Genomic DNA, 115,343 nt, shown 5'->3' with positions numbered 1-115,343 from the left:
GTGAAATGCTTCAATACATAGGCGATACCGAAGGAGTAATTACAAAAGGAGCGGACGCAAAGCGTTTGCTTGAGCTTACCGATTCCAAGTTTCAAGGCTCCTCCTTTGAGGTCAATCGAGGGGATTTAAAACAAGTTTTTACCAAAAAAGAGTTTTACGTTGACGCAAAAGGATTGCCTGAAAAAATTAACGATATGACCTTTGATAAGTACAACCTGAAACTTTATGAAGCGTTTAAAGACTCTTTAAAAGCTATTGAACTGGATGAAACTATTACGCCTAAAAATGTAAAAGAACTATTCAAAAAAGAGAAAGACACCGACTATATGGGCTTTTCAGATTATTTGGATAGAAAAATGATTTTATCAGAAAAAGACTTTGATAAACATACACAAGGCTATTACACAGGTAAGGACGAGCTAAGACATCAATTGTTTGCACACCTCAAAGACGCTTTGTTGAATCCTGACGAACATTGGTACTTTGACTACAAAAACAACGGTCAAAAATTCCAAAGTCGTTATATCAAATTTTACAAAGATAGGGCGCTGGTTATTGATTGCGATATTGATCCAAAAACAAAGGCTTTAAAAATCAATACATGGTACAATATGAAACAAGCAGACCACTTCGTGCGAAAAGGTCTGCTTGTAGAGAGGAAAAATCTTTAAAACTTACCCCTTTTTCTCTAAATCGAGTGGGTTTTATATGCATCCTATCCTCAGCTTTTCGGTAGCTTTAATGTAGAGCTTTAACGATTCATTGACAAAAATAATAAAATAATCAATACAATTACATAATGGCATCAGCTAAATTAACTATGCTCTTGGATTTGAGCGATAAAGTCAGCTCCAAGTTTGCTTCGATTCAAAATAAATTTGAGCGTGGAGCTTCAAAAATGCGGGAATCATTCAGCGAAATAACTGCCGAAATTCCTTTTTTAGACCGAGCTTTAGACATTGCTACAAACAAATGGGTATTGCTTGGCGCTGGTATTATGGCTGTAGGTTCGCTATTTGTTAATGCAACCAAACAAGCCAGCGACTGGCATACCCAATTGGCGGAGGTCAACGTTACAGCGGGAATGTCACAGAAAGAACTGCAAGGGCTTTCAAACAAATTACTAGATATAGGCGCACGAAATGTTGCGCCTCTCGAAGAAGTTCCCAAAGCCTTTAATCGTATTATTTCTGCGGGATTGGACGTTAACCAGTCTATGCAAGCCCTAGAGCCAACACTAAGAGCCGCTAAGGCTGGTTTTACCGATATTGAAACGGTAGCATCGGCGGGGATTGGCACGATGATGTCCTCGGGCAAAGACATCAACAAAGTGTATGACGTCCTATTTCAAACGGTAAAAGCGGGTAATGCTTCCTTTAAGGATATTGCTCACTATTTACCTAAGGTAGTTCCTTTAGCCCGAAAGTTAGGTTATGAGCTTGAAGATACAGCTGGTGCTTTTGCTTCTTTAACAACAAAGCTGAGTACTGAGCAATCCACTACAGCCTTGGAGGGCATTATGCGCTCACTTGCCAATCCTGACGTAGCCATAGGAAAAACCGACAAGACAGGTAAAATGGTTAGCGGGTTCAAATCCTTAGGAATTGAGGTTTTTAACGCTTCGGGAAAAATACGTCCAATGGTAGAAATTATCGAACAATTAAACCATAAAATGGAGGGATTAACAGATGTAGAAAGGTCTAAACAATTCAGTAAATTAGGATTAGATGAATCAGCTTCACTCGGTTTTAGTGTTTTAATGCAGGATATAGAGGGATTAAAAAAAGCTACTGACGGTGCTTTTAATTCAGCAGGAGCATTAAATAAAGCCTATTTTGATAGTCTTACACCTCTTGAACAATGGGCAATTATACAAAATCAAGCAAAAGCAATGATGATAAAATTGGGTGAAAAAATCCTTCCTATTGTAGCTGGTGCATTAAATACTTTACGACCTATTATTGATGCTGTTTACAATAATTTTGACGATATTGTAAGTGTACTTAAGGTGTTAATACCTGTAGCGGGTGGGCTGTTTTTGTTTTACAAAATTGCTACGGCTTTTACACTGGCGTCCCAAGCTACCAAAGGCTTAACCGTAGCACAATGGCTTTTAAATACGGCAATGAGTGCCAACCCTATTGGGCTTATCGTTATAGCCATTGGCGCACTTATAGCTTATATAACTATTGCAATTGTCAAGTTTGAAAAATTTGGCGCATTGATGCTTTGGATTATGGGACCTATTGGGCGTATAATTTCTGGGTTTTTACTTATTAGAACGCATTGGGATAGTATTACCGAGGCTTTTGAAAAAGGGGGCATTATAGGCGGGTTAAAACGTATCGGTATTGTTTTACTCGATGTTTTCTTAAAACCATTGCAACAACTATTAGAACTCTTTTCAAAAATACCTGGATTAGGTAAACATGCCAAAGCAGGGGCTGATAAATTATTAGGTATTCGAACAAAGATGAAACTAGTCACCCCCGAAGAAGAGGAGGCAAAAACCAAAAAAGAAGACAAAACAAAGCCGAAAACCGACCCTTTAAAAGATTTATATGGCTCATTGCCAACCTCTAAAGAAAACAAAGAAGGGAAAACCAAACTAGCCAGCGATGTAACTAAGGTTACAGGTGAGAGCCAGCAAATCCGCAATATAACTTTCAATATCGGTTCGCTCATCAAAGGAGACATAAATATGAATGACCCGAAAGCACAGGGGATGAGTCAATCTGATTTTGAGAGTTATTTGGAAGAGATGTTTATGCGAATGGTTAGAAATGCCGAAAATGCTTAAAAATGGATTTAGATTTTAGAGACGAATATTTTGAAAAACTAAGCCGTATCAGCAGACACGGCTTTTTAAAAAGATTAACAGACCATGCTGGGGTAACGGCAGTAAATTTCGTCAAACAACGCTTTGTTGAAAAGAACTGGAAAGATAACGGTACACAGCCTTGGGAGGCAAGAAAACGCAAAGGGCGAGGTTCATTGCTAACAGTTTCAGGGCGTTTAAAACGTTCTATTCGCAAGATAGCCAGTGGTAACTACTTTGTTTACATAGGAACTGACGTGCCTTATGCGCAAGTTCATAATGAGGGAGGCGAAACATCTAAAACTGTAAATGTACGAAGCCACCAGCGCAAACGTAATGGCAGAAGCCACAATGTGAAGCTTCACACACGAACTAGTCGTTTTAAAGTACCCAAACGCCAATTTTTAGGCGATTCACAGTATTTAGCACGTGGGATTGAACTTATGCTAAAACAAGCTATTGATAATGAATTAAACCAATCTTAAACCTACTTTAAAGATGAAAGAGTTTTACGAAAAAATGGTAAGCGTGTTTATGGAGGAACAAACCAAGGACATTTACCGAAGTCAAGGTGTACTACCAGTGCGCTTTGTTGACCTATATGCAGGGCAGGATTATGACCCTCAAAATTTTGATGCACATTTGTTTCCTGCCTTGTTTGTACACTGGAGCGTTGACCACACTAGTCAAACTGCTACAATGACCATACGACTAGCGTATGAACAATTACGAGATTATTCCTCCGTAAGTTCTAACGCCAAAGAAGCCTTAAAATTTTTGGACTTTGTGCGAATTACAAACAAAATACTCGTTTCTTTTCACACTAAAAACACAGGACGTTTGGTACTTATGGGCGAAGAGTTGGCGGTGGATGAAACGGTAGTGGACGTGTATATTTTAACATACAGCTGTCGTTATCAGGGTATGACAACCCCTGAAGAATATTTAAAAGGAGTAATTGAAAATGTACACCTAGAAACCGATTTGTACCAAAAGCTATTAGACTAAAAAAGCAGGCGTTGTGCCTGCTTTTTGTTAGATAGAATCTAAAGTTTTTAAAGATTTTTTTAAAGTGTTCACTGTTTTGTCTACTTCCTTTGTAAAATCTGGCATTTGCTTTCCAAACTCTTCATTGGTTAAACATCTTTCCACTTTTCCATCAACCATAGTAACAACATGAGTTTCATAAACCCAGTAAGAAGCTCCTAAAAAGGCTATTTCTTGGTTTTCCTTTGGTTCTCCTACTAAAGCAGTTACTTCTTTAGTAGTCATTCCGCTTTTGATTTTAGAAAAATCAGCTTTACTACAAGCTATGGTCAATAAACACAATGCAATTCCGATTACTTTTTTCATTATTTATTTGATATTTTAAAGTTAGTAAAAGTAGAAATTCTTTCTTAAACATTAATTCTCGTTATTCAATTTTTCTATTTTCTTTTGTTTGTACTCGATTATTCTTTTTAGTCGTTCTATTTCTTTGTTTTGCTCCAAATGTTGCGCTAAGGCGTAAAACAGAATTTCGGGAACGGTCTTAAACCCTTTGGCGCTTGCTACTTCTTCGAGTTGCTTGCGTTGTTCAGGGGTAAAACTTCGGATGTAGGTGCTTGATTTAATCATTATAAACCTCAAGTTCTTTCATTGTTTGATTTCTATTCCCATCCTCAACTCCTTGCAAAAAACCTTCTTTGCAATGCGCTACATTTTTTACAGCTTTTTTAGAAAAAGCCCCAATTATATCAGGTAAAGCTTTTTCTATTAGTTCATCGTTTTTTAAAACAATTAAACCCCATTTAGAAGCATTATCATCTAATGCTAATAGTTCTGCTTTCTGAGCTTCTAAATATTTTTGAATTCCTTTAGTACAACCAATTAAATAAGAGGTAATAAATGTTTTTTTAGAAGACATTAGCTTGTGTTTTTCAAGCCATTGAATAGTTATGTTTTTGTGCATTCCAAGCTCATTTAACTGTCTTGTTAAAGTGTTTTTCTTTAATATTTTATATTCATTGTATCTAATTTCAGATAGATTCAAAAATATTTCAACACAAGATTGGTACAACTCCTTAACTATCATTCTGTTTTCAAAAGTACCTACTACAGAAAGTTTTGTTTTTTTTGTGTTTTGCCAGTCTTTAGCTTCAAAATCATAACTCACACCGTTAAATACTCTGCAATTATAACTATCGGCTATGGTGTCTAATAAATTCCATTCGAAATTAGCTGTTTTATACTTGAAGTATTTCCATAAATCGGAGTAAATAACCTCTTTATTGATGTCAGAAATATGAATTTCAACATCTGATTTGTCTAGATTGTGTTGCATCATTAATTTTTGAGCCATTTTTAAACACGTCTCTATTTCACTTCCAGAAGAAGCTCCGCAATTAGCTTTGGCTAATAATTTCCTGATTTTTGATAAAATTTTACTTTCCATATCTATTTATTACTATTAAATCCTTTAGCTCCTTTCCAAATGCGTTCAACATTTTGCGAGTAGTTGAAAGTGTCCTCGCTTGTATAGTTATTATGCGCTCGTAAGCTGTTATTTTCGGCTAACTCCATACGTTCCTCTGCGTAATCTGTAAAAAAGCGAAGTAATTTAGCCGAATTGAGTGACTCAAAAAACTCCCCATAAACGCCTGAAATAATCCGTTTGGTTAGCAAGGTGAGATCTGATATTTTTAAATAGGCAAAATCACTAATTATTTGCGTGGCACACCATTCTATTTGGTCTTCGGTGAGTGGTTTGTTTAAGTTTAATATATCATTTATGTACACTAGCCACACCATCACCAAGCCTTTTGAAAACTTATCACCTTTATCTCTACGAATTGCGCCTAAACTTGGCGCATTTCTATTCATAGCTTCCTCCAAATTGGTTAATTTGTAAGCATGCTCCATACAGTTTTTAGGACTGTAGCGATTCAATAATTTTTCGTTGGAAATTGTCGCTATACTTGATTTTTGAACCGCTATTGCTTTGTTTTGCATCTTGTAGAAGTTTATTAAGTTGGCTATTTATGTATTTCAAATCTGTATTTCTTTGATGAAACTTGTCCAGTTTACACCAGTTATTTAAAAGGTTTTGCCACACTTGCATACATTCTTCATCAGTAGGACATACGCTTTGTAGGTAAGTAATGATTTGCTTTAAACTCTTGCCGTCAATTCCTGTAAACTTTGGTGGGAATCCTGTATGATTTTCATAAAAGGCAAACCAAATAGTATTAAACTCAGAAAACAAATTCTTTTCTTTCACCACTTCGGTATAATTTACCGTACCTTTTAAAGTTTCTTTAAAGCTGGTTAAATCTTGAACAGTAGGCGGGAGTATTTTCCCTATTTTATCCCACAATTGCGGTTGCATTTTGCCTTTTTTCAATCTCACCCCTTCGAGCTTTCCTGATTTTGAATAAAAAAGCACAAAGTGGCAGTCTGTTTTTATCGTGTGTGCTAGGACTTGCATTATTCAAACTTTGGTTTTCCGATTACTTTTTGACATTCACAGCACACTTGTACTGTTTTTTCAACCGTTGTCCAAACCTCCAGTACTTTGGTATAAGTACTGGAGTGGATACATACGGGTTTTATACTTTTTTCTTGTTTCATAGTTTTACATAACCACTGGTGTCTAGCTTAAGCTTAGCCAGCTGTTTCCACGTTAGATTTTTCTTTTCAAAGTGGGGCATATCCTTAAATTTTGCCCAGTTTCCGCCCCAGTCCCAGCCGTGAAGTGCAAAAATCTTTACACATTCGTACCAGTCGGCTACTTTGTCGTTATCCCAGTCTTTTGCCGTGTCCCAACTGGCGGTTTTCCCCTCGATAATCAGGCAGATGTCCACTGCAAAACCATAGTTGTGGATAGACTGACCGCCTTTGGCATTGGTCACTTTTTTGCCTTTTACAGTCCTGCCTATGGCGTACAACTTGTTTTGCTCTTCAATAGTACGCAAACCCTGTGTGATGCGTACTTGTGCTTTACCTTGTAAAGCTTGGTTACAGCTGTTAATAATCTTTACCATTTCTTCCCTAACTGTGGGATGTAGTTTGCTAATTCTTTGCTGTGTTACTGTGTCCATGTTAATTATTAAAAAGTGTTAATTGATTATGCGATTGTTCAGCTTGGTTCATTTTTTTTAGCTCTTGTTTAGCTGGAGTACCGAGGTAGCTTGAAAATGTACGCTCGCAAATTTTGAACTTAGGATAAATGATATTCCAGTATATCTCCTTTTGCGTTAACCCTTTTTTGTACTTCTCATGAATTGTAATGTCTTGGATTTCAATAATACGTTTGTAAAGATTTTTTTTGTTGTACGCCATGCTGAAAAGAAATTTAATTTTTTACCTTTGCTGTGCTAAGAGGAAAGGCTTGTCAGTTTGGCAGGTCTTTTTTTAATTTTGGCTTATATCGTTCAATCCTAATTCGTTATACCAAGCTGTGGTGTGCGGTATCATTTTAGCTCTTGACACTTTAGCACTCATCGACTTGAATTGTTGAATTAATTGTGGAAATTCCTCTATTTTATACTCGTTTAAAGACTTTTTAAAGACGCTTTTATGAAGCATAAAACGGTTGAACGTCGCCCAAGATTCAGGCGTATAAATTCCAATAAATTGAGCTTCTTTAATGATTACCGAGCGAAGTCTTTTCAATTCTCTTTCTTGCTCCATTTCAAATAAAAAATCAATGGCTGATTTTTTAGGAAAGAAACGAGCGTAAAGTGCTTCGACTTCTTCTCTTGAAAGTTCCGTAATATCAGTAGTGCGTTTAGTTTCCATATACACTGCCTGACCCAATGCCGAAGCACTGAACTTGCTACATAAAGCGTTTATTTTATCCTGTGTATTCATAATTTATTTTTTTATGCCCCTGCCTAAACAGGGGACATTTAAAACTTTGCTCCCGCCCAGTACTCGAAACTGAGTGTGTGCCTCTCGGGAAATTTTTGTCGGCTTTAATCTACTTTCTTTAAATATTTGGCACTAAAACAGCCCGAAAATTCTTCAAGAAAAACGACTTCTTGCTTACCTATATCTAAGAAACTATCAGTTTGACAAGTCCAAATCTTCCCTTTATTTTTCTCAAAGGTTGATTCATAGCAATTAAACATTTCTACTTTATCACCCTTTTTGAAAGTAGCTGTTTTGTTTTCGTTTATGTAAGTATCTGTAACCATTCCTTTATTTGTTTTCTTCTTTAATCAAAAAGCTTAAATCAAAACCTTTGGGGAAATTCATAGAGGCTATTGAAAGCGGTAAATGCTGGTCAATGCCTACGTTGTTTTGAAATGAAGCCTGAATAAACCAAGCGGAACGACGTGGCGAGTAAGCATTTTCAATAATTTCAACTCCTTCAATTAATTCAAAATCCTTGTACTCTTTAGTAATTTGTTTCAACTCCATTACTCTTTTTGGGTCTAAATCACCCTTTTTGTCAGGTTTTAAAAGGTTGTTTATCTGCTTGACTAGCTTCGCTGTATCTTCGTCCTTTATTAATGAATTAATGAAGTTTTTTACTTTTGCCACGCCCATATAAACCGTGTCGTCGTAACCTGCTGTAACGTGATACCCTATGGTAATTGTTTCGCCATTACTTGCGCTAAACGTGTGCGATTTTTGATTCGTTTTAGTGGCGTAGGTTTCAAACTTTAATTCAATTAATTGTTTTAGCCCTTGGTAGATTTCCGCTTTTATGGCTTCGCCTTCTTCTGACCATTGTTTTAAACGGCTGAATAATTGCGGGATGTGTTCTTCTTTCAAGTCGTTATAAGCTTTTTTGTTAGCTTCTTTTTTCTCGTTTCTACGTGACAACTCTTTTAAAAGAGCATCGTCTGATAATTGTGCTAGTACTTCCATTTAAACTATTTCTGTTTGAATTGTATAATTATATTTTAATAACTCCTTAACTTTTACATTTTCTGTTAGTTCAGGATCGATATAAATCGTTTTTTTTCTTGCTTTAACTCTTACACCGAGCTTTTTTAAGCACTTGTGTAAATAGTATCTTCTGTTATTACTATTTGACATATTTTTTAAATTTGTGGTAAAAACTTATTTATGATTGTTTTTAATATTTCCTATAGTTCAGATAAGAGTTCACATAGTTTTTCTGAGCTTAAAAAATTCATCAAACTGATTAATGAGCTTGACTTTGAGCGTTTTTCTGCTGAGATTGAAAGTATTCGAAAAGACGATTTTCAAAATGCTCCTGATTACAGTTGTGTTCAGAATCATTGTTGGCATTTACCTTCGAAGTATTTGTATACTTGTCAATTGAACATACAAGTGACAAGCTTAAACGATACTTTAAAATATTTAAACGTATTTCAAAATTTTTGTTCATTACTGGATTATAATTGCGAAGCGCTTTTCTTATAGTTTGATTAATATTTGCCATGATAGATAGAGTTTAATAGTTCAATGCTTATAGGTTCGCCAGTTTCTGTTATTTCTTTAATTGCTTTGGTTGTGATAATTTTCATCGTGTCAAAGTCCTTTATTCTGTTTGTAAACCAGTTTATTATCCTTTTGCTGGTTATATTCATATCGTGGCAAATATTGGCTATATCTTCTGCTATATCCTCTACACATTTACCTCGGTCGGAAAATCGGCGGGCAGTTTGTCTAAAGTTCTGCTTGTTTCTTTCAAAGCCTTTGTTTAATATGTCATTGATTCCCATACCTACCAGCCCAAACGCTACCTTTCCTTCCAGTAAATCGGCTAAACTTTTAATGATATTGATATAACCGCTTTTATTTTTTATGTGTTCCGCTTCGTCTATGTATAAAATAGCATCTTCAAGGCTTATCAGTTTTTTAACCACTCTTTTGATGATTGCTCCAGCAGTTCCGTGGGTTTCAACTCCTACAACTTCGGCAATGTTTATGGCAAATTCTTTGCTGTTTTCAATAGCCGAACAAGTAACAAGAAAGGTATTGGTTGGAAATTGTCTTTTGTACTCTTTGCAGGCGTAAGTCTTACCACTTCCTGTATCACCGTCGAAAGTGAATCGCTTTTTTTCTTGTCTTGCTTCCACAATTGAAGTGATAAAAAGCATATAGTTTGTCGTGTCAAAGTGTCTCCATAGTTCAGGCTTTAACTCGAAGCCTATAAATTGACAAAGTGCCTCGTAGTATTTGTCCTTTATTTCTGATTTTGCAATGGTTGTTTTTCCAGCTAAAATGGTAGACACATACGCTTCACCTACACCTGATAACTTTGCTAAATTGGCTTGGTTAGTGTTTTTTTCTACCAAATACGTTCTGATAGCATCAGGAATTTGTTTTGTCTTTTGAAAATTGTTTAATTTTGTCATAACTTTTTTTATTCGTTAGTTTCCCTATATCAAGCACTTGCTTGGTTTTGTAAGTTCTCCTTGATAGAGGAGAACTTTCTTTTTGTACGTTCCAGTAACAGCTCCTGTGGTGTTTTTACCTTATCGGCTGTGGTGGTTTCCATGATTTCGTTGTAACTTTCCTTATTGCCACCTAGTTGCATTTGATGCGTGTATGGTAATTCGTTTACCAGCTCTTCCTCTTCATCTTCTTCCTCATCGTAAAACAGGGCATCAAAAGCACTTTTTACCGTTTCCTTAAAGTCGTCAGCTTTGTTCATTTGCCTTTGTTTTCTCGCTAAGTGATAGTCTAATGCGTTTTCGCTGGCGTCGTCTGCTTCGGCTTGCGATTGTATCGCTCTTAATGCCAAATTACAGGTCATTAAGTATTTACCGTCCAAGCTGTACAAATCTGCATTTTCATCATCCCAAACCACTTTTACCTCTGCACTTTTGTAGTGATTTGCCTTTTCGATGATTTCCATACTATCAATTGGGTCGGGCAATTCAAAAAGATACTCTTTCGTGTTATTATAACCGCCTAATGATTTGGTTACTTTGACAAATCCACGCATATACGCTGGGTTTACCTTGGTATGATTAGCGTTTAGATAGCGAATTACTCGTTTATCCATAGCCTCACATTTGGGATTTTTATGCTCAAAACGTTCATTAGGCGACAAACCATCCGCTCTTTTTGTCTCGTTCCATCGTTGCACGATGTCGTAAAACTGCATAATAGCTTCTTCGTAGGTTGGAAATTCGTCGATATTGATATAATCGGGGTTTGATTGTCCCTCAATACCCACACCCCAAGAAGTTGAACCGAAATTGCTTAATCCTCTTAAGCTACTTTTGAACAACCTGAACTGCATTTCTGCGGGGTTAGCCTGTGAGTTACCAGCCTGAATGTTTCGCACTTTGTTAAAAACCATATTTAACAAGTCCTTACTTTCACTTGCTGTATAAGCGGAGTGGTTATCGCTCACAAATTCAAACATCGTTTGATAGTTGCTGGTTTCCATAGCCATTTTTACAGCTTTGTCCAGCATTGTATAGGTTTCAGTACTTTGTCCTTTATCGGCAACGCTCCAGCCTACAATTTTACTAGAAGCAACATCAGAAATAAGCATTACATAAAGCTTTCGTGATTTCTTTTCACCTTTATTGTTGTAATATCTGTAATTGATAGTTCCTGAACCATCGGCACAGTATAAAGAGTGTGCGTATTGCAATTTTTGAGAAGGCACGTAAGCCAATGAGCTTTTTTTGTACCAATCAGCTCCGTGACGCTCTTTAAGAGTAAGCAGTTTTAATCCGTTTTGTCTTAAAATTCGGGTGTAGTTTTCGTAACCCGTAGGTTTTAAATCAAAATCCTGCATAGTAGGTAAGTAAAAACTTTCGTACTGCTGGCGCATATTTAATTTAATCCCTTGACCTACTGCCATAAATGCGTAAAACATTACGGCTTGGTGAATGTCTACGTTTATAATTTCGCCAGTTTCAGTATCCACAAGCTTGTGTTTACCTACTTGCATAGCGTTTGTATTGTTGTATTTGCTTGAAATAAGCGCCGTACGTTGTGCTAAAGTGTTAGTGGCTGGAAATAAATCTACTTTGTTACGCAAGTATGCCCCACTTGACACGTTCAATCCTTCTAAATTTAATGGTTGAATCAATTCGGCACAAACATTGTAAAACTCTGATTTGGTTTTAATGCCAAACGCCTTGTATTGGTCGTTTTCTGCGGTGTGTTTCACAAAAACACACCAAGCCCTAGACATCATTAGTTGGGTTGCTTTTTCTCTGTTAAATCCCACCTCGGCATTGTACTGATAATAGTTAATATCTGAACTATCGTACAGATCCGTGACTTTGTTAGCAATGCTTTGTTTAGCTAACTCTAGCAAACTTCCTTTGCTTAGTTCGCCTAAATCTTGATAGGCTTGTTTAATATCGTTTACAGTACCTAGTTTTGATTTATAAAAACACGGTTTACGGTCAGGGATATTGTCAAAACAATAGTAAAAACTACCGTTTACTTTTGCCCAGCGCCAGCCTTTGCCACTATCAGGTAAGTACTGTCCGCTTTTTGCTAAATCGCAAGCACGAACTGTTTTTTTGTATCTATTTCTAGCAATCCAAAAATATTCTTCATTTAACTGACACACCTCCATTACAAGGCGTTGCGAGAGCCAAAACGTTTCCGTTTTGTCAGCTTTACGCAATAGTATGTCGCCTTGTTTGTACATAGGGTTAGTGAATTTGGTTAAAAATTTGTTTTGCTCCCGCCCAGTACTCGAAACTGGGTGTGTGCCTCTCGGGAATTTTGCTATATTTGAGCTGTCAAACTTTAAAACATAGCATAAGTATCCTTAATAGATAAAGTAACTACTCAACCACTCTAATAACTTTGTAAATAGTTATTCCAAAAAGTTTAATTCTTTTTTCTATAAGTTTGGTTTCGATACTAAGCTTGTAGGTTTCAATAATTGTTATCATAGTAGTAAAAAAATGGTTTAATTCTTTTTTCTTGAATAGAGAGCTCCGTTATCAAAAATTACAGGACATTTGCAATTGTCAAAATTGGCATAAATAGAAACAAACAAAGGATGTTTTCTTCCAATACACTTCCACCAAATTTTTCTATACCAAGGGCTTTTTGATAGTAAGTAACGATAAGCCTTTTTTAAGTAAACAGACTCACTTATATTCTTTGATACAATTACACATTCAGGGTTTTCAATAGCTGATTGTAAAATCCAAGACGTATTTCCTGTTCCTCTTGTTTTTAAAATGATTTCATTTATTATTTGCATTTTTTAAATTTTAAATTAGTTTCCGCTGTTTTAGTTTAATTCATTTTTCAACTTGTAAAGCTTATATGCTTTTAGAAGGGAGTTGTTTGGATTTTCATAAACAGCACCATCTTTATTGTTGCATATTTCTTTAAACTGGTTTAAAACTTGTTTAAACTCTTGTTCTTGCACACGTGTTAAAGTGATACTTACAATGCCTTTCGGATTAGCTTCTCTACCGTAATACTCTGTCGAATTTTGCAATCTAAAGCCGTGGTCATTGTACTTGTTGCTAATATCATCTAGCTTAACACTATCTTTTTCCAAACCCAGCACGTCATACTTCCACTGCAATTGATTTAGATATTTTTGCCTGTGTTTGATAATTGCAATGGGTAAATCGGTGTTTAATAAAGCTGAAACGAGTCCCTTTTTAATTTCAATAGTTTCAATTATTTCAATGTCCATTATTTGTAAATTGTTTTGATGTATATACCAAACAGTAACATATAGCTAGCTGTTACACTTTTTTTAAGATGATAGTCGTACACGATGCGACTTTCAAACTTCACCGCTTTACTAAGCAGTTTTCGGAGTAGATTTTTAAGTGTTTTCATTTTGTATCAGTTTTTCAATTTCTTGTTTAATTTTCAAGCCTTTGCCACGCTTAGGAATTCGTTCACCTCTAGCAATTTGTCCTACATAGGCGACGTCAGTATCGAGTAGTTGGGCTATCCTTTGGTAAGGAGTCGCTACTCTATGGTTAATTTTTTGTGCGAGCGTTTCCATATTTTGTATATTTTTGCTGTTGAATTACTACGCAAAACTAAACAACTTTTTTCGCTTAACAAAATTATTATGCAACAAATTTCGCCTATTAAAAAAAGAATCCTTGAATATATTGATTTTAAAGGTCTTAGTAAATATAAATTTTACCAAGACACTGGTATAACTAGAGGTGTACTAGATAAAGAAAGCGGAATAAGTGAAGATAATATAGCGAAATTTATCGCCTATGACAAAGCGATAAATCTTGAATGGTTATTGATGGGAATAGGTGAAGTCTATCAAACGAAATATAAAGAAAATCTTATCGAATTAAATGATAAGATAAATGATAAGGAAATTATCAAAAAACCAAATATGCAAAAAACCTCTACAAATGACGAAATAATTCCAGCGATTAAAATGACTAATTCGCAAAAAGGAATTCCGTTGTTACCTTTTGATGCCTTCGCTGGTTTAGGGGATTCAAGTGTGCAAGGCGTTGATTTTGATACAATAGAAGATAGATACGTAGTTCCTTTGTTTGATGGGATTACAATAGATTTTATGATACCCGTACGAGGTTCAAGTATGTATCCTAAGTATAATAGTGGAGATGTAGTGGCTTGTAGGCTTGTGAATGAACTTTTGTTTGTACAATGGAATAAGGTACATGTTATAGATAGTGTTAGTCAAGGGGTTATAATGAAACGCTTACTTAAAAGTGATAAGCCAGATAGTGTAGTTTGTAAGAGCGATAATAAAGACTATGGAGAATTTACAGTTCCAATGTCAGATATTAGAAGTATAGCCTTGGTAGTTGGAGTTATCCGTTTGGAGTAAACAAGTTATTGAAATGTAGATTTTTTAACTACATTTCAAAGAAAACGATTCAATTTCGTGCGCTTGCCTTTAAAAAATCTACTTTTTAACTACAGGTTTAAAAAAGTACGTTTTAAGCCGATACATAAGGGGTTTTCTTTTTTGGTTTTGATTCATTGGAGTATTCACAGCTTAATGAAGCTTTAAACCAACCAAAATGCGCCTTTTTTAGGTTTTATTAAACTAAGCTTTCATTTTTTCTTTTAATAATTAAACCAAAATGTAAGCTAATGAATGTTTTTTAGGGGTTAGGGCTTTATATTTGGTTTTAATAATTATAATAGGAAATATACATTTGGGAGCTACTCTAATAGCCATTATATCTTTGTCTATTTTAGTTTTATGGCCTAAAATACCCGTGTTAAAAGATTTGAAATTAGTGCCATCAGCTTTAGTTGCCGTAGTGGTAGGAATTATCCTAAACCAAGTTTTTGTAAGTTTGGGTTCTTCTTTAGCAGTTTTAGACGGTCATTTAGTAAAATTACCTGTCCCAAAATCATTTGTAGAGTTTCAAGAGAGTTTTACAATGCCTGATTTTTCACAAATTTCAAATCAAAAAGTGTGGATTGTTGGTGTTACAATAGCAGTGGTTGCTTCTATAGAAACGTTGTTGTGTATTGAGGCAGCTGATAGAATGGATAAGCATAAAAGATATACAGATACCAATAACGAGTTGAAAGCACAAGGAATTGGTAATTTAGTGAGTGCTCTTTTGGGAGGTTTGCCTATGACATCTGTTGTAGTTCGTACGACAGCTAATGTTAATGCAGGCGGTGAAACTAAAATGGCAGCCATTTTTCATGGGGTTTTGCTAATTGTTTGTGCGGTAGCCATACCTTCTGTTCTTAATAAAATTCCATTAGCTACTTTGGCAGCAGTTTTACTATTAGTGGGGTATAAATTGGCCAATCCTAAAGTAATCAAACATTTTTACGAACGAGGGAAGTATCAGTTCATTCCTTTTATTGCAACTATGATTGGAGTGGTGTTTACAGATTTACTAAAAGGAGTAGCATTAGGTTTAATAATAAGTGTGATTTTTATCTTAAAAGGAAATATGAAACGTGCTTATAATTTTAGAAAAGAAAATTATAAAGAAGGTGATTTTATTCATATTGATCTAGCGCAAGAAGTTTCCTTTTTAAATAAAGCGGCTATTAAATTAACTCTAGCTTCTATTCCTGAAAAATCTTCGGTAGTTATTAATGCGTCAGACACAGTATACATAGCACATGATGTATTGGATTTGATTAAAGAATTTAAGAAAGTTAGAGCTAAAGAAGAAAATATTAAGGTAAAATTGATTGGTTTTAAAGAAGCGTATGAATTAGAAAATACAGGAGAGGAAGAAAAACATATTTATGTAGAACACACAACTAAATGAGGTATCATGAGAACTCTAAATAAAGAATTACAGTCACAAATAAGTCCAAAGAACGCTTTAGAAATATTAAAAGAAGGGAATCAGCGCTTTGTAAATAATCTAAAGTTTCATAGAGATCTATTAGAACAAGTAAATGATACGCGAGACGGACAATGGCCTTTTGCCACTATTTTGAGTTGTATAGATAGTCGTACTTCAGCAGAATTAATCTTTGATCAAGGATTAGGAGATGTTTTTTCAGTAAGAATTGCAGGAAATGTAATAAATACGGATATTTTAGGAAGTATGGAATTTGCCTGTAAAATAGCAGGGTCTAAACTAATAGTAGTTTTAGGACATACTAAATGCGGTGCTGTAAAAGGAGCTTGTGATCATGTAGAAATGGGGAACTTAACAGAACTCCTTTCTAAATTGCAACCAGCAGTATATGAAGAACGCATGACAAAAGAAAATAGGACTTCAGACAATAGTACATTTGTAGAAAATGTAGCGCAAATTAATGTGAAGAGAACCGTTAAGTCAATTTTACAAAGAAGTTACATTTTAGAACAAATGGTAGAAAATGGAGAAATAGGAATTATAGGCGGGATGTATAACATAGAAACAGGTTTAGTTGAGTTTTATGAAGACTACGCTTTTATAAAATCCGATTTAGATACTAATTTTAATCTAAAAGAATTAATTAAATAAAAAAAATGAGTGATTTCTATAAAAAATTATTAGATAATAATAAAAAGTGGGTAGATACAAAATTAAATCAAGATCCCAATTTTTTCAAAGATTTAGCAAAAGGACAAAATCCCCCTTTATTATGGATAGGTTGCTCAGATAGCCGTGTACCCGCTAATGAAATTACAGGAACTAAATCAGGTGAGGTTTTTGTACACCGTAACATAGCTAATATGGTGGTACATACAGATATGAATATGTTAAGTGTTCTAGATTATGCTGTCAATGTATTAAAAGTGCGTCATGTAATTGTTTGTGGTCATTATGGATGCGGAGGAGTAAAAGCAGCCATGGGAAATACCTCTTTTGGTATTATTGATAACTGGATACGACACATAAAGGATATTTATCGTTTTAATAAAGAAAAACTTAACTCTATAGAAAATGAAGAAGAACGCTTCAATAGATTTGTAGAACTTAATGTCAAGGAACAAGTATTAAACTTAGCGAAAACGTCTATTGTACAAACAGCGTGGAAAAACGGACAAGAATTGTTTTTACATGGTTGGGTGTATGGCTTGAATTCAGGATACGTAACAGATTTACAAGTAAATTTTTCTTGTAATTCTGATTTACATGAAATGTATCAACTGGATGTTTAATCATTTTTATGATTAATTTAATGAATAAAATAAGGGTGATTGTGCTAAAAATAGTACCTTCGCCCTTTTAAATGCCTGAAAAAATTATGAAAGAGTTCAATTGGTTGCAATTACTAAATCCAGAATTTTATATTCTATTAGAATTTGGTGGAATTAAAATAGGATTAATTGTCGTTTTATTTATCGTTTTTGCTGAAACAGGATTGTTAGCTGGTTTCTTTTTGCCTGGAGATAGTTTGCTTTTTCTTGCAGGAATTTATAGCGAAACATTGATGAGTCAGACATCTTTGGGGAATGACTTTATGAATGTATCTGTTTTTGCTTTCTTAGTTGGACTTATGGGACTTATTGGAAATATGACTGGTTACTGGTTTGGGGCTAAAAGCGGAAATTATTTATATAACCAGAAAGATACATTTTTTTTCAAGAAAAAATATCTATACCAAGCAAGAGAATTTTTTGATAAATATGGCAATCGAGCCATTGTATTTGCTCGTTTCCTACCTATTGTTAGAACCTTTGCTCCTGTGGTAGCGGGTATCGTTGAAATGGATAAAAAGAAATTTATGTTCTACAATATACTAGGATCTTTTTTATGGGCTTTTTCCATGATTTTTGCAGGACACTATCTTCATACATTATTTTTACAAAGTTTTGGTATAGATCTAAAACATTATATAGAGTTCATAGTAATAGGAATTGTAGCTTTTACCACTTTACCTGTTTTATGGAAAATATTTAAAAAGAAAGTACATATTGAATAAAAAACTATTAATTTTGACTTTGTTAGATTAAATAAAAAAAACTCGATGTTTAAGATACTAAATAATAAAAAAGTTTTTGAAAAAAAGGGATGGATTTCATTCCTTTTGGCTTTTTTGTTATTATTATCAATATCAGGTAAAAGTTTCTCTAATGCTGAGAATTTTTTAAAAATTCCAGTAAAAATAGATAAAGAAAAGAATTCTTCTAAATCAAAAATTATTTCTGTTAACCAGAGCTTAGACGATGAAGAATTAACAGAATTAGACCTTGAAGATGATAACATTGAGGAATTTATTTTCTCTAAAGAATATGTTTTTTCGCTTCAGTTACTTTTATTAAAAAAAGACTACAATGCAATAGGTTATAAGAGTTTTAAACTCATATACAATCAACCCCTATATATACTCTACTGTAACTGGAAATACGATCTAGTTTAATTAATTCCTTAAGCGATGTATTCACATCAAAATAGAGGTATTAATTAAATATTTCCTAAAAATGAATTTAACGAATCAGCGATTCGTGGAGCATGATGTACTTCACGAACTATCGCATTACTTACCTGCGCAAAATCCATTAAAAGACTTTGTGCACCACAATACTTTGCATGCTTTTCAAAAACAATCTTTTTTTGATGCTTTACATCAAGCATCTACAGTATTTGGTTATAAAACCTATTTATCATTAGCTGAATTCAGAGCCAAATACGCTAATGGTGAAATTTCGAAAGAAATTCTAAAAAAAGTAGTATACGATCGGAAACTAGAATATTCATATAAGTTATGGGAGCATAAAGTATTAAATGAAATTTATGATGAATCCTTATCTTCAAGAATAGGTAGTGTTCGCTCTCTATGGAAAGAACACTATGCCATGAATTTAGACAAAGCAACACACGGAATCTTGTTTAGAGTATTATGTAGTTACCTAGATCAAGGAATTTCAGTATGGCCTTTTCCTGTTCATGATAAAGGATTTTTAGCTTCTATAAAAGAATTAGATAAAAATGGAATCACCGGTTTCTTTAAAACGTCAAGAGCAAAAGCATTATTACAAAGCGAAATTAGTATCGAAGAATTATTACATATTATAGTGGGTAATGAGGCTTATTATACTCATTATTTGTTTGATCAACAATTTTCACATCCAGGTTGGAGTGGTATGGTGGCAACATTAGAGCAAAATCCTGTTTCATTATTAGCCAAAAAGAGGATTACATTACAAGAACTTATAAAGTTTGAATTGCTATTAGAAATAGATGTTTTAGATCAAAAATTTGGCAAAAATTGGAAACCAATTGCTTACAATTTACAAGAACCACTTGAAGATATTTTTTCAGTTCCTGAGTATTCTGAATATTTTGAAGTATTATCTATATGGCAAGAAGCTTTTGAATGGAGTTTTTATAACCAAGCATTATTAGGGATACAAGAAACGAGTACCCAAATACGACCTAAAAAACAAACTAGTTTTCAAGCTATGTTTTGTATGGATGATAGAGAATGCTCTTTTAGACGATATATAGAAGAAGAAGATCCTAATGCTCAAACCTTTGGTACAGCAGCCTTCTTTAATTTTGAATTTTTTTATCAACCAATAGAAGGAAAATTTTTTACAAAGCTTTGTCCAGCTCCAGTAACACCTAAATATTTGGTAAAAGAACTGCCTAGAAAGAAAAAACATGCTACAGATCTTCATTATCACAAACGTACACATTCTTTGTTATTTGGATGGTTAATAAGCCAATCCTTAGGTTTTGCGTCAGCTTTTAAATTATTTTTGAATATTTTTAAACCCACCATTACCCCTGCAACATCAGCTTCATTTAAACATTTAAATCCAAAATCACAATTAGTAATTGAAAACGATAATGGGGTGCAACAAGATGGGTTACAAGTAGGTTTTACAGTAGAAGAAATGGCTACTCGTGTAGAAGGATTGCTTAGATCTATAGGTCTTGTAAAAAATTTTGCTCCCATAGTATATGTAGTAGGGCATGGTGCCACTAGTGTAAATAATACGCATTTTGCAGGTTATGACTGTGGTGCTTGTAGCGGAAGACCAAGTTCCGTAAATGCCAAAGTCTTATCTTTTGCAGCCAATCATCCTGAAGTACGTATTCTTTTATCAAAAAAAGGAATAGAAATTCCTAATACTACTCAATTCTTGCCAGCACTACATGATACAACTCGTGATGAAATTGAGTTTTATGATGAAAAAGTATTGACCCAAATCAATTTAGATATTCACATCCAGAACAAAAAAACTTTTGAAAAAGCTTTGGATAAAAATGCTGTTGAGCGTTCTCGTCGTTTTGAAATCATAACCAAATCAGATGATTTAAAAAAAATACATAATTCCGTTAAACGTCGTTCCGTTTCTTTATTCGAACCACGTCCAGAACTCAATCATGCTACCAATGCCATGTGTATAGTGGGGAGAAGAACAGTATCTGAACAATTATTCTTAGATAGACGTTCCTTTTTAAATTCTTTTGATTATGAAGTAGATCCTAAAGGCGATTATTTGGCGGGAATATTAAATGCAGTAGCTCCAGTAGGAGGAGGTATTAATCTAGAGTATTATTTTTCTAGAGTAGACAATCATAAGCTAGGAGCAGGATCTAAACTGCCTCATAATGTTATGGGATTAATAGGTGTTGCTAACGGAATTGATGGTGATTTACGTCCTGGACTACCCAATCAAATGATTGAAGTACACGACCCTGTTCGATTGTTAGTAGTTGTGGAACATTTTCCAGAAGTGGTAAAATATGCAATTACTAAAAATTCAGCTACTTATGAATGGTTTTATAATGAATGGGTTAATCTAGTTGTATTGCATCCAGAAACGAAACAACTTTTCCGATTTATTAAAGGCAGTTTTGAGTTATATAAACCTCTAAAGGTTGCATTAGGTGATATTCAGGACATACTTAAATATACACAAACTAGTATGGATAATTTAAAAGTAGGTATTATTAAATAAGAGGAACGGATATGTGGAATGAAATTTTAATAGCATTTGTGTTAATCCCTTTTGCTGGTTTTTTTATTAGTTTTTGGTTGCCTGAAAAAAAAGAATCAGGGTTATCTAGAGCCGCTTTAGGTACCGTTTTAGTTCAATTGTTTTCCTTGATAGTATTCTTGTTTTATTGGATATTAAAGGGCGCTAAACCATTTAATCTTTTTGAAGTAAGTTTAGTAAAAACAAATCATTATGAGTTTTTTATTGATTTCTTTTTTGATAAAGTAACCGCTGTTTATCTATTCGTAGGAGCCTTGTTAATTTCAATGGTTACCACCTATAGTCGTTACTATTTACATCGGGAAAAAGGATATAAGCGTTTTTTTATAACGGTTTTATTTTTCTTTTTTGGATATAATTTAGCTGTTTTATCAGGGAATTTTGAAACCTTATTTATAGGTTGGGAAATTATAGGAATTTCCTCCTTTTTATTGATTGCATTTTACAGAGAACGTTATTTACCGGTAAAGAATGCGTTTAAGGTATTTTCTATTTATCGAATAGGAGACGTTGGCTTATTGTTAGCCATGTGGGCAAGTCATCACTTGTTTCATGAGAACATTACCTTTATGAAGATGTATAATTATGAGTTAGTAAGCGAACATCTTCAAACGCATTCTTTTATTGGCGTTTTTATTGGTTTATGTTTAGTATGTGCAGCAGCTGTTAAATCAGCCCAAGTCCCTTTTTCTTCTTGGCTGCCTCGTGCTATGGAAGGGCCTACTCCGTCAAGTGCTATTTTTTATGGTTCCTTATCCGTGCATTTAGGCGTATTCCTTATGTTACGAACTCATCCTTTTTGGGAACATCAAACTTCGTTACGAATTGCTATTGGAGTAATGGGAGCCCTGACTAGCTTAGTAGCCACTTTTATGGCTCGAGTTCAGTCTTCTGTAAAAAGCCAAATTGCTTATAGCTCCATTTCTCAAATAGGATTAATTTTTATAGAAATAGCTCTTGGGTTAGATACTTTGGCCTTATTGCACTTTGCAGGCAATGCTTTTTTAAGAACCTATCAACTTTTGGTTTCTCCGTCTGTTGTAAGTTATCTTATAAGAGAACAATTTTATCATTACGAACCCGTAGAACACACATTTGAAGACTCTTTACCTAAACGTTTAGAATATGCACTCTATATATTAAGTATTAAAGAGTTTAATTTGGAAAAAATAGTAAATTTATTTCTATGGAAACCCCTTAAATTCATTGGTAAATTTTTGAATTTCTTGAACTTAAAAAGAATATTTCTTCTTTTTGTGCCAATTTATATAGGAGGTATACTATTACTAAAAAGCAAGATCCATTTATTAGAACAAGTAAATAATAGATTGCCTGAATTTTTTGCTTTTATAGGTTTAATCTCAGTTTTTAAATCATTTTCAGAACGAAAAAGCCCTTTTGTAGCTTGGGTTTTGATAATATTTAATCACTTTTGGATTGTTTTAGCTATTCTATTTAATGAAAAAGTTGATTTTTATGAAATTTCTCTATACCTCATAGGAATAATAATGGCTGGGGTATTAGGATATATAGCACTTGTAAAATTAAGTAAAATAGAAAGAAAAATCTCGTTAAATCAATATTTAGGACATGTATATGAACATCCCAAATATGCCTTTTTCTTTTTAGTTGCAGCTCTTGGTGTAACAGGTTTTCCCATTACGACTACTTTTATAGGTGAAGACTTATTGTTTAGTCATATAGAAAGTGATCAAGTAATACTTGCCTTTTTTATAGCCAGTAGTTTTGTGGTTTCGGGAATTGCAGGAGTACGTATTTATACACGATTATTCTTAGGACCACACGTAAAAACCTATCATGAATTACCTTATAAATCTTCTTAAATAAAAAAATATTCATTATATATGAACACAAAAAATAAAATTAATATTCCTACTGACGGATTAGCAGGATTAAAAGAAAATTTTTCATCTGATGCCATTTCAGGTTTTATCGTTTTTTTATTAGCATTACCATTAAGTTTAGGAATTGCTAAAGCATCAGATTTTCCACCGATAATGGGTTTAATTACCGCAATTATAGGAGGTATCCTAGTAAGTATACTATCTGGATCAAAGTTGACTATCAAAGGACCAGCAGCTGGGTTAATTGTAATTGTTGCAGGTTCTGTAGCCGAATTTGGTAAAGGAGATGCAACTTTTTAGGTTGGAAACTTGCTTTAGGAGCCATGGCGGTAGCGGGAATACTTCAAATACTATTTGGATTACTAAAGTTAGGAAAACTAGCAGATTTCTTTCCTCTTTCAGCTATACATGGGATGTTAGCTGCAATAGGTATCATTATTATTACAAAACAAATTCCTGTTTTGTTAAATGATGACCCCACGTTAGCAAAAGGTAAAAAACCTTTAGAATTGTTAATGAATATACCCAATTTTATTATAAATCTTGATCCAAAAGCGACTTTAATAGGTATAATTAGTTTAACGATTATGATGGGATGGCCATTTATTAAAAATACTTTTATCAAAAAAATCCCAGCACCACTTGTAGTTTTGCTTTTTGCTATTCCTGCGGAATTATTTATGGATTTTAAACACACGGAACCTCCTTTTACCTTAGTTAAAATAGGAAATCTAGTAGAAAATCTAAATATAAATGTTGATTTTTCAGGAATATCACAAACAGGACTTTTTATAAAATATGTCATTATGTTTGCCTTAGTGGGAACTTTAGAATCATTGCTTACAGTAAAAGCAATTGATTTACTAGACCCATTTAAAAGAAAATCAAACAACAATAAAGATTTAATAGCAGTTGGAGTAGGTAATGTATTGGCTGCATTTTTAGGAGGATTGCCTATGATTGCTGAGGTAGCTCGTAGTTCTTCCAATGTAAATAATGGCGCAAAAACACGTTGGGCTAACTTTTTTCATGGGTTATTTATTTTATTATTTTTATTAGTGGCTGCTCCCATATTAGAAATGATTCCTAATGCAGCTTTAGCCGCAATGCTCATTACAGTAGGAATTAAATTAGCACATCCTAAAGAATTTATTCATACTTTTGAAATAGGAAAAGAACAATTAGCAATATTTCTAGTAACTATTTTCTTTACTTTATTTGAAGACTTATTAGTAGGTATCGGTGCAGGTATGCTTCTTAATATAATTATTCACTTGTATCACGGTACGCCTCTTAGTTCTTTTTTTAAAGCACCTACTGAAGTTTTGTTTGAAGGGAATGAATATCAGATAAATATTAGTAAAGCGGCAATTTTCACCAATTTTTTAGGAATTAAAAGAAAATTAGAAGAAATACCTTACGGATTTAATGTAACTATAAATCTCAAAGAAACAAAAATGGTTGATAATTCCGTTTTAGAGAATTTAGAACATTTTAAACATGATTATGAAGCCAATGGAGGAAAAGTAAATGTAGTAGGCTTAGAATCTCATCAAGCTTTTTCAAATCATCCGAATTCATCTAGAAAAAAATTACAATATGTTAAATAGCGAATTTAAAAAACTATTTCTTTTTTTTGTTTTATCTTTCATAATAATTCAAAAATCATTTTCTCAAAAAGTAAACCACAACAATGATGTTTGGTTCCATTATTTTGGAAAAAATATGTTTACAAAAAAGCTATCCTTTACCCTTGAAGCAACCATGCGTTATGCAAATGGCTTTAGCGAAAAGCAACAATGGTTTATTAGACCATCGGTAGATTATCAATTCAACAAAAGCCTAGTAGGTAGTGTAGGGTATTCACATTATGATACTTATGTGTATGGTGAAACACCTTTAAATAAAATAAACACACCAGAAGATCACATCTGGATACAAGGTACTTATACCGCAAATCTTGGTAATTTTAAATTTATAAACCGATTACGAGATGAGTTTCGATTTGTAGGGATTCCAGTTAAAAACACTACAGGAGATTATGTGATAGATCATTATGAACACAGAAACCGTTTGCGTTATATGTTTTTAGTAAATTATCCTTTAACTAAAGATGCCAATGGAAAATCTAAATTGTTTTTAAACGTAGGTGATGAAGCTTTTTTAAATATCGATGTAACCGATGCCAAAACTTTATTCCAACAAAATAGAGCCATTGCTGGTTTGGGATATAATATTAATGCACACCATCAGGTACAATTAAATTACATTCACCAAAATATTTGGAATCTAGGAAATACAATTCAAGAAAAGAACCCAACATTAAGAATATCCTACTTAACAAATTTTGATTGGTTTAAAAAATAACTAAAACTAGGCTGTTTGTTATAAACCAAATGGCCTAATTTATCATTTTATCATACTAAAAAAAAAATATTTCTCTATTTTGTTTTTCCTTGATCCCTTTTTATCCAAAAGCAAATGAGCCTAGAACAATTTAGCAAATGTTATCATTAATTACAGGAATTACTGAAATCATAAAACTTGAGGCAAATGAGGAAGATATGTTTGATATGTATGCGGCAACCTTGTCTTCTAGACAAGATGTTGAAAACAATCCAGAATATTTTGAGCTAAAAAAAGGACTAAAAGCTAAGAAATATAGGTCAAATGGCAATGAACATTAAATGCACCAGATGTTATAGGTGGTTCATACCATCAAATAGGAGGGGGAATTAGATGAATTTAACGTTTGTGGTTTTGGAAACAAAAAAAATGTAGCTCTAGTAAAAGGATTCTTAGAGCAAAGTAAAACCAAAACGGTACTTACCCTACTCGTTTTTCCTATCATATTTTGGTTATTCAATAGAAGTAAACAAATTAAAATAGTATAATAATTCTTATACCGCGTAAGTAAAAATGTATTTTAAACCCTAAAAATACCTCAAAATTTATTTCATTTTTGAGGTATTTTGCTTTTTAAAGTTTTTATACTCCTACATCTTTTTGAAATAAATACCTTTGACATCAATTAAATAATATAAAATGAGAAAAACATTTTTAACACTTCTTGTCTCGGTTTTAGCCATTACGACAAATTATTCCCAGATGAAAAACTTATCAGAATATTCTTATAAAATAAGTGAGCCATATAAGGTTTTTGATGCCCGAAATAAAGTTTATTTTTCCAAAGGAAATGAAGTTATGGCAGTTAAATTAGATAGAGAAGAAATTTTAATTCAAAAATTTGATTCAAATAAACCCGCTTTTATAAAAGAAACAAAATATGAAAAGATATTCCCTAGAAACTACTCTTTCGAAGAAATTTTAGAAATAAATAACAAATATTATTTGTTTTATTCTTCTTGGGATGGCGATGCTGAAAAAGAACAATTGTTTTTTAGAGAAATTAATTTTGAGAAAGGAGAGTTTTCCCCAGAATCAAAATTATTATTCCAAGTTGAAGGTAAAATAGCAGGAACATTAATGTCAAGCGGAATGGGATTTTCCCATTCAGTAGAAGACAAGTTTGACTTTTATCAATCTAATGATAAAAGCAAACTATTAATTCAGTACAGAAAAAAACCCGAAGTAAAGAGGGATACAAAGAGCTATGATATAATTGGTCTGCATTCGTATGATAAATCACTAAACAAACTGTATTCTAATGAAGTTACGATGCCTTATACATAGCGTAGAATGGAAAATTTAGATTACCAACTAGATTCAAAAGGAAATCTGTATATGTTAGAAAAAATTTATCATGATGATTCAGCAGATGAGAAAAAAAGAAAAAAAGATGAAGAAGCAAACTATCATATAGAATTGTTAACAGTTAAAGCAGGTACTGATAAAATAAATATTTCAAAATATGAGAATGCCAACAAGTTTGTGAATAACCTTTGGATTTTAGACACAAACAAAGATCAATTAATTTGTGGTGGTTTTTATAGTGAAATAGCTAAAGGGAAATCAGATTATGATGATATAGATGGAGTGGCTTTAATTAAATTTGATAGTCAAGGAAAAACAATTTATTCAACCTTTCAGCCAATCCCTTTAGAAATCATCAATCAGTATGAAAGCAATAGAACAAGAAGACGAAATGAAAAAAAAGAAAGAAAAGGAGATGATCCTCAGTTTGGGAATCTTGTTTTTAGGGATATGGTATTAAACCCTGACGGAAGTGTCGTATTAATAGGAGAACAAAACTATATTATTAATAACTATATTCAAGGAGTGAATGGTTCTCCAGGAGGAAATTATTATACCTATCATTACTGTAATATTTTAGTAACAAAATTAAAAGCAGACGGATCTTTAGCTTGGATGAAAAAAATACCTAAGAATCAAATGGGATTTAAAGGAAGAGGAGGGATGTCTTATAAATACTTTAGTGCAAATAACAAACATTATTTAGTGTTTTTAGATAATATTAAAAATATAGATTTGCCATTAGATAAAGAACCTACTCTTCATAAAGATGAAAAAGGAGGATACCTGACTTCTGTAAAAATTGACGATGTTACAGGAGAGTGGTCTAAAGGAGCTATTTTAAATTCAAAAGAAGTAAAAGATTTTAAAATCTATCAGTTTTCTGTAAATGGTATCATACAAATAGCTAAAAGTGCATTCATGTTTGAAGTGTATAAAAAGCGTAAAGAAGATGTTATGATTAAAGTTGATTTAAATTAGTATTTTTGGTTTCTAAAATTAAATAAATATGAAAAAGGTAGCATTATCATTATTGTTCATAACAAATGTTATGATGGGGCAAACAGTAAAGTTTGAAAAGGAAAAAATTAAAGAAATGGAAACTGTTCTTTTTGAAGAGACTTTTGTTACCGTTAACAATAAAAAGACTTCAACGGTTATTTTAAAAGATGGTCGTACAATTATTGGTTATTTTAAAGATATCAATAGAAAAAAAGGTCAAATAGAGGAAGTTGAAGTAAAAGACAGTGTTACAGGAAAAGTGGAAGCTTTTGAAGCTTCAAAAATTTCTGAATTGTATTTATCTCCAAGTGGCTCTGAAAAATTTAGAAAAACTATGAAACATTTTACAAATATTCGTAGTATGAGTACAAAAAATCATAAAAAAGCCACGAATAAAGAAACTGTTTTTTATAAAAATCAATTGGTTTCTTTGAAAAATAAAAAAGAAGAAAAGGAATACTTGATGCAATTAATAAACCCTTCTTTTAATGGTATTATTGAAGTTTATGGGGATCCAAATGCAAATGAAACAGGAGGTGTAGCTATTGGAGGAATGAAAATGGGCGGAGGTGTTATTAAATCTTATTATGTCAAAAAAGGAGATAAAATGATTTGGTTACATAAAGATGAATTTAAAGAAACGTATAACAATTTATTTGGAGATAACGCGGAGTTTATGAAAAATTACCCGTTAGATTCAGTAAAATGGGATTATTTTAGTTTCTTGATTTATGAATATACAAGAATGACTTTAGAATCTAAGTAATAATCAAAATAGAAGTTAATAAAAAACCCAAGTTTTAAACTTGGGTTTCTTTTTGCTCTTTTTCCATGTGAATCAAGTGTGCCATATTTTTAATAACACTATCGTGTTTTTTTACAAAAGGATTTGTTTCATCCCAAACATAACCTGCTAAAACAGCGCATATTTTCTTTTTTACATCTGGATTTTCAGGTTGATGAAAAAATAAAGTTTGAAGATTTCCTGTATACCATTCTTTTACATAAGTGGTAAAAACATCAATACCAGATCGCATATATTGAGTAAATTCAACTTCCCAATCAATTTTTTCTCCCTTTAACTGACGATGAACTAATTTGGCGGATAGCATTCCCGATTCTGTAGCAAATGCCACACCTGAGGAAAATACAGGATCTAAAAATTCAGAGCTATTACCTGTTAAAGCAAAACCTTCTCCGTACATTTTTTTAACAGATCTAGAATAGTTCTCTAATTTAACAGGTTCAAACAAAAAATCAAGTCCACCAAAACGGTTGATGTAATAATCTGATTTTTGAATCGCATTTTTTAGAGCCTCAGCAGCGTCATTATTTTTAGATAATGAATTAATAAATGACGTTGGGCCAACTATACCTACGCTCGTATTTCCGTTAGAAAAAGGAATAACCCAAAGCCATACCTCAGTTTCTAAAATGTCAAAAGAAATTAAAGTTCCTTCCTCACCTTCAGGTCTATTAATATCCTTTATATGTGTGAAAATAGAAGAGTGAGGATCCAATTTAGAAGGAGTGTCTAAATCCAATAAACGAGGTAATACTCTACCATAACCACTAGAATCAATTATAAACTTAGCATGAATTTCTTTGGTTTCACCATTTTTCTCCTTTACAGTTGTTATAGAGTTTGATCCGTTAAATACCACATCTAATACTTCTGTTTCAAACTCTAAGTCAATACCTTTTCGAATAACTTCTTCTGCTAACGTATTATCAAAATCTGCACGAGGAACTTGCCAAGTCCAGTCCCATCCTTCGCCATGTTTGACACTAAAATCAAAAATACATATTTCCTCTCCCCTTATAAACCGAGCCCCTAATTTCTTTTCAAAATTCATAGAATCCAAGGCAGAAAAAAGACCACTTTCATAAAAATGATCCATAACTCGAGGTATTAAACTCTCGCCTACAACCAATCTTGGAAATCTTGTTTTTTCAACAATTTTTACATGAGTACCGTTGTTGTGTAAATAAGATGCTGATACACAGCCTGAAGGACCAGATCCAATTACTAAAACGTCTACAAATTCTTGTTTCATATTTACTTTTTTCTTTATAAGAATGTGCTAACTTTGTCTTTTCAAAAGTAAATACATAATATCAAATAAAAAAGATATTCATCAATAGTTATAAAAAATAGTTTGAATGGGAGTCATACAGGAATATTTAAAGCTAGAAGATTTCATATCCATAGTTTTTAAAAATCAAAATGTAGAGATTAGTAAAGAAGTTTTAAATAGAGTTGAAGAGAGTTTTGATTTTTTAAAAGAATTTTCGAAAAACAAGGTCATCTATGGCGTGAATACAGGTTTTGGTCCTATGGCGCAATATCGTATAAAAGATGAAGATAGATTACAACTTCAGTACAATTTAATTAGAAGCCATTCGTCAGGCACAGGGCAACCCTTAAGTACCCTTAATGTAAAATCCGCAATTTTAGCAAGATTAAATACCTTGTCCTTAGGGAACTCTGGCGTTCATCCGTCCGTAATTAATTTAATGAAAGAATTCATTAATAGAGATATTACTCCGTTAATTTTTGAACACGGAGGAGTAGGAGCAAGTGGTGATTTAGTACAATTAGCTCATCTAGCATTAACCCTCATAGGAGAAGGTGAAGTTTTTTATAAAGGCGAAAGAAGAACAACCAAAGAAGTTTTAGAATTAGAAGGGTTAGAGCCTATAAAAGTAGAATTAAGAGAAGGATTAGCATTAATGAATGGAACCTCTGTTATGACAGGTATAGGAATTGTTAATGTTTATAATGCTAAAAAAGCATTGGATTGGTCTGTCAAAATAGCTAGTGCTATCAATGAAATTGTGCAAGCCTATGACGACCATTTATCTGCGGAATTAAATAATACAAAACATCATTCTGGTCAGCAAGAAATTGCCAAAATGATGCGTCAGCACTTAAGCAATAGTACATTAGTGCGTAAGCGAGAAGACCATTTATATAGCGGAGAAAATACAGAAGAAGTATTTAAAGAAAAAGTACAAGAATATTATTCATTACGTTGTGTACCTCAAATTCTAGGACCTGTATTAGATACCATTCATAATACAGCCAAAGTTTTAGAAAATGAAATAAATTCCGCAAATGATAATCCTATAATAGATGTAAAAAATAAACACGTTTATCACGGAGGTAATTTTCATGGAGACTATATTTCCCTAGAAATGGACAAACTAAAGATTGTCATAACCAAAATGACCATGTTAGCCGAAAGACAACTAAATTATTTATTAAATTCTAAAATTAATGAATTGTTACCACCGTTTGTAAATCTAGGAACTTTAGGTTTTAATTTTGGAATGCAAGGCGTTCAGTTTACAGCTGTATCAACAACAGCGGAATCACAAACATTGTCAAATCCTATGTACGTACATAGTATTCCAAACAACAACGATAATCAAGATATTGTATCTATGGGAACCAATGCCGCAGTTATGACAGGAAAAGTTATCGAAAATGCTTTTGAAGTCTTAGCAATTGAAATAATTACAGTGGTTCAAGCTATAGACGCATTAGGTTTTGCCGATAAAGTGTCTTCTCCTACACGTGCGTTTTATGATAAAGTACGTGCTGTTGTACCTACTTTTAAAGAGGATATGATAATGTACCCTTATATACAACAAGTGAAGGAGTATTTAATGCAATAACCTAATATGACAAGAGGAGAAAACTTTTCTCTTGTTCTACTAAGTCCTAATTTGTTAGAAAAGCAATATGCTGAAGAAGTATTGATAAAGGTTCAGTTTAATAATTAAAACTATTTTTTAGGAAGCCCCTTAACAAAAAATATAAAGCAGAAGGAACCTTCTAATCTGAAAAGAAAAAGAAGAGTTTCTTCTGAAATAAAACGATAAAAAAAAAGACTTATACAAAATGAAGTGTGCATTAGTGACTGGTGGCTCAAGAGGTATCGGAAGTGCAATTTGTAAAAAATTAGCAGCTGAAAAGAACTACCATATTTTAATTAATTATCAAGGCAATCAAGAAGCAGCCTTAGCAACCTTGAAAGAAGTTGAGGCTCTGGGAGCAACTGGTGAAATACTAAAGTTTAATGTAGGAAATCATGCAGAAGTAACACAAGTCTTAACACAATGGCAAGATAAAAATCCTAATGCTATAGTAGAAGTTCTGGTGAATAATGCAGGCATTACGCGCGATGGTTTATTTATGTGGATGACTCCAGAAGATTGGAATAACGTTATCAATACCAGTTTGAATGGTTTTTATAATGTAACCAATTTTTTTATTCAAAAAATGTTACGTAATAAATACGGGCGAATCGTAAATATGGTTTCCGTTTCTGGTGTAAAAGGTACTCCGGGTCAGACTAATTATTCCGCAGCCAAAGGAGCGGTAGTAGCCGCTACCAAAGCATTAGCACAAGAAGTAGCCAAAAGAAATATTACGGTAAATGCTGTGGCACCAGGATTTATTCGTACTGATATGACTGGTGATTTAGATGAAAAAGAATTAGTGAAAATGATTCCAGCTAATCGTTTTGGAGAAGCGGAAGAAGTGGCCGCTTTAGTGGGTTTTTTAACTTCTAAAAATGCGGGATATATCACAGGAGAAGTGATTAATATTAATGGCGGTATTTATTCTTAATAATAGCTTGTAGATAAAATGGAAAGAAGAGTCGTTATAACAGGTATGGGGATTTACTCTTGTTTAGGAACTTCTTTAGCAGAAGTTAAAGAATCATTATATCAAGGTAAGTCAGGTATTGTTTTTGATGCAGAAAGAAAAGATTTTGGTTTTCAGTCAGCACTTACAGGTATGGTTCCTAACCCTGAATTAAAATCATTGTTAAATAGAAGACAAAGAATTAGTATAGGGCAAGAAACTGAATTTGCCTATATGGCCACTATAGATGCTTTAAAAAATGCAAATATAGATGATGCTTTCTTTGATACGAATGAAGTGGGCATTCTTTATGGTAATGATAGTGTATCAAAGGCGGTAATAGATGCTATCGATATTGTAAGGGAAAAAAAAGATACCGCTTTAATAGGTTCAGGAGCCATATTTAAGTCGATGAACTCCACTGTAACGATGAATTTAGCGACTATTTTTAGATTGCGAGGAGTAAATATGACCATTAGTGCTGCTTGCGCAAGCGGCTCTCACTCCGTTGGCTTAGGATTTCATTTGATCAAAAGCGGATTGCAAGACATAATCATCTGTGGAGGAGCTCAAGAAATTAATACGTATAGTATGGCTAGTTTTGATGGATTAGGTGTTTTTTCTCCAAGAGAAAAAGATCCCATAAAAGCTTCTAGACCATTTGATAAAAATAGAGATGGCTTAGTTCCTAGTGGTGGTGGAGCTACTTTAATACTAGAAAGTTATGAGTCTGCTATAAAGAGAGGAGCTCCCATTATTGCTGAGGTTGTAGGTTATGGTTTTTCATCTAACGGGGGACATATTTCTACACCAAACGTAGATGGCCCCTCAACGGCCATGCGTAGAGCTTTAGAACAAGCAGGAGTAACAGCCGATGAAATAATGTATATTAATGCGCATGCAACCTCTACTCCTTTAGGAGATGCAAATGAAGCAAAAGCTATCTACGAAGTGTTTGGTAGTAAGCCTTATGTGAGTTCAACCAAGTCTATGACGGGGCATGAGTGTTGGATGGCAGGAGCCAGTGAGTTGATTTATTCTACACTCATGATGCAAAATGATTTCATTGCTCCTAATATTAATTTTGAAGAACCAGATGAGGATTCAGCAAAGTTAAATATTGTAAAAGAAACTATAAATAAAAAATTTGACTTATATTTGTCAAATTCATTTGGGTTCGGTGGAACAAACTCTGCCGTTATAGTTAAGAAATTTAAGGGATAAGATGGAATCAATAGTTATTTTAGAAAAAATTAATAAAATTTTAGTAGATGAATTTGAGGTGGATGGAGATACTATTTCGCTAGAAGCAAATTTAAAAGAAACACTTGGGTTAGACAGTTTGGATTATGTCGATTTAGTGGTGTCTATTGAGGCAAATTTTGGCGTCAAATTAGTAGAAGCTGATTTTACAGGAGTTAATACTTTTCAAGATTTCTATCATTTAATCGAAACAAAAATAGCACAAAAATAATTACTTATGAGTCAGTGGGATGGTAAGTCCAAAGGGACTCTTTTAGGGTATAAAATTTTTGTCTTTTGTATAAAAAAGCTCGGAATCCGAACAGCTTATGCTGTTCTTTTTTTCGTAGCTTTTTATTATTTTCTTACACAATTTAAATCTAATAGAGCTATTTTTTATTACTTACACAATCGTCAAAAACAAAATAAATTTAAAGCCTTTTTAAATATCTATAAAAGTTATTTTGTTTTTGGACAAACATTAATTGATAAAGTAGCTATTTCTGCAGGGTTAAGAAATAAATTTACCTATGAGTTTGATGGTGTCGAAATTTTAAAAAAATTATTAGCAGAAAAAAAAGGAGGAGTACTGATAAGTGCTCACGTTGGTAATTTTGAAATAGCAGAACACTTTTTTGGAGACATAAATCTAGAATGCCAGATTAATTTAGTAACCACAGATTTAGAACACTCTGTTATTAAGCAATATTTAGAATCGGTTACCAAAAAACCATCAGTAAAATTTATAATAGTAAGAGACGATTTGTCTCATATATTTGAAATTAATCAAGCATTAGCTAATAACGAATTAATTTGTTTTACAGGCGATCGCTATTTTGAAGGGAGTAAATGTTTTGAAGAAGAACTTTTGGGAGAAAAAGCATTGTTTCCAGCGGGGCCTTTTTTAATAGCATCTAGGTTAAAAGTTCCCGTTGTCTTTGTATATGTAATGAAAGAACCCCAATTGCATTATCATTTGTATGCAAGAATAGCACAAGTAAAGCAAAGAGATGAAAAAGGCTTGTTAAAAGCCTATACAGAAAATGTAGAAGGGATACTCAAAAAATATCCTTCGCAATGGTTTAATTATTTTGATTTTTGGAAAGCTAATCTATAGCTATATATAAATGAAAAAAGTTTTAGTAGTACATTTTAGTCAATCAGGACAGTTAACACAAATTATTAAAAACATTACAGATCCATTAATAGGAGATCAGGATGTTGAAGTTAACTACTATGACGTAGCAATACAAAAAGAGTTTCCTTTTCCTTGGGACAAAGCCTCTTTTTTTGATGCTTTTCCAGAATCATTTTTACAAATACCGTATCCGTTAAAGGATTCTCAAAATACAATTTTACATCAAAAATACGATTTGGTCATACTAGGATACCAAGTTTGGTATTTAAGTCCCTCCATACCCATAAATTCTTTTTTAAAGAGTGAAGAGGCAAAAAAAATATTTAAAAACACCCCTGTTGTAACCGTTATAGGAGCAAGAAATATGTGGGCCTTGGCACAAGAAAAAGTAAAAAAACAATTACAAGATTTAGGCGCTATTCTAAAAGGAAATATTGCTTTAGTAGATCGAAATAGTAATTATATTAGTGTCATTACCATTGTTCAATGGATGTTTTCAGGAAAAAAAGAAAAATATTTAGGGATTTTTCCTGAACCAGGCGTATCTAAAACAGAAATAGAAAGTTCTAATAAATTTGGAATAATCTTATTATCCTTTCTAAAAGATAATACAATTAACCTACAAAAAGAATTAATAAAAAAAGGAGCCGTTGAAATTCGTCCATTTTTAATAGAAATGGATCAAAAGGCAAATAAAATGTTTAAAATTTGGGCTAATTTTATTCTTAAAAAACAGCAGTCTAGACTTCTTTGGCTGAAAGTCTTTAATTATTATTTATTTATTGCTATTTGGTTTATTTCACCATTAGTATACTTAATATATTTGTTAAAACGCCCATTTGTAAAAAATAAAATTAAAAAACTAAAAACCTACTATCAAGGAGTATAAATATATGTTTGACGTTTACATTACTCGATCTGGAAAATTTTTACCCAATAATCCTATATCAAATGAAGATATGGAAACTTATTTGGGATTAATTGACAACAAACCATCCAAAGCGCGTCGTATTATTTTGCGTAATAACGGAATCATTTCACGTTATTATGCTTTAGATACACAAGGAATACCCACCCATTCAAATGCTGATTTAACACAAAAAGCAATTGAAAGTCTTTTAGATCATGCGTTTGATGTAAATGATATTCAACTTTTATCCTGTGGAACTTCTACTCCTGATCATTTATTGCCATCGCATGCCGCTATGGTACACGGATTACTTAAGAATAGACCAATAGAAATTAACTCTTCTTCGGGAGTATGTAATGCTGGGATGATAGCCTTGAAATTTGCCTATATGTCTATAAAGTCAGGGAATACCATAAATGCAATCGCTACAGGATCAGAAAGAGTGTCTACCTGGATGTTAGCCAGTCGTTTTGAAAACGAAGTAGTAAATCTAAAAAATTTAGAAGAACAACCTATTATAGCCTTCAAAAAAGATTTTTTACGCTGGATGTTGTCTGATGGAGCAGGTGCTTTTTTATTAGAAAATAAACCTAGAGGAGAACATTCTTTAAAGATAGAATGGATGGAATCCTATTCGTATGCACACGAATTAGAAGCCTGTATGTATGCAGGTGGCGATAAAAATGAAGACGGATCTATTAAACCTTGGAGTGACTATCCAACAAACGAGTGGCTAGAGCAATCTGTTTTTTCAATCAAACAAGATGTTAAGTTATTAGATGCCCAGATTCTAGTAAAAGGAGCCATAAGTATGAAAAACGCTTTAGATAAAAACAAAATAAATGCAAACGAAATAACTTATTTCCTACCGCACGTATCCTCTCATTATTTTGTTAAAGGATTAGCAGAACAACTACAAAAAGTAGATGTTAATATACCAATGGAAAATTGGTTTATGAATTTACATAAAGTAGGAAATGTAGGCTCGGCTTCAATTTATTTAATGTTAGAAGAACTAATGAACTCAAAACAACTGAAAAAAGGAGATACCATCCTATTGTCAGTTCCTGAAAGTGGAAGATTTTCATATTCGTATGCTTATTTAACTGTTTGCTAATGACCGTTGCACAATTCCCAATACTAGACAAAAAAATTGTGGAAAATTTAATACCACAAAAATTTCCTTTCGTAATGATAGATCAATTAATTGCTTACGAAGAAGGAAGTGTAATAGCAGGATTAACAGTAACTGTAGATAACATATTTACTAGCAATGCTATTTTTCAAGAGTCAGGATTAATTGAACACATGGCACAATCAGTAGCCATTTACACAGGGTATCAATATTTCTTAAAAAAGGAACCAGTCCCTACAGGTTATATAGGTTCTATAAATGGAATAAATATCATAAAATTACCTGAAATAAATGATCAAATAACGACACAGGTTGTTGTTTTACAAGAGTTTATGGGGGTTACGCTAGTAGAAATAAATTCTTCCGTAAATGGAAAAATAATAGCTACAGGCAAGATGAAAACAGTAATCGCAGGATCTAATGAATGATATTCAAGAAGTAATTGAAATACAAAATTTTTTACCCCATAGAGCTCCTATGCTAATGGTAGATTATATCCTAAATTTATCAGAAACTACTGTAAAAACTATTTTTAAAATACAAGAAGACAATATTTTTCTAAAAAACAACTTTTTTGTTGAAACAGGAATGCTTGAAAATGCGGCACAAACCTGTTCTGCTATTGTAGGACAGACTTTTTTTGTTGATGAAAATAAGCAAATAAAAGAAAATGTGAAACTAATAGGTTTTATTAGCGGAATAAAAAAAGTACAGTTGTTTAATATACCCAAAGTAGGACAAACGATTATTACAGAGGCTCAATTAAAATCCCGTTTTGACGGTGATAATTATTGTATTTGTACAATGAATTGTATATCCAATACAGAGGATGAAACTCAGCTTTTAGAAGCTGAAATTAATTTATTTATTCAACAAACTCACTAATTATGAAAAAAGAAGAAGTGCCTCAAGATCAAAGTAATCTTTCTAAACATAACATGAAAGAACTTTGTTACGCAGTAGATAAAGATGGATCTTATACAACCGCTTTAAGTAGTGGTTGGGAACCCAAAACCATTGCATTGGAGCATTCTATGAAAGATATTGAAGAACGAGTTGCACAGGCTAACGAAGCAGTGAAGCAAGGAACTCAAAGTCCAATTGTTTATTTTATGGAACTCCATAAAATGGATTGGGTTACGCTTGCAGGTTATGTTAATATGTGGACTTGGCGAGCAAAACGACATGCAAACCCCTCTGTTTTTAAAAAATTAAACCAAAAACAATTGCAGCGTTATGCAGATGCGTTTGAAATAACAATTGAAGAATTGAAAAGTTTTAGAGGAATATAATGGAGATTCGTTTTACACATCATCAATCAGCTCATTGTGAAAATGGTGTAGCATCTAATTTGTTAAAGTTTAATGGGATTAATCTTAGTGAACCCATGGTTTTTGGTATTGGTTCAGGTTTGTTCTTTTTTTATTTCCCATTATTAAAAGTTAATCATGCACCTGCTATTAGTTATAGACCAATGCCTGGAAGTATCTTTAATAAAGCAGCCAAAAGATTAGGAATAAAGGTAAAAAGAACACGTTTCTCAAACCCTCAAAAAGCCCAGCAAGCCCTAGAAGCTAATTTAAAAAATAATATCCCTACAGGTTTACAAGTAGGAGTATATCATCTTACCTATTTTCCTGATGAATACCGTTTTCATTTCAATGCTCATAACTTAGTGGTATATGGTAAAGAAAATAAAAGCTATCTAATTAGCGACCCTGTTATGCAAACAGTTACCACTTTGAGCGAAAAAGAATTAGAAAAAGTACGTTTTGCAAAAGGAGCTTTAGCTCCCAAGGGACACATGTATTATCCCGTAAATATCCCAAAACAAGTGCAATTAAAACCAGCGATTGTTAAAGGAATTAAAAATACATGCAAAGATATGTTAGCCCCATTGCCGTTTATAGGAATTGCCGCAATGCGTCGTTTGGCCAAACACATTCGAATTTGGCCCACTAAAAGAGGGGTTAAAGTAACGAATCATTACCTAGCACAAATGGTACGGATGCAAGAAGAAATCGGAACAGGAGGCGGTGGTTTTCGATTTATTTATGCAGCATTCTTGCAGGAAGCTTCTACTGTATTAAACAATCCTTCTTTAGCTGAGTTATCAAAAGAAATGACAACCATAGGCGATAAATGGAGAGACTTTGCGGTAATGGCAGCAAGAGTGTACAAAAACAGAAGCAATCAGCACGATGTGTATAATGCTTTAGCTAATGAATTAGAGGCATTAGCACAATTAGAAGAATTTTTTTTTAAAAAACTTAAAAAAGCAGTGTAATTAATGAATAAAGAGATCATACATATTACGAAGCTTTATAAACAATATAAAGGAGCTGATTTTTTTTCAGTAAACAACCTAAACTTATCAATTGCTGAAAATGATATCTTTGGTCTTTTAGGACCTAATGGCGCAGGTAAAACAACATTGCTTTCTATCTTATGTGGTTTAGTAAAACCTACCTCAGGTACTTTTACTATAGATGGATTAACGTACTCAAATGATGCCCAAAAAATCAAACAAAACATAGGAGTGGTACCACAAGAATACGCCTTATATCCTACTTTAACAGCCCGTGAAAATTTATTGTATTTCGGTAGTATGCTAGGTCTAAAAGGAAATGAACTTAGAACCAAAGTAGACCGATTATTAGAACACCTTGGCTTGTTAAAGTTTGCTCATAAACGAGTTGAAACGTTTTCAGGAGGGATGAAACGAAGAGTGAATTTGATAGCTGGTATTTTGCATGATCCTAAAGTCCTTTTTTTAGACGAACCTACTGTAGGGGTAGATGTACAGTCTAAAAATGTCATTATTAATTTTTTAAAAGAATTAAATACAAAAGGAACAACCATTATTTATACCTCTCATCATTTAACAGAAGCACAAGATTTTTGCAATAAAATTGCTATTATTGATAGAGGAACCATTTTTGCAGAAGGAACACCAGATGAATTAATACAAAAAACACCTGATGCCTACAATTTAGAAGATGTTTTTATTGCTTTAACCGGAAAAGAATTAAGAGATAATGTATAAACTTTGGATGTCTATATACAAGGAAATAATATTACTGAAACGCGATTTTGGCGGTTTGGTAATATTATTTGTAATGCCTTTAGTATTAATAATTACCATTACGCTCATTCAGAATGAAGCTTTTAAAACAGTTTCAGATACTAAAATACCTGTTCTTGTAGTAGATTTAGATCACGGAACCATTGCCGAAAATATCATTCAGAGTTTAGGAAAAAGTGGTGCTTTAGAGGTAGTAACCCAAAATGAAGGGATAGAATTAAACGAAGAAAAGGCTAAGGAATTAGTTTTTCAAGGAAAATATCAATTAGCAATAATAGTTCCTGAAAATTTAAGTAATGATTTACAAACCAAAGTAAATCAAAATGTTGAAAAAATAATGAGTAGTTTTGGAGTTGCAGAAGCTTCTCAAAAACAAACTCAAAAAAATATTAGCTCAAAAGAAATTAAATTATATTTTGATCCTGCTTCACAGTTAAGCTTTAAAAGCAATATAAAAAATGCTATTGATAAAATGGTAGCTACTATCGAAAATAAAACAATCTATACCTCTTTTCAAGAGCAAATAGGGGAGACAGACGAGCCTATTTTTGAACAAAAAAACTTTATTACTTACAAAGAAATAATACCTAAAATAAATAACAAAGAAATAATACCTAATTCAGTACAACATAATGTTCCTGCTTGGACATTATTTGCTATTTTCTTCATCGTAGTTCCCTTATCTATCAACATAGTCAAAGAAAAGAGCCAAGGAACATTTATTAGACTAATTACTAATCCCGTTTCTTATAGCACCGTCCTATTAGGCAAAACAATTACCTATTTAATCATTTGTGTGATTCAGTTTTGGTTAATGATGCTTATAGGTCTGTACCTATTTCCTTATTTAAATTTACCTCAGTTAGATATAAGTGGGCGTTTTTTACTAATGAATTTAGTTACAATATGTGCAGGTTTAGCAGCCATAGGATTTGGGATTCTATTGGGTACTATAGCTACAACACAAGAACAATCAGCACCTTTTGGAGCCACTTCAGTAGTTATTCTTGCTGCTATAGGAGGAGTTTGGGTTCCCGTTTTTGCCATGCCAAAAATAATGCAATATGTTTCGCATATTTCGCCAATGAACTGGGGATTAAACGCGTTTTACGATGTACTTTTAAGAAATACAGGATTATTATCTATCCTGCCTAATTTAATCCTTTTAATATTATTTTTTGTTTTAACAGTTACAATAGCCATTGTGTATGATAAAAAGAAAAGAGCTGTGTAAAGAAATTCCTCAGCTAACAGTAGCTCATGATATACGTATTCGATTTAACGAAACAGATCCTTTAGGAATCGTTTGGCACGGATATTACATTACTTATTTTGAAGATGGAAGAGAAGCTTTTGGTCGTCAGCACGGAATTTCTTATCTAGATGTACAAGCTAATGGTTATACAACTCCTATTGTAAAATCATCATGCGAACATAAATTGTCATTGCGATATGGAGATGTCGCTAGGATAGAAACTACCTTTGTAGATACCCCTGCCGCTAAAATGATTTTTAGATATAAAATTTTTGATAACAATAATAATATCGCTTGTACTGGAGAAACAGTGCAAGTTTTTTTAGATGCTAACGGAGATTTATCATTAAGTCTTCCTGCTTTTTTTAAAGAATGGAAACGTAAATGTGGTTTAATAGAATAAAATGAAACGCTGTTATATAACAAAAACCAATTGTATTACTCCTTTAGGTAATTCCGTTGCAAAAAATTGGTTCGCCATACAATCGGAACAATCAGGTATAAAAAAGCATTCACAAATAGGAATGCTAAAAGATTTTTATGCAGCTATCATACCCGATAACTTAATAGACCAATCAATAAACGCTAATTCAAAAATAGAACGTACCTTAATTCAAGTATTACAACCAATTCTAGATACAAATAAAATAACAGAAAAAACAGCTTTTATTTTTTCCACCACTAAAGGAGATATTGTTCAGTTAGAAAATACATCTAACAGTCTTACCGAAGCTTTTTTAAGCACTTTAGCAAAAAAAATAGCCCATTTTTTCGGGTTTAAAACAGAACCCATAGTTGTTTCTAATGCATGTGTATCAGGCGTATTAGCTATTTCTGTAGCCAAAAGACTTATACAAGGAGGATTGTATGATAACGCATACGTGGTGGCTGCAGATGAAGTTACTGAATTCGTATTATCAGGATTTAACTCATTTCAAGCAATGAGTGACGAACCTTGTAAACCATACGATGCCAATAGAACAGGAGTAACATTAGGCGAAGCAGCCGCAGCAATTTATATAACCTCTTTACAAGAAGAAGTTAAACCTAATGACTTTGAAATACTAGGAGAAGGAGCCGTAAATGATGCCAATCATATATCAGGACCTTCTCGTACAGGAGAAGGACTTTATAGAAGTATACAATCCGCATTAAAAGAAGCTACTATTTCCAGTAATTCCGTAGATATAATTTCTGCTCATGGAACAGCTACCCCTTATAACGACGAGATGGAAGCAATAGCCTTTAATAGACTAGAGTTGCAAAATAAACCCCTAAATAGTTTAAAAGGGTATTACGGACATACATTAGGCGCTTCAGGATTGTTAGAAACGATTATGACTATCGAAAGCGCAAAGCACAATACATTAATCGTTTCAAAAGGATATAAAACCTGTGGAGTAACACAACCTATTAATGTAATTACCCAACCATTAAAAATGCCTATTAATGTTATATTAAAAACAGCATCAGGTTTTGGAGGATGTAATACCGCTATAGTATTAAAAAAAATAAAGTAATTTTGGAAACTAAATTATATATAAATAAAGTTTGTACAATTACATCCAAAGGATTAGTTGTAGATGGACAAACACTAATGATTAACGATCAGAATTCATTTGTAGAATTTGCAAAAAAAATTTATAAAAAATATGAAATCAATTATCCAAAATTTTTTAAAATGGATAATTTAAGTAAGTTGGCTTTTCTAGCATCCGAAATTGTATTAAGAGAAGAAGTTAAAAAAGAACAAGAAAATAATATAGCTATTGTCTTTGCAAACCAATCAGCTAGTTTAGATACAGATGTTAAATATCAAGAATCTATTGCAGACAAAGAAAATTATTTTCCGAGTCCAGCCGTTTTTGTTTATACTTTACCAAATATATGTATAGGCGAAGTAAGTATAAAACATAAGTTAAATTCAGAAAATGCCTTTTTTGTTTTTGACCAATTTCAACCATCGTTTATATATACCTATACAAAACAATTGTTGGATTTAGGAAAAGCAGATAAAGTACTCTGTGGTTGGGTAGAATTATTTCAAGAAAACTATAAAGCAGTAGTTTATTTAGTAGATAAAAAGAATAAAGGTGCTGTACACCAAATAGATAGTATAAAACAAATTTTTAATTAAAATGGAAGCATTAAAAGGAGAACTAAAAGCTAAAATTATTGAAGTATTAAATTTAGAAGATATAACAGTAGAAGATATTCAAGATAACGATCCATTATTTGGAGATGGTTTAGGTCTAGACTCAATTGACGCGTTAGAGCTAATCGTTCTATTAGACAAAGAGTATGGGATAAAATTAACAGATCCAAAAGAAGGAAAAACTATTTTTGCTTCAGTTGAAACCATGGCTGATTTTATTGCAAAAAACAGAACAAAATAATTTTTTAGGCTGTTTAAAATTATTTTAAACAGCCTTTTTTAAACTCCTTTTATAAATTAATCGCGATAAACTTTCGTTTAAATGAAAATTGCTATAACAGGTATGGGAATAATTTCTTCTATAGGAAATACAGTAGAAGAAAATTATGAAGCACTTTTGAGTAAAAAAGCTGGAATTTCTCAAATTCAAAATATTGAAACCCTTCATAAAGAAGCTATTAAAGTTGGTGAAATAAAGTTAAATAATAAAGAATTATCTACCATGTTAGGTTTGTCTGAGGATAATAATTTTTCTCGTACAGCCATGTTAGGTGCTTATGCCGCTAAAAAAGCAATTGAAAATGCCGCTATCTTTGATCTTAACGAATATAAAACAGGACTCATTTCTGCAACCAGTGTAGGAGGAATGGATATGACGGAAAGATATTATTATGAATATTTTAAAAATCCAACATTACAAAAATACATAGAGACGCATGATGCCGGTAATTCTTCTCATAAAATAGCGGATTACATTGGATTAAAAGGATTCGTTTCTACTGTAAGTACCGCTTGTTCATCCGCGGCAAATGCCATTATGTTAGGAGCGCGAATGATTGCTTCAGGTCAGTTAGATCGAGTAATTGTAGGCGGTACAGATGCCTTGTCAAAGTTTACAATTAATGGTTTTAAAACATTAATGATCCTTTCAGATACTTATAATACCCCTTTTGATGATGAACGAAAAGGACTCAATTTAGGTGAAGCAGCCGCTTTCATTGTTCTAGAATCGGATAGAATGATCACAAAAACAAATAAAAAAGTGTTAGCCTATCTTACTGGATTTGGAAATGCTAATGATGCATACCACCAAACAGCTTCATCAGAAAATGGAGAAGGAGCCTTTTTAGCGATGCAAAAAGCATTTGAAAAAGCTACTATTACACCTGATAAAATTGATTATATTAACGTACACGGTACAGCCACCCCTAATAATGATTTGTCTGAAGGAAGAGCTATCATAAGAGCATTTGAAGGATACAAAATACCTGAGTTTAGTTCTACTAAGGCTTTTACAGGTCATACTTTAGCCGCTGCCGCTGCTATTGAATCGGTATATAGTATTCTTGCTCTTCAGAATAATAAAGTCTTCCCAAATTTAAACTTTAAGACTCCAATGAAAGAATTTGATTTAATTCCTCAAATAGAAGTACTAGATAAAGAAATAAACTATGTATTATCCAACTCATTTGGTTTCGGAGGAAATTGTTCAACCCTAATTTTTTCAAAAAAATAACCAATGAAAACGTGTTATATAAATGGTGTTGGGAGTGTATCCGCTCAAAAAACACACGAAGGCAATTTTTTGAATGAAACAACAATTCATGACAATCAAAATGTATTATTTGCCCTTCAACCTTCTTATAAAGAAATAATTCCACCCGCAATGATTCGTAGAATGGCTAAAGGAGTAAAAATGGGCATTTTTGCATCTAATAAAGCATTGGAAGAAGCAGGTATAAATTATCCTGATGCTATTATTACAGGTACAGGGATGGGCTGTGTAGAAGACTCTGAAAAATTTTTAAAAGCAATTATAGATAACCAAGAACAATTCTTAACCCCCACTTCGTTTATTCAATCTACCCATAATACAGTAGCAGGTCAGATTGCTCTAGGATTGCAATGTAAAAGTTACAATTTTACGTATGTTAATGGAGCTGTGTCTTTTGAAACCGCTTTATTAGATGGAAAAATGCAAATAGAAACAGGAGAGGCAGAATCAGTTTTAGTAGGAGGAATAGATGAAACCTCTTCTCATACATTAGAACTTTACAAGTTAGTAAACATAATAAAAAAAGAAGAAGACAAACCTTTTTCTATTAAAAACACAAAAACAACAGGTGTAGTTTTTAGTGAGGGAGCTACCTTTTTTACACTTTCTAATCAATTAAAAGAATCGACCTACGCAAAGGTAGAAGCGATAAGTCTACAAAATATATTAGATAAAGAAGAAATTCAAGATTTTGTACGTAAATTTCTTTTAGAACAAAAAATAGACTTAGAAGCTATAGATGCTTTAGTTTTAGGATATAATGGAGACGTACATTACGATGTGTTTTATGATAAAGTAGCCTCTATGTTTAGTTCTACATCACAACTATACTATAAAAATATATCAGGAGAATATAATACAGCTTCTGCTTTTGGATTGTGGATTGCCTCCCATTTGATCAAAAAACAAGAAATTCCCGAAGTCTTAGAATGGAATGGTATAAAGCCAACCAGCTTAAAAAAAGTTTTATTATATAACCAATATCAAGGAAGAGATCATAGTTTAGTACTGTTGACACAATGTTAAAACATACCTACCTAAGTTTTTTATTTTTCTTATTATTGCCTTTGTTTATATATTGGCAAATGCCTTGGTGGGTATACCTTATCCTGATTCATATATATATAAGTTGTACAGCTTGGGGAGCATTTGATATCCGTTTAGGTTACTTTCTGCCCACCATCAATAGCTTCAAAACAAATAAACAAATAATAGCCTTAACATTTGATGATGGCCCTACAGAATTTACCCCTCAAGTACTTGATTTGTTAAAACAACACCAAATAAAAGCTACTTTCTTTTGTATAGGAAAACAACTAGAAAAATATCCGAAAATAGCTCAAAGAATAGTAGCAGAAGGCCATATAATTGCCAATCATACCTATTCACATTCAAATCAAATGGGGTTTTTTAGAAAAAAAAAAATATTAAAAGAATTCAATCAAACCGATCAACTTATACAAGAACTTACAGCTCAAAAAAACAAATTTTTCAGACCCCCTTTTGGCGTTACAAATCCTCATATAGCAAGAGCCGTTCGTGAAAAAAACTATCAAGTTATTGGTTGGACCATTCGTTCATTAGATACTGTTATTGAGGACGAAAATAAGATTTTAGATAGAATCATTTCTAGATTAGAAAAAGGAAAAATCATACTACTTCATGATGTTTCTCAAAAGACGGTAAATGTTTTGGCACGATTGTTGATATTACTGGATCAGAATCAGTATAAAACCATTACTATAGAGGAGTTAGAAAACAATAATTAGAAAAAGAGTATAATGATAAAAAAAAATATACTGATACTATTCGCTTGTTTGTCCTTTGGAAGCTTTAGAGCACAAGAACAAAAAATGACAGATTCTGAAATCGTTAGTTTTAAGAATTTGATAGAAAAAGAAAATAAAAATATTAAAACGATAAAAACAGACTTTATACAATACAAACATCTAGATTTTTTATCAAAAGATATTGAAAGTACAGGTAAAATGTATTTCAGGTTACCCAATCTACTGAATTGGCAATACAATAAACCATACCAATACAGTATTGTTTTTAAGAATAATAAAGTTTTTATCAATGATCAAGGAAAAAAAAGTACAGTTGACGGAAAACTATTTGAAAAAATCAATAAAATGATTATTGGTAGTGTAAGCGGTAATATGTTTGATGATAAAGAATTTGCAATTTCGTATTTCAAAACAAAAGAAGGATATCTTGTAAAATTAATATCAAAATCAAATCAAGTAAAAAAATACATCAAACAAATTGAATTAATATTTCCAAAAGAAGATCCAAGCGTTTCACAGGTTAAATTAATAGAACCCTCAGACGATTTTACAAAGATAGTTTTTAAAAATAGGCAAGTAAATGCAAAGTTTAACGATGAGGTTTTTGATAATTAGTATATGTATTATTTTTTTTCAAAGCTGTAAAGTATACGAGCCTCTTCCTAATTCTGTAATAGAACAAAAAGAGCAAACGATTGTAAATCCTTATTTTGCAAACCCTGAGCTGGATTATGTATACAAAGCTCAGATAGAAGTATACGGAAATGCTTTAAGCGGTTTGTTAGTTGTTAAAAAAATAGACCAAAATTCACATAGAGTCGTTATGACTACTGATTTTGGAAATAAATTATTAGATTTTACTATAGGAGAAAAAGAAGTAAAACTAAATTATGTAGTAGAAGATCTGAATAAAAAGATCGTATTAAAAATACTAACAAATGATCTAAAATTATTAGTTCAAGAAAAACATATAGCTAAAACAGAAAGAAAAAACAAAGAAGAAAAAGTTTTAGAAACGGCTCAAAATTATTTTTACTTTAAAAATAATACAAATCAGTTGTTTAAAATAATACAATCTTCAAAAAGGAAAGCTAAATTTTCGATAGTTTTTGATGTGAAAAATACGGATTTTGCGGACCAAATTTTTTTAGAACATTATAATTTTGATATAAAAATAATTTTAAAACAAATAATTGAATAATAAATATGAAAAGAGTATTTATAGCATTAGCTTTATTTATTGCAGGAGTAAGCGGAGTTCAAGCTCAAGTAACTTTTAACCCTATAGTTCGTGGAGGTTTAAATGTTTCCCGTTTTACTAATGGAGAATTAGGATTTCAATATTCTTATACTTATGATGCAAACACAGGACAAACTATTAAAAATGAAAATAGTAATCTTTTTTCGTCAAAAGTTGGTTTTTATTTAGGTTTTGGAGCGTCCTTAAAATTCAATAAACTTTATACGTTACAGCCAGAGCTAAACTATTCATCTCAAGGAGCTAGCGCAAAAATAGTTTATAATCCCAGAACGAATAAATTAGAGGATGGAAACTTAGATGTTTCTTATTTAGGAGTACAAGCTATAAACAAATTTAATTTTAAGAAATTTAATTTGCATGTAGGACCTGGATTAGATTTCATCACAAGTAAGAACTTTAAAGCTGAAAATGATGTAGATTTAACTCTTTCTATGGGAGCAGGTTATGACATTACTAAAAACTTTGGGGTAGAAGCTAGGTTTAAAGTAGGAGTAGCACCAGTAGTTCAAACGACACATTCTACGTACAGCGGAACTTCTTTCTCTTCTAGAACAGAAAATCACTCAAATGCGCTTTTCTCTTTTGGAGCCTATTATAAATTTGATATAAAATAATAAATGCTTTTAAACGGTTTTTATAACGTTAATCAGTTAGATCAGTTAACAGATAATAAATATCTGGCGCAAGTAACTTTAAATCCAAGACATGAAATTTTTAAGGGGCATTTTCCAGGAAATCCTGTAACCCCTGGGGTTTGTATGATGCAGATTATAAAAGAACTTTTAGAAGAAATTCTTCATACTGAATTAAGAATGACAGCCTCTTCAAATGTAAAATTTATGGCTATTATCAATCCAGAAACAAATCCTGAATTAGTTTTAGAGCTAGATCTTTCAGGAGATTTGGATACCGAAATAAAAGTAAAAAACACAACAAAGTTTGGTGATACCGTAGCGTTAAAATTAACAAATACGTATCGTAAAGCTTAAATAAATTTTTATCGACTTAAGTTTAGTTTGTATTTTTGCAAACTACTTAAGTCGTTTTTTATTTTAATAAAATTATATGAACTCTTTTTTTATTTCAGGTATTGCTTTTTTATTAGTGTTCTTTCAGAATTTTTCAGATTTGCGCAATCAGTATGAATATGCTTCTAAATCAAAAAAAAATACTGAAAAGTTTTACGAAGTACTTCAAAAAGCCAATGGAGATTCCCCCGTACTAATGGCTTATAGAGGAGCTGCTATTTTATTAAAATCACGCTTCGCTACTAATAAAGAAGAGCGAAAAGAACAATTCATATTAGGAGTAAAGACAGTAGAACAAGCCGTAAGCAAAGATGAAAATAATGTTGAAATCCGTTTAGTTAGGCTTAGTATTCAAGAACATACTCCTAAATTCTTAAAATACAAGAGTAATATAGAAGAAGATAAAAAAATTATATTGGAAGGATTTAATAAACAAAATACTGTTCTAAAAGAATACATACACCGGTATATGGCTCAATCTAAGGTTTTTACGGATTCTGAAAAATCTAAATTAAAGTAAGATGATCCCTAATTTATCATTGTCTGAACGCATTAATAGTTTGAAATTGTGCGTCATTATTCCTACATACAATAATCATAAAACTCTTAAGAGAGTAATAGATGGAGTATTAAATTATACTTCAAAACTCATTGTTGTAAATGATGGATCTACAGATAGTACATCATCTGTTTTAAAAACTTACGCTGACGCTATTACAGTAGTCAATCTACCTAAAAATAGAGGTAAAGGCAATGCTTTAAAAAACGGATTTAAAAAAGCCCTCGATTTAGGATATGATTATGCTATTACAATAGATTCGGATGGACAACATTATCCAGACGATATTCCTGTTTTTGTAAGAGCATTAGAAGAATCAAATAATCCTGTTTTGTTTATTGGTAGTCGAAACATGAATCATGATTCAGTTCCTAAAAAAAGTAGCTTTGGTAATCGTTTTTCTAGTTTTTGGTTTTGGTTTGAAACAGGTATTCAGTTAACAGATACACAATCAGGTTACCGATTATACCCGCTTTATGCCATTCCTAAAACATTTTATACAAATAAGTTTGAATTTGAAATAGAAATTATCGTACGAACAGCTTGGAACGGTATTGCTGTTCAAAACATTCCCATTCAAGTTTTATACGATCCTACCGAAAGAGTTTCTCATTTCAGACCGTTTAAAGATTTTACCCGGATCAGTATTTTAAATACAATATTGGTCTTAATTCTATTTTTGTACATAAAACCTCGTGATTTTTTAAGAAATTTTAAAAGAAAAAGTTTTAAAACATTTCTCAAAGAAGACCTTTTTTCTACCCAAGATTCTGCTACTAAAAAATCGCAATCAATAGCATTAGGTGTTTTTTGTGGTATTGCTCCTTTTTGGGGATTTCAGACTGCTATTGTAATTACCTCTGCTGTGCTATTGCGATTAAATAAAACTTTGGCTTTTGCTTTCTCAAACATTAGTGTGCCTCCTATGATTCCTATTATTATCTATAGTTCGCTAAAAATAGGAAGCCTATTTGTAGAAAAAGAAGCACCTTTTAAACTTGTTGACATTTTTGATTTTTCGCAACTCAAAGAACACTTTTTTCAATATCTTATAGGAAGTTGTATCCTAGCGTTCATGATGTCATTTATTTTTGGAGTTGGAAGTTATTTAGTACTTTCGCGTCGGGAAAATAATAGGGGATAAATGCACTTTTTTTTTATTAAAATTCATGAATTCGTTCAAAAGAACCGGATTCTAACATTCTTGTCATCACTAGCGTTTTTAGTGATACTAACTTTTTTTGCTTTTCAAATTAAATTTGAAGAGGATATTACACGTGTTTTACCAAAAAATGACAAAGCAGATATAACTTCTAAAGTTATTAAGCAATTAAAATTTGCGGATAAAATTACCGTTATTATTGAAAAAGAAAGAGCAGGCTCTGTTGAAGATCTAACACAAGCAGCCAACGTTTTTATAGACAGTCTTCATTTGGTACAACCTTATATAAAAGGGATTGAAGGTACAGCTGCACAAGAAAATATTAACCAAGTTTTTGATTTTATCTATCAAAATATTCCCTTATTTCTAGAAGAAAAAGATTATAAAACAATTAGACAAAAAATCCAATCCGATAGTATAAAAGTATTGGTTGAAAATAATTATAAATCCCTAATTAGTCCATCCGGTCTAATTACTCGTGATTTTATCATAAAAGACCCATTAGGAATTACTTTTATAGGATTAAAAAAAATGCAACAATTGGCCATAGGAGATGAGTTCATCATGAAGGACGGTTATTTGCTAACTCGTGACCAAAGCAAGTTGTTGTTATTCATCAATCCTCGAAATGGTGGAAGCGAAACTGAAAAAAATGCTGAGTTTGTAGACTTGTTAAAAAGCATCCAATCAGCTATTAACAAAGATTTTAAAAATAAAGTACAGTTATCGTATTTTGGCTCTCCTATTATTGCGGTGGCTAATGCTAACCAAATAAAGGCAGATATCATTACTACAGTCCTTTTATCTATGGGAACACTTATGTTGATTCTTATCTTATTTTTTAGAAAAATAACAATTCCTATAATCATCTTTATACCTACTATTTTTGGTGTTTTATTTGCTATTGCCAGCCTTTATTTCTTACGACAAACGATTTCCGCTATTTCATTAAGTGTAGGAGCTGTTTTGTTAGGCGTAACTATAGATTACTCGCTTCATATCATGACACATTATAGATATAATGCCGATATAAAACAGTTGTATAAAGATACTGCTAAGCCTTTAATAATGAGTAGCTCAACAACGGCAGTCGCTTTTTTGTGTTTGTTATTTGTAAAATCAGATGCACTTAAAGACTTGGGGATATTTGCCTCTATAAGTGTTATGATATCTGCTTTGTTTTCATTGTTAATCATTCCTCATTTGTATAAACCTAAAAACAATGGCTTATCCCATGCAGGAATGTTAGATCGTTTGTCAAAAATACCTTTCGAGAAAAACAAATTTTTGATTATAGGAACATTTTTATTGCTTTTTATAAGTTGTTTTACCTTTAGTAGAGTAAGCTTTAATAATAATTTAAGCGACCTAAATTTTATTCCAAAAGAAGTAAAAGAAGCCGAAAAAAAGTTAGAAGAATCTACACGTTTAACCTCTAAAGCCATTTATATCGTTGTATATGGTAAAAATGAAAAAGAAACCATTGATGGCAACACAAAATTAAATGCTATTTTAACTCAGCAAAAACAAACAAAAAATATTTATAATTACAGTTCGTTAGCTGCTTTATTACCTTCAGAAGTAGAACAAACGAATAAGATTAAAAAATGGAAATCTTTTTGGTCAAATTCTGTTTGTCAAAAAGTGCAAAACGAATTAGTACAAAACGGTAAAACTTTTGGGTTTAAACCAACAACCCATCAGGCTTTTTATGATATAATCCGTTCGGATATTAAACCACTTCAATTAGGTGATTTAAAACAATTACTACCTGATTTGACGGATGAATATGTATCTAACTCAACCAATTGGTACACGATAGCTACAGTTGTAAAAATAAATGAAAAAAAGAAAGAAAAATTAATTAAAACCGTTGAACATTTAGCAAACGTTGTAGTCATAGATCGTCAACAATTAAATGAAACTTTTCTAGGAAAACTGCGTGATGATTTTAACAATCTGATTAACTATTCTTTTATAGCAGTAGTTATTATTTTATTTGTTTTCTTTAAACGTATTGAATTAGTCTTAGTCAGTTTATTGCCTATTATAGCCACAGGATTCGTTACCGCGGGTTTAATGGGAATTTTTAATATTCCATTAAATATATTTAGTACCATCGTTTGTACCTTAATATTTGGGCATGGAGTAGATTTTACTATTTTTATGACAAGTGCTTTACAAAAAGAATATACCACAGGAAAGGATGAAATGCCTGCTTATCGTATTTCAATTATTTTAGCAGCGTTAACCACTATTTTAGCCATTGGAGCCTTAGTTTTTGCCAAACATCCAGCCTTAGTTTCTATTTCCTCAGTATCCTTGCTAGGGGTCCTCAGTGCATTATTAATAACATTTGTTTTTTACCCAATTGTTTTCAAATGGTTGTTTTTTAATCGTCCTAAAAAAGGAAAAATTCCTATTCGTTTTTTTACCCTTATAGTTTCTATAATTGCGCTAACCTATTATGCTCTTGGAGGAATTTTATTATCTACCATAGGTCGTTTTTTAATGGGTATTTTGCCCTTAAAAAAAGAAACAAAAATGATGTGTTTTAGAAAAATGATGGTTCTTTTTTTTAAATCCGTATTGCATATAAATCCTATTGTAAAAAAGAAAGTTATAAATCCTAATAAAATTAATTTTAGCAAACAAGCTATTGTCATAGCTAATCATGTATCCGTTTTAGATACCTTAGCTTTTGGTATGCTAACCCACAAAATGGTGTATCTTGTAAATGATTGGGTTTATAAATCGCCTATTTTTGGCAAAGCAGTAAAAGCTATGGGATATTATCCTGTTTCTAAAGGGATAGAAGGAGGATTAGATCATTTGCGAGATAAGATTAAAGAGGGCTATTCCTTGATGATTTTTCCAGAAGGAACTCGTTCCGAAGATAATGTAGTAAAACGTTTCCATAAAGGAGCTTTTTACTTAGCCGAAGAATTCAAATTAGATATTTTGCCTGTATACTTGCATGGAAATGCAGAAACATCGCCTAAAGGTGATTTTATGATCCATAATGAAAGTATCACAGTAGTTGTTGGTAATTATATTTCATACCAAGACAGAAGCTTTGGAGAAGATTATATTACTAGAACAAAAAAAATAAATAAATTGTTTAGAGTAGCATTTGATAAAATACGACACGAATTAGAAAACGAAGATTTTTTCCGCAGAAAACTCATAGACGGATATCTGTATAAAGAAGAAGATATTTATAAAAAAATTTTAAAAGACTTTGATTCAAATAAGCATCATTACCATACATTGTTTACCACTATAGCAGAAGATGCTAAAATTTTGCATTTTGCCAATGATTATGGTCAGTTAAATGCAATTCTTACTTTGCAGTATCCTAAACGTAAAATTCAAACTTTTGTTTACTCATTAGAAAATTTTGAAATAGCATCTACTAATTATTTAAACAAAATAAGAAATATACACTATTTAAATTCTCAAGATATTCTGAAACCGTATGATTCTTTATTGATTTCAACCCGATATTTTGATGAAAGTAAATTGTTTCCCCACCTAGAAAAACTCAATAAAGTAGTATTGTTTGGGGCTGATCTGTATGTTGATTTTCTTTTAAACAACGGATTTGAACTTTCGAATGAAATAGGTGAACTTAAATTTTTTAATAAAGGAGTCTAGTGAAAAAAAAGTACGATGTTGTTATTGTAGGAAGTGGATTAGGAGGATTGGTTTCCGCTATTATCTTAGCAAAAGAAGGAAAAAAGGTTTGTGTTTTAGAAAAAAATAATCAATATGGAGGCAATTTACAAACCTTTGTGCGAGATAAAACTATTTTTGATACAGGAGTCCACTACATAGGAGGCCTGTGTGAAGGTCAAAATTTACATAGTTATTTTAAGTATATAGAAATAATAGATGAGCTAAAACTAAAAAAAATGGAGGAGGATGCTTATGACTATATTACTTTTGATAACGATCCTAATAAATACCCTCATGCCCAAGGATATGAAAATTTTATTAAGCAACTGGTTTCCTTTTTTCCAGAAGAGGAAGAAAACTTAAAGGAATATTGTCAAAAAATGCAGTACGTCTGTAATTCCTTCCCCTTGTATAACTTGAAAACAGAGGGAGGTTATCAACAAGAAATCCTGTCTATAAACGCAAAACAATATTTTGAAGAACTCACATCTAATGAAAAGTTAAAAGCAGTATTAGTAGGCTCTAATTTCCTTTATGCAGGCGTACCTGATAAAACCCCTTTTTATGTACACGCCTTATCTGTTAACTCCTATATCCAAAGTGCGTGGCGTTGTATAAACGGAGGGAGTCAGATAACCAAACAACTTATAAAAATAATCCGTAAATATAACGGTGAAGTTTTTAAACATCAAGAAGTAAATAAATTTCAAGTAAAGGATCAAAAAATCGTTTCCGTTTCAACTAAAAATGGAGAAGAGTATTTTGCAGAAACATTTATTTCCAATATAGAGCCCAAAACCACCTTAAAATTAGTGGGAGAAGAATATTTTAGAAAAGCCTATTTTACACGAATTCAAAATCTTGAAGCTCAAATTGCCCCATTTAGCATTTATATAGTTTTTAAACCCCAAACATTTCCTTATTTAAATCATAATTGCTACCATTTTAAAGATCACAAACGCATTTGGCAAGCCAGTGAGTATACAGAACAATCATGGCCAGAAAGTTATATGTTATCAATGAATATCGCTTCGGATAATCAACAATGGGCTGAAAGTCTTACAGCCTTAACCTATATGCGTTTTGAAGAAGTAGAAAAATGGAGTACCACTCATAATACCGTTTCAGAATCAAAAGAAAGAGGTGAAGATTATGAAAATTTTAAAAAACAAAAAATTGAAATTTTTTTAAATGAAATTGAAAAAAAAATCCCCAACATACGCTCTTGTATAAAATCAGTGTATGCGTCTACTCCTTTGTCTTATAGAGATTATATAGGAGGACAAAACGGTAATTTGTACGGATACGTAAAAGATTCTAATAATCCTATGTTAACCTTTATTTCGTCTAAAACAAAAATAGAAAATCTTTTCCTTACAGGACAGAGTATTAAAATGCACGGAGTGTTAGGCGTAACGATAGGAGCTGTAGCTACTTGTTCCGAGATTGTTGGCGATAAATATTTAATTAATAAAATAAATGAAGAAATTTCAAAATGAATAACTCAAAAAAGCATATAGGCACTTTTTTCGTTATTTTGATTTTTTATTCGTGTGGAATTCATAAATCAGTTCATCATCTGCCATTAAATCTTCCTAAAGAAAGTGATAAACCTGCGGTAATTCGTTTGTCCGATACGCTCGTAACCCATCAACAAGGATATTTAGTAAGAAATGCTCATAAAATTTGGGAATTACATATTCAAGGCAATCCTTCTCAATTAGGATTGCTTTCAGGAGCCTTAGCCGAAAATTTAGTAAAAAAACAAGAACGAATTTTTTTTAATCACCTAGGAAAAATTGTTCCTTCTAAATTTAAACAAAAACTATTACGTACTTTTTTAAAATGGTACAACAGAAAACTCTATTTGAATATAAAAGAGGAATACAAAACGGAAATATATGGGGTATCCCAATATACCGATACTTCTTTTAATTATATGGCATCACCTTATCTAAGAAGTTTATATTTACACGGAGCCCATGATATAGGACACGCTGTACAGGATTTAGCATTAATAGGATGTACTTCATTAGCTGTTTGGGGAAATAAAACAATGGATGGAGAATTGCTAATCGGTAGAAATTTAGATTTTTATGCTGGAGATGATTTTGCTGAAGACAAGGTAATCAGTTTTGTTAATCCAGAAAAAGGAATCCCTTTTGCTAGTGTTAGTTGGGCGGGTATGATAGGTGTACTTTCAGGAATGAATAAAGAAGGACTAACCGTTACCATAAATGCCGGAAAATCTAAAATGCCATTAGTAGCTAAAACACCCATTTCTCTTCTTACGAGAGAAATATTACAATACGCCACAACTATAGATGAAGCAATAAAAATAGCAAAACAAAGACCCGTTTTTGTGTCAGAGTCTATCTTAGTAAGCAGTGCAAAAGATAAAAAAGCAGTAATTATAGAAGTATCTCCTAATAATTTTGGCGTATACGAAGTACAAAACACCAATCAATTAGTTTGTTCGAATCATTTTCAGAGTTCATCTTATCAAAATGACAAAAGGAATATAAAACATATAAAAGAAAGCCATTCTTTGTATCGTATGGAAAGAATACAAGAATTATTAGCAAATGAAGAAAAAATGACCCCCGAGAAAATAGCTCAAATTCTCAGAAATAAAGAAGGGTTAAAAGAAGGGACTATTGGTTACGGAAATGAAAAAGCTATTAATCAACTTCTAGCACATCATGCCGTAATTTTTAAACCAGAAAGTCGTATCATGTGGGTTTCTTCTAGTCCCTATCAATTAGGAGCCTTTGTAGCCTATGATTTAAATAAAGTTTTTGATCAACAAAAAACAAAAGTCACTCATTTACCTGAGCTAACCATTGCTAAAGATTCTTTTCTAGACACTAAAGCGTATGCTGATTATCAACTCTACAGGAAATATGACAAACTACTAGATAAAACAATTAATGAAAAAGAAACTCTAACACCTGATTTTATTAGAAAATACCAAGAATTAAATCCTAAACTATGGTCTGTTTATTATAAATTAGGCGTTTATCAATACTCTCATAAACTGTATACAGAGGCATTACATAATTTTGAAAAAGCACTTACATTAGAAATTACAACCCTATTGGATCGAAATAAGGTTCAAGACTATTTAAAAAAGACAAAAAAGAAATTATCATGATACCAGAAATAGAAACACTATCATCTCTTGCAATTAAAGAATTTCAAGAGCAAAAATTAAAAGAATTACTGGTATATTTAAACACACATTCAACATATTATAAAAATATGTTTGATCATTATCAGGTAGATATAAAACAAATACAAACACTAGAAGACCTACAAAAATTACCGTTGACCTCAAAAAATGATTTACAACAACACAACGATGATTTTTTGTGCGTACCTAGACATAAAATTATTGATTATAGCACCACTTCAGGAACACTAGGAAACCCAGTTACTTTTGGTCTAACAGATTCAGATTTGGATCGTTTGGCTTATAATGAAGCCCTGTCTTTTGCCTGTGCAGGCATACAAGAAGGCGATGTGGTGCAATTAATGACCACGATGGATCGTCGTTTTATGGCAGGATTGGCTTACTTTATGGGCTTGCGGAAATTAAAAGCAGGTATTATTCGAGTAGGAGCAGGGATTCCTGAACTCCAATGGGATTCCATCCTCAAATACCATCCCAAATATTTAATTGGAGTACCTTCCTTTGTATTAAAAATGATTGAATACGCAGAAAAGCAAGGAATCGATTATCAAAAATCAAGCGTAAAAGGGGTTATTTGTATAGGAGAATCATTGCGTAATCAAGATTTTTCACCTTCTCTTTTAACTCAAAAAATTACTAAAAAGTGGAATGTTCCATTGTACTCTACGTACGCTTCTACCGAAATGAGTACAGCATTTACAGAATGTAAAGAATTTCAAGGAGGACATCATCATCCAGAATTAATTATTACAGAAGTATTAGATGAATGTAATAACCCAGTTACTGAAGGATCAGGAGAACTAGTTATAACAACTCTAGGAATAGAAGGAATGCCTTTATTGCGTTTTCAAACAGGAGATATTGTACAACTTCACACACAACCCTGTGCTTGTGGTAGAAATACACAACGAGTAGGTCCTGTGATAGGAAGAAAACAACACATGATTAAGTACAAAGGAACAACTCTATATCCACCCGCTATGCACGATCTGATGACTTGTTTTGAATCTATAAAAAGCCATTTGATTGAAATATCAACAAATGATCTAGGAACAGATGAAATTATAATTAAGATTGCATCAACGGATACAACGGAACGATTTTTAACCGAAATTAAAGATCATTTTAGAGCGAAACTAAGAGTTTCTCCTAAAGTTGAAGTTTTAGCTATGGAAGAATTACAAAAAATAATTTTCCCTCCTATGAGCCGTAAACCCATTACATTAATAGACAAACGAAATTAAAAAATGAAAACTATTCTAATAACAGGAGCTTCTAGTGGTATAGGAGCCGCTACAGCAAGATATTTTGCAGCAAAAGGATGGCATGTTATTGCTACCATGATTTGTTTAGAACAAGGCAAAGAAATAGCGGATCTACCAAACATAAGTAGCTATTTGCTTGATGTTACAAATACAGAAAGCATAGAAAAAGCAAAGCAAGAAATACTTGAAAACCATCCTGTTATTAATGTTATTATAAATAACGCAGGTATTGGCTATCGCTCATTTGTTGAATTTTCAGAAGATAAAGGTATAGATAATATTGTTTCCACAAATTGGTTAGGATGTGTAAAAGTTTGTCGTGCTTTTATACCTGTTTTTAGAAAGCAAGGGTTTGGGCATTTTATAAACGTTACATCTATTGCCGGTTTAGTGAATTTACCTTTAGGAAGTTTTTATCATGCTACTAAATGCGCAGTAGAAAGTTTTTCAGAATGTATGTCGTATGAACTGATGAACTTTGGAATAGGAGTAAGCACTGTGCAATTTGGAAATGCCCCTACTGCCTTCCAAAAAAACGTAGTAAAAAGTAAAAATACAGGGATAGATGTATATGATCTTATGATGGATAAAATTTCAGGGATATTAATCAAAAAACAATCAAAAAATACAAATTTGATAGAAGAAGTCGTAGAAACCCTTTTTAAAATAGCCAATGAACCACGTGTAAAATTTACCCGTTATACCGTTGGTTTTGATGCAAACGCCATGAGTACCCTACGTTCTGTATTAGGGTATCGACTCTTTAATAAAATAATAAGAAAGCAGGTGTTATAAAAACACCTGTTAAAAAAAACAATTTTTTTTTCATAGGCTTAAGCCTCTCTATGAAATACATTGGGGGGTCTGGTGCTAGTTCCTGCATTTAATCGCATATCCTGTTGTTCTCTCTTTATTTAAATCTGATACCTGAATCAAACGACTATAACCTGTATTTTTTGTTCTAAGAAGGACAAAAAATTTGCTAGAACAATTTTTCTGATCGTTTCTATCCTTTTTTTTATACCTATCTACAGATAACGAGTTGTATTATAAATCAAGTAAAAAGACAGGAGTTTTTGAGGCGAATATTTAACCCAAATTACGCATTAGAAATTTAGTACAGATAAATACGACTTCATTTTTTGTTCTCAAGGTGATAAAACTACAGTTTTGGTGAAAAAACTGTTTATTCTTAACTTCTTTGTCTTTTTCATCTTGATCCGAAAGGCCAACGTATAATTTGGGTTTAATGTTTTTTATAAAACTTACTACATACTATAGTAAGGTTTAATCAAAATGTGTTTTTATGAATAAAAGATGACTAAAGCCTCTTTTTAATACAAATTAGGTATTTGAAATTTAGTACAGATACAAACAGTTTTGAATCTAAAAGAAATCCGTTTTTTGTCTTGAGCGTAGAAAAATTAGATTTTTAAAAAAATGAATGTCTTTTTAATCTTTTTTACCCTTTTCATATTCATCACAAGATTTAATGTAATCTGACATTTAAATGAATTATATCCAATAAAAATGAGCATTTTATTAAATATTTTGTTTGAGATATTTTGATTTAGCTTGTAGTTCGAAAAAAAAATATAAAAATAGTTTGTTTAATTAGGAATCCTAACTATATTTGTACCAGCAATAATGCTAAAAATAAAATCAATTAATAAAAATGGAAAAATCAATTTTTTATCATGCAGGCTGTCCTGTTTGTATTAGTGCAGAACACGACATTGTAAACCTTATAGGTGAGGCTAATGTTGAAATTGTACATCTTGGTGAAGACCGTAATCGTATTACTGAAGCAGAAAAAGCAGGGGTAAAATCAGTGCCCGCCTTACTTACAGCAAACGGAAATGTACTTCATATAAATTTTGGAGCTACTTTATCGGATGTAAAAGGTTAATTTTTTAATCTAAATAATTAGGAATCCTAATATTTTGTGTGTAAAAAATAGGATTCCTATATTTAATTTTTTCAATAATTTAAAATCGTACAAAAATGAAAAATTTATTTATTTCTTTCGGCTTTTCTCTTTTTACACTTTATGGTTTTGCCTGCGACAAATGTGGTAAATATGATAATGATAACTTTAAAATCCAAAAAGTAAATGTAAAGCATTCAGCCGAAATAGGGGCTACTATTTGGGAAATAACAGTTAAAGGACAAGCAGGAAAAACAACACCTAGACCAGTAGGTCAACTTAATGGAGCTCCTGTTTTGGGGTATGTATTTCCTACAACTTTAAAACCAACTGATGTTGGATTTGGTCAAACAGAAGGAATTGTAGCATTAGCTTTGACATCTCATCCAGACTTTGATGATACCCCATTATGGGATGAAGATGCAGATCGTAATTTTAAAAATGATGGAATAATTTGGCATCCACACTGGGTAGTTCTAACAGAGGACAAGCGCGTTCAAGGAGGATTGTCCGTAAAGGAATTTGATTCTAAAGACAAAACAGTTGTTTTACCATCAACGAATCCTGGGATGCCTATGTATATGGATTCGCCTGGTTTTCAGGTTGTAACTAAAGGAAATACGATTAGAGTGATTGTTCCAGATTATAGAATCAATAATAAAAAAGATTTTTCGTATGATGGCGTAACGGTTTATATGCAAGTAAAAGCTAATGACAATGGCGGTCACGAAGGAGGAGGTGACAAACCAATGTTAGGTGTTTATAAAATATATTCTGTAGCGAGTGGAAAGTTATCCTTACCTTTTAAAGTAAAATAGTTGACTTATTTTATACGTTTAGAAATCTAATAAGAATCTTAATAATAAATTAATATCGTTGAGGTCATGGCTTACCTTATGTCTAGAAAGCAATATAAATAAGATGTTTTGGTTTATTAACCGTTTAAAAGCACTAAAAAAATATTAAATACTAGAATTCGTATTACAACTTTTCAAGAATAGTGTGTAGTTAAATTATGGCCTCTATAACTTAATAGAAATAAAAAATGAAAGTAGCAGTTTGGGATACCTATGTAACAAAAAAAGAAGGAGATGTTATGCACTTTGATATAATTGTGCCTCAAGAAATTGTAACAAATCCAGCTATAATTTATAATTATGGTAAAGAATATTTAAAAACAAAAGGTCAAGAAGGACAAAAATTAACTTCTGAAGAATGTAAATTTTGTCATATAGATTCTCTTGAACCTCAGTGGGAAGAAGAAATACATAAAAAAGGATATTTTATAATAGAAATGGAAAATTGCTAATGAAAGATCCTATCCATTTACTCTTTTCTTATGGTACTTTACAATTAGAAAAAGTTCAACTTGAAAACTATGGAAGAATTTTAGTAGGACAAAAAGATGTTTTGAAAGGGTATGAAATTGAAAAATTATTAATAACAGATCCTAAAGTTTTAGCTAAAAGTGAACAAGAATACCATCCAATTGCTGTAAAAACAGGAAATAAATCAGATTGTATCAAAGGAATTATATTTGAAATAACATCTGCTGAATTAGAGGAAACAGATAGGTATGAAGTAGATCAATACCATAGGATATTAGAAACCTTTGAATCAGGAAAAAAAGCTTGGATATATGTAGCAAGCCCTTCTAAATGAGCATACATTTTTACTTAAAAGCGTAAACAAAAGAAATATGAAACAAAGAAATAATTCATTTTTTTATCCTTATATATTCTAAACAGATGAAGCATTCAATGTTTAATTTGGATGAGCAAAATCAAAAGATTGAAAGCAGAATAGGGGTTGCTTTAGAACGTATTTCAGAAGCGTTTAGAGTTTTATTATGGAAAGAAAGTAAGGAAAACTCTCTTAGTCCTATTCAAATTCAGATTTTAATTTTTATCTGTTTTCATTCCGAAGAAAAATGCAAAGTAAGCTACTTAGCAGAGGAATTTAATATGACTAAAGCTACAATAAGTGATAGTATTAAGGTTTTGATTCGTAAAGGACTATTAAAGAAAGAAACAAATATCATAGATACCAGAAGTTTTTTACTTTCATTAACACAAGAAGGGAAAAAAATAGCTTCCAAAGGATCCTTTTTCGCTTCTCTTATACAAAAAACTTTTGAAAACTTATCAGAAGAACAAAAAACCACAGTGTTAAGTAGCTTATTAAAACTTATTTATGACCTACAGAAAGCAAATATTATAGAGATCCAGAGAATGTGTTTTACCTGTTCTTTTTATACTCTTGACAAAGGATTACAGTATTGTAAATTGATGAATGTTAAACTTACGGATTCTGAAATAAGGGCTGATTGTCCAGAGTATATTAAGGTATAATATAAAAGATATTTAAGACTGTATCCTAAAAAGGAGTTGAGCAAAAGAGCAGGGATTATGTTTTTGAACCATTCAAAGATTTTACTTTAGCTTATCTAGAGAAAATACTGTTTTTTTGATTGTAAAACCCCACAAAATATGTCCTTACAAGAGTAAAAACACCATTTTGAAGCTTTTGATACAGTCTTTTTTAAACTTAATTGTGCTATTTTAGCCCAGATTACACATTAGGGAAACGTTGCAGGTGGAAATGGACAATGGGGTAAAAAATCCGTATATTTTACCTTTTCTGCCCTTTTTATCTTCATCAAAAGTCTAAGACATAATCTGGGTTTAAAGAAAGAATGTGTGTATGAGTTATAAAAACAAGGGCTAGATCTTTTAAAAAGGCTATTTTTCAACTTCCTAATCCTAGAATGTTTGTGCAGATAAGTGTTTTTATAGGTAAATTTTTAATGTTGTCGTACATCGTTAAATTGCCACAGGACATTCACTAATTTCCAAGTCCCATTGAGTTTTACGATGTGCATATAATCAATCCATTCGTTGGCAATTAATTTGACCGATGCCGTACGGGACGAAACATCTAACAAAATAACGTCTTTTTTAGGATGAGGCGGAAAAGCATCCCCTTTTTTATTATAGCTTTCTGCCAGTAAAACCATCGACTCGGTTGAGGTTTCCCGCAGGTAGTCTTTCCCCGTTGCTTTATCCTTCCAGAAGGTGCGTTTCACCATTCTAGGATGCAGGGCGCGCTCCATTTGTTGCGGATTAACCTTATGTTGCGCTTCAATATAATCTAAAGCAACTTGTTTGATGGCCAGCGTATCCTGTGCGGTTTGCGCCATGCCTAGGTTTGAAAAAAGCCATAATGCCCCTAAGCTTAGTTTTTTGAGTAACATAACTGTTTGATTTTTTAGCTGTTTTTTTAGCATCAAACTTAGCAAAACACTCAATAACAGCAAGCTTTTTTAGCTTTTTGTTAAGAAGTAAAAAATACCGTTCGTGGGAACGGTGTTGTTGGGATGTTTTAAGGTTTTAGGGAAAAGAGTTTTTAGAGGTATTTTAATAAGTTTTCTGACCTTAAGGATGGAGCCGTCTGCTTGAATGTAGGGAGTCTTTTTTTGTTTTTATTAAAAAATGTACTTTTGTGAAAGAAAAATAACTATATTGGTTAAGTTAAAAAACAACTTTTTAATCACTAAATATTATGTCAAGTGTCATTTCTAAAAATTTACAGAATTATCTTAAAACTATTGAAACAGAATCTAAAGAAGTTTTGATAGATGGATATTTTCATGTTGATTATGTAATAGATGCATTTAAGAAGGGTGAAGAAAATGGAGGTCAAAAAGCATTAGAAGATTTAAAAAATAAATTTACTAGAGCTTCAACACAAATGTTTCTTTATGGGATTGATTTAATAAGAAGATTAGAGGAAGCTGGTTTTTCTTCCGAAGATTTTTATGTTAATCCTTTTGCTTTCAAATTCTTGGTTGTTACTAATTTACAGAATACTTTTAATGAAGATTTTATTGAAACTTTTTTTAAAATATCATTTGAATTACAAAATAAATTTAAAGAAGAGTTTGGAATAAATGCCCAATATTTCTTTGTTCAGAGTGATAATTTAAATGCGTCTGAATTGAAAGTTGACGGTTTTTTAAAAGTATCCAATGAGTAGTAGAGTAGAACATGCTGAGCATAATAAAGAATTATCTGAGCAACTTTACAATGAAGGGAAGTTTTTGGATTGGGCTAATATTTTATTCAGCTCTTCATTTTGTTCACGGTAAATTACTTCCGAGTACTTATAATGGGATTTTGTGTAATAGTATAGAGGATGCTTATAGAGTGTTAAAATGTAAAGGTAAGCATGAGGCTACTTGTCAATTAGTTCAGGTAGGCTTACCGGTGGTAGCTGCATATTATTCGTTTTTAATGAATTGTAGTTTTACTGCAAGGTACGTTGATTATAAAGTTCATCCTGAACATTCTAAACTTTGTCAAAAATATTTAAATAAAATAAAAGAAGCTTGTCTTTAGCTTTTTTTAAGATTTTCTACAATTCATAAATAGCCTTACTTGTACATTTGTTCTAGTATTGATTTCATTGAAACAATTGAAAAAGTATTATCCTACTTCTAAAAAGAAATAATTTATTGCATAAGTGTTCTAGGAACTTCTTTTTTTTCAAGTTTTTATCTATTCTCTATCATCCATCACCCCTCATCACAAAAAAAGCCGCTCTTTCGAACGGCAATTTTAAGCTATTAAGTTATCGAGGTTTTCGATTACATCATTCCCGGCATACCGCCACCCATTGGCATACCACCAGCAGGAGCTTCTTCCTTAATGTCAATTAAAGCACACTCGGTTGTTAAAATCATTCCTGAAACCGAAGCCGCGTTTTCTAAAGCTACACGTGTTACTTTTTTAGGGTCAATGATTCCTGCTTCCAGCATGTCTACATACTCGTCCGTTTTAGCGTTGTATCCAAAGTTTTCTTTGCCTTCCGCTACTTTAGCTACAATTACCGAGCCTTCTAAACCAGCATTTTCAACGATAGTGCGTAATGGCGCTTCAATAGCACGAGAAACAATTTGAATTCCTGTAGCTTCATCACCATTTTCAGCTTTGATGTTCGCTAAAACCGCTTTGGCTCTTAATAAAGCCACACCACCACCAGCTACAATACCTTCTTCCACCGCAGCACGAGTTGCATGTAAGGCATCATCCACACGGTCTTTTTTCTCTTTCATTTCTACTTCAGAAGCAGCACCCACGTACAATACCGCTACACCACCTGCTAATTTAGCCAAACGTTCTTGTAATTTCTCACGGTCGTAGTCAGAAGTCGTTGACTCCATTTGCGCTTTGATTTGGTTTACACGATTTTTAATCATTTCGTTCTCACCCGCACCGTTTACAATCGTTGTATTGTCTTTATCGATAGATACTTTTTCAGCAGTTCCTAACATTTCTAAAGTAGCGTTTTCTAAAGTATATCCGCTTTCTTCTGAAATTACAGTACCTCCAGTTAAGATAGCAATATCTTCTAACATGGCTTTTCTACGGTCACCAAAACCAGGTGCTTTTACCGCAGCAATTTTTAAAGCGCCACGCAATTTGTTTACAACCAAAGTAGATAAAGCTTCACCATCTACATCTTCCGCAATGATTAATAACGGTTTTGAAGATTGCGCAACAGGCTCTAAAATGGGTAATAATTCTTTTAAAGAAGATACTTTTTTGTCGTATAATAAAATGTAAGGTCTTTCTAATTCAACCTCCATTTTTTCTGTATTGGTTACAAAGTAAGGCGATAAATACCCTCTGTCAAACTGCATTCCCTCTACTACATCTACATAAGTATCAGTACCTTTAGCTTCTTCCACAGTAATTACCCCTTCTTTACCCACTTTACCAAAAGCGGTCGCAATTAAATCACCAATCACTTCATCGTTATTAGCCGAAATAGAAGCTACTTGTTTGATTTTATCAGTAGAAGAGCCCACTTCTTTTGCTTGTTTGCCTAAATCCGCAACGATAGCCTCAACCGCTTTGTCGATACCACGTTTTAAGTCCATAGGGTTAGCACCCGCAGCTACGTTTTTCAAACCTTCTTTAACGATAGCTTGTGCTAATACGGTAGCAGTAGTAGTACCGTCACCCGCTAAATCATTGGTTTTAGAAGCTACTTCTTTTACCATTTGCGCCCCCATGTTTTCAAGAGTGTCTTTCAATTCTACTTCTTTAGCCACAGAAACCCCGTCTTTAGTTACGTGAGGAGCCCCAAACGATTTCGAAATGATTACGTTACGTCCTTTAGGTCCTAATGTCACTTTTACTGCGTTTGCTAATGCGTCTACACCGCGTTTTAATCCGTCACGTGCTTCAATATCAAATTTTATATCTTTTGCCATTTTTATTTTTTTAGTGATTAGTGATTAGTGAACAGTCTTTGAAATTTACTTTTCACTATTTACTTTTTAACTTTTTACTATTTTAGATGATTGCAAGTATGTCTTCCTCGCGCATGATTAAATAATCTTTGCCTTCAAATTTTAAATCAGTTCCAGCATATTTTCCGTAAAGAACCGTATCGCCAACTTGAACAGTCATAGGTTGGTCTTTTTTCCCGTTTCCTACAGCTACCACAATTCCTTTTTGAGGTTTTTCTTTAGCTGTATCAGGGATGATGATACCAGAAGCTGTTTGTGTTTCGGCAGCCGCTGGTTCCACGATAACGCGGTCTGAAAGTGGTTTAATGTTTAATGCCATAATTATTTTTTGGATTTTTAATTGTTATTAAATTCTGTAGCTATTTGGACAGAAATTGTGCCAAGTTGAAAAAGCTGTCAAAATTGGCAAAAACAAAAATGCCAGCTCTGACAAGCTGGCATTTTTAAATATTTTTGTTTTGGATTATTTTTTTTCGTCTGTAGCGGCTTTAACAGGAGTAGATGGAGTTGCTGTTTTACCATTAGTCCCTGATGCCGCTGGAATTGCAGCAGGAGCAGCCGATTCATCAATTAGTTTAGATCCTGTATCGTTACTTGTTCCATTGAAACTTAAACTAGATAATAAGATCAATACTAATAAAGTTCCTGCTAAATACCAAGTTGATTTATCTAGAAAGTCTGTTGTTTTTTGAACACCACCCATCATTTGTGAACTACCAAAAGTTGAAGATAATCCTCCTCCCTTAGGGTTTTGCACCATAATTACTACCACTAATAAAAAACAAACTATAGTGATTAATACTAAGAAAATTGTAAATGTACTCATTGTTTATCTGTTGTTATTCTGTTGTAAATCTTTTATATCCAAAATTCTGTCTGCAAATAAACTACTTTTTTCTGGATATTTCAAAATTAAAATTTCATAAGCTTGTATTGCTTTCGTGTATTTTTTTTGTTCCAAATAAATTTTTGCTAGAGTTTCGGTCATTAAATAGGGACTATCGTTCTTCTTGACAATATAATTTGGAGTAGGAATGTTATCTTTTGGAGGAGAAATTTTTGGATTTGTATGGATGAATTTGTCGATTAAATCCATTTTTGAACTTACATCAATCTCTTTTTTTTCTGTTATATTAGAGCTTTCATTATTTGTAGAAAGGGGAACCGCTTTACTGATTTCCTCAATATTAACTTCTTTTTCTTTTTTTATTTCAGATTCTTTGTTTTTTGTAGTGACGCTATTTTCAGGCCTTTCAATAGGGGTTGTTTTAGATAAAAGCAACCATTCTTGAAATGAAAGAGTTTTGCTATCATCAAGGATAATAGGCTCACTAAGATTGATGTCTATTGCTTGTTCTTGCTCTAAATCAACAGTGTCTTCCAACCAAGATATTTTTTCTCTAATTGATGGGTTAATAGAAGTAGCAACTTCAATTTTGTTGTTAGCAGATTGGTCGGATTCTGATATAGAAGATAAAATAGACTTTTCTAAAGGGTTTTTTAATGAGATAGATTCTTCTCTAATTGTATTATCGTTCACATCTTCTACTATTTCATTAGCAATGATAATTGAATTGAGTACTGATTGTTCTAGTTTTTCTTCATCTGTGGCGCTACTTTGTGCTTCAGATTCTAACTCTAGAGAAATGGTTGTATTTCTTGTTTCTTCAATTATGTTGCTTATAGGTTTTGTAATTTTTTCTGGTGATATAGTTTTTGTTTCGTATGCTGATGTGTTTTCTGTAAAATAGAGTTCTTGTGCGAAATTTTTATTGGTAATAAAGTCGAAAAGAACGGTTCTATCAGTGGTATGAGCAGCTGTAAGTTTAAGAGCAGTAGTGTATTTAAAACTGTCTTGTATATGTAACCCTTTTAGATATAAGCTTCGTGCACTTTGAAAATATGGATATTCTTTAAGTACAGATTCCAATTCACTGCATTGTGAATGAGTGATTGTATTAGGGTTTTTTAGTAAAGAGATAAGTTCTGCCGTGTTCATAAACTACCATTTAGCTAAGGTTTCGTTAAACATATCTTGTGTAATTCGTTCAAATATTTCGTCTAAAGCTGTTTGTAATTTGCTTCCCGTTAATTGTTCTGCTGCAGGATAGTCATAGTAGAAAGAAAATTTCTTTTCAAAATTTTCTTCTGATTTATTTCTGTTTGAAAAACGAAGGTTAGCAGTAATTGAAAGTCTATTTTGAGCAGCTGTTAGATTAGCAGTTGCGGTCATAGGACTAATACGGTAGTCTACTATTTCACCTTCATATACCAGGTCGCCATTTGTATTTGTTAGATTTAAATTGGTTTGATTTTGAATTAAATCTTGTAAGCGTAAGGTGAATTTTCTCTCGATTCCAGGTTCAATAAGTTCTGAAACATTTTGAAATGTATTTACTTGGAATGTTTTAGCGTCTATTTTGCTAGTTCCTGTAAAATTATAGATACCACAGGAAGATATAATGGATAAGGCAAAGAGAGAAATTGTATATTTTAATTGTGTCATAATTTTGATAATGAATAGCTATTTTTAAAAAAGAGGTTTTGTATAAACGGATTTGATAAAAATAAAAATTATAAATCAAATTGTTTAATTTTTCTGTATAATGTTCTTTCTGATATGCCTAACTCGTCGGCTGCAGCTTTTCGTTTGCCTTTGTTTCGTTCTAAAGCTTTTTTTATTAACTCAATTTCTTTTTGATCTAAACGCAAAGAATCCTCTTCTTCTTCAATTGTATCGGCAAAGATATAATTGGAATCATCATCTTCATCAAATTCTTCTTGAATGTGAGGGGTATTTGTGATGGTTTGAAGTCTTGTTTCCTCTTCAAAGTAGGGGTTGTTCTCTTCTTTTTGACCATAAATGCGTTGTATGAGTCCTTTGTTCGCTTCTTGTACTTTAGAACTCCCATTTTGCATGAGCTCTAAAGTTAGCTTTTTAAGATCGTTTAGATCAGCCTTCATGTCAAAAAGTATTTTATACAAAATTTCTCTTTCTGATGAAAAATCACTTTCCGCTTTTGGACTTACAATTTGAGGTAAATGATTCCCTTCATTAGGTATATACGAGATAAGAGTGCTAGCCGTAATATCACGATTCGTTTCTAAAACGGATATTTGCTCGGCTACGTTACGTAATTGACGAATATTACCTCCCCATCTGTATTTTAATAAATACTGTACAGCATTGTCTTCTAGTTTTATAGGAGGCATTTTATATTTTTGAGCAAAATCGGAAGCAAATTTTCTGAATAACAAATGAATGTCTTCTTTTCGCTCTCGCAAAGCAGGAAGTCCTATTTCAACTGTACTTAATCTATAATACAGGTCTTCTCTAAATTTGCCTTTAGAAATAGCTTCTTGCATCTTAACATTAGTAGCAGCTACAATACGGACATTTGTTTTCTGAACCTGAGAAGATCCTACTTTTATAAACTCGCCATTTTCTAAAACACGTAACAAACGAACTTGTGTTGTAAGAGGAAGTTCTCCCACTTCATCTAAAAAAATGGTGCCTCCGTCAGCTACTTCAAAATAACCCTCGCGGGTATTGGTAGCACCTGTAAAGGCTCCTTTTTCATGACCAAATAATTCTGAATCTATAGTTCCTTCTGGTATCGCTCCACAATTTACGGCAATATATTTTCCGTGTTTTCGATGGGATAAAGCATGGATGATTTTAGGAATACTTTCTTTACCTACACCACTTTCTCCTGTAACTAATACAGAAATATCGGTAGGAGCTACTTGGATAGATTTTTCAAGAGCTCGATTTAACTTTGGATCGTTTCCAATGATTTCAAATCGTTGTTTTATGCTTTGTACATTTTCCATAGATTAATCCAAAGAGTCTAATAGTAAACAGCTTTTGTTGACAATAATATTTTTAATTTCAACTATGTGAATTAAATATTTGCCCTTGTTTTGTTTGATAATTGCTATAGTTTCTAATTGTATTTTTGATCCTTTTTTTCTTATTTCCTCAAGAGTTGATTGTATATCTGTGCTTTGAACGCCTTTTTTATTAACAATTAATATTTCTTCATCGGTAATAGAACACTTTTTGAAAAAAAATTGTTTGTTTTTCTTAACTAACATACCAAAGAATATATCAGAAGTGTCTTCTTTTGTATTAAAAATTAATTTTTCTTGGCTCAATAAATTTACGCTAAACAAGAAAAAAAGAATTACAAAAAATGATCGAAACATAAAAAATATTTTTAATTCTGCATAATATCTGAATAGCCTACCGCTTCACCTATTAATGTAGCGGCAGTGCAATCCGTGACTTTTACCAATACAAAATCACCTGGTTTGTAGTTCTCTTTAGGGAATACAACTACGGTGTTTTGTGAATTTCTTCCACTCCAATGTTGATCAGAACGTTTAGAATCTTTTTCGACTAAAACTTCTACAGTTTGACCTATGAAACGCTGGGTACGTTGTAATCCTAATTTTTGTTGTAAATCAATGATTTCATTTAAACGACGTTTTTTAACTTCCTCAGGAATATCATCTTCCATTTTTCGAGCAGCTAAAGTTCCAGGTCTTTCAGAATAGGCAAACATAAAGCCAAAGTCGTACTTGCAATGTGCCATTAAACTTAGTGTGTCTTTGTGGTCTTCCTCTGTTTCAGTTGGAAAACCTGCTATCATATCTTGTGATAATGAAATGTCAGGGATGATTTGATAAATTTTGTCTACAAGTTCTAGGTATTCTTCACGCGTATGTTGACGATTCATCTCCTTTAATATACGTGTACTTCCTGATTGTACAGGTAAGTGAATGTACTTACATATATTGTGGTGTTTGGCCATCGTTTCAATTACTTCGAGGTGCATATCTTGCGGATTAGAAGTAGAAAAGCGAAAACGCATTTTAGGGAACTTAGTTGCGCATAGATCCAATAATTGAGAAAAATCTACAGCAGTTGCTTTTTGCATTTCACTTGCTTTTATGAAGTCTTTTTTAAGCCCTCCACCGTACCAAAGATAGCTGTCAACATTTTGACCTAATAAGGTGACTTCTTTATATCCTTTATTCCATAAATCTTGAATTTCCTCTATGATACTTTGTGGTTCACGGCTACGTTCACGACCACGGGTGAAAGGGACTACACAAAAGGTACACATATTGTCACACCCTCTTGTAATAGATACAAACGCATTCACACCATTACTATTTAAACGAACAGGTTGAATGTCTCCATACGTTTCTTCTTTAGAAAGAATAACATTAATAGCATCACGACCTTCTTCCACTTCACTTAATAAATTAGGAATGTCTTTATAAGCATCAGGTCCTACAACAAGATCTACAATCTTTTCTTCTTCTAGAAATTTTTCTTTTAGACGTTCTGCCATACAACCTAGAACACCTACTTTCATAGTAGGGTTTACTTTTTTTATTGCATTGTATTGTTCTAAACGTTTACGAACGGTTTGCTCAGCTTTGTCTCTAATCGAGCAAGTATTTACTAAAACTAAATCAGCTTCTTCAAGATTTTGTGTCGTGTTGTAACCTTGTTCTGTTAAGATAGAAGCTACAATCTCACTATCTGAAAAGTTCATCTGACATCCATAACTTTCTATGAACATCTTTTTTGTATTCTTCTGATTCTGTTCTAAAATCAAGCTTGTTCCTTGTCTATTTTCGTCAATTACCTTTTCCATAAAAATGCCATTCGTATTTTTGAGACAACAAAGATAATACTAAATTTTTTATTATGACAGGATGTCATATTTGTTTGGTTAAAAGTTTCTAGAAGACTGTTGAAAAAAGTTTATTTTATCGCTTAAAAACCCTAGAAAAAGGAGGAGGAGGTAGTGATGAAGAAAAATGTTTGTGCAATATATAATTGCATAAAAATTGCATTTAAAAAAAAACTTCTACTTTTGCCGAAGAAATAAACGTTACAAATGGCAAAGAATTTAGTAATCGTAGAGTCGCCTGCCAAGGCGAAAACTATAGAGAAGTTTTTAGGAAAAGACTTTCAAGTAGAGTCGAGTTTTGGGCATATTGCCGATTTACCTTCAAAAGAAATGGGGGTGGATGTAGAAAATAGGTTCAAGCCTAAATACGAAGTTTCTTCTGATAAAAAAGCTTTAGTGAAAAAACTAAAAGACTTGTCAAAAACAGCTGAAATGGTTTGGTTAGCATCCGATGAAGACCGCGAGGGTGAGGCTATTGCGTGGCACTTAGCGGAAGAATTAAAATTAGATAGATCCAAAACAAAACGCATTGTTTTTCATGAAATTACTAAAACAGCCATTCAAAAGGCAATCGAAAACCCGAGAGGAATTAATTACGATTTAGTAAATGCACAACAAGCACGTAGGGTGTTAGATCGTTTAGTAGGGTATGAGTTATCGCCTGTCCTTTGGAAAAAAGTTAAAAGTGGTTTGTCAGCCGGTCGTGTTCAGTCTGTTTCAGTACGTTTAATTGTAGAACGTGAGCGAGAGATTCAAAACTTTACATCAGAAGCTACTTATAGTGTTTCTGCTGAATTTTCTAATGAATTAGGAAGAACATTTAAAACAAAATTAACTAAAAACTTTACTACAAAAGAAGAAGCTGAAAAATTTTTGCAACAAAATATAGGTTCTATATACAAAGTATCGGATTTAGAAACAAAGCCAACAAAAAAATCACCAGCAGCTCCTTTTACCACATCTACCTTACAACAGGAGGCTGCTCGTAAGCTATATATGCCAGTGGGTATAACCATGCAAGTAGCACAGAGGTTATATGAGGCTGGGTTAATTACTTATATGAGAACGGATAGTGTTAATCTTTCTCAAGAAGCAATGAGTGCAGCTCAAGATGAAATTTCTAATTACTACGGAAAAGAATTTAGTCAACCACGTAGTTATGCAACAAAATCAAAAGGAGCACAAGAAGCGCATGAGGCAATTCGTCCAACGGATATGTCGCGACATACCGTTCAATTAGATAGAGATCAATCTCGTTTGTATGATTTAATCTGGAAACGTACCATTGCTTCTCAAATGAGTGATGCGCAATTAGAACGAACTAATGTTAAGATTGAGGCAAACAATCATAAAGAAATTTTTGGAGCAACAGGAGAAGTTATTAAATTTGAAGGCTTTTTAAAAGTATATTTAGAAGGAAATGACGATGAAGATGAAAAAGAAGAAGGAATGTTGCCAGCCCTGAAAATAAACGAAATTTTAAAGAATAACTATATTACTGCTACAGAGCGTTTTTCAAGACCAGCCGCTCGTTATACAGAAGCATCTTTGGTAAAAAAATTAGAAGAGTTAGGAATTGGTCGTCCCTCTACGTATGCTCCTACTATTTCTACGATCATAAATAGGAACTATGTTGAAAAAGGAAATTTTGAAGGAACTGAGCGTAAGTACAATCAGTTGATTTTGAAAAATAATCAAATAAAATCTGAAATATTATCTGAAAACGTAGGCTCAGATAAGGGAAAATTAGTACCTACTGATATTGGAACTATAGTAAATGATTTTTTAGTTAAAAATTTTGAAACCATTTTAGACTATAATTTTACAGCAAAAGTAGAGCAGGATTTTGATGAAATTGCTATAGGGAATAAAGAGTGGGAAAACATGATGGATGATTTTTATAAACATTTTCATCCCAATGTTCAAAATGTTGAAAAAAATGCAGAACGGGAAAGCGGGGAAAGAATTCTTGGAGTTGATCCTAAAACAGGTAAGCAGGTTTTAGTTCGCCTAGGAAAATTTGGACCTATGGTGCAAATAGGAAATGCAGATGATGAAGCGAAGCAATTTGCAAGTTTGCGTGCCGAACAAAATATAGGAACCGTTACTTTGGAAGAAGCTTTAGATCTGTTTTTATTGCCTAAAATGCTAGGAGAATATAATGGGGAAGAAGTAGAGGTAAATAATGGAAGATTTGGTCCCTATGTGAGATTAGGAAAGATTTTTATATCTTTGCCTAAAGGAGAGGATCCTCTAGATGTAACGTTAGATAGAGCAAAAGAATTAATAGACGAAAAAAATAAAGCAGATGCCCCTATAGGACAATACCAAGGAATGGACGTTCAAAAAGGAGTAGGGCGTTTTGGACCATTTATTAAATGGAATGGAATGTTTATTAATGTTAATAAAAAATATAATTTTGATCAATTGTCTTCTTCTGATATAACAGAGCTAATAGAGGATAAGTTGCAAAAAGAAAGTGAAAAACTGATTCATAATTGGGAAGTTGAAGGAATTCGAGTTGAGAAAGCCAGATGGGGACGTTCAGTAATCCTAAAAGGAAAGATTAAAATTGAATTGAGTAAAGATGTTGATGCTGCTCAGTTAACCTTGGAAAAAGTACAAGAAATGATTGAAGCAAAAGCTCCCGCAAAGAAAACACCTGCTAAAAAAACAACGCCTAAAAAGACAACTATCAAAAAAAAGTAAATAATAATGGTGTTTGATTTTTTAAAACCCTTAGAGGTTGATTTCTTAATAGATGTTCATAGTTTTTCAGAAGCAACCTTAGGAAGGAAAGTTCGCTTTAATACTCAAGAGGAATTTCCTGATTTAAGAGAGGTGTCAATTGCTATTGTAGGAGTGTTGGAAGAAAGGGGCAATCAAAAAGGAAATGCAAATCTTGATTTGTTGTCCATAAGAAAAGCATTCTATTCTCTATATTCAGGTAATTGGAATGCTAATATTGTTGATTTAGGAGATATCGTAGGAGGAGCAACCGTAGAAGATACTTATTTTGTGCTAAAAGGAGTGATAGAACAATTGGTTAAAAATAACATCATTCCAATAGTTATAGGAGGTTCTCAAGATTTAACGTATGCTATGTACCGCGGTTACGATCGTTTAGAGCAAATGGTGAATGTTGTCACAATTGATAGTCAGTTTGACTTTGCTAGAGATAATGGATCTTTAGCTGATTCCTATCTAACCAAAATGATTGTTGATGAGCCTAATAATTTGTTTAATTATAGTAATATTGGCTATCAAACCTATTTCAATTCACAAGAAGAAATAGATTTAATAGAGAAATTATATTTTGATGCCTATCGTTTAGGAGAAGTAGCACATGATCCGACTATTACAGAACCCGTTCTAAGAGACGCAGATTTAGTTTCTATAGATATGAGATCCGTTATGTCTTCTAATTCAGGAAATTTTATAGATTTTATGCCTAATGGCTTCTCGGGAAAAGAAATTTGTGCTTTTTCAAGATACGCAGGAATTAGTGATAAAGTAACTACCTTTGGAGTCTTTAATCATGGATATACTAATTCAGAAGCAGTTTTAATTGCACAGGTGATATGGTATTTTATAGAAGGATATCATTATCGTTCCAATGAATATCCTTTTGGAACAAAGAGTAATTTTATTAAATATATTGTACCTTTGGATGAAGAACTTGTTTTTTATAAGAGTGATAAAACGGGACGTTGGTGGATAGAAATCCCTTTTTTGTCAAATTCTTATAATAAACTAAAAAAAAATACGTTACTTCCTTGTACCTATGATGATTATTTAGATGCTTGTGAAGGTATAGTGCCCGAAAGATGGTGGAAAGCACAGCGTAAAAATTTATTGTAGAATTTTTTTGTAAGTTTTTTTAACGTTTTTTTTTGGTAATTAGGAAATAAATAAATAGGTTTACAATCTTAAAGTAAAGGTGAATACATACATAACCCAAATTTATATGAAGAAGTTCATTTTATCAGCAGTACTTGTTATGTTTTTATACAGCTGCGGTTCAAAAGACAATGGCCAGCTTGTTGGTGTTAAGGGAAAAGCTTGGCATCCTGAAAAACCTTATGGGATGACATTGGTTCCAGGTGGTTCTTTTATTATGGGTAAATCAGATGACGATTTAGCTAATGTTCAAGATGCTCCAACAAAAACAGTGACTGTACGTTCATTTTATATGGATGAGACTGAAATATCAAACAGTGAGTATCGTCAGTTCGTACATTGGGTGAGAGATTCTATTGTTAGAACTAAATTGGCAATAGCAGCTGATGAGTTAGGTCAAAAAAATGATGGAAAAAAATCCTCAAAAGGAGGTAGCATTGCAGATTATGCTTTTTTAGATGCCGATACAACTAAAATGTCAGTTTATGACAAGTATATGTATGACAACTATTATAGTATTGGAACAGGAGATGATCCTTATTCAGGAAGAAAATTGAATAAAAAAATCCCAATTAAATGGAAAACAAGTGAGTATCCAGATTCGTATTACACAGAAGTTATGGATTCTATGTACATTCCTGCAGCAGAAGCTTATAACGGGTTAAGAACTTTACGCTCTGAAAATTTAAAATTTAAGTATACTTGGATGGATATCCAAGCGGCAGCTAAAGCGAAAGTAGGTAAACGTAAGGAGTTCATTAAGCAAGAAGAAGTAACTATTTATCCAGATACAACGGTATGGATTAAAGACTTTTCTTATTCTTATAATGAGCCAATGCACAATGATTATTTTTGGCATCAAGCCTATGGCGATTATCCTGTAGTAGGGGTTTCTTGGAAACAAGCAAAAGCTTTTTGTGCTTGGAGAACTTTATACCATAACGGCGCAAGAAAAAGATCTCATAAAGATAATGTAAATGCTTATCGTTTGCCAACAGAAGCCGAATGGGAATATGCGGCGCGTGGCGGGTTAGAATCAGGGACTTACCCTTGGGGAGGACCTTATGCAAAAAATGATAGAGGGTGCTATTTGGCTAACTTTAAACCTTCTCGCGGAGATTATGCAGCGGATCAAGCTTTGTATACCGTAGAAGTAGATGCGTATGAACCAAATGATTACGGTTTGTATAATATGGCAGGTAATGTAGCGGAATGGACGGATTCTTCTTATGATCCAACAGCTTACGAGTTCTTATCTACGATGAATCCAAATGTTTCAGATCAAAAAAATATGCGTAAAGTAACGCGTGGTGGTTCTTGGAAAGATGTAGCTTACTTCCTACAAGTTAGTACACGTGATTTTGAATACGCAGATTCAGCTAGAAGTTATATCGGGTTCCGTACTATTCAAGATTATATGGGAACAGAAGCAACAGGCAACTCATCAAAATAGGATTTTTTTAAATATTTTTTAAATCTATCATAATTATATTAACTTAACTAAAATTTATTATTATGGCAATTTTATCACCTAGAGTAATGAACTTCGCATACGGGTTTGGTGCGGCAGTAGTAATCGTTGGAGCTTTATTTAAATTAATGCACTGGCCAGGAGCAAGCGCTATGCTTATTGCTGGTTTAGGTACAGAAGCTTTAATATTCGGTTTGTCTGCATTTGAAACTCCAGCACAAGAGTTAGATTGGACTTTGGTTTATCCTGAATTAGCAGGGGGACAACCAACTGCTAAAAAGGCTAAAAAAGAGGAACCAGTTGAAACACAAGGATTATTATCTCAAAAATTGGATGCTATGCTAAAAGAAGCAAAAATTGATGGTGAATTAATGGCTAGTTTAGGAAACAGTATCAAAAATTTCGAAGGAGCAGCTAAGAATATGGCACCTACTGTAGATGCTATTGCTGGACAAAAGAAATATGCAGACGAAATGTTAGCAGCTGCTAATAATATGGCATCTTTAAATAATTTATACAAGTCTCAATTAGAAAGTGCTTCACGTAATGCTGAAGCAAATCAAGAAATTGCAGAAAATGCAGCTAAATTAAAAGAACAAATGCAATCTATGACAACAAATATTGCTACATTAAATAGCGTGTATGGAGGTATGTTGTCAGCTATGAGTAATAGAGGATAATCTTCTTGTCTTTTCTAAATAATTATTTAATAACTAAAAAATTCTAAAAGAATGGCAGGAGGTAATTTAAGTCCTAGACAGAAGATGGTGAACCTTATGTATTTGGTTTTCGTCGCTATGTTGGCAATGAATATGTCAAAAGAGGTCCTTTCAGCATTTGGTTTAATGAATGAACGATTTGAAGGGTCTAATCAGTCAGCAAAATCTACAAATCAGCAAATGTTAGCTTCTCTTGATCAGAAAGCAGCTGAAGCTAAAGGAGAATTTGCAATGGCAGCAGTAACCGCACATAAGGTAGAAGCTGCTTCAAATAAATTTTATTCGTTTATAGATGGTATAAAGGCAGATATTACAAAAGATATCACTTTAGAAAAAGGAAAATTGCCTTATGAATCTATGGATAAAGGTGATAAATTAGATGAAACATGGTTTCAAGGAGAAAACTATACTGCAAAAGGAAAAGCAGTTGTTGATGCTATTGAAACATATAAATTGGATTTAAAAAGCGCATTAGGATCTGAGAAAAAATATGCTCATATTTTAAATGAAGTTCTAAATAAATTTGATACTAAAGATGTAATGAAAACAGATGGTTCAAAAGATAAGTTTTTGAATTATCATTTCAAGGGATTCCCTTCGATTGCTTCTTTAGCTAAGTTGTCAGCTTGGCAAAATGACGCTAAAAAAGCGGAATCAGATGTAATTAGTGCTGCTTTAGGAAAAGCTGCAGTACAAGCTGCTTCTTATAGTAATTATCAGGCAATCGTAGTGTTGGAAAAAAACGCATACTTCCAAGGGGAACAAGTAAAAGGTAAAGTTGTTTTAGGTCGTTATGACGAAAATACAAAACCAACATCTTTTCAAGGACCTGGACGTTTAGAAAATGGTCAAGCAGTTATTTCAACCACAGCAGGTGGAGTAGGTGAACAAAATATTAATGGTCAATTTACATTCTTAGAGGATGGTAAAACAATTCCATTGAAATTTGCTGGTACATACGTGGTTGTTCCGCGTCCAAACTCGGCTACAATTTCAGCAGATAAAATGAATGTAGTGTACCGTGGTGTACCAAACCCAATTTCAATATCTTTTGCTGGTGTGGCAGATAATAATGTGAATGCTTCAGCTCCAGGTATGACTAAAACAGGAAATGGTAAATACATATTAAAGCCAGGACCAGGAACGTCATTAATGATTAATGTAAGCGCTAAGTTACCTGATGGAAAGGTTGTTTCTGATAAAAAAGAATTCCGTATCAAAGGGTTGCCAGCTCCTACAGGTAAAGTTCGTGGAGAAGTTTCTGCAAAAGGATCTAAATCTAATTTAGAAGTATGTACCGTAACTGCAGAAATGGAAGATTTTGATTTTCCAGTAGATGTACGTGTTACACAGTTCAATGTAAAAGTTCCAGGGCAACCAACAATAGTAGTTACTGGTAACAAGATGGATGCTAGAGCAAAAGGTGCTATTCAAAAAGCACAAAGAGGTGATGTGGTAGTAATTTCTGAGATTAAAGCATCTTTCTCAGGTATTGATCAAGTTGCTAAACGTGTGTCATCTTGTACTTATGAAGTACAATAATAATTGCATAAATTTCGTTTAATTTTTAAACGCCTCAAATAGAAAATTATGAATTGGAGAAATTTAGTATTAGCATTTTTTGTTAGTGGAAGTATGTCAACTTTCGCTCAGTCAAATTTGTTGAATGCAAAAAAACCGCAAGAAATAGGTTTAAAATCTGCAGCTCAACAAACTAAGGACAATGATAAACCTTTAGATTATGGTTATGTAGATGATAGAGATATCTTGATGTCTAAGAAAGTATGGGAAATAATCGACTTGGATGAGCGTATTAACTTTTCTTTGTATTATCCAATTGATACAATTAGTATAGGTTCTGATCGTAGATCACTTTATGATGTATTAGTAAAGGGAATAAAATCAGGCAAGATTACTCAAGTATATGGTGATAGCTATTTTAGAGAAAAGAAAACGTTAAAAGATATTAATGCTTCGCTCACTAAGATTGATACCACTGATGCAGGTCGTGAAGAGATGAATTCAGATATCAATGCTTATAAAAGTAGAACTGTAGAGGTTCCTGTATATGAAGGTACTGGAAAAAAACGTAAAAAAGTAGGTGTTGAAACAAAAGTAATTCCCGCTTCAAAGTTTATTTCTTCCGAATATATAAATAAAACCGATTTAGCTTCTATTGATGTTTCTGATTATAAAATAGTTGGATTATGGTATTTCGATAAGAGACAATCTGATTTACGCTATCGTATTTTAGGAATTTGTCCAGTAATACCAGATGTTTATACTATGGGTAAATCAGAAGAAGAAAAAGATTATATTGATTTATTTTGGATATTTTATCCAGATGCAAGAGGAGTGTTACACGAAGCGAAAGCTTTTAACGAAAAAAATTCTTCTATGCCTATATCTTTTGATCATTTGTTGAATTCGAGAAGATTTAATTCGGTTATTTATAAAGAAGAAAATATTTATAACGATCGAGATATATCTAAGTACATGAAGGATAACTCTTTAATGCAATTAATAGAAGCACAAAGAGTAAGAGATAAAATCCGTGACTTTGAACAAGATATGTGGACTTATTAATGATAAATTTCTCCAATTACATAAAAAAACTCCTACCCGTTAAGGTAGGAGTTTTTTTATGTATTATAGAATCTATGATGTGTTTTAAATCCAGATTACAGAGTAGAAATTTATTATAGATAAAAATGATTTTAGATTTATAAAACTAGATTTGCGGTAAAAAATTTCTAGGTATTTTATATTCTTTGTTTTTTTATTTTCATCACAAAGGTTAATGCGTAATCTGGGTTTTAAAAAAGCTTATTTTTAAATTAATTAATAAATTAGTATTAACTTTGTAATAGTAGTAAGTAATAGTTGTATTAAATAAATAGAACTTATTATTTAAATATATAAATGCGAAAGACGTATTTTTGAAATAAGAGTTTTTATCTTTGTACTATGATCGATTATTTAATTGTTGGTTCAGGTATAGCAGGTATTAGTTTTGCTGAAATAGCAAAAAACAATGGAAAGTCAGTACGAGTTTTAGATGATTTTTCTACCAATTCTTCTAGGATTGCAGGGGGGCTTTATAATCCTGTTATACTAAAAAGATTTAGCGAAGTTTGGAAAGCAAAGGAACAAATTCATTTTAGTTTGCCCTTTTTAGAGACTCTTCAAGCTAAATTAAAAACAAATTTTGTATTTCCCATACCTGTTTTTAGAAAATTTGCTTCTATTGAAGAGCAGAACAACTGGTTTCAAGCGTGTGATAAAACGAATTTATCTCCTTTCCTTTCTCCAAAAATTATTCATAAAAAATATGAATCAATTGCTTCTGATTATGGTTTTGGAGAGGTTTTGTATACAGGCTATGTTGAAATTGCTCTCTTAATAGATGCGTATATTAATCGCTTAAAAGAGGAAAATAGTTTTATAAACGAACGATTTGAATATAATTCTATTGAATTTTTAGACGAATCTATACTTTATAAAGGCGATTTTTATAAAAATATAATTTTTGCAGAAGGGTATGGATTGGTAAATAATCCTTTTTTTAATGATCTTCCTTTAGATGGAACAAAAGGAGAATTATTAATAATTAAAGCCCCCAATCTAAAATTAGATGTGGTTTTAAAATCTAGCATTTTTATCTTGCCAATAGGGAACTCCTTGTTTAAGATAGGAGCTACTTATAATTGGAAGGATAAGACAGATATTCCTACTGAAGAAGGAAAAATGGAATTGATCAATGACTTAAGAGAATTAATTGATTGTGATTTTGAAGTTGTTGAGCATTTTGCGGGGGTCAGACCGACCGTAAAAGACAGAAGACCTTTGTTGGGAACTCATTCCGTTTATAAAAGATTGCATATCTTAAACGGATTAGGGACTAGAGGAGTTATGTTAGGCCCTTGGTTAGCGTATAATTTATTTAATTTTCTTGAAAATGGTATAGAATTAGATAGAAATATTTCTACAGAAAGATTTCATAAAAAAAAATTACTTTCATAGTCTGAAAAACAAACTAAACTTTTTATGTCCAAATCAAGTATCCTTATGGCTTTGGAGGGGACTTATCCTTTTCATGGAGGAGGTGTGTCAACTTGGGCGCATATACTGTGTAATAAAATCAATAAATTTAATTTTAAGATTTATTCTGTAAATGCATTCTACGAAACTAAGCCTAAATATTCATTAAATGACTCAATTTTAGATGTTGTTCAGGTACCTATTTGGTATGCTTTAGAACCTAAAGAAGTTATTCGATTTGATGATACATATTATGACTTTATTTTAAAAAAAGAAACTCTTTTTTTAGAAGATCTTGAGACAAAATTTATGCCTCTCTTTAAAAGACTGTTGGGCTGTATTTACTCAGAACACATTGATGCAGATGAGTTGATAGATGTTTTTATTGGAATGTGGTATTTTTTTCAGGAGAATGATTATAAACTTGTTTTTAAAAATGAAAAAATATGGGACATTTTTAAAGAAGAAATCCTTTTTTATACGGAACATTATGGGATAAAAGAAATTTCTCTTTTGGATTTGACCTATGCAATGCGTTGGATTTATCATTTTTTATTACCTATTTCTATTGATTTTCCAAAAACAGATATTATTCATTTAACTATTTCTAGTTTTATAGTTTTACCTGCCATAATACAAAAAAATCTTTATGGAACCCCTATTTTATTAACAGAGCATGGTGTTTATATACGGGAAAGAATTTTAGCTATTAGCCAATCGGAGAGTTCATACTTCTTAAAAGATTTTTTAATTCGTTTGTCAGAATGTTCAGCAAGAGCTTCTTATCACCAATCAGATATTATCATGTCTGTTAATAAGTTTAATTTTAAATGGGAATTGATGTATGGTGCTGAACAAAGCAAATTAAGAGTGGTTTATAATGGAATTGATCATTTGCGTTTTAAACCTCTTGAAAAACCAACTGAATTTAAAGGGATTCCAACAGTAGTGGCTATGGCCCGTATTTTTGAGCTAAAGGATATTTTAACTATGATAAAATCTTGTAGAGTCGTAGCTAATGTGTTGCCAAACGTGCAATATAGAGTACATGGTGAAAATGACGCAGTTCCAGAATATACTTCAAAATGTTTAAAGTTAATAGAAGAATTAGGACTTCAACAAAATTTTTTCTTTTTAGGGCCTAACCCCAGACCTGAAGTGGTATTTTGTGAAGGAGATATTTCTATTTTAACTTCTATTTCAGAAGGATTTCCCTATACAATTATAGAATCTATGAGTTGTGGTATACCTGTTGTCTCTACGGATGTAGGGGGGGTAGCAGAGGCCTTAAACGAAGAATGTGGAATATTATGTAAGCCTAAAGATCCAGATGATATTGGACGAGCTGTTCTAAAATTATTGCAAGATCATACTTTAAGAGAAAGTATGAAGATAGCTTGTAGAAAAAGAGTAGAGGAATTCTTTACTATAGATAAGTTTATCAATCAGTATGAAGAAATATACGAAGAATTATTAGAAATGAGAAAATGATGAATGAGGAATTAGAAAATGATAAAGTAGAACAACTCGTTTTTTTAGTTCAAAAACGAGTAGGAAAACCTATGAGTGTTAATGTAACACAAGCAATAATTGAATCCTTCGGGATTCGAGAGATAGACGTTCAGAATGATTATGGTTTTTCAACAATAGCGAACCTTTCACAAGTAGTATATGGGAAAATATTAGAAAGATATAAGGATAAGATTGTAGTTGAAAAAAAGGATCGTGTATCAATAAATCTAACAAAGGAAGATCTTAAATATTTTTTCAAAGATTATTTGGTAGGTATATTTTATGTTTTACCTATTTTCTTTCAAGTATTTTGTGTTGTTTTTTTTGGCTATTCCTTATGGGTATATTCAGATTTTAATATTTTACAATCTACTTCTGTGGTAATAGGGGTTATAACCAGTTTAGTTCTTACAGGAGGTGTTGTAACTGTTATTAGTAAGCAAATATCTTTTTATTGGAATCATAAAAACAATAAAATGGTTTTTCAAACCACTGTATATCTCATGAAAACGGGATTTAAACTCTTGTTTTTTGTAAATGCTATATTTGTTTTATTGTCTTTTTTATTAGAATTTTTTGCATTTCAAATGGCAATTTTAAGTGGGATATACTCTATTTTTATAGGTTCTATGTTATTGATGATAGCTCCTTTATATGTTTTTAAAGAACGAATCATAATTCCTGTTGTTATTATACTAGGTTCTGCTTTTTCTTTGGCACTAAAAGTTTTTACTCCTTTGTATATTTATTTTACTCATTGGATAGGTTTAGGTTTTGTAGTTCTAATTTTATGGGTATATTTAATTCGATTTTTTAAAAAAAATAACGCTTTTGACCCCAGTTATACAACAAAAGATGTAAAAAACGAGTTTATTATCTATAATAATTATATGTATTTTTTTTATGGAATGCTATTTTTTTTATATGTTTTTTTAGATCGAATCATTGCTTGGTCGGTACATGAAAAGGAACGTTTTTTGTATTTTATTTTCTTTGAAAAAGATTATGAAATAGGAATGGATATAGCATTGCTTATGTATCTTTTGGTTGCTGGTGTTTTTGAATTCGGAATAGTTAGGTTTGCAAAATTACTAGATAGATTGCAATCAGAGGTAACTCTTGACAGTATACAAAATTATGGAAAAGGGTTTGTAGAGAGTTATTTAGGGAATTTTTTATTATTGCTACTTACAAGTTGTTTTGCTTTTATAATAGAATTATTTATATTATATTCACCGTATGGATATGATGCCTGTTTTGAAATTAAATTAAATAGTATTAATAGACAGGTTTGTATAATAGGTTCCTTGGGATATTTTTTCTTTTCATGTTCGGTTTTAAATGTTTTACATTTTTTTACCTTAGGACAACCACAAATCCCTCTTAAGAGTATTTTGTATTCTTTTGTGATTAATTTAGTCTTTGGATTATTTTTTAGTAGATTTTTCTCTTACGACCTTAGTGTTGTAGGTTTTTTAGTAGGGAATTTGTTCTTTATGTTATTTACATCATATCACTTGTATAAATTTTTTAAAAAAATGGATTATTATTATTATGCGTCATTTTAAACTTATAATGTTATTTCTTTGTTTTTCTTTTAATTCTCATTCAAAAACTAAATTTTTAGTTTGTTATGGGAAATTTGATATAACAAAAGTTTCCGGTTATGATCTATTAATTGTAGAGTCAGCCCATTTTACATACAATGAAGTTTCGTATTTAAGAAGGAATAATAAAAAGGTAATAGCTTATATAAGCCTTGGAGAAATTAATGAAGGAGCTAAGGATTATAAATTACTTAAAAGCGCTGTTAGTGAAAAAAATACAGATTGGAATAGTTATTATCTAGATATTGGTTCATCAAAAATTCAAAAGGTTTTAAAAAGCCGTATACAAAATATTTTTTATATGGGCTACGATGGTCTTTTTTTAGACAATATAGATAACTATACGGAACATGGCGTACAGTACAATTTACAGAATAATTTAGTAGCATTTATAGGAGATATTAGAAGAGAATATCCTAATAAAGTTTTAGTTCAAAATGCAGGACTAGATTTGGTAAAAGTATTACATAATCAAATTGATTATGTTTTAGTAGAATCGGTATACACCGATTATGATTTTCAAGAAAAACGATATTTAATAAGAAATAGTGAAAGTTTTTCAGAACGTTTAGGGAACTTAAAAAAAGCAATAAACAAATACAAAATTAAACCACTACTGCTGGAATATGCCGTTGATGAAAGTCAAATCAAAAAAATCAGAAAAAGAATTAAATCAGAAAATATAACTTACAGTATATCAGAAATATCTTTGCAAAAAATAAAGGATTAGTATGAATGTTTACACAGCTATAGGGGTAGGAATACTAAAAATTTTAGTTATTGTTTTAATCATTTTGTTTACAACTCGTAAATACGTGTTGTTGCGTCGTGATTTTAATTTTTTATTAGACTGCATTATTCGAAAATATTTTGAGTATTTAAGTTTACTCATTGTTATTTTATTTATAACCATTAATTTAGAAATATATGATGGTTTAGTTGTTACAGGCTTACTTGTAGTCGTTGGATTATGTGATTATTTAAGGATCGTAAATCCTATAAAATTGCCAAGTATTATTGTTAGTAAGTTTAAAAAACGTCTCCTTTTGGTATTAAAAAAAGTAGAGAATAAAGAATTTAATTGGAAAGTTATTTTTTCAAATGCCCACTTAAAGATAGAAAGAAAAAATGTGTATATTATTTCTTCTCTACTATTTCTATTATTTTCTATTTGTGTTATTTCCTTTTATTTTATAAAGTTTGACCATTATCTTTTTTCAAGTAATTGGTTTGATACACTTGAAAGAATAAAAGCAAAAGACAACAATAGATGGTTTACAGAAGAAGTTAACCCAGAAGCGGTTTATGCTTTTGTGAGCTTTCTTTCTCATATAACAAACTCTTCCTTAGAAATAAGTATTTATGTATACTCTATTTTTCAATTATTATCAATGACAATCGTTGTTTTTTGGTTTATTCAAAAAATAACTAAATCAATGATTATTATACCAATATTTGTAACCGTATATTATATTTTAGGATTTACATTCCTTCCATCGGATATTACAAATTTTTATCAAAGTTGTTCTCTTTTGCTGGCATTTACATTGATTCTACCATTAGTAATCTATATGACCAAACTAAGGATGTTGCCTTATACAAGGAAAGAACAATATTTCAAGTTTTTACTAGCCTTTATAGCAATAGGATTATTAGACTTATATGCATTTCTTTTCCTATTGCCCTTTTTGGTGATCTTTCTAGTAATCGTGTATTTTAAAAAAAACAAATCATCGGTAGTGTTCCAAATGTATGTTCTTTCCTTGATTATCGTTGTATCCGTTTATTCCTCTTTCTTGCTTATTCACCAAGAAAGTTTTAATGATATTCTGAGAAGAACCTTAATTGATGTACAATTGTCCTTTTCAAACCCTTTTATAAGAATTGAAATAGATAGGTTAATGTTTTATTATCAGATTATATTTATAATAGGATTTATACTTAACTTATTATCAGCTATTTTTTTAAAAAGAGGATGGCGGAAAAAAGTTTTGGTTTTTCTATTTGTAACAGCTGTTTATTTGTTGACTCAAGTAGATAACGAATGGATAGATAAAGACGTATTATTTAAAGTTTTATCTGTTTTTATACCCATATTGATGGGGATAAATATAGCAATTGTGTCAGATTTTCTTAAAATGTTTTCAAAGAAAAGATACCCTATATACAAAGGAGGTTTTGTTGTACTTTTTTCTATCTCTATTTTTGTTTACTTAGAAAAGAATGTTTTGTTTTTACCCATGAATGAGACGGAAAAGTTACATCAAAATATTCTAGCAGTAAACGAAATGATTTTGAGAGGTTATTTAGATAGAACCTATGCGGTAGTAAATAAAGATGAATACTTTAATCTAAGTAGTGGAAGACGTTATTTTATACCTTATAAAGATTTTCTTGCCCCCCATTACCTTAAAGTAGATTCTATTTATGCTAAGAATATAAAAAGAAATAAATTTTTAATTAAGCATCCAGAATTTATTTTACCCTCAAGTATTTTCGTTTTTAAATACACTACTTCTGAATATGAAGAATTAAATGCTGAATTATTAGATAGGTTTAAACGTTTAAAAAAGAGGAACAGAAATATTAAAAAAATATTTGATAGTAATCAATTAGAGGTATATGAAATTATTAATAAACCGTTTTCAAGTAAAATTTCCAATATGGTCTTTTAAAATTTTGGTGTATTGTTTATTTTCTTTAACATTGTTTAACTGTAATAGTATAGATTCTCTTTATAGATTAAAAAATGATTACTTAAGAAATAAGCAACAACAAGATTTCTTATCACCGTATGAATCTTCAAGTCTGAGTAAAAGACCCGTTGTAGAATATATACTAGATTCTAAGGACGATTTGTCTATGTCTTATTACGAACATTTTCGAAAGTTATGTGATTATACAAAAATTCCTTTTAACTTTAAAATAATAGATAGATTTAACGAACAGTTAAAAATCGAAAGTTCGGCTAGAATATTAGTTATTAATGATACAAAAAGGCTGAATAATCAAACCATACCTGTTTTGTTGAAATTTGTTAGTAAAGGAGGAACTCTAATTTTTCCCAATATAGGAGAAGATCAACGCTTTATCTTTTTTTGGGGAATGCGTTATGATTCGGATTTGAGTTATGATATTACCTCTAAGGGAATGTGCCTAAATACGATTCCTTTATCAGGTAAAAGAGAAATTAATTTGTATAGCGATACCAAACATTTTGCCTTTGCTAAATCTAATTTCAAAAAAGATCTAAGGATCAATATTTGGTCAGATAATCAAATGACTATGCCTTTATTATTAGAAAATAATATAGGATTTGGGAAAGTAATTTGTTGTAACTCGTCTAAAATATTTGAAAAAAGAGATAGAGGACTACTTTTTACGTTTCTATTAAGAGGGTTGTCTGGAATACCCTATCCATTGGCTAATACAAGTACAATCTTTTTAGATGATTTCCCTTCGCCGTTATATGATGTGAAATTAGAGCCTATTAAGACCGAGTACAATTTAACAATGAATGAGTTTGTGTATAAAAAATGGTGGCCTGATATGAAAAAAATAGCTCAAAAGTATAATATTAAATATACTGCATTACTTGCTTTTGATTATGATGATATCAGAAGGGCTCCCTTTTCTTTTAAACAATGGGATTTTGCAAAAATGCAAGGAACAGGGAAAACCCAAAAGGGAACCTCTAACTTTTTAACCCATGATTTACTTAAAGACAATCATGAGTTAGGATTTCATGGTTATAATCACGTTTCGTTATTAAAAGAAGAATGGGAAAATCCAGAAGAAATATTTTTTTCCTTGAAGGCAACTAAGAAAAAATGGTTAGTTAATAATTTTGGAGATTTTCCAGTGAGCTATGTACCCCCTTCTAATTATATAGATCCTTATGGGATAGTTCAGTTAAAAAAAGGAATGCCTTCTTTAAAATATTTTGCAAGTTTGTATTTAGGTGATAAAAAAGAAGGAGGAGACAGAGAATTTGATTTTGAACCCTTTCACAAAGATTTATTTGATTATCCAAGGATATCGAGTGGTTTTTATTTTAATGATGAAAAGTATTATAATATTTTTTCTACCTATTTGTACACTGGTGTCTGGACTCATTTCGTCCATCCAGACGACGTTTTTCAGATTGGGAATGCTAAAGAAAAGAAAAAGAAAAAATATCATTATGAATTAAGAAACGATTTAGGATTAAATTGGAAAAAAGGAAAAAAAACATTATACAGCACTTTTGATGATTTTTTGACAGAGTTTAAAGAAATTTATCCACAAAGTGAGTTTTATACAGTAAAAAATGCAGCCCCCATAGTAATGAAATGGAGAGGGGCTAATTATAAACATATAGCTAAAGAAGAAAGTTATACAGTTCAAGAAGAAACAAATTTATTTACAGAAGAAGGGAATACTTGGGGGGTTTATTTTGATGAATTAACACAGAAGAATAAAGAAGAATTAGCTCGCCAATCCAAAAAATATAGTATAACAGATTTTATGGGAGGTAAATTAGTTTCTCTCAAATCTAGTAATAGATTGTCGTTTACGCTTGAGAAAAAAACAATAGATGAGGATCTTATTTATGATAAAGTATGGGAAGAATATAAACTGTTTGAAAAAAACAGAGGTCTTTTTCTTTCAGGTAAATTAGGCGTAGAAGATTATTATAAAAAACTAGAAGAAGAAAAAAGACATTTGTTGGTCTTAATGATGAGTCAACCTAAAATTAATTATGCTATCTGGAATAAATATGCTACCTATATGTCTTGGGAGGGTAAAGGTGACGAAGTTTGGGGGCTATTAGAAAAACATTGTGATAAGTACCCCTCTAAACACAATATTAATTATTCTTTTGAATTGTCAAATATACTAGGGTATTCGTCTGAAGAATTACATACAAAATGGATATGCAATCAGTATCAATGGAATAACGAAAAATTATCTGTATTGAAAGAATATTTATCTATTATTTCTGCATCAGAGGATTATGATGAAATTAAAAAAGTATTATTTAAAATATTTCAGTTAGAACCTAATTGCGAAAACCAAGAAGCGTATGTTTATCATGCTCTTGTATACGCAAAAGAAGAAGCTTTTAAATATTTGAATACACTAGATCCAGCTACTACTCATTTTAATGAAAATTTAGTCTCAGATATTAGCTGGAGTTACGTTAATGAAAATGAAGATTACCAAAATGCTATTAATTGGTCAGAGTTTACATCCTTAATAAGTCCAGATACTCGTTTGTCATGGATGTTTGAACTAAGGCAGTATGTAGAACTTGAACAGTATTATCGTAAATATATAAGCCAAAATCCAAATGATGAAGCTATGAAACAAAGAATGTTTCAGATATATGAAGTACTAGGGAAGTATGATGAAGCATGTGGTGTATTATTACAAATAAAAGATCAAAAAATATTTGAAGAAATAAAAGAACACCTAAATCAACAAATTCTTTATTTTGATATAGAAACACAGGAAGAATTGATTCGTAAATACCCCACTATTTTTACAGCCATCAACAAAGAAAAAATTCAAATAAAATTAAAAGATTTGTATGGAGATTATCTAGATGCAAACTCTACTTTGAGCTATTTTGTAAATAAAAAGACCAATTTTCAAAACTATATAAAATACGGTCATTTTGATAAGCAAAAAAATTCACATGATTTTTTTGTTAAACATAAAGAGTTGTATAGTGGTACAGATCAAACAACTAATAATTTAGCTACCATATTAGAATTTGCCTACGAGTTTAAAAGAAAACAGTCTGACCAGATCAATAAGTTTTTTTATACCTACGGATTAGGTTTAGAAAAAGATTGGAGTGGTAAGTTGTATTACAATGCAAAAGGAGGAATTAATATAATAACCAAGAAGTACAATTTAAGTACAAATTTAGACTATGCCCCTGCTAATTTTTGGGAGGCTTACCGCGAAAATATATATCAATTACAATGGAATGCAGCCTATAACAGATATTTTGAATTTTTAGAGCTAGATACCTACTTCGTAACAGATTATTATCCTAGTCCTTCAAATCTTAATTTTACCTTAAGCTCTAGAATAAAAACAGCTTCAAATAAAGAAAAAAAATGGAAAGTAGTTCCGTACTTAGAAGGGTTATGTCAGTTTGCAAATATTGATGAAAGAGTAAGAGTAGCTCCTGTTTACCTAATTAGGAATAGATACTTTGGAGATGATTATTCTAAATTTAAATTATATACTTCAGGAGCGTATTATTTTGATTCCTTTGAAGATAATTTTATGAATTTTAGAGTAAATACTCATTATAAGGTAATGAAAAACAGTTACTTAAAAGTTTCGGCTGATATTAATTTTCAGTCTAAATACAATTTTAATACCTTTGGATTGGGATATAAGTATATATTTTAAGAAAAGGAGCTGTCCGAAAAGGAATCACCTAATATTTAGTTTATCATTTCAATGCTAAATTGTGGTCTTTTTGGACAGCTTCATAAATGATTACTTTTTGGAATTTAATTGCCAATTTTTATCATAAGAAACAAAGAAACTAATCCAGATGTTCCTAGAAAGCCTCATAATAATAGGCATAAAAAGAATAAGAGTTAAACTAATGCCTATAAAAGCTGTTTTTAGACTCGTTTTTATAAATACGTAACAAATGATAAATGCAGCTACGCCAAATGCAACACCTAGAGCGTAACTAACATACATGGAACCATAAAAAAATGAAGGTTCCATTGAGTACTGCAATCCACAGTGTGAACAATGTTCATTCATTTTTATTGTATACTTTGGGTTAAACAGGTTGCTTGATTTATACATGCTTTCTTGTTGACATTTAGGACAACTTCCTGTTAAAATGCTATTGATTTTCAATCCTTTTTTTAACATTTGCAAAAATTTTTTTATCAAAGGTAGTTTTTTTTACGCTTTTGAATATATAATTTAATTAACATTTTATGCTAAATATTCACAATTTATCAATTTCTTTTGGAGGAACTTTTTTGTTTGAAGAAGTAACTTTTAGACTAGGCGCGGGGGATCGCGTTGGATTAGTAGGAAAAAATGGAGCAGGAAAGTCTACTCTGTTAAAAATTCTTTCAGGGGATTTTAAACCTGATTCTGGAGATATAGCAACAGAAAAAGACGTACAAATAGGTTTCTTGCGCCAAGATATTGATTTTGTGAAAGGAAGAACGGTACTTGAAGAAGCCTATATGGCTTTTGAAGATATTAAAAGAACAGAATTTGAAATAGATAGAATTAATCAAGAATTAATTACTCGTACTGATTATGAAAGTGAATTGTATGTAGAGCTAATAGAAAAATTAAGCGATTTACAACACCGCTATGAAATACTAGGAGGATACAGCTATGTAGGCCAAGCAGAAAGAGTTTTATTAGGACTTGGTTTTAAAAGAGAAGATTTTAATAGCCAAACAGATACCTTTTCTGGAGGTTGGCGTATGCGTATCGAATTGGCTAAATTATTATTGCAAACGAATGATATTTTATTATTAGACGAACCTACTAATCACTTGGATATAGAAAGCATTATCTGGTTAGAAAATTTTCTAAAAACTTTTCCAGGAGTAGTAGTTATTGTATCGCATGATAAAATGTTTTTAGATAATGTAACCAATAGAACCATAGAAATTTCACTAGGAAAAATATACGATTATAATAAGCCATATACACAGTATTTAGAACTTAGAGAAGAAATTCGTGAAAAACAGTTGCAAACCCAAAAAAACCAACTCAAAAAAGTAGAAGAAACAGAAAAATTAATTGAAAAATTCCGTGCCAAAGCCACTAAAGCATCCATGGCTCAATCTCTTATCAAAAAGTTGGATAAAATGGAGGTTATTGAAGTAGATGAAGATGATAATTCTGTTATGAGTATTTCATTCCCTATTTCGGTAGTTCCTGGCCGTGTAGTTGTAGAAGCAGATAAGGTTACAAAAGCATACGGCGAAAAAACAATTCTAAAAGATATTTCTTTAAATATAGAACGCGGAAGTAAGATTGCTTTTGTTGGACAAAATGGACAAGGAAAATCCACTTTTATAAAAGCAATTGTCAATGAATTCCCTTATGAAGGAATCATTAAATTAGGACATAATGTACAATTAGGCTATTTTGCCCAAAATCAAGCAGAGTACTTAGACGGTGAAAAAACTCTTTTAGATACAATGATTGATGCTGCTACAGACTCGAATCGTTCCAAGGTACGCGACATGCTAGGTGCTTTTTTATTTCGGGGTGATGATGTAGAAAAAAAAGTAAAAATACTTTCAGGGGGAGAAAGAAATCGCTTAGCATTGTGTAAGCTATTGCTACAGCCTTTTAATGTGTTAGTGATGGACGAACCCACCAATCATTTAGATATTAAGTCTAAAAACGTGTTAAAAGCAGCTTTACAAAAGTTTGAAGGAACATTGTTGTTAGTTTCTCACGATCGTGATTTTTTACAAGGAATGGCCAATACCGTGTATGAGTTCAAAGATCAAAAAATTAAAGAGTATTTAGGCGATATCAATTTCTTTTTAGAACAACGCAACGTAGATAATTTCCGTGAAGTCGAGAAAAAAGATGAAATCAAACCCGATTCAAGTTTCAATACCCAAACTAAAAATCTGAGCTACGAAGAGCAAAAAGCAAAAAAAGCGTTACAAAATAAACTGTCGAAAATAGAAAGCCAAATTCAAGAATTAGAAAAAAAAATACAAAAAGAGGATCTTGCATTAGCCGAAAACTACGAAAAATTATCGAAAGACACTTCTTTTTTTGCTGCTTATGAAAACAAGAAAAAAGAACTAGATAAACTAATGATAGATTGGGAAAATATACAAATAGAACTAGAAGGGTAGTTCTTTAATTTTCAGTAAGCAATAGACTGTTTTTATAACGGAAATATTGCTTACTGTTAACTACTTAAAAGGATGGCGTTGTTGCCATGAAATTTGAGGTTCTAAACGAGCAAATATTTTATGAATAAAACGATTGATAATCGTATTTCTATGATAAATAAAACCAGACATTACAACCGGTTTTGCTCCTATAGAACTTTTGATCTCCAAAGCTGTTCTGCCAAAAATAATCTTCTTAAACTGATTTCTAATACCAAATTCAGTCATGTTGTACAGCATATTTAAATACAACATATTTTCTTTTTGAACAGATTCATCATATCCCAAAAAATAGGTTTCCAGTAACTCACCATTTAAAAGTAAGGTGTGAAAACCAATTAAATTATCATTCAAAAAATACCCCGTTAGTTTAAAACCATCACCACATTGTTTTTTGAAAGTATAAAAGTGATGTTTTGACAAGAAAAATGTGTTAAAAGGAGCGTTTTTAGCTACATGATGATAAAGAGCATATATTCTTTCTTCATGTATTTTAATTTCTTCTAATGATAATTCGTGGGCAACAATACCTTCAAACTTTTTATGTGAACGTTTGTATTGATCTCGGTATTTTTTTGATAAAACAGCTATATAATCTTCTTTTGTTTTCCACTCTGGATTTAACTCAAAAATCATGTTAGGCTGAATGTTAAATTCAAAAATATTCTTAAAATAATATTTTTTTAACTCATTGCTACAATCGTCATAAAAATCTTTAAAAGTAACGATGTGTATATTGATATTTTGTTTTTTAAAATATAAGATCAAATGATTTGCACATTCTTGTAAAATTTGACTAATAGTAGAAAAATTCATCTTTTTGCTAAACGCATACCCATTTTGTCCCGTAATCATATTATTACCAATAAATAGCACATTAGAAGCAAAATGGCGAAGCAAAAAATTTCTTGTGTAAACTCTAAGACACTTATCTCGATCACCAAATGAAGATAATTGTTGTGATTGAATATATTGAGCTAAGGCAACACCTATCTGTTGATCCTTTTCGTAAATAGCTATGTAAAAACACTGCATATTAACAGGCGAAGACTCTTCTAAAACAGATAGATAAGGTGTTTGTAAAAAAACATTGTCCTTCGCAATCGTATTCCATGTAACAGGAAGATCTTGGATTGCCTCGTGTATAGTAAACGTAATTGATTCCAAAATAAAAAAATAATCGCCTAAATATAAGGCGATTGTTTTATAAATAAATGTTAATGTTTTATAGCCTCCCCTAAATTTTATTCCTGATAATAAATGGAGGTACAATTCAATACCCTGTGTTATAACAATATTTTTATTAATAGTTAAACGTTTAGAGTCTTAAATAAGAACACCAACCCAATGTACCCCAGATTATGTGTTAGTCTTTGTGGTAAAAATGAAAGGGCAAAGAAAGTAAAAAGGTACTAAAAATTTGTCCCACAGCTATAGTCTTGCTATATTGAGGATGAAGGTGTTCTAAAAGTTGAACTCATAATCATACTTGACTTTTCTTTCCATAAAAATACCCCCAAATAGTATCTAACTTTTTGGGGGCAGTGCACTTTTGGACGGCCTCAGATTCAAAGTCATTTTTATATGTAATAAACTTCTAATGTGTAATCTGGGTTTAATTACCCTTTGAAAGGAAATTATAACTTTTCTGGTGAGAGCCTATTTTAATATGTCTTACGGTCTTATAAGTTTGATCCACTAAGTTGTGTTAAATTTGTCTGTACCATGATGAATAACAGTATTTCTGTTTATAAAATTTTCAAAATTATTTTGACATTAATTGCTTAATGAATTCGATAATAAATTAAAGCACGGAGGACTAATATCTGTTGAAGTAAAGCTTGGATTAGCAAACTTAGAATTTAAATTAGAGGAAGTCCCTATAATAAATGAAAAATAGCCAGTATAACTTGAGCCGTTCCAATTAGCATACAGATTATTAATCCCGTCAGGACAATAAAAAATATTATCATTAAAATTTAAATTAGGTTGATTTAATTCAGCATAAACTAAATTACTGTTTGAATTTGTGTGAAAAATGTTATTTTTTATGATAGAGTTTTCACTATAAGATAAGTACAATTCTCCGTTGCCAGAACTGGTAAAATCGTTTGAAAAACAAGTGTTATTTATAATGATAGAATTAGTAACCTTACCGGATCCATTTGGATAATCAAAACCTCCTAATGCAATTGCACAAACTTGATTATTATGAAATATATTATTACGAATTACAATTCCATCAGTAGTTTTACCAATATTTTCACAACCAATTTCAATCCCATATCCATTATGATGTGATTCGTTATTTTCAACGGTAATTTTTTTGCCGCCATCTATATAAATTCCACCAGATGTAGCAGAAGACGAAACGCAATTATAAATGGTATTATTTTTTACCAAACCATTTCTTGCTTGATCATTCTTAGGAAAAGGGCACGTGCCTTCATACCCAATTACGTCAATCCCAATATTCGTTAAATCGTGAATAGTATTATTCATAACCTTAAAATTATCAACATTACCATTAATTGCAATTCCCTCGCTATACCCAAGTCTACAATTGAATAATTGATTGTTTTCTATTACTAAATTACGTATTGCTTTAGTAGGATTGGTACCATAAACAATAATTCCTTGTGCATTAGTTGATGCGTTTACAGGAGCACTTGGATTGGAAGAAAAATGAATATCATGAATTATACAATTTTTGATAGTTATTTCATTACACAAGCCTTCTATTAAAATACCTTGGGCATCATTTTGGATGTTATTTCTTAATTCTAAACCATCTATTGTAATAGCGTTTTTGTTTAAAATAGAGATGATAGAATTTTTATTGGCAATACCCGTTGCATCAATAATAGGAAGGGTAGAAGTTTGGTTTTTAATCGTAATATTATTAACTGGAATTTGAATTTTTTCATTGTAAACGCCACTATCAACATTTAAGGTGCTATTAGCGCGCATATTATTTAAACTATGTTGAATCGTTTTCCAAGGGAAATCTATCGTTCCAGGATTGGCATCATTACCACTTGGCGATACATAATAATTAGTTGGAGAAGTACAATGATTAGCCTGATACAAACGATTAACGATACAAACGATTATTATTAGGGCAAACAATGGTATTAATATTCTTTTCATTTTTTTTGTTTAAGGTGAAAAAATACGGTTAAATCTTTATCAATGTTCTGTCGTCTTAGTGATGATGGCAGAACCCGTTAGCTTTTTGTTCTTATTAAAGATAGTAGTTTGTAAGTACAAAATCAAATTTCAATTAAGCTGAAATGTAATAAAGTAGACGTTTGTCAACAAAAACCTTAGAAGGGGGGATCAAACGCTATTTTGTAAAAATATTAAAATGATTGGCATGGCCTCAAAAAAAATAAAAATAAGAGAAATAAAATAAAAGGTTTTAACCACAATTATACATTGAAAAATTTACAGATAAAATAATTTTAAATTTTATAATAAGAAGAAGAGTAATGTCTCCTGTAATAAAAATGTGTGCCAGAGGATTGCATTGCCCCCAAAAAGTTAGATACCATTTGGGTACACTTTTATAGCTCGTTGATTTCTTTTTCGGATAGTCCAGTTAGCTTTATTATATCAGGAATTGAAAGCCCCATCGTTTTTGCTTGCTTAGCAATTTCAATTTTTTCTTCAATTTTTCCTTGAATCTTTCCTTCTTCTTTACCGTCGTCAAAAGCCGTGTCAATAATACTTTTTAGGTCTCTGTACACTTTTAAACTACTTTCGTATTTATCTAATTCCCATTGTCCAAAATTAGCCAATTCGGCTTTTTCAAAGGCTTGAGTAAAAACCTCATCTTTGAAAATGGTAGGTATATTTTGGAAGTCTTCTAGGTTTTTAATAAAATACAACCACTTGTCTAAACGGGAGTTTAAGTCAGTTTCCTGTTTTTTAAAGTTGGGCATTTCCAAATAAATATAGGTCAGTTTATCATAAAAAACCTTTCCATTTTGGTTTTTTAGTTTAATGGTGTGTACGACTTCGCTTTTTTCGGGTTCAGATTCGTAATCGTCAAAAGTAAAATCTAAAATACCTATGCAGTAAACGGATTTGAGGTGATAGTTCCATTCTCCTTTTTCGGCTTGTTCTCTAATAGGAAAAGTGGCGTAATAAATGGTTCGTTCTTTAAAGAAATTTTGTTTTGCTTTTTGTAGTTCTACGATAAATTTTTCGCCTTTTTCATTTTGGCAATAGATGTCGTATATGGCTTTTCTGTCGAGGTCGGTAATTCCGAGTTGCTCGGTGTTTTTAAAAGAAAGTTCTTTAATTTGGTCGTGTTGAGGCAATAGTGTATTAAGGAAGTCTATGAGCAAATTTTTGCTGGCTTCTTCCCCAAATATTTTTTTAAATCCAAAGTCGGTAAACGGATTGATGTATTTAGCCTTCATGTTTCCAAATGGTTTGATGATTCAAATTTACAAAAAAATATTTGACAGAGTGTTTTTGGTTGTTATATTGCCAAACGACTAGTAGAACTAGATTTTCAGTAGTCTTATGAAAGACTATTTTTCATGGGAATACTAAAATAATTATTATGATCACAAAAACGTCGAAAAAATAAGGAGAAATAAAAACTTTATTTACTCAAACAAGAAGTTTATTTTAAATTTATTGAATTTTGAATGGAGCATTTCATTATTGAGTCAGTAAGTATTTTTTACCCCAGATTACGCATTAGAAAAACTAATTTTTACAACTCATTGAAATAAAAATTTTTAATTTTTATCAATTCTAGTTCTTAAAAAAATAAAGTATTGGTAATCAATATTTTTTTTAAAATTCTCTAATGCGTAATTTGGATTTGATAATTATACGCGTTGTATAGTGAATATGATGTTCTTTTTTATTTGTAAAACCTACTTATTAAAGTAGGTTTGAGTAATTTTAGGATTCTAGTAAAATAACACTAATAGATAAAAGGAATTTACCTATTTAATTTTTAAAATTCGATGAACAGATATACAAAAATAGAAAGGATAAGCTTAAAGTATAGGGATCTCTTTTTCAAATGCAGAGCCAAAAGAAATGAATGAATCAGTACTTCCAACACCCTCAATAATATGAATTTTTTCGTATAAAATTTTCCTAAACTCTTCATTGTTAGTAGCTACAATTTTTAAAAATAAAGCATATTTGCCAGACACAAAATGACATTCTACAACTTCTGGAATCTCTTTTAGTCTTTCAGCAATAGAATAAGAATAACGAGCTTCTTTAGTAGCAATTCCTGTATAGGTAATAGTTTCGTAGCCCATAGCTTTTGCATCAAGCTTAATAGAAAAACCTTTGATAATACCTGCTTCTTGCATTTTCTTGATTCGTTGGTGAACTAATGAATTAGAAATGTTTAATTCCTTAGCCAATTCAGAATAGGCAAAACGACCATCTAAACTTAGCTTTTCAATTATTTTTTTGTTGATATAATCTATTATTTTATTTAACCCCTGTGACATTTTTATTCTTTTTAAAGTTTGGTATTAATGAGAAAATAAGTAAAAAAATAATATTGATCTTTTTGCCTATTTTATATTGTTTTTAAAATGTTAAATTAACACAATTAAGAGTCTATAAAAGTCAAATTTTAATAAATTTACTTAGATGTTGTAAATATACTTATAAATATACTAATTTTGTGTCACATTAAAAGAAAACAACACCATGGATAAAGATCAATTATTGTCAAAATTATGGGAGCAATACATCGCTATTACTCCATCTGCTCAAAAAATTCACGCATTATTAGCTGCTGAAGGAGAAATAATAGGAAATGACCATATTGCTATTCGTACATACGATGATAAACGTGTCGATATTTCGGTTTTAGAAAAACCTTTTTTAAAAGCAGGTTATGAGCCAAAAGGCGAATATGTTTTTGAATCTAAAAAATTATTTGCAAAACATTATGAACACGCTACAGATAAAAGCGCGCCACGCGTTTTTATTTCACAATTAGAATTAGCTAAATGTTCAGAATCATTACAAAAAACAGTAAAAGAAACTTTAGATGCTTGTGACCAATCAGTATTTCAAAAAGAAGATTTAATTTTAAGTGGCGCTGTATGGAATAATTCTTCTAACGCAATCTATTCCAATTTATTGGAAGAGTCAGAGTATGCAGCGTGGATGTATATTTATGGTTTCCGAGCTAATCACTTTACAATTAATGTGAATGCCTTAACCCAATTTCCGACATTACAGTCTTTAAACCAATTTTTAAAAGACAATGGTTGGAAATTAAATACTTCTGGTGGTGAAATTAAGGGAACTCCTGCTGAACTATTAGAACAATCAAGCACATTAGCTGATTTATATACAGTAAACTTTGATGAAGGAGCTAAAGAAATACCTTCTTGCTATTATGAATTTGCGTTGCGTTATCCAATGGCTAATGGAGAGCTTTATTCAGGATTTATAGCTGCTTCAGCAGATAAAATTTTTGAAAGTACAGACGTGAAACTTCAAAATGAAGCAAAATAAGTTTTTATATAAAAAATAATACAGAGTTCTCTTGTGAAAATAAGAGAACTCTTTTTGTTTTAAAACAAAAAATTAAAAGAAACTAGCATGATTAAAAAAATTTTCTTATTGCTCATTTCTCTAACAGCAGGCGCGCAAACTATTCAAATAAAAAACGAAAAAGTAACTATAGATGGCGTTCCAGTTCTTCAGCTAAAAGTAATATCCAATCGCTTCAAATATGATCTATATGATCTGAATAATAATTTGATGCTTCATGCGAAAATGATACCTTGTAGAGGTTGTAAAGAAATAAATGAAATTCAATTTGAATTGATTAGCCCTAACTACTCAGATGTAAAAAGATTAAAAGTTTTAGAAGAATCCTTTAGTCGTTCCAGAGAATTTATCAAGATGCTATGTCAGTACCATGTATTGAATCAAAAAGGACTTGATTTAGAACGTCTTTTTACAATAGATGAAGAAAGATTAAAGTTAGAACCCGTTGAAACGAAACCAATTGAAGAAAACATAAGTACTAAAGAATTTAAAATCGTAGCAAATGACTTACTCGTTCACGGAGAAAAAGTTGGTTTTTTTGAACAGAAACAAGAAAGTCTAAAATGTAAAAATTATCAACTAAATTATATTAAATACATCCTATTTGATTTAGATCGCAATTTAATTGCTTCTTATTGCACAATAGAAGATACCGCTCCCTATGGACATCCTGATTTCTTCAGGATTTCAGAAGCTTTGCAAATCGATCGATTAGTCGTTCGAAACGGTGTGAATTATGTATATGACACACTGCCAAAAGAAGTAATAATGCAATTTTTAGCGACAAAGGCTTTTCAACAGAATTATCATTTGGGACATTTTATCAATAGGAACTATTCCCCTGTTTTGACCGATTCAGAACAAAATGAAGAAGTGAAATATATTGACAAAAGTTCTGAATATTTCTTGTGTAGACATGAAGATATTGTGGGAATAGGGACTTTTGATCTAGTAAAAGGATTTAATGATGACCCTAGTTTTAAGACTGGTAAACAACACATTTACTTTAAACCATTAGATACGGATTTGAAACCCTATGTTATTCATGGAAAATATGATGAAAAAGTAATTATAGAAAATCATTACGAATCCAATGCCTACATTGCTTTTGATGTAGTTAATAAAGATGTTTTTGAAATTTTTGAAACGATACAAAGTGCACAAGAATTAAGACCCGATTGGTCTGTATTTAGAAAAATAGTATATGAAAATCAAAAATTTTATATTGCATTAGATTTTAAGCAATTCATCATAAAAGACAAAAGAAAAAATAAAGGCGTTCGGTTATCCAATAAAAAGGATACAGCAAATAAACAAATCTTAAAATACTTAGATATAGACCCTCAAATCTTGAAAAAGTACGAATTAAAACATTTAGATGAATTAATTCAGATCGTTTCTGTAGCCAAGTAAATTCTTTTATTAATTTAGTTTTCAAATTATTAAAATACACTAAATCTGTTATGGCACAACGCAAAATCTTTATTTTCGATTTCGATAGTACTTTTATACAAGTAGAAGCACTCGATGAATTGTGTACTATTATTCATGGAGAAACACCTATAGCCGAAACAGTTCTAAAAACCATTCAAGAAATAACCAATCAAGGAATGGAAGGACGTATTACCTTAAAAGAATCGTTATCAAAACGAATTCATTTATTACAAGCACATCGAGATCATCTAGAAGAATTAATAAAAAAATTAAAAGATAAAATTTCCACATCTGTTATTCAAAATAAAAACTTCTTTAAACTACACAGCGAAGAAGTGTACGTTATATCAAACGGATTCAAAGAAATAATAGTACCTATTGTCCAAGAGTTTGGAATAAAACCCGAAAATGTATTAGCAAATACCTTCGTTTTTGATCATCAAGGAAATATAGTAGGATTTGATGAAAAAGAAGAACTGTGTGAAAATAAAGGAAAAGCATTAAAAATTCAATCCTTAAAGTTAGAAGGAGAAGTAATCATGATAGGTGATGGCTATACCGATTACGAAACACTACAATACGGAGTAGTATCTAAATTTTATGCTTTTACCGAAAATATAAAACGTCAAGTAGTATTAGATTTAGCAGAAAAAGTAGCTCCCTCTTTAGATGAGATCTTATACGATTTGTCCGTAAAAGCGTCCGTTTCTTATCCTAAGAATAGAATACAAGTCTTACTATTAGAAAACATTCACCCAGACGCAGTTGCTCAATTCGAACGCGAAGGGTATCAAGTTACCAGTTTAAAAGGATCACTATCAGAAGAGGAGTTGTGTGAACAGATTAAGGAGGTATCCATACTCGGAATTCGTTCTAAGACAACCGTATCAGCACGTGTTTTAGAAAACGCCCATAAACTGCATGCAATTGGTACTTTTTGTATAGGAACCAATCAAGTAAACCTACAAGTTTGTAGTCAAAAAGGAATAGCTGTTTTTAATGCCCCTTATAGTAATACACGTTCAGTCGTAGAACTAGCAATAGGAGAAATGATCATGCTAATGCGTGCTACTTTTGAAAAAAGTCAAAAAATGCACCAAGGAATTTGGGATAAGTCGGCTAATGGTAGTGTAGAAATTAGAGGGAAAAAATTAGGAATTGTTGGATATGGTAGTATTGGATCTCAACTTTCTATTTTAGCTGAAGCCCTAGGAATGCAAGTCTACTTTTATGATGTGGTAGATAAACTAGCTTTAGGAAATGCTAAAAAATGCGCATCGTTACAAGAACTGTTGGCAGTGGCAGATGTGGTGTCTTTGCATGTTGATGGAAGAGAAAATAATGAACAACTGATGGATGCAAACGCATTTAGTGCGATGAAAAATGGAGTAGTATTCTTAAATTTGTCCCGCGGACATATAGTAGATATGGATGCACTAATTGTTAATTTAGATAGTGGTAAGATAAGAGGGGCAGCTATAGATGTTTTTCCTTATGAACCTAAAAATAATGATGAGGTATTCCTCTCCGCCCTGCGTGGAAGAGATAATGTCATACTAACACCACATATAGGAGGTAGTACAGAAGAAGCCCAACACGATATAGGAAATTATGTGTCAAGAAAAATAATACAGTATATCAATACAGGAACTACTTTTGGAAGCGTTAATTTGCCCGAAATTCAATTACCTGAATTTGATAATGCCCATCGAGTAATGCACATACACGAAAACGTCAAAGGGATATTGGCACAAATTAATACAATATTTTCCAATGCAAATTGCAACATTTTAGGACAATATTTAAAAACAAATGAACAAATAGGGTACGTAATTACAGATGTAGATAGTTTTTATGATCCAGATTTAGAAAAACAATTAAAAATGATACCCAATACAATATGATATAGAATCTTGTATTAATCATTAAAAACATAACGTATCAAAAGAAATTAAAAATTTCTGTTTAAAAAGAATTAAAAAGTGAGCATGAAATTAGATGTTTTAGAACAATCATTACAAGGAAAGTTATACCATGATACAACCATGCGTACACTGTATGCCACAGATGCTAGTGCATACCGTGAAATGCCTATGGCTGTTGCGGTGCCAGAATCAAAAGAAGATATAAAGAAAATAATAGATTTTGCTCGTACAAATAAACTAAGTGTTATACCACGCGCTGCAGGAACTTCCTTAGCAGGTCAAGTCGTTGGGCAAGGTATTGTGGTAGATATATCCCAAAAATTTACATCTATTTTAAGTGTCAACAAAGAAGAAAAATCAGCCTGGGTACAACCAGGAGTCATTCGAGATGAACTTAATTTAGATCTAAAAAAATACGGTTTATTTTTTGGACCCGAGACATCCACCAGTAATCGTTGTATGATTGGAGGAATGGTAGGGAATAACGCTTGTGGTGCTCGTTCAGTCGTCTATGGTTCTACTCGTGAACATTTATTAGAAATCAAAGGATATTTAGCAGATGGGAATGAGGTTACTTTTGGAGAATTAACCAATGAAGAGTTTGAAGCTAAGTGTCAAGGTATAAATGTTGTAAGTGAATTAGAACAAAAAATTTATTTGCAAGCCAAAGAAATACTATCTAACCCCGTAAACCAAGAATTGTTTAATGCCAATTATCCCAAAAAAACAATTCCAAGGCGTAATACAGGATATGCTTTAGATTTATTAGCTGATACAGCACCTTTTGGAAACTTTCAAGAAAAATTTAATTTCTGTAAACTCATTGCAGGTTCGGAAGGAACTCTATTTTTTGCTACAGAAATCAAGTTAAACTTAGTGGATGCCTTAAAACCTAAAGCGGGTTTGGTGTGTGTGCACTGCGATAGTATCAATGCTTCTTTAAAGGCTAATTTAATTGCATTAGAATACAATCCAGATAGTGTAGAGTTAATCGACCATTATATTCTAGACTGTACCAAAGAAAATATAGAACAAAGTAAAAATCGTTTCTTTGTTCAAGGCGATCCTAAAGCTATTTTAGTAGTAGAATTTCTTCGTGATACAGTAGAAGAAATTCAGGAAACAGCTCAAAAAATGGAAGAGCAGATGCGAGCAGCAGGCTTAGGTTATCATTTTCCAATTGTTTATGGAGAAGATACAAATAAAGTATGGAATCTTCGTAAAGCAGGTTTAGGACTTTTGTCTAATATTCCAGGAGATGCTAAAGCCGTAGCCGTGATAGAAGATACGGCAGTAGCTGTAGAAGATTTGCCTGATTTTATTGAAGAATTCAACAAAATTTTAGAAAGCAGGAATCTATTTTGCGTACATTATGCGCATGCCGCTACGGGCGAATTGCATTTGCGTCCTATTATAGATCTGAAGACACAAGAAGGAACAAATATGTTCCGAACGATAGCAACAGATATTGCATATTTGGTAAAAAAATACAAAGGTTCATTAAGTGGAGAGCATGGAGATGGACGGTTACGAGGCGAATTTATTCCATTCATGTTAGGTGAAGATATTTATCAAATGTTTATTCAAGTAAAAAATACCTGGGATCCTTGGGGAGTTTTCAATCCAGGTAAAATTGTTAATACACCTCCCATGGATACTTCGTTGCGTTACCAAGTAGGACAAGTAACACCAATGCCAGAAACATATTTTGACTTTTCAGAGTTAAATGGATTTGTGCGTTCCGCAGAAATGTGTAACGGTTCTGGAGATTGTCGTAAAACCGAAAAAAGCGGAGGAACCATGTGTCCTAGTTATATGGCCACTCGTAACGAAAAACATACCACAAGAGCAAGAGCTAATATTTTACGAGAAACCATCACACATTCTAAAAAAATAAATCCATTTGATCACGAAGAAATAATAGATGTTTTAGACTTATGTTTGAGTTGTAAAGGATGTAAATCAGAATGTCCTTCAAATGTAGATATGGCTAAGTTAAAAGCAGAAGCCCTGCAACAGTATCATGATAAAAATGGAATAAAATTTCGTTCTAAATTAATAGGTCATACGCCACGAGTAAACAAAATGTTTGCTCAAGTACCCTTTTTGTATAATTTGTCAACCAAAGGATTTTTAGGAACCCTAGTAAAGAAAACAACAGGATTTGCTACAGAACGCTCCCTTCCTGAAATGTATAAAATAACCTTTGAAAAATGGATAGCTAAATTTAATCAAGAAGGAACTTTTGAAAACGGAGAAGTTTATCTATATAGTGATGAATTTTTAAATTATTTTGATGTAACTATTGGGCAAACAGCTGTTAAATTATTAAATAAATTAGGTTATAAAGTTATCGTTCCATCAATAGGAATCAGCGGTAGAACCTATTTATCGAAAGGAATGGTAAAAATTGCCCGTGAAATAGCCGAAAAAAATGTAGAAAAAGTATATGATTTGCTGCCTAAAGAGGCTGTTTTAGTAGGAATAGAACCATCTGCTATCTTAACCTTTAGAGACGAATATCCCGATTTGTGTCGAAATGATTTAAAAAATAAAGCAAAACAAATTGCTAAAAAAACTTTTTTAATAGAAGAGTTTTTAGCACAAGAAATAGAAAAAGGAAAAATAACTTCTGATCATTTTACAGATAAAGAAGAACGTGTACGTATGCACGGACACTGTTTTCAAAAAGCCTTATCTTCCTTAGTACCCTTGAAACAAATATTGTCATTACCTAAAAATTATACAGTTTTAAATATACCAAGTGGCTGCTGTGGTATGGCAGGTTCATTTGGATATGAAAAAGAACATTACGAAATCTCAATGAATATCGGAGAATTGGTTTTGTTTCCAACGATTCGCCAAGAATCAAAAGAAACAATTATTTCGGCATCAGGAACAAGCTGTCGTCATCAAATTGCAGATGGAACTGGTAGGCAAGCGCAGCATCCAGTAGAGATTTTATATAAAGCACTGAAATAAAAATAGAGTAATTATAAAACGAAGAAGGTGTCTGAAAAGGGTGAAATGACAAGGTTACAACCTTTTCGGACAAGCCTCTTTCTTCAAAAAGAATTAAGGCAATAGTACTTCAATAAAACACAAAACAGGTTAAAGCCCAAATGAATCTAAATAATAAGATTCGTTTGGGTTTCCTGTTTTGGAGAGTCGAAATTTATTAAGATTTCGTTTGTTGAAGTGTTTGTTGTTTAGAATTTATTTTTGTTTAATAAGGTTAAAATAGATTTAATTTCTAAATATAGGTTTGTTTGTAATATAATATTCTGATAATGTTATTTTTGTTGAAAAAACAAACACAATGAGTAATCCCGATTTAGAAGTCTCTCAGCAATTACAACAATTATTATCACAAGTAGAAGACCGTACAAAATATTTTTTAGGATATCCAGTCTCTAAAGATTTTGATTATTCTGAACTACTCCCTTTTTTGCAATTTCCAATGAACAATTTAGGCGATCCATTTGTAAAATCAACCTATCAAGTAGATTCACGCGAAATGGAGCGAGAAGTCGTTCGTTTTTTTGCAGAACTTTTTAGAGCCAATCCTGAGAATGTCTGGGGGTATGTTACAAATGGAGGGTCAGAAGGCAATTTATACGGTTTGTATGTTGCCAGGGAATTGTATCCTAATGCTATGGTTTATTTCTCTGAGGATACTCATTATAGTATTCAAAAAAATGTAACGCTTCTTAATATGGAGTATGTCATTGTTCGTTCACAAGAAAATGGAGAGATGGACTATAAAGATCTAAAAGAAGCCATTCGTTATAATAGACATCGTCCTGTTGTAGTAGTAGCAAATATTGGGACAACTATGACAGAAGCTAAAGATCATATCCCAACGATCAAACAAATTGTTGCAGATATGGCAATTGAAAAACATTATGTTCACGCTGATGCTGCTCTAGCAGGTGGATTTGCTCCTTTCGTAGAGCCTCGTCCTGCTTTTGATTTTGTAGATGGATGTGATAGTATATCCGTAAGTGGGCATAAATTTATTGGTTCGCCTATGCCTTCAGGAGTAGTAGTGGTAAAAAAAGAAAATCGTGATAGAATAGCTAAAAAAATTGCCTATATAGGTTCTTCAGATGCTACGATTACAGGATCTAGGAATGGGCATAGTCCTTTGTTTTTATGGTATGCCATTAAAAAATTAGGTCTTGAAGGTTTTGCTTTACGGACACAACATAGTTTGCAAGTGGCAGCTTATACTGAGCAAAAATTGAACGAAATAGGTGTAAAGGCTTGGCGTAATCCTAATGCTATTACGGTTGTGTTTCCTTCCCCCTCCGTGGAGGTTTGTGCAAAATGGCAACTAGCTACTGAAAAAGGATATTCTCATATTATTTGCATGCCCAATGTTACTTTTGAGCAAATAGACGAGTTTATTTCGGATGTGTTAAGTTTAAAGTGTTGATTTGTAGTTTTTTGAAAATAAAATAAATTAAAAAAGCTAAAAGTGCTTGTAGATATCAATAAACGTTATATATTTGCACTCGAAATAGCGCGGGATAGAGCAGTAGGCAGCTCGTCGGGCTCATAACCCGAAGGTCACAGGTTCGAGTCCTGTTCCCGCTACTAAGAAGAGAATCAAAATAATTGGTTCTCTTTTTTTATGCTTTATACTTATCTATTCTACAAGGATTTCTTAAAAATCTAGGATCAAGTCTAAAACCTGTGGATTTGATAAATTAGGGGATCAAGAACAAAAGTTGGGGATTATGCAAAAAGATTGGATAATCTGAATAAGAAGAAATTATCTTTCTTACCCCTCTAAAGTGACTTCTAAAGGCTTTTATTTGGATCAAGTCAAAAGCCTGTAGGATTGCTAAATTAAACATATAAATTGATTAGTCTAAAAAGGAATAACCCTAGAATCAGGTTCGAAAGTTGGATCAAGTCTAAAAAAAAGAGTGTTTGATACATTAGGAATTAACTCTGAATTAGTGGTTTTTATTCGTCTGTATTTGTTTAGGGTAGATGGAGATGTAAAAAATAAGTAATAATAGAATGCCTGATCCAAAAGGAAAAGCAGCAAGAGAACGTCCTTTTAAACCTAATATTAGTGTGTTTTCATCAAACTTAAAAAACTCGGATGACATCCACCAAGTGTTAGCAATAATCCAGAGGAACACGGCCATGTTGTGGTATAATTCAGAAATATCAGCTTTGTTTTTAAAAATAAAATAAATGCTGATACAGATAGTGGGAACGGCCATTGTTATGCCTAATGTTTTAAATTCTAAACACCAACACATATCTTTTATCAACCAAAAAACAATGTGAAGGTTTTCTATAAAACGTAGTTTTTTTGAAATGTGAAATTCTTTAGCAGGTTCATAAGGGTTCATTTATTTATGTTTTTAAGTTGATGGGATAAAAATAATTTAAATTGATTGAATAGGATCAAACTCTAAGAAAAAAAACGGATAGGATATCTTGCTCTATAGTAGAATTGGTTTTAATAGGTTTTTTTCCTTGTTTTTTTGTTTGAATAAAAAGGTTTAGCTATTGGAGTGTTAATACTAGCTGAAGTTTTTCTGTATCTTTGCGATTCGTTTTGATTTAAAAATTTCTAATGCTAAATAAGATTCTGTTTTTGAAAAAGAAGAAGAGGTGTTAGAGTCTTTTGCTTTAAAATTAAATAGAGGAAAGTGGCTTGAATAGAAGTGGAGATTCTGATTAAAAGAACGTATCTGTTTTTTAAGTTTAAAATATTTTGAATCAGAAGAAATGAAGGAATAAAGGGGGTAAAAGGATTAGTGTCTGAATTATAAAAACCTAGGTTTATATCCGTTTCAGCGGATACAGGTTCGAATCCTGTTCTTGTTACTAAGTAAGTCATTTAGGAACGAATGACTTTTTTTATTATAAAAATATGAGAAGAGTAGTAGAGTATCGCAAATTGTTGGAAGTAGATAAAAATGTTACCTTAAAAGAATTAAAAACTATTTATCGAAATGCGATGAAAGAATCGCATCCCGATAAATTTGCAAATGATGATGTAGGACGTACCTTAGCAGAAGAAAAGAGTAAAGATATTATTAATGCGTATCATTTTTTAGTGAGTATTGCTAATGAAACACGTGATAAAAATCTTCCTGAGTATGAAGAAATGATTCTAAATTCTCCTATAGCTGATTTTTATCTTGAAAAGCAAGTTTTGTTTGTAACGTATCTTAACGGAATAACCTATGAATATATTGGGGTGCCTAAAAATGTTTATATCAAAATGATTAATGCAGAATCTCCTAATAGATTTGCTAAAAGACATATTTATGGACAATATCTTTATCGTAAATCAGGGGAAGTTGTTTTGGATTAAAAAAGGTTTGACCGGTAAATAGTAGTAGTAAAAAAGAGTGACCATAAAATGTTGGACACTCTTTTTTATGGAATTATATAGGAAAGCTATCCTTTTCTGATCTGCTTTTTTAGCTTGTAGGATATTTTAGTGTTATTCGTTTTTTATTCTTTCCCCTCTACATAATTTTGAAGATATTCAAATTTAGGGGTTAGTTTTCCGTTTTGACAAACAGTAGCTCTTTCTAATATTTGGTCAGCATCATTGTTATAGAATGAAGGGATGACAGATTCTAAGAAAGTTCTCCCAAATCCTTCACTTGCATCTTTAGGGAGTTCGCAAGGGAGGTTGTCAACAGCCATTACAGCTATAGCTCGTGGATCTTCAAAATGAGTTTCGCGATGCTCATTAGGTAAATAGCCGTAAATAGGTTCTGCAATTGTAGAAGCTCTAAGCGTGCAAGCTATAGGACCGTTTACATCACAAGATATGTCAGCAACCACTTTTATTTTGTTGTCAGGTGCGGCTAGCATTTCCCTTGTGAGGATATAAGGGGCGTTGTTGCCGTAAAAATGGCCTGCCATAAAAACATCAGCAACTTTGGTAAAACGTTCAAAGTTGGATTGGTATTTCTCAGGATGAGCGTAGAAATCTTTTTTATCAAAAGGTTTTTCGTCTTTTCGGCTATTGTAGTCCTCTAAATCAATATGAGTATAAACAGCGCGATCGTATGATTTGTTTAAGAAATCTTCAATGCTAACTTGTTTCATTTTCATGCCATCTAGCATTTCTTTTGCTCCTAATCCTACTTTTCCATGCCCACTTAGGACTACTTTTATGGGAGGAAGAGTAATTCTTTTTAGACGGTCGATTAGCTCTTGTTGGTCTTTTAGAGTTTCTGCTTTTGCAATGTTGAATAAATCGTATTTTAGACCAAAAGCCCTAATGCCATTATAAGCACCTACTATTCCAGCATAGCGACCAAATCCAATCAAACGCTTGTTGTTAGCATCCACTATTGTTTCGTGATCAATCAGTCGGATGTTTTTTTCTAAACAAGCTATTAATAATTTACGGTTGTAAGGTTGTTTTTTTATAGTGTGCGAAAAAAAGAAGTAAGTCTTATTGGGAATCAAAGCCTCAACAGGTACTTCTTTTACACCTATTAGAACATCGCAATCTGTTAAGTCCGTATCTATTGAAATGCCTAAATTGCTGTATTCCTCATCTTTAAAGATACGAATATCAGAAGTTTCAACTTTAAAGTTTGCTTCTGGGAAAAATTCTTTGACCTTTAATAATTCTTGTGGAGAAAAAACAACACGCCTATCAGGTGGGTTTTTTCTCTCTTTGATAATGCCAAATTTCATGTGTTTAGTAGTTTTAAAAGGGTGGTTTTGTAACGAAAGAGTTTAATATTGTTGCAAATATAACGTTTAAAAAGCATTATACAATTTTAAAAAAGAGATGTTTTTATGAAAAGTATAGAGGTTTGGTTATATTTGTCGCCCATTTTGGGTGAGATTAATAGGAGAACCTTATAAGAAGTAATAATCCTTAAAAAAGAATGTTATTTCAGAATTTAATTATGAAGTTAGTTAGAGTATTAGTACACAGTATAGTTGTTTTGTTTGTTTTGTCTGCTTGTACAGATAAAAAAGCTAAAGTAAAAGCCAAAGAGGAGTATAAAATCGGTAAAATTTATACTATGAAACCTTATCAAGAAGAATTACCAGTCATTGATTCAAAAGAACTGAAAAAAGTCCAAGATAGTATGGATTATCTATACAATAAAGAGTTTTTTAGCAATGACTTTTCAGGGGGTATTTTAGTAGCTAAAAACGGAAAAATTCTATATGAGAAGTATAGTGGGATGGGTAATTTTGAAAAGGATGTACCCGTAACAGCCCATACGCCTCTTCATATTGCATCTGTTAGTAAAGTTTTAACAGCTACAGCAATATTATTGTTGATAGATTCTAATATGTTAAAACTCGATGAAAAAGTAAAAACTATTTTAGACGGTTTTCCTTACGAAGATATAACGGTTCGAATGTTGCTAAATCACAGAAGTGGCTTAAGAAATTATAGTTACTTTATAGAAGATAAAGGAGTTTGGGAAAGAGGTAAAGTATTGCATAATAGTGACTTAATATCTGTTATGAAAAACGGGAATATAGGTTTAGAGTTTAAACCCGATGCTCGATTTAGTTACTGTAATACCAATTACGCATTACTTGCATTAATTATAGAAAAGATATCTAAAATGAACTATCGAACAGCTATGAGTAAAATGATTTTCGAGCCATTAGGAATGAAAAACACCTATGTTTTTGATTTAAATGAGCATGCTGATACAGCCAGTTGTTCCTATAAAGGAAATTATATAAAATATCCTTTAAACCATTTAGATGATATTTATGGTGATAAAAATATATATTCTACGCCTCGCGATTTGCTAAAGTTTGATATGGCAACATACAACTCCGATTTTTTAAACAAAAAGCTACTAGCGGAGGTCTATAAAGGGTATAGTTATGAAGCCAGAGGAGTTCGAAACTATGGTTTAGGAATTCGACTCTTAGAATGGAAGGATGGTAAACAAATGTTTTATCACAATGGGTGGTGGCATGGAAATACTTCTGCTTACATCACATTAAAGAAAGAAAAAGTAACCCTGATTGCTTTATCCAATAAGTATACACGTAAGGCCTATTATATGAAATTGGCAACAGGGCTATTTGGAGATTATCCTTTTCATATACACAAAAAAGGGGATGAGTTGGTAGAATAATTTATTTTACGGAATCATCTTTGTATTTTATAAAAAGTTCTTACCTTTGCCATACTAATTGGGGTCGACTGGTTTTGACAGCGAGTGGAATTGATTAGTAAGCATGTCGAGCCAAGTATGGTAGGCTCGTAAATATCTGCTATACGAATATTACACGGCGAAAATAATTACGCTTTAGCTGCTTAATCCGAATTATAGTACGATTTGCCTAGTTCCTACAAGGTAGGAAAGCTAGATTCTCCTCAAAAGCCTTGGTTTGTGGCGGTTGAAAAAGGAGAACCGTAAAAATAAACCTAGAAAAGGTAAAGCTTTGAATCCTTTTTGACACGAATAAAGCTAAGCTAAAAGTGGTCGTTTTCAACCTTGCTTTTAGTCGAAAAATTAAGTGAAAACTAAGCATGTAGAAAGCTCTTTGATTGCTTGTTTGGACCCGAGTTCGATTCTCGGCGACTCCACGATTAGAACTGTTTAAAAAAAGCTCGTAAATCCTATTTTTACGAGCTTTTTTTTACTTCGATGGCAAAATATCAAAAAAAGAAATGTGTTTTTCTTAAATCAAGAACAAAAGTTGGGGATTATGCAAAAAGATTAAATAATCTGAATAAGAAGAAATCTATCTTTCTTACCCCTCTAAAGTGACTTCTAAAGGCTTTTATTTTAGCATTAAAAGATTCAGCAGCTGCATTAGTACTTCTATTATCAAAGTAGTTTAGTATTGATTGATAATTGAGTGTTGTTGTATTTAGAACAATGTTGAAGTTTTTAAATCCTGATTCTTCTACTGTTCTATACCAATGGGCTAATTTTAACATTGTAACATTTTTATCGTTATTGGTGTTGTAGATATTTCTTAATTGTTGAGATAAATGGTATGCTGTTTTTATCTCTGGATATAGTTCAAATAGAATTTCAGCTCTTTCTTGTTGGTTTATCGTCCATTTTTGGCGAGATTTATAGAGTAAATACCTGTGTCTAGCTAATAATTGCTTTGGGGAATCACCATTGGGTAAAATTTGTGGAATATGTGTTTTGTTTTCTGATTTTGCTTTTATTATGGCTTGATTTTCCATATCTGTAGCTTTTCATCGGTATTTGATTCTGATTTCTTGTAAGGCTTCTAAGGCTCGTTTTTGGATATGGAATCTATCGGTTACTTGTATTGCTTTTGGAAAACATTTTTTAGCTATCAATTTCATAGTATTGGCCATATCTAATGTTGTTTCTTTGACACAATTTCTTTTTTCAGGATCAATTTTACGGATAAGTTCTATGACTTGATCATCCTTTGTTTCAGCAATAATAGCTACTAAGGAACTTTTTTTACCTTTGAATTTTTTGTTGGTTACAATAGTGTAAAGTTTCCCCTGAGACAAAGCTACTTCATCAATTGATAGATGTGTCCCCATATTTTGGGGATAAATAATCCATTGATGCGCGTGTT

Annotated in this window: 107 protein-coding genes, 1 tRNA gene, 1 other RNA gene and 2 pseudogenes (1 of these 111 running past the window's edge); 78 read left to right on the top strand and 33 right to left on the bottom strand. The window is 31.9% G+C overall.

Annotated elements, in window-relative coordinates; genetic code table 11:
* From B0A78_RS03475 to B0A78_RS03460, 4 genes are all read left to right on the top strand, one after another.
* Positions 1 to 671 carry the end of a phage portal protein family protein gene (locus B0A78_RS03475; protein ID WP_249030942.1) on the top strand. Its footprint begins 1,765 nt before the window's first position, so the window shows 671 of its 2,436 coding nt (coding positions 1,766–2,436); the start codon falls outside the window, past its left edge; it ends in the stop codon at positions 669 to 671.
* A 128-nt stretch (positions 672 to 799) separates the two neighbouring features.
* Entirely contained in the window at positions 800 to 2,800 is a 2,001-nt protein-coding gene (locus tag B0A78_RS03470; RefSeq protein WP_097609375.1) for a phage tail tape measure protein, read from the top strand.
* A 2-nt stretch (positions 2,801 to 2,802) separates the two neighbouring features.
* Positions 2,803 to 3,303: a phage virion morphogenesis protein gene (locus tag B0A78_RS03465; RefSeq protein WP_097609374.1), complete on the top strand. Its 501-nt coding sequence runs from the start codon at positions 2,803 to 2,805 to the stop codon at positions 3,301 to 3,303.
* A gap of 13 nt (positions 3,304 to 3,316) precedes the next feature.
* Complete coding sequence (locus B0A78_RS03460) at positions 3,317 to 3,826, top strand: hypothetical protein (protein WP_097609373.1); 510 nt, start codon at positions 3,317 to 3,319, stop codon at positions 3,824 to 3,826.
* A 27-nt stretch (positions 3,827 to 3,853) separates the two neighbouring features.
* Here B0A78_RS03460 and B0A78_RS03455 read toward each other — a convergent pair whose 3' ends face one another.
* The 15 genes from B0A78_RS03455 to B0A78_RS03380 form a co-directional block, all read right to left on the bottom strand.
* Entirely contained in the window at positions 3,854 to 4,171 is a 318-nt protein-coding gene (locus tag B0A78_RS03455) for a hypothetical protein (protein ID WP_097609372.1), read from the bottom strand.
* Between the two features lie 51 nt (positions 4,172 to 4,222).
* The gene (locus B0A78_RS03450) at positions 4,223 to 4,435 is read right to left on the bottom strand and encodes a hypothetical protein (protein ID WP_097609371.1); all 213 of its coding nucleotides are present in this window, start codon (positions 4,433 to 4,435) and stop codon (positions 4,223 to 4,225) included.
* Positions 4,428 to 5,252: a DUF2786 domain-containing protein gene (locus B0A78_RS03445; RefSeq protein WP_097609370.1), complete on the bottom strand. Its 825-nt coding sequence runs from the start codon at positions 5,250 to 5,252 to the stop codon at positions 4,428 to 4,430. Before B0A78_RS03445 ends, B0A78_RS03450 begins: the two co-directional genes overlap by 8 nt.
* Before the next feature lie 2 nt (positions 5,253 to 5,254).
* A complete protein-coding gene (locus B0A78_RS03440; RefSeq protein WP_249030940.1) occupies positions 5,255 to 5,809 on the bottom strand; it encodes a hypothetical protein in 555 nt (184 codons plus the stop codon).
* Entirely contained in the window at positions 5,727 to 6,185 is a 459-nt protein-coding gene (locus B0A78_RS03435; RefSeq protein WP_249030939.1) for a hypothetical protein, read from the bottom strand. The genes B0A78_RS03440 and B0A78_RS03435 overlap by 83 nt, the downstream gene beginning before the upstream one ends.
* 238 nt (positions 6,186 to 6,423) lie before the next feature.
* A complete protein-coding gene (locus tag B0A78_RS03430) occupies positions 6,424 to 6,897 on the bottom strand; it encodes a M15 family metallopeptidase (protein ID WP_097609367.1) in 474 nt (157 codons plus the stop codon).
* Position 6,898: 1 nt separating this feature from the next.
* Positions 6,899 to 7,138, bottom strand: coding sequence for a hypothetical protein (locus B0A78_RS03425; protein ID WP_097609366.1), 240 nt, complete (start codon positions 7,136 to 7,138; stop codon positions 6,899 to 6,901).
* A 72-nt stretch (positions 7,139 to 7,210) separates the two neighbouring features.
* Entirely contained in the window at positions 7,211 to 7,669 is a 459-nt protein-coding gene (locus B0A78_RS03420; protein WP_097609365.1) for a hypothetical protein, read from the bottom strand.
* A 104-nt stretch (positions 7,670 to 7,773) separates the two neighbouring features.
* Positions 7,774 to 7,995, bottom strand: coding sequence for a hypothetical protein (locus B0A78_RS03415; RefSeq protein WP_097609364.1), 222 nt, complete (start codon positions 7,993 to 7,995; stop codon positions 7,774 to 7,776).
* A 4-nt stretch (positions 7,996 to 7,999) separates the two neighbouring features.
* A complete protein-coding gene (locus tag B0A78_RS03410; RefSeq protein ID WP_097609363.1) occupies positions 8,000 to 8,674 on the bottom strand; it encodes a DUF3164 family protein in 675 nt (224 codons plus the stop codon).
* Positions 8,675 to 9,201: 527 nt separating this feature from the next.
* On the bottom strand, positions 9,202 to 10,134 hold the full coding sequence (locus B0A78_RS03400; protein WP_097609361.1) for an AAA family ATPase: 933 nt from the start codon (positions 10,132 to 10,134) through the stop codon (positions 9,202 to 9,204).
* Between the two features lie 29 nt (positions 10,135 to 10,163).
* Positions 10,164 to 12,404: a DDE-type integrase/transposase/recombinase gene (locus B0A78_RS03395; protein ID WP_097609360.1), complete on the bottom strand. Its 2,241-nt coding sequence runs from the start codon at positions 12,402 to 12,404 to the stop codon at positions 10,164 to 10,166.
* 267 nt (positions 12,405 to 12,671) lie between these two features.
* On the bottom strand, positions 12,672 to 12,971 hold the full coding sequence (locus B0A78_RS03390; RefSeq protein WP_097609359.1) for a hypothetical protein: 300 nt from the start codon (positions 12,969 to 12,971) through the stop codon (positions 12,672 to 12,674).
* 30 nt (positions 12,972 to 13,001) lie between these two features.
* Positions 13,002 to 13,418 (bottom strand): hypothetical protein, encoded by a 417-nt coding sequence (locus B0A78_RS03385; RefSeq protein ID WP_097609358.1) that lies wholly within the window; start codon positions 13,416 to 13,418, stop codon positions 13,002 to 13,004.
* Between the two features lie 135 nt (positions 13,419 to 13,553).
* Positions 13,554 to 13,739: an XRE family transcriptional regulator gene (locus B0A78_RS03380; RefSeq protein ID WP_240665164.1), complete on the bottom strand. Its 186-nt coding sequence runs from the start codon at positions 13,737 to 13,739 to the stop codon at positions 13,554 to 13,556.
* A gap of 69 nt (positions 13,740 to 13,808) precedes the next feature.
* Here B0A78_RS03380 and B0A78_RS03375 point away from each other — a divergent pair, with 69 nt between their 5' ends.
* From B0A78_RS03375 to B0A78_RS03310, 15 genes and pseudogenes are all read left to right on the top strand, one after another.
* Positions 13,809 to 14,558: a S24 family peptidase gene (locus B0A78_RS03375; RefSeq protein WP_169859080.1), complete on the top strand. Its 750-nt coding sequence runs from the start codon at positions 13,809 to 13,811 to the stop codon at positions 14,556 to 14,558.
* Between the two features lie 307 nt (positions 14,559 to 14,865).
* Positions 14,866 to 15,981 (top strand): annotated as a pseudogene (locus B0A78_RS03370) (SulP family inorganic anion transporter); the annotation flags it as partial.
* Between the two features lie 6 nt (positions 15,982 to 15,987).
* On the top strand, positions 15,988 to 16,671 hold the full coding sequence (locus tag B0A78_RS03365) for a carbonic anhydrase family protein (protein ID WP_065213016.1): 684 nt from the start codon (positions 15,988 to 15,990) through the stop codon (positions 16,669 to 16,671).
* Positions 16,672 to 16,676: 5 nt separating this feature from the next.
* Positions 16,677 to 17,312 carry a carbonate dehydratase gene (gene can / locus B0A78_RS03360; protein ID WP_014166455.1) on the top strand — a complete coding sequence of 212 codons (636 nt, stop codon included), beginning with the start codon at positions 16,677 to 16,679 and terminating at the stop codon, positions 17,310 to 17,312.
* An 86-nt stretch (positions 17,313 to 17,398) separates the two neighbouring features.
* Positions 17,399 to 18,076 carry a DedA family protein gene (locus tag B0A78_RS03355; protein WP_060383807.1) on the top strand — a complete coding sequence of 226 codons (678 nt, stop codon included), beginning with the start codon at positions 17,399 to 17,401 and terminating at the stop codon, positions 18,074 to 18,076.
* Positions 18,077 to 18,121: 45 nt separating this feature from the next.
* Positions 18,122 to 18,514 carry a hypothetical protein gene (locus tag B0A78_RS03350; protein ID WP_014166453.1) on the top strand — a complete coding sequence of 131 codons (393 nt, stop codon included), beginning with the start codon at positions 18,122 to 18,124 and terminating at the stop codon, positions 18,512 to 18,514.
* A gap of 61 nt (positions 18,515 to 18,575) precedes the next feature.
* Entirely contained in the window at positions 18,576 to 21,065 is a 2,490-nt protein-coding gene (locus B0A78_RS03345) for a YbcC family protein (protein ID WP_169859078.1), read from the top strand.
* 11 nt (positions 21,066 to 21,076) lie between these two features.
* Complete coding sequence (locus B0A78_RS03340; protein WP_097609354.1) at positions 21,077 to 22,948, top strand: proton-conducting transporter transmembrane domain-containing protein; 1,872 nt, start codon at positions 21,077 to 21,079, stop codon at positions 22,946 to 22,948.
* 21 nt (positions 22,949 to 22,969) lie between these two features.
* Complete coding sequence (locus tag B0A78_RS14935) at positions 22,970 to 23,269, top strand: SulP family inorganic anion transporter (RefSeq protein ID WP_261764937.1); 300 nt, start codon at positions 22,970 to 22,972, stop codon at positions 23,267 to 23,269.
* Positions 23,270 to 23,292: 23 nt separating this feature from the next.
* The gene (locus B0A78_RS03335) at positions 23,293 to 24,579 is read left to right on the top strand and encodes a SulP family inorganic anion transporter (RefSeq protein WP_261764938.1); all 1,287 of its coding nucleotides are present in this window, start codon (positions 23,293 to 23,295) and stop codon (positions 24,577 to 24,579) included.
* The gene (locus B0A78_RS03330; RefSeq protein WP_097609353.1) at positions 24,569 to 25,336 is read left to right on the top strand and encodes a DUF2490 domain-containing protein; all 768 of its coding nucleotides are present in this window, start codon (positions 24,569 to 24,571) and stop codon (positions 25,334 to 25,336) included. The genes B0A78_RS03335 and B0A78_RS03330 overlap by 11 nt, the downstream gene beginning before the upstream one ends.
* 137 nt (positions 25,337 to 25,473) lie before the next feature.
* Positions 25,474 to 25,656, top strand: a complete 183-nt coding sequence (locus B0A78_RS03325) for a hypothetical protein (protein ID WP_065213021.1) — start codon at positions 25,474 to 25,476, stop codon at positions 25,654 to 25,656.
* A 358-nt stretch (positions 25,657 to 26,014) separates the two neighbouring features.
* The gene (locus B0A78_RS03320) at positions 26,015 to 26,662 is read left to right on the top strand and encodes a hypothetical protein (RefSeq protein ID WP_097609352.1); all 648 of its coding nucleotides are present in this window, start codon (positions 26,015 to 26,017) and stop codon (positions 26,660 to 26,662) included.
* A gap of 6 nt (positions 26,663 to 26,668) precedes the next feature.
* Complete coding sequence (locus B0A78_RS03315; protein ID WP_097609351.1) at positions 26,669 to 27,664, top strand: hypothetical protein; 996 nt, start codon at positions 26,669 to 26,671, stop codon at positions 27,662 to 27,664.
* A 28-nt stretch (positions 27,665 to 27,692) separates the two neighbouring features.
* Positions 27,693 to 28,451, top strand: coding sequence for a hypothetical protein (locus tag B0A78_RS03310; RefSeq protein WP_065213023.1), 759 nt, complete (start codon positions 27,693 to 27,695; stop codon positions 28,449 to 28,451).
* A gap of 34 nt (positions 28,452 to 28,485) precedes the next feature.
* On the opposite strand, the gene B0A78_RS03305 is transcribed toward B0A78_RS03310, so the two are convergent.
* Entirely contained in the window at positions 28,486 to 29,742 is a 1,257-nt protein-coding gene (locus B0A78_RS03305; protein ID WP_014166442.1) for an NAD(P)/FAD-dependent oxidoreductase, read from the bottom strand.
* Positions 29,743 to 29,848: 106 nt separating this feature from the next.
* Between B0A78_RS03305 and B0A78_RS03300 the strand changes: the two genes are divergently transcribed.
* From B0A78_RS03300 to B0A78_RS03125, 36 genes are all read left to right on the top strand, one after another.
* Positions 29,849 to 31,366: an HAL/PAL/TAL family ammonia-lyase gene (locus B0A78_RS03300; protein ID WP_065213024.1), complete on the top strand. Its 1,518-nt coding sequence runs from the start codon at positions 29,849 to 29,851 to the stop codon at positions 31,364 to 31,366.
* Positions 31,367 to 31,592: 226 nt separating this feature from the next.
* Positions 31,593 to 32,324: a 3-oxoacyl-ACP reductase FabG gene (gene fabG, locus B0A78_RS03295; protein WP_014166440.1), complete on the top strand. Its 732-nt coding sequence runs from the start codon at positions 31,593 to 31,595 to the stop codon at positions 32,322 to 32,324.
* Positions 32,325 to 32,342: 18 nt separating this feature from the next.
* Positions 32,343 to 33,566, top strand: a complete 1,224-nt coding sequence (locus tag B0A78_RS03290; RefSeq protein ID WP_014166439.1) for a beta-ketoacyl-[acyl-carrier-protein] synthase family protein — start codon at positions 32,343 to 32,345, stop codon at positions 33,564 to 33,566.
* Between the two features lies 1 nt (position 33,567).
* Complete coding sequence (locus B0A78_RS03285; protein ID WP_065213025.1) at positions 33,568 to 33,816, top strand: acyl carrier protein; 249 nt, start codon at positions 33,568 to 33,570, stop codon at positions 33,814 to 33,816.
* 6 nt (positions 33,817 to 33,822) lie between these two features.
* Positions 33,823 to 34,701 (top strand): LpxL/LpxP family acyltransferase, encoded by an 879-nt coding sequence (locus tag B0A78_RS03280; RefSeq protein WP_065213026.1) that lies wholly within the window; start codon positions 33,823 to 33,825, stop codon positions 34,699 to 34,701.
* Positions 34,702 to 34,711: 10 nt separating this feature from the next.
* Positions 34,712 to 35,611, top strand: a complete 900-nt coding sequence (locus B0A78_RS03275; RefSeq protein WP_014166436.1) for a hypothetical protein — start codon at positions 34,712 to 34,714, stop codon at positions 35,609 to 35,611.
* A gap of 4 nt (positions 35,612 to 35,615) precedes the next feature.
* Positions 35,616 to 36,749 (top strand): beta-ketoacyl-ACP synthase III, encoded by a 1,134-nt coding sequence (locus tag B0A78_RS03270; protein ID WP_014166435.1) that lies wholly within the window; start codon positions 35,616 to 35,618, stop codon positions 36,747 to 36,749.
* Positions 36,749 to 37,195 carry a hypothetical protein gene (locus B0A78_RS03265; protein WP_065213027.1) on the top strand — a complete coding sequence of 149 codons (447 nt, stop codon included), beginning with the start codon at positions 36,749 to 36,751 and terminating at the stop codon, positions 37,193 to 37,195. The genes B0A78_RS03270 and B0A78_RS03265 overlap by 1 nt, the downstream gene beginning before the upstream one ends.
* Positions 37,188 to 37,652 carry a flexirubin biosynthesis protein gene (locus B0A78_RS03260; RefSeq protein ID WP_014166433.1) on the top strand — a complete coding sequence of 155 codons (465 nt, stop codon included), beginning with the start codon at positions 37,188 to 37,190 and terminating at the stop codon, positions 37,650 to 37,652. The genes B0A78_RS03265 and B0A78_RS03260 overlap by 8 nt, the downstream gene beginning before the upstream one ends.
* Before the next feature lie 2 nt (positions 37,653 to 37,654).
* On the top strand, positions 37,655 to 38,059 hold the full coding sequence (locus B0A78_RS03255; RefSeq protein ID WP_065213028.1) for a hypothetical protein: 405 nt from the start codon (positions 37,655 to 37,657) through the stop codon (positions 38,057 to 38,059).
* A complete protein-coding gene (locus B0A78_RS03250) occupies positions 38,059 to 39,054 on the top strand; it encodes a BtrH N-terminal domain-containing protein (RefSeq protein ID WP_014166431.1) in 996 nt (331 codons plus the stop codon). Before B0A78_RS03255 ends, B0A78_RS03250 begins: the two co-directional genes overlap by 1 nt.
* A gap of 3 nt (positions 39,055 to 39,057) precedes the next feature.
* On the top strand, positions 39,058 to 39,813 hold the full coding sequence (locus B0A78_RS03245; RefSeq protein WP_014166430.1) for an ABC transporter ATP-binding protein: 756 nt from the start codon (positions 39,058 to 39,060) through the stop codon (positions 39,811 to 39,813).
* The gene (locus tag B0A78_RS03240; protein WP_065213030.1) at positions 39,806 to 41,086 is read left to right on the top strand and encodes an ABC transporter permease; all 1,281 of its coding nucleotides are present in this window, start codon (positions 39,806 to 39,808) and stop codon (positions 41,084 to 41,086) included. The genes B0A78_RS03245 and B0A78_RS03240 overlap by 8 nt, the downstream gene beginning before the upstream one ends.
* Positions 41,061 to 41,510, top strand: coding sequence for an acyl-CoA thioesterase (locus tag B0A78_RS03235; RefSeq protein ID WP_014166428.1), 450 nt, complete (start codon positions 41,061 to 41,063; stop codon positions 41,508 to 41,510). The genes B0A78_RS03240 and B0A78_RS03235 overlap by 26 nt, the downstream gene beginning before the upstream one ends.
* Before the next feature lies 1 nt (position 41,511).
* The gene (locus tag B0A78_RS03230; RefSeq protein ID WP_014166427.1) at positions 41,512 to 42,627 is read left to right on the top strand and encodes a beta-ketoacyl synthase N-terminal-like domain-containing protein; all 1,116 of its coding nucleotides are present in this window, start codon (positions 41,512 to 41,514) and stop codon (positions 42,625 to 42,627) included.
* 2 nt (positions 42,628 to 42,629) lie between these two features.
* Positions 42,630 to 43,244, top strand: coding sequence for a hypothetical protein (locus tag B0A78_RS03225; protein ID WP_014166426.1), 615 nt, complete (start codon positions 42,630 to 42,632; stop codon positions 43,242 to 43,244).
* A 1-nt stretch (position 43,245) separates the two neighbouring features.
* Entirely contained in the window at positions 43,246 to 43,503 is a 258-nt protein-coding gene (locus B0A78_RS03220; protein ID WP_014166425.1) for a phosphopantetheine-binding protein, read from the top strand.
* Between the two features lie 81 nt (positions 43,504 to 43,584).
* Positions 43,585 to 44,778: a beta-ketoacyl-[acyl-carrier-protein] synthase family protein gene (locus B0A78_RS03215; RefSeq protein WP_065213031.1), complete on the top strand. Its 1,194-nt coding sequence runs from the start codon at positions 43,585 to 43,587 to the stop codon at positions 44,776 to 44,778.
* Between the two features lie 3 nt (positions 44,779 to 44,781).
* A complete protein-coding gene (locus tag B0A78_RS03210) occupies positions 44,782 to 45,843 on the top strand; it encodes a beta-ketoacyl synthase N-terminal-like domain-containing protein (RefSeq protein ID WP_014166423.1) in 1,062 nt (353 codons plus the stop codon).
* Positions 45,844 to 45,902: 59 nt separating this feature from the next.
* Positions 45,903 to 46,586, top strand: a complete 684-nt coding sequence (locus B0A78_RS03205; protein ID WP_231138904.1) for a polysaccharide deacetylase family protein — start codon at positions 45,903 to 45,905, stop codon at positions 46,584 to 46,586.
* A gap of 12 nt (positions 46,587 to 46,598) precedes the next feature.
* On the top strand, positions 46,599 to 47,222 hold the full coding sequence (locus tag B0A78_RS03200; protein WP_014166421.1) for a LolA family protein: 624 nt from the start codon (positions 46,599 to 46,601) through the stop codon (positions 47,220 to 47,222).
* Positions 47,203 to 47,808 carry a hypothetical protein gene (locus tag B0A78_RS03195; protein WP_041253277.1) on the top strand — a complete coding sequence of 202 codons (606 nt, stop codon included), beginning with the start codon at positions 47,203 to 47,205 and terminating at the stop codon, positions 47,806 to 47,808. The genes B0A78_RS03200 and B0A78_RS03195 overlap by 20 nt, the downstream gene beginning before the upstream one ends.
* 5 nt (positions 47,809 to 47,813) lie before the next feature.
* Positions 47,814 to 48,482, top strand: a complete 669-nt coding sequence (locus B0A78_RS03190) for an outer membrane beta-barrel protein (RefSeq protein ID WP_014166419.1) — start codon at positions 47,814 to 47,816, stop codon at positions 48,480 to 48,482.
* A 3-nt stretch (positions 48,483 to 48,485) separates the two neighbouring features.
* Positions 48,486 to 48,857 (top strand): 3-hydroxyacyl-ACP dehydratase, encoded by a 372-nt coding sequence (locus B0A78_RS03185; RefSeq protein ID WP_014166418.1) that lies wholly within the window; start codon positions 48,486 to 48,488, stop codon positions 48,855 to 48,857.
* 76 nt (positions 48,858 to 48,933) lie between these two features.
* Complete coding sequence (locus B0A78_RS03180) at positions 48,934 to 49,416, top strand: hypothetical protein (RefSeq protein WP_014166417.1); 483 nt, start codon at positions 48,934 to 48,936, stop codon at positions 49,414 to 49,416.
* A gap of 1 nt (position 49,417) precedes the next feature.
* Positions 49,418 to 50,599 (top strand): DUF2062 domain-containing protein, encoded by a 1,182-nt coding sequence (locus B0A78_RS03175; RefSeq protein ID WP_014166416.1) that lies wholly within the window; start codon positions 49,418 to 49,420, stop codon positions 50,597 to 50,599.
* Complete coding sequence (locus B0A78_RS03170; protein WP_249030938.1) at positions 50,600 to 54,274, top strand: 1-acyl-sn-glycerol-3-phosphate acyltransferase; 3,675 nt, start codon at positions 50,600 to 50,602, stop codon at positions 54,272 to 54,274.
* Complete coding sequence (locus tag B0A78_RS03165; RefSeq protein ID WP_014166414.1) at positions 54,274 to 55,794, top strand: phytoene desaturase family protein; 1,521 nt, start codon at positions 54,274 to 54,276, stop codon at positions 55,792 to 55,794. The genes B0A78_RS03170 and B0A78_RS03165 overlap by 1 nt, the downstream gene beginning before the upstream one ends.
* The gene (locus tag B0A78_RS03160; protein ID WP_097609350.1) at positions 55,791 to 57,449 is read left to right on the top strand and encodes a C45 family autoproteolytic acyltransferase/hydolase; all 1,659 of its coding nucleotides are present in this window, start codon (positions 55,791 to 55,793) and stop codon (positions 57,447 to 57,449) included. Before B0A78_RS03165 ends, B0A78_RS03160 begins: the two co-directional genes overlap by 4 nt.
* Positions 57,446 to 58,732, top strand: a complete 1,287-nt coding sequence (locus tag B0A78_RS03155) for a phenylacetate--CoA ligase family protein (RefSeq protein WP_097609349.1) — start codon at positions 57,446 to 57,448, stop codon at positions 58,730 to 58,732. Before B0A78_RS03160 ends, B0A78_RS03155 begins: the two co-directional genes overlap by 4 nt.
* A gap of 3 nt (positions 58,733 to 58,735) precedes the next feature.
* Positions 58,736 to 59,548 carry an SDR family NAD(P)-dependent oxidoreductase gene (locus B0A78_RS03150; RefSeq protein WP_097609348.1) on the top strand — a complete coding sequence of 271 codons (813 nt, stop codon included), beginning with the start codon at positions 58,736 to 58,738 and terminating at the stop codon, positions 59,546 to 59,548.
* Between the two features lie 880 nt (positions 59,549 to 60,428).
* Positions 60,429 to 60,662, top strand: coding sequence for a thioredoxin (locus B0A78_RS03145; RefSeq protein WP_014166410.1), 234 nt, complete (start codon positions 60,429 to 60,431; stop codon positions 60,660 to 60,662).
* A gap of 95 nt (positions 60,663 to 60,757) precedes the next feature.
* Complete coding sequence (locus tag B0A78_RS03140) at positions 60,758 to 61,498, top strand: hypothetical protein (protein WP_097609347.1); 741 nt, start codon at positions 60,758 to 60,760, stop codon at positions 61,496 to 61,498.
* 227 nt (positions 61,499 to 61,725) lie between these two features.
* Entirely contained in the window at positions 61,726 to 61,989 is a 264-nt protein-coding gene (locus B0A78_RS03135) for a DUF2024 family protein (RefSeq protein ID WP_065213035.1), read from the top strand.
* Entirely contained in the window at positions 61,989 to 62,342 is a 354-nt protein-coding gene (locus B0A78_RS03130) for a gamma-glutamylcyclotransferase family protein (RefSeq protein ID WP_014166407.1), read from the top strand. Before B0A78_RS03135 ends, B0A78_RS03130 begins: the two co-directional genes overlap by 1 nt.
* A gap of 86 nt (positions 62,343 to 62,428) precedes the next feature.
* Complete coding sequence (locus tag B0A78_RS03125; RefSeq protein ID WP_014166406.1) at positions 62,429 to 63,031, top strand: MarR family winged helix-turn-helix transcriptional regulator; 603 nt, start codon at positions 62,429 to 62,431, stop codon at positions 63,029 to 63,031.
* Positions 63,032 to 63,483: 452 nt separating this feature from the next.
* On the opposite strand, the gene B0A78_RS03120 is transcribed toward B0A78_RS03125, so the two are convergent.
* Positions 63,484 to 63,933, bottom strand: coding sequence for a nuclear transport factor 2 family protein (locus B0A78_RS03120; protein ID WP_077225666.1), 450 nt, complete (start codon positions 63,931 to 63,933; stop codon positions 63,484 to 63,486).
* 308 nt (positions 63,934 to 64,241) lie between these two features.
* Here B0A78_RS03120 and B0A78_RS03115 point away from each other — a divergent pair, with 308 nt between their 5' ends.
* The gene (locus B0A78_RS03115) at positions 64,242 to 64,715 is read left to right on the top strand and encodes a hypothetical protein (protein ID WP_014166404.1); all 474 of its coding nucleotides are present in this window, start codon (positions 64,242 to 64,244) and stop codon (positions 64,713 to 64,715) included.
* Between the two features lie 610 nt (positions 64,716 to 65,325).
* Here the strand turns inward: B0A78_RS03115 and groL are convergent.
* The 8 genes from groL to miaB form a co-directional block, all read right to left on the bottom strand.
* Positions 65,326 to 66,957 carry a chaperonin GroEL gene (gene groL / locus B0A78_RS03105; RefSeq protein WP_014166402.1) on the bottom strand — a complete coding sequence of 544 codons (1,632 nt, stop codon included), beginning with the start codon at positions 66,955 to 66,957 and terminating at the stop codon, positions 65,326 to 65,328.
* Between the two features lie 82 nt (positions 66,958 to 67,039).
* Positions 67,040 to 67,315, bottom strand: a complete 276-nt coding sequence (locus B0A78_RS03100) for a co-chaperone GroES (protein WP_014166401.1) — start codon at positions 67,313 to 67,315, stop codon at positions 67,040 to 67,042.
* Positions 67,316 to 67,459: 144 nt separating this feature from the next.
* Entirely contained in the window at positions 67,460 to 67,822 is a 363-nt protein-coding gene (secG, locus tag B0A78_RS03095; protein WP_041253276.1) for a preprotein translocase subunit SecG, read from the bottom strand.
* A 3-nt stretch (positions 67,823 to 67,825) separates the two neighbouring features.
* A complete protein-coding gene (locus B0A78_RS03090) occupies positions 67,826 to 68,995 on the bottom strand; it encodes a tetratricopeptide repeat protein (RefSeq protein WP_014166399.1) in 1,170 nt (389 codons plus the stop codon).
* 3 nt (positions 68,996 to 68,998) lie between these two features.
* Positions 68,999 to 69,502, bottom strand: coding sequence for an LptE family protein (locus B0A78_RS03085; protein ID WP_097609346.1), 504 nt, complete (start codon positions 69,500 to 69,502; stop codon positions 68,999 to 69,001).
* Positions 69,503 to 69,570: 68 nt separating this feature from the next.
* Positions 69,571 to 70,830, bottom strand: coding sequence for a sigma 54-interacting transcriptional regulator (locus B0A78_RS03080; RefSeq protein ID WP_014166397.1), 1,260 nt, complete (start codon positions 70,828 to 70,830; stop codon positions 69,571 to 69,573).
* 3 nt (positions 70,831 to 70,833) lie between these two features.
* A complete protein-coding gene (locus B0A78_RS03075; RefSeq protein ID WP_014166396.1) occupies positions 70,834 to 71,205 on the bottom strand; it encodes a hypothetical protein in 372 nt (123 codons plus the stop codon).
* Between the two features lie 11 nt (positions 71,206 to 71,216).
* The gene (gene miaB / locus B0A78_RS03070; RefSeq protein ID WP_065213036.1) at positions 71,217 to 72,668 is read right to left on the bottom strand and encodes a tRNA (N6-isopentenyl adenosine(37)-C2)-methylthiotransferase MiaB; all 1,452 of its coding nucleotides are present in this window, start codon (positions 72,666 to 72,668) and stop codon (positions 71,217 to 71,219) included.
* Positions 72,669 to 72,914: 246 nt separating this feature from the next.
* On the opposite strand from miaB, the gene topA reads away from it, so the two are divergent.
* The 12 genes from topA to B0A78_RS03010 all read left to right on the top strand — a co-directional run bounded on the left by topA (position 72,915) and on the right by B0A78_RS03010 (position 92,368).
* On the top strand, positions 72,915 to 75,416 hold the full coding sequence (gene topA / locus B0A78_RS03065) for a type I DNA topoisomerase (protein ID WP_065213037.1): 2,502 nt from the start codon (positions 72,915 to 72,917) through the stop codon (positions 75,414 to 75,416).
* Between the two features lie 6 nt (positions 75,417 to 75,422).
* Positions 75,423 to 76,568: a formimidoylglutamase gene (locus B0A78_RS03060; protein WP_077225593.1), complete on the top strand. Its 1,146-nt coding sequence runs from the start codon at positions 75,423 to 75,425 to the stop codon at positions 76,566 to 76,568.
* A gap of 106 nt (positions 76,569 to 76,674) precedes the next feature.
* Positions 76,675 to 78,060 carry a T9SS ring complex lipoprotein PorK/GldK gene (gene porK / locus B0A78_RS03055; RefSeq protein ID WP_041253274.1) on the top strand — a complete coding sequence of 462 codons (1,386 nt, stop codon included), beginning with the start codon at positions 76,675 to 76,677 and terminating at the stop codon, positions 78,058 to 78,060.
* Between the two features lie 62 nt (positions 78,061 to 78,122).
* Positions 78,123 to 78,758 (top strand): type IX secretion system motor protein PorL/GldL, encoded by a 636-nt coding sequence (gene porL, locus B0A78_RS03050; protein ID WP_014166391.1) that lies wholly within the window; start codon positions 78,123 to 78,125, stop codon positions 78,756 to 78,758.
* Positions 78,759 to 78,809: 51 nt separating this feature from the next.
* Positions 78,810 to 80,339 (top strand): type IX secretion system motor protein PorM/GldM, encoded by a 1,530-nt coding sequence (gene porM / locus B0A78_RS03045; RefSeq protein WP_014166390.1) that lies wholly within the window; start codon positions 78,810 to 78,812, stop codon positions 80,337 to 80,339.
* Between the two features lie 48 nt (positions 80,340 to 80,387).
* Complete coding sequence (porN, locus tag B0A78_RS03040; RefSeq protein WP_014166389.1) at positions 80,388 to 81,383, top strand: type IX secretion system ring subunit PorN/GldN; 996 nt, start codon at positions 80,388 to 80,390, stop codon at positions 81,381 to 81,383.
* A gap of 381 nt (positions 81,384 to 81,764) precedes the next feature.
* Entirely contained in the window at positions 81,765 to 82,820 is a 1,056-nt protein-coding gene (locus tag B0A78_RS03035) for an NAD(P)/FAD-dependent oxidoreductase (RefSeq protein WP_097609345.1), read from the top strand.
* 24 nt (positions 82,821 to 82,844) lie between these two features.
* Positions 82,845 to 84,329 carry a GT4 family glycosyltransferase PelF gene (gene pelF / locus B0A78_RS03030; protein ID WP_225556178.1) on the top strand — a complete coding sequence of 495 codons (1,485 nt, stop codon included), beginning with the start codon at positions 82,845 to 82,847 and terminating at the stop codon, positions 84,327 to 84,329.
* Positions 84,329 to 85,918 (top strand): hypothetical protein, encoded by a 1,590-nt coding sequence (locus B0A78_RS03025; protein WP_065213040.1) that lies wholly within the window; start codon positions 84,329 to 84,331, stop codon positions 85,916 to 85,918. The genes pelF and B0A78_RS03025 overlap by 1 nt, the downstream gene beginning before the upstream one ends.
* Positions 85,905 to 86,687: an endo alpha-1,4 polygalactosaminidase gene (locus B0A78_RS03020; protein WP_014166385.1), complete on the top strand. Its 783-nt coding sequence runs from the start codon at positions 85,905 to 85,907 to the stop codon at positions 86,685 to 86,687. The genes B0A78_RS03025 and B0A78_RS03020 overlap by 14 nt, the downstream gene beginning before the upstream one ends.
* A 1-nt stretch (position 86,688) precedes the next feature.
* Positions 86,689 to 88,632, top strand: coding sequence for a hypothetical protein (locus tag B0A78_RS03015; RefSeq protein ID WP_065213041.1), 1,944 nt, complete (start codon positions 86,689 to 86,691; stop codon positions 88,630 to 88,632).
* Positions 88,580 to 92,368: a DUF2194 domain-containing protein gene (locus B0A78_RS03010; RefSeq protein WP_097609343.1), complete on the top strand. Its 3,789-nt coding sequence runs from the start codon at positions 88,580 to 88,582 to the stop codon at positions 92,366 to 92,368. Before B0A78_RS03015 ends, B0A78_RS03010 begins: the two co-directional genes overlap by 53 nt.
* Before the next feature lie 90 nt (positions 92,369 to 92,458).
* Here B0A78_RS03010 and B0A78_RS03005 read toward each other — a convergent pair whose 3' ends face one another.
* Positions 92,459 to 92,851: a DUF983 domain-containing protein gene (locus B0A78_RS03005; RefSeq protein ID WP_014166382.1), complete on the bottom strand. Its 393-nt coding sequence runs from the start codon at positions 92,849 to 92,851 to the stop codon at positions 92,459 to 92,461.
* Positions 92,852 to 92,919: 68 nt separating this feature from the next.
* Here B0A78_RS03005 and B0A78_RS03000 point away from each other — a divergent pair, with 68 nt between their 5' ends.
* A complete protein-coding gene (locus tag B0A78_RS03000; RefSeq protein ID WP_065213043.1) occupies positions 92,920 to 94,830 on the top strand; it encodes an ABC-F family ATP-binding cassette domain-containing protein in 1,911 nt (636 codons plus the stop codon).
* Between the two features lie 60 nt (positions 94,831 to 94,890).
* Here B0A78_RS03000 and B0A78_RS02995 read toward each other — a convergent pair whose 3' ends face one another.
* From B0A78_RS02995 to B0A78_RS02980, 4 genes are all read right to left on the bottom strand, one after another.
* A complete protein-coding gene (locus B0A78_RS02995) occupies positions 94,891 to 96,036 on the bottom strand; it encodes an 8-amino-7-oxononanoate synthase (RefSeq protein ID WP_198424914.1) in 1,146 nt (381 codons plus the stop codon).
* 609 nt (positions 96,037 to 96,645) lie between these two features.
* Positions 96,646 to 98,019 (bottom strand): right-handed parallel beta-helix repeat-containing protein, encoded by a 1,374-nt coding sequence (locus B0A78_RS02990; RefSeq protein ID WP_014166379.1) that lies wholly within the window; start codon positions 98,017 to 98,019, stop codon positions 96,646 to 96,648.
* A gap of 416 nt (positions 98,020 to 98,435) precedes the next feature.
* Positions 98,436 to 99,296, bottom strand: coding sequence for an Rpn family recombination-promoting nuclease/putative transposase (locus tag B0A78_RS02985; protein WP_097609342.1), 861 nt, complete (start codon positions 99,294 to 99,296; stop codon positions 98,436 to 98,438).
* 594 nt (positions 99,297 to 99,890) lie between these two features.
* Entirely contained in the window at positions 99,891 to 100,361 is a 471-nt protein-coding gene (locus B0A78_RS02980; protein ID WP_014166377.1) for an Lrp/AsnC family transcriptional regulator, read from the bottom strand.
* 205 nt (positions 100,362 to 100,566) lie between these two features.
* On the opposite strand from B0A78_RS02980, the gene B0A78_RS02975 reads away from it, so the two are divergent.
* From B0A78_RS02975 to B0A78_RS02950, 6 genes are all read left to right on the top strand, one after another.
* A complete protein-coding gene (locus B0A78_RS02975; protein WP_077225589.1) occupies positions 100,567 to 101,385 on the top strand; it encodes a DUF1338 domain-containing protein in 819 nt (272 codons plus the stop codon).
* 87 nt (positions 101,386 to 101,472) lie between these two features.
* Positions 101,473 to 102,837 (top strand): hypothetical protein, encoded by a 1,365-nt coding sequence (locus B0A78_RS02970; RefSeq protein WP_065213045.1) that lies wholly within the window; start codon positions 101,473 to 101,475, stop codon positions 102,835 to 102,837.
* A gap of 50 nt (positions 102,838 to 102,887) precedes the next feature.
* A complete protein-coding gene (serA, locus tag B0A78_RS02965) occupies positions 102,888 to 104,762 on the top strand; it encodes a phosphoglycerate dehydrogenase (protein ID WP_097609341.1) in 1,875 nt (624 codons plus the stop codon).
* Positions 104,763 to 104,846: 84 nt separating this feature from the next.
* Complete coding sequence (locus tag B0A78_RS02960; protein ID WP_014166373.1) at positions 104,847 to 107,765, top strand: FAD-binding and (Fe-S)-binding domain-containing protein; 2,919 nt, start codon at positions 104,847 to 104,849, stop codon at positions 107,763 to 107,765.
* 337 nt (positions 107,766 to 108,102) lie between these two features.
* Positions 108,103 to 109,221, top strand: coding sequence for a histidine decarboxylase (locus B0A78_RS02955; protein ID WP_065213047.1), 1,119 nt, complete (start codon positions 108,103 to 108,105; stop codon positions 109,219 to 109,221).
* 88 nt (positions 109,222 to 109,309) lie between these two features.
* A tRNA-Met gene (locus B0A78_RS02950) sits at positions 109,310 to 109,382 on the top strand.
* 365 nt (positions 109,383 to 109,747) lie between these two features.
* Here B0A78_RS02950 and B0A78_RS02945 read toward each other — a convergent pair.
* The gene (locus tag B0A78_RS02945) at positions 109,748 to 110,155 is read right to left on the bottom strand and encodes a hypothetical protein (RefSeq protein WP_014166358.1); all 408 of its coding nucleotides are present in this window, start codon (positions 110,153 to 110,155) and stop codon (positions 109,748 to 109,750) included.
* Between the two features lie 527 nt (positions 110,156 to 110,682).
* Between B0A78_RS02945 and B0A78_RS02935 the strand changes: the two genes are divergently transcribed.
* Positions 110,683 to 111,129, top strand: coding sequence for a KTSC domain-containing protein (locus B0A78_RS02935; RefSeq protein WP_014166357.1), 447 nt, complete (start codon positions 110,683 to 110,685; stop codon positions 111,127 to 111,129).
* A 143-nt stretch (positions 111,130 to 111,272) separates the two neighbouring features.
* On the opposite strand, the gene B0A78_RS02930 is transcribed toward B0A78_RS02935, so the two are convergent.
* Positions 111,273 to 112,478, bottom strand: a complete 1,206-nt coding sequence (locus B0A78_RS02930) for an NAD(P)-dependent oxidoreductase (protein WP_014166356.1) — start codon at positions 112,476 to 112,478, stop codon at positions 111,273 to 111,275.
* 218 nt (positions 112,479 to 112,696) lie between these two features.
* Between B0A78_RS02930 and B0A78_RS02925 the strand changes: the two genes are divergently transcribed.
* On the top strand, positions 112,697 to 113,902 hold the full coding sequence (locus B0A78_RS02925) for a serine hydrolase domain-containing protein (RefSeq protein ID WP_014166355.1): 1,206 nt from the start codon (positions 112,697 to 112,699) through the stop codon (positions 113,900 to 113,902).
* 60 nt (positions 113,903 to 113,962) lie between these two features.
* Positions 113,963 to 114,360, top strand: a transfer-messenger RNA (tmRNA) gene (gene ssrA / locus B0A78_RS02920).
* Positions 114,361 to 114,477: 117 nt separating this feature from the next.
* Here ssrA and B0A78_RS02915 read toward each other — a convergent pair.
* Positions 114,478 to 115,308 (bottom strand): annotated as a pseudogene (locus B0A78_RS02915) (ISAon1 family transposase).
* Between the last annotated feature and the right edge of the window lie 35 nt (positions 115,309 to 115,343).

Source organism: Flavobacterium columnare NBRC 100251 = ATCC 23463, assembly GCF_002530675.1.
GTDB classification, from domain to species: domain Bacteria; phylum Bacteroidota; class Bacteroidia; order Flavobacteriales; family Flavobacteriaceae; genus Flavobacterium; species Flavobacterium columnare.
This window is presented reverse-complemented; position numbering and strand designations above follow the sequence as displayed.

Excerpts from the sequence above, each read along its gene's own strand:
- B0A78_RS03470 (WP_097609375.1), top strand. The coding sequence starts at position 800 with ATGGCATCAGCTAAATTAACTATGCTCTTGGATTTGAGCGATAAAGTC.
- B0A78_RS03465 (WP_097609374.1), top strand. The coding sequence starts at position 2,803 with ATGGATTTAGATTTTAGAGACGAATATTTTGAAAAACTAAGCCGTATC.
- B0A78_RS03460 (WP_097609373.1), top strand. The coding sequence starts at position 3,317 with ATGAAAGAGTTTTACGAAAAAATGGTAAGCGTGTTTATGGAGGAACAA.
- B0A78_RS03455 (WP_097609372.1), bottom strand. The coding sequence starts at position 4,171 with ATGAAAAAAGTAATCGGAATTGCATTGTGTTTATTGACCATAGCTTGT.
- B0A78_RS03450 (WP_097609371.1), bottom strand. The coding sequence starts at position 4,435 with ATGATTAAATCAAGCACCTACATCCGAAGTTTTACCCCTGAACAACGC.
- B0A78_RS03445 (WP_097609370.1), bottom strand. The coding sequence starts at position 5,252 with ATGGAAAGTAAAATTTTATCAAAAATCAGGAAATTATTAGCCAAAGCT.
- B0A78_RS03440 (WP_249030940.1), bottom strand. The coding sequence starts at position 5,809 with ATGCAAAACAAAGCAATAGCGGTTCAAAAATCAAGTATAGCGACAATT.
- B0A78_RS03435 (WP_249030939.1), bottom strand. The coding sequence starts at position 6,185 with ATGCAACCGCAATTGTGGGATAAAATAGGGAAAATACTCCCGCCTACT.
- B0A78_RS03430 (WP_097609367.1), bottom strand. The coding sequence starts at position 6,897 with ATGGACACAGTAACACAGCAAAGAATTAGCAAACTACATCCCACAGTT.
- B0A78_RS03425 (WP_097609366.1), bottom strand. The coding sequence starts at position 7,138 with ATGGCGTACAACAAAAAAAATCTTTACAAACGTATTATTGAAATCCAA.
- B0A78_RS03420 (WP_097609365.1), bottom strand. The coding sequence starts at position 7,669 with ATGAATACACAGGATAAAATAAACGCTTTATGTAGCAAGTTCAGTGCT.
- B0A78_RS03415 (WP_097609364.1), bottom strand. The coding sequence starts at position 7,995 with ATGGTTACAGATACTTACATAAACGAAAACAAAACAGCTACTTTCAAA.
- B0A78_RS03410 (WP_097609363.1), bottom strand. The coding sequence starts at position 8,674 with ATGGAAGTACTAGCACAATTATCAGACGATGCTCTTTTAAAAGAGTTG.
- B0A78_RS03400 (WP_097609361.1), bottom strand. The coding sequence starts at position 10,134 with ATGACAAAATTAAACAATTTTCAAAAGACAAAACAAATTCCTGATGCT.
- B0A78_RS03395 (WP_097609360.1), bottom strand. The coding sequence starts at position 12,404 with ATGTACAAACAAGGCGACATACTATTGCGTAAAGCTGACAAAACGGAA.
- B0A78_RS03390 (WP_097609359.1), bottom strand. The coding sequence starts at position 12,971 with ATGCAAATAATAAATGAAATCATTTTAAAAACAAGAGGAACAGGAAAT.
- B0A78_RS03385 (WP_097609358.1), bottom strand. The coding sequence starts at position 13,418 with ATGGACATTGAAATAATTGAAACTATTGAAATTAAAAAGGGACTCGTT.
- B0A78_RS03380 (WP_240665164.1), bottom strand. The coding sequence starts at position 13,739 with ATGGAAACGCTCGCACAAAAAATTAACCATAGAGTAGCGACTCCTTAC.
- B0A78_RS03375 (WP_169859080.1), top strand. The coding sequence starts at position 13,809 with ATGCAACAAATTTCGCCTATTAAAAAAAGAATCCTTGAATATATTGAT.
- B0A78_RS03365 (WP_065213016.1), top strand. The coding sequence starts at position 15,988 with ATGAGAACTCTAAATAAAGAATTACAGTCACAAATAAGTCCAAAGAAC.
- can (WP_014166455.1), top strand. The coding sequence starts at position 16,677 with ATGAGTGATTTCTATAAAAAATTATTAGATAATAATAAAAAGTGGGTA.
- B0A78_RS03355 (WP_060383807.1), top strand. The coding sequence starts at position 17,399 with ATGAAAGAGTTCAATTGGTTGCAATTACTAAATCCAGAATTTTATATT.
- B0A78_RS03350 (WP_014166453.1), top strand. The coding sequence starts at position 18,122 with ATGTTTAAGATACTAAATAATAAAAAAGTTTTTGAAAAAAAGGGATGG.
- B0A78_RS03345 (WP_169859078.1), top strand. The coding sequence starts at position 18,576 with ATGAATTTAACGAATCAGCGATTCGTGGAGCATGATGTACTTCACGAA.
- B0A78_RS03340 (WP_097609354.1), top strand. The coding sequence starts at position 21,077 with ATGTGGAATGAAATTTTAATAGCATTTGTGTTAATCCCTTTTGCTGGT.
- B0A78_RS14935 (WP_261764937.1), top strand. The coding sequence starts at position 22,970 with ATGAACACAAAAAATAAAATTAATATTCCTACTGACGGATTAGCAGGA.
- B0A78_RS03335 (WP_261764938.1), top strand. The coding sequence starts at position 23,293 with ATGGCGGTAGCGGGAATACTTCAAATACTATTTGGATTACTAAAGTTA.
- B0A78_RS03330 (WP_097609353.1), top strand. The coding sequence starts at position 24,569 with ATGTTAAATAGCGAATTTAAAAAACTATTTCTTTTTTTTGTTTTATCT.
- B0A78_RS03325 (WP_065213021.1), top strand. The coding sequence starts at position 25,474 with ATGTTATCATTAATTACAGGAATTACTGAAATCATAAAACTTGAGGCA.
- B0A78_RS03320 (WP_097609352.1), top strand. The coding sequence starts at position 26,015 with ATGAGAAAAACATTTTTAACACTTCTTGTCTCGGTTTTAGCCATTACG.
- B0A78_RS03315 (WP_097609351.1), top strand. The coding sequence starts at position 26,669 with ATGGAAAATTTAGATTACCAACTAGATTCAAAAGGAAATCTGTATATG.
- B0A78_RS03310 (WP_065213023.1), top strand. The coding sequence starts at position 27,693 with ATGAAAAAGGTAGCATTATCATTATTGTTCATAACAAATGTTATGATG.
- B0A78_RS03305 (WP_014166442.1), bottom strand. The coding sequence starts at position 29,742 with ATGAAACAAGAATTTGTAGACGTTTTAGTAATTGGATCTGGTCCTTCA.
- B0A78_RS03300 (WP_065213024.1), top strand. The coding sequence starts at position 29,849 with ATGGGAGTCATACAGGAATATTTAAAGCTAGAAGATTTCATATCCATA.
- fabG (WP_014166440.1), top strand. The coding sequence starts at position 31,593 with ATGAAGTGTGCATTAGTGACTGGTGGCTCAAGAGGTATCGGAAGTGCA.
- B0A78_RS03290 (WP_014166439.1), top strand. The coding sequence starts at position 32,343 with ATGGAAAGAAGAGTCGTTATAACAGGTATGGGGATTTACTCTTGTTTA.
- B0A78_RS03285 (WP_065213025.1), top strand. The coding sequence starts at position 33,568 with ATGGAATCAATAGTTATTTTAGAAAAAATTAATAAAATTTTAGTAGAT.
- B0A78_RS03280 (WP_065213026.1), top strand. The coding sequence starts at position 33,823 with ATGAGTCAGTGGGATGGTAAGTCCAAAGGGACTCTTTTAGGGTATAAA.
- B0A78_RS03275 (WP_014166436.1), top strand. The coding sequence starts at position 34,712 with ATGAAAAAAGTTTTAGTAGTACATTTTAGTCAATCAGGACAGTTAACA.
- B0A78_RS03270 (WP_014166435.1), top strand. The coding sequence starts at position 35,616 with ATGTTTGACGTTTACATTACTCGATCTGGAAAATTTTTACCCAATAAT.
- B0A78_RS03265 (WP_065213027.1), top strand. The coding sequence starts at position 36,749 with ATGACCGTTGCACAATTCCCAATACTAGACAAAAAAATTGTGGAAAAT.
- B0A78_RS03260 (WP_014166433.1), top strand. The coding sequence starts at position 37,188 with ATGAATGATATTCAAGAAGTAATTGAAATACAAAATTTTTTACCCCAT.
- B0A78_RS03255 (WP_065213028.1), top strand. The coding sequence starts at position 37,655 with ATGAAAAAAGAAGAAGTGCCTCAAGATCAAAGTAATCTTTCTAAACAT.
- B0A78_RS03250 (WP_014166431.1), top strand. The coding sequence starts at position 38,059 with ATGGAGATTCGTTTTACACATCATCAATCAGCTCATTGTGAAAATGGT.
- B0A78_RS03245 (WP_014166430.1), top strand. The coding sequence starts at position 39,058 with ATGAATAAAGAGATCATACATATTACGAAGCTTTATAAACAATATAAA.
- B0A78_RS03240 (WP_065213030.1), top strand. The coding sequence starts at position 39,806 with ATGTATAAACTTTGGATGTCTATATACAAGGAAATAATATTACTGAAA.
- B0A78_RS03235 (WP_014166428.1), top strand. The coding sequence starts at position 41,061 with ATGATAAAAAGAAAAGAGCTGTGTAAAGAAATTCCTCAGCTAACAGTA.
- B0A78_RS03230 (WP_014166427.1), top strand. The coding sequence starts at position 41,512 with ATGAAACGCTGTTATATAACAAAAACCAATTGTATTACTCCTTTAGGT.
- B0A78_RS03220 (WP_014166425.1), top strand. The coding sequence starts at position 43,246 with ATGGAAGCATTAAAAGGAGAACTAAAAGCTAAAATTATTGAAGTATTA.
- B0A78_RS03215 (WP_065213031.1), top strand. The coding sequence starts at position 43,585 with ATGAAAATTGCTATAACAGGTATGGGAATAATTTCTTCTATAGGAAAT.
- B0A78_RS03210 (WP_014166423.1), top strand. The coding sequence starts at position 44,782 with ATGAAAACGTGTTATATAAATGGTGTTGGGAGTGTATCCGCTCAAAAA.
- B0A78_RS03205 (WP_231138904.1), top strand. The coding sequence starts at position 45,903 with ATGCCTTGGTGGGTATACCTTATCCTGATTCATATATATATAAGTTGT.
- B0A78_RS03200 (WP_014166421.1), top strand. The coding sequence starts at position 46,599 with ATGATAAAAAAAAATATACTGATACTATTCGCTTGTTTGTCCTTTGGA.
- B0A78_RS03195 (WP_041253277.1), top strand. The coding sequence starts at position 47,203 with ATGAGGTTTTTGATAATTAGTATATGTATTATTTTTTTTCAAAGCTGT.
- B0A78_RS03190 (WP_014166419.1), top strand. The coding sequence starts at position 47,814 with ATGAAAAGAGTATTTATAGCATTAGCTTTATTTATTGCAGGAGTAAGC.
- B0A78_RS03185 (WP_014166418.1), top strand. The coding sequence starts at position 48,486 with ATGCTTTTAAACGGTTTTTATAACGTTAATCAGTTAGATCAGTTAACA.
- B0A78_RS03180 (WP_014166417.1), top strand. The coding sequence starts at position 48,934 with ATGAACTCTTTTTTTATTTCAGGTATTGCTTTTTTATTAGTGTTCTTT.
- B0A78_RS03175 (WP_014166416.1), top strand. The coding sequence starts at position 49,418 with ATGATCCCTAATTTATCATTGTCTGAACGCATTAATAGTTTGAAATTG.
- B0A78_RS03170 (WP_249030938.1), top strand. The coding sequence starts at position 50,600 with ATGCACTTTTTTTTTATTAAAATTCATGAATTCGTTCAAAAGAACCGG.
- B0A78_RS03160 (WP_097609350.1), top strand. The coding sequence starts at position 55,791 with ATGAATAACTCAAAAAAGCATATAGGCACTTTTTTCGTTATTTTGATT.
- B0A78_RS03155 (WP_097609349.1), top strand. The coding sequence starts at position 57,446 with ATGATACCAGAAATAGAAACACTATCATCTCTTGCAATTAAAGAATTT.
- B0A78_RS03150 (WP_097609348.1), top strand. The coding sequence starts at position 58,736 with ATGAAAACTATTCTAATAACAGGAGCTTCTAGTGGTATAGGAGCCGCT.
- B0A78_RS03145 (WP_014166410.1), top strand. The coding sequence starts at position 60,429 with ATGGAAAAATCAATTTTTTATCATGCAGGCTGTCCTGTTTGTATTAGT.
- B0A78_RS03140 (WP_097609347.1), top strand. The coding sequence starts at position 60,758 with ATGAAAAATTTATTTATTTCTTTCGGCTTTTCTCTTTTTACACTTTAT.
- B0A78_RS03135 (WP_065213035.1), top strand. The coding sequence starts at position 61,726 with ATGAAAGTAGCAGTTTGGGATACCTATGTAACAAAAAAAGAAGGAGAT.
- B0A78_RS03130 (WP_014166407.1), top strand. The coding sequence starts at position 61,989 with ATGAAAGATCCTATCCATTTACTCTTTTCTTATGGTACTTTACAATTA.
- B0A78_RS03125 (WP_014166406.1), top strand. The coding sequence starts at position 62,429 with ATGAAGCATTCAATGTTTAATTTGGATGAGCAAAATCAAAAGATTGAA.
- B0A78_RS03120 (WP_077225666.1), bottom strand. The coding sequence starts at position 63,933 with ATGTTACTCAAAAAACTAAGCTTAGGGGCATTATGGCTTTTTTCAAAC.
- B0A78_RS03115 (WP_014166404.1), top strand. The coding sequence starts at position 64,242 with ATGTCAAGTGTCATTTCTAAAAATTTACAGAATTATCTTAAAACTATT.
- groL (WP_014166402.1), bottom strand. The coding sequence starts at position 66,957 with ATGGCAAAAGATATAAAATTTGATATTGAAGCACGTGACGGATTAAAA.
- B0A78_RS03100 (WP_014166401.1), bottom strand. The coding sequence starts at position 67,315 with ATGGCATTAAACATTAAACCACTTTCAGACCGCGTTATCGTGGAACCA.
- secG (WP_041253276.1), bottom strand. The coding sequence starts at position 67,822 with ATGAGTACATTTACAATTTTCTTAGTATTAATCACTATAGTTTGTTTT.
- B0A78_RS03090 (WP_014166399.1), bottom strand. The coding sequence starts at position 68,995 with ATGAACACGGCAGAACTTATCTCTTTACTAAAAAACCCTAATACAATC.
- B0A78_RS03085 (WP_097609346.1), bottom strand. The coding sequence starts at position 69,502 with ATGACACAATTAAAATATACAATTTCTCTCTTTGCCTTATCCATTATA.
- B0A78_RS03080 (WP_014166397.1), bottom strand. The coding sequence starts at position 70,830 with ATGGAAAATGTACAAAGCATAAAACAACGATTTGAAATCATTGGAAAC.
- B0A78_RS03075 (WP_014166396.1), bottom strand. The coding sequence starts at position 71,205 with ATGTTTCGATCATTTTTTGTAATTCTTTTTTTCTTGTTTAGCGTAAAT.
- miaB (WP_065213036.1), bottom strand. The coding sequence starts at position 72,668 with ATGGAAAAGGTAATTGACGAAAATAGACAAGGAACAAGCTTGATTTTA.
- topA (WP_065213037.1), top strand. The coding sequence starts at position 72,915 with ATGGCAAAGAATTTAGTAATCGTAGAGTCGCCTGCCAAGGCGAAAACT.
- B0A78_RS03060 (WP_077225593.1), top strand. The coding sequence starts at position 75,423 with ATGGTGTTTGATTTTTTAAAACCCTTAGAGGTTGATTTCTTAATAGAT.
- porK (WP_041253274.1), top strand. The coding sequence starts at position 76,675 with ATGAAGAAGTTCATTTTATCAGCAGTACTTGTTATGTTTTTATACAGC.
- porL (WP_014166391.1), top strand. The coding sequence starts at position 78,123 with ATGGCAATTTTATCACCTAGAGTAATGAACTTCGCATACGGGTTTGGT.
- porM (WP_014166390.1), top strand. The coding sequence starts at position 78,810 with ATGGCAGGAGGTAATTTAAGTCCTAGACAGAAGATGGTGAACCTTATG.
- porN (WP_014166389.1), top strand. The coding sequence starts at position 80,388 with ATGAATTGGAGAAATTTAGTATTAGCATTTTTTGTTAGTGGAAGTATG.
- B0A78_RS03035 (WP_097609345.1), top strand. The coding sequence starts at position 81,765 with ATGATCGATTATTTAATTGTTGGTTCAGGTATAGCAGGTATTAGTTTT.
- pelF (WP_225556178.1), top strand. The coding sequence starts at position 82,845 with ATGTCCAAATCAAGTATCCTTATGGCTTTGGAGGGGACTTATCCTTTT.
- B0A78_RS03025 (WP_065213040.1), top strand. The coding sequence starts at position 84,329 with ATGAATGAGGAATTAGAAAATGATAAAGTAGAACAACTCGTTTTTTTA.
- B0A78_RS03020 (WP_014166385.1), top strand. The coding sequence starts at position 85,905 with ATGCGTCATTTTAAACTTATAATGTTATTTCTTTGTTTTTCTTTTAAT.
- B0A78_RS03015 (WP_065213041.1), top strand. The coding sequence starts at position 86,689 with ATGAATGTTTACACAGCTATAGGGGTAGGAATACTAAAAATTTTAGTT.
- B0A78_RS03010 (WP_097609343.1), top strand. The coding sequence starts at position 88,580 with ATGAAATTATTAATAAACCGTTTTCAAGTAAAATTTCCAATATGGTCT.
- B0A78_RS03005 (WP_014166382.1), bottom strand. The coding sequence starts at position 92,851 with ATGTTAAAAAAAGGATTGAAAATCAATAGCATTTTAACAGGAAGTTGT.
- B0A78_RS03000 (WP_065213043.1), top strand. The coding sequence starts at position 92,920 with ATGCTAAATATTCACAATTTATCAATTTCTTTTGGAGGAACTTTTTTG.
- B0A78_RS02990 (WP_014166379.1), bottom strand. The coding sequence starts at position 98,019 with ATGAAAAGAATATTAATACCATTGTTTGCCCTAATAATAATCGTTTGT.
- B0A78_RS02985 (WP_097609342.1), bottom strand. The coding sequence starts at position 99,296 with ATGAAGGCTAAATACATCAATCCGTTTACCGACTTTGGATTTAAAAAA.
- B0A78_RS02980 (WP_014166377.1), bottom strand. The coding sequence starts at position 100,361 with ATGTCACAGGGGTTAAATAAAATAATAGATTATATCAACAAAAAAATA.
- B0A78_RS02975 (WP_077225589.1), top strand. The coding sequence starts at position 100,567 with ATGGATAAAGATCAATTATTGTCAAAATTATGGGAGCAATACATCGCT.
- B0A78_RS02970 (WP_065213045.1), top strand. The coding sequence starts at position 101,473 with ATGATTAAAAAAATTTTCTTATTGCTCATTTCTCTAACAGCAGGCGCG.
- serA (WP_097609341.1), top strand. The coding sequence starts at position 102,888 with ATGGCACAACGCAAAATCTTTATTTTCGATTTCGATAGTACTTTTATA.
- B0A78_RS02960 (WP_014166373.1), top strand. The coding sequence starts at position 104,847 with ATGAAATTAGATGTTTTAGAACAATCATTACAAGGAAAGTTATACCAT.
- B0A78_RS02955 (WP_065213047.1), top strand. The coding sequence starts at position 108,103 with ATGAGTAATCCCGATTTAGAAGTCTCTCAGCAATTACAACAATTATTA.
- B0A78_RS02945 (WP_014166358.1), bottom strand. The coding sequence starts at position 110,155 with ATGAACCCTTATGAACCTGCTAAAGAATTTCACATTTCAAAAAAACTA.
- B0A78_RS02935 (WP_014166357.1), top strand. The coding sequence starts at position 110,683 with ATGAGAAGAGTAGTAGAGTATCGCAAATTGTTGGAAGTAGATAAAAAT.
- B0A78_RS02930 (WP_014166356.1), bottom strand. The coding sequence starts at position 112,478 with ATGAAATTTGGCATTATCAAAGAGAGAAAAAACCCACCTGATAGGCGT.
- B0A78_RS02925 (WP_014166355.1), top strand. The coding sequence starts at position 112,697 with ATGAAGTTAGTTAGAGTATTAGTACACAGTATAGTTGTTTTGTTTGTT.